Below are 114,469 nucleotides of genomic sequence, written 5' to 3' on the forward strand. Positions count from 1 at the left end.
CAACGCCTTCGACCTCGCCTTCGACGGCCGCCTGTCCGCAGGCCGCAACTAACCCTTCAACAAGATCGAGTTACACCGTTCTCTTGACAGTCCCCACAACTGCGGTGGACTCGACGACGCCCGTGCAGCGCGCGATGCTCTTGCGGATGAAGTAGGTGCGAGTAAGGCTACGGTGACTGGTGGACGAGATCCTGCGTCAGGCCGTGTGGCGGCAGGATGCAACAGCAACCCCACTGGATGCGCGGAGGCAGACGTTGTGCGCCAGCTTGACGTTGACCCGAAATCAGTTCAGTTCACCGAAGCAATTCGACCGCGGACTAGACGACAGGTTCCGATCTGCCATAGATGTCAGGAAACCTACGATCCATCTCAGTTCCCGTCTGGCACCCTAGTGAAGCCTGGTGGAGCGTGGGGAATTGAGGTTGTGCCATGAACCCAGTAACGCGGGCTCTCATTGGCGCAGTGGACTGGGCTGCGTTGAGGACCGAATCCGGTAATGGTGTCGGATTGCCTCAAGCATTCGATGACTTGTCGAAGGCAACTTCGGAGGCGGCGGCCGACGATGCGTATTGGAGGATCGACAACGAGGCGATTGTCCAGGGAGAACTCTACGAGGCTGCTGTCCCGACACTCGAAGTTCTTCTATCCATGGCTTCGACCATGTCACCCGGTCCCGCGCGTCGATCATTGGCGGAATTAATCCAACAGATCACGTTTGGGCAACCGCACGGTTCCGAGGTCGAGCTGGGAAATCTGAACGTCGCGACCGCATGTAAATCGCTAGCTTCTGGGGCGATCTGGATTTTCTATGGATGGTTGACGGATACTGACAGTGACGTTCGAGAATGCGCTCTCCTGACATTGCAGAAGATCGACGTGGACGATAGAAGGAAATCCGTAGTTCTTGCTGAATTGCGGGACATTGATCCTTCACCTGGTGTGCAGAAGATATTTTCCCAAATCGACCAAGGGCTGATTTAATCGAAAAAGGAAGGCTGGAGGGCTGCCTGGGAAGGGTGGTGCATAAGCGGGTCGCGGGCGTGCTCGCCGGAAACACGCCCGTCCTAGTGCACAATTGCGACGACGTCAGGATTGGTGAGACGAATGTCGCTAGTGAAGTGGTCGCTACGAACGGCAAGCGTGGGTTCGGAGTCAGCATGCCACGAACTGCCGGCGACCTGACCCCGAACGTGCGAGTTGCAGCACAAGCAACCAACCATCACATGGGATGCGCTGAGTTGGCGGGCTATGCGAAATCGAGAAGCAGGGAGCTGCGATTGCAGGAGCCCGCGCCGGCGCCGTTAAGGTGGCGAACGGTGAAAAATGGACGTTGGAAGAGCATGGAGAACCATGGGAATTTTATGAGGCGTGTGAAAGTTTGTTCTGCTATTTGGACTGCGGCCCGCTGAAGTGAAAGAGTCGAAACCTTGGGAAGCGCTCTCAGTCAGGGCTCAAGCGTATTTTGACAAGTTTCGATCCTCGTGCCGGAGTCGGTACGTAATGGCTTGGCGGCGGCTTACGAGGATCTTGGTGCGTGGATGGATGCAATCGACCCCCGTTATATCGGTAAACGATTTCCGGTGCTGGGTGGGGAAACTGGCGGGCCACCTTACCCTGGGGGCCAGGTTGCCGGCCCTCTGGCGCACACCGGGCGATCTTCTGATAATGCCCATTGCCCAGCACGAGACCGTACAATGCACCCTTGCGCTGGCGTCGGATGGCCGATTCGGTTGCTCTTGGAACCGAGATTTCGTGCCGCTGTTCGATTCCGTAGATGCGATGCTGGAAGACGTTGCAGCTTGGGGCTCCCTGCAAGGCTGGTATTTCGTCGGTCATGCCTCAGATACCGACCCGAACGAGCTTGCAAGCCTACTTGGCGGATTGGCTGTTGATGAGGCTGCCTATGGCGAACTGTCGGGGTGGTGGCGCGGCCACGGTATTGCGATGTCCTTCGGGCGCCATCTGACCCACCAGCCCGAGAGCCTGCCTAATGTACAGTTTCTTGCCGACTCGGCCGAGGGCGCTCGTTCTATCGCTGATGCGCTGTCGGGAAGGTTGGCGTCCACATGGCCCCTCGAACGGGGCAAGACAGTGCCGCGGCTTCCCTGAGTCAGGCCGAGAAGTTTTTCTGTGGCGGGGTCGGCTGCTGCCGCTTTCCTTTGGCGTCGCATCACAACTGGCGGCAAGGGCTGGGGTCGTCCGGGGCGCAAACGGTGAGGTTGACGTCGAAGGTTTTTTGGTAGCCGAGGCCGCCCGTGTGGTAGCGCACGGTTATGCCGTGCAGTTCGGAGGTGCGCGTCGGGACGGGGAACTCGAAGAGCACCTCGACGCTTTCCTGCTCGGGCTGCGGCGCTATCCGGAAATTTGCCACCTCGTGTCGGGGCGGTATCTTCCAAGCTTTCGGCAGGGGCAGGGCGTAGCCGCTCACCGCGCCGGTGTCGAGCAGGGCCACCCGGTCCGGACCCCACAGGTAGGGGCCGGCCGTCGGCTCGAGGCCCTGCGGGTTACCGGCCAGGGTGATCTCGTCGAGCACGATGTCGCCGCTTGTCGAGTTGTGCAGGAGCAGGGAACCCCACAGCAGGCCCGCCTGCGACGGCTGGGTGCGTGCGCGCAACTGTTCGAAGTCGGTGCCCTCCAGCGGGCCGGCCCGCAAGGGGACACTGCTGGGTGCCCGGCCGGTCAGCCACAGCGCGCCGGCCGCGACGAGCAGGCAGGCGAGTACGGCGGTCGCGGCGAGCACCAGCCATCGGCGATGGGGGGCACGCCCCGGAACATCGTTCCGAGGCGTGCCGGCAACCTGATTCGTCACGCGACTTCCCGCGTCTTGGCCACACCGGTGTACCAGCGGCCCTTGTAACCGCAGATGTTGAACCCTGAGGCGTCGCCCTTGTAGCCGACCGTCACGCCCGAGCTCCAGGTCTGCGTCAGCTTGAGGTTTCCGCTCGTCGTGTTGCCGAAGCCGAAGGAGCCGGTGTACGTCGAGGTCTTGTCCTTGGCGACGCTGATCTCCATATTGCCGCCGAGGGTGTTCTTGTAGGACGAGCTGCAGGAGAACGGCGTCCACAGGCGGCGGTTGGAGTTGCCGGTGAAGCCCTTCGGGCGGTACTCGGTGTATCCCGACCACCACTTCACGCCGGTCGTCCGGTTCTGGCACCACACGTCGTACAGGTTGAAGCCGTAGCTGACGTACCACTCGGCCCGGGTGTTCTTCGGAATGGTGCCCTTGATGGTCGCCGTCGTGGTGGCGCCCTTGGTCATGCCCAGCGTGGTCACGAGGCTGCCGCTGCGGTTGGTCACACCGACCTCGAGGCTGGTGTTCTTGGAGGTGCGGTACTCCCAGGTGCCGGTGGTGTGCGAGCCGGTGGACTGGTCGGAGACGGTCACGTTGCGGCCGATCACGTCCTTGCTCTTCTTCAGCATCCAGTGGTGCCCGCCGCACCACACGTCCGGGTCGAAGGTCTTGCCGGAGGCGGAAACCTGGGCGTTGGCGGCCGCCACGGCCGCGTCGTACGTGGGCCGGTCGGTCCGCGGCGCGTCGGACGCCTCGATCGCGGCGCCGGTGGCGCAGATCATCCCGGTCGGGCACTGACTGCCGGTCTCGACGGTGGCGGTGGGCGGCACCTCGTTCGGCTCGACCTGAGTGGAGACCAGGTCGAAGTCGGGGCGGCCGTTCGGCGCCACCTCCATCGCCGACAGGCTCGACTGGCGCTCCTCGGCGTCGCCGTCGGCGGCCACGTCATCGGCGAACGGCTTCATCACGCCATCGTCGCCGATCGTGACGCGGCTGCGGTAGAAAACCTGCCCCTGGTCGGTCGGCGCGGTGAGCACCAGGGAGATCAGCCCGTCGGCGTCCTTGGACGCGAGCAGGGTCGTCGGGTCGGCGATCCAGGTGTAGAACGTGCCGTCGTCGAAGGACCAGCCCCAGCCGACCTCGGTCGGTTCGATCTCCGCGCCGGCCGGCAGCGCCAGCAGTTGCTCGGCGGGCGGCTCCACGGAAACCGTGATGAGCGCGTCGGCGATGGGTTCACCGGACGGTGTCCGAAGGGTGCCGGTCAAGGTGGGTGTGACGGTGTCGTCCGCGTAGGCGCGGACTGGTGATCCGACGACAAGGCAGGCCAGGGCCAGGCCGACGACGGCCCACCTTTTGGCTGTCGAAACTAACCTCATTGGGCAATATCCCCGTTTTCCGGAGGGCTCATTCACACCAGGCGATGTGAACGTGCGCAGAGGTTAACCACCAAGATCGAATCCTGGCTATGAAAAGTTTTCCAGGTGCCCGGTCGATTTGAAGGCCCTGGGGTTGTATTGATGGGATTGCCTGTCACGCAGGTGACACTTTCGCGATCAGGGCGGGCGGCTGCTAGGCGGGGTAGGTGGGCCCCGCGCGGCGTGTGCTCGCACTATTTGAGCAATACCTATCTCCGCGCGCAGCGCGCGGAGCGGCTAATTCATATCAAAACAGCGTTGTTAGTGTTCACCAAGACCGAGCACCACAATTCAGGTCCTGGCTCGGGCTAATGCATCGTGATGCTGGCCGGAAAGGCCACAGCAGCCGTCGGCGTGGAGATCACGCGTGGGGGCGCTGAGAGTCGGCGATCCGAAGTAGGCCGGGTCGAGGCGGCAGGTCAGTTCGGTGCCGGTGCCACGGGGTGCGTCGAGATCGTGGGCCGTACCGCGTAGAGCTCGGCCCGGAAGCTGTCGTCGTCCCATTCGAGCTCCTCGGTGAAGGTCATGCCGGGCCGCGCCGGAACGATGCCGAGGAAGTGGGCCATCCACCCGTGCTGGTCGCCGCGCCGGGGAGGCCAGGCCCGGCGCGACAAGTCACGGCGCACCAGTTCTCCCGGGCGGTGATGCGGACGCCCGGGAAAGCGGCGGCGATCAGGTCGCCGGGCTCGCGGTCGACGGCGAAGTTGTCCTTCCCGTCGAGCCGGTAGTTGTACCGCCGGGTGGAGTGGAAGCGGGTGTCGTCGACCATGACGACACCCCAATCCGCATCAGACACTCCGGAAATCGATTCCCATCAAGCTCGCAGCCGCCTTGTAGGTGGCGGCGCGGTGGCCCAGCGACAGCGACCAGTGGTGGCCGACCCCGGACGCGCTCCAGTCGTCGACCCACTCGCCGGGGTCGCGGCCGAAGTCGACCCGGCTGGTGGTGTTGCCGATGGCCAGCAGTGGGCCGTCGACCACGGTGCCCTCGGCCGCGATGAACGACAGCGAACCGTCCCGGTCCTGGCCGAGCCCGAGGAGGGTGACCGGGCCGTGCCGTACGTCGAATTCGACGCTCACGCCCCAGCCGCGCTTGCCGTGATAGACGCCGAGGCCGCGCAGCAGCGGCTGCCGCGAGCTGACCGCGAGGTGGGCCGGGCCGTCGTGGCCCATCTCGACCACGTTGTCGGTGAAGTTCAGCGCCTGGATCTCGCAGAACGAGCCGCCGGCCCCGGCGACCTCGGTGGCGAGCTGTGCGACGGTGGTCCTCAACTCGTACTCACCGGTTGTGGGAATGCCCCTCGCGGTCAGCAGCGAGGCGCCCAGGATCATCCCGGCGCCGAGCCGTTCGTGCTGTTCGCCGCCCAGCCCGCGATGGTAGTAGGCGAGGCTGTCCAGGTCGAAGTCGTCGGCCAGCCGGTCGAGGCCGACCGAGACGCGGGCACCCCAGGAGAAGTCCTCCTCGTTCACCGACTCGTCCAGCTCGAAGATCTTGCGGGCGAGCTCCTTGCGCTCGGCCACCTCGTCGTCGGTGACCGTGGCGACCCGCTCGCGCAGGTCGTCGAACTCGAGCACCTCGACGTGCGAGCCGAAGGTGGTGGGCAGCAGCGTGAGGTCGGTCGAGACGTCGAGCATGCCCGGATAGAGGTGACCCATCAGGCCGTGCCGGGCGTTGCGCAGGGCGGCCCGGATGCGGGCCGCCTCGATCCACCGGCCGATGCGCTGCCAGGCCGCCTCCTGCCGCAGCCAGCCGGTGACCGACCGGAACGGGATGCCGGCCCGGCGGAACAGATTGCCGACCTCGGGCACCGGGCACTGCCCGCAGTACGCCAGCCAGGCGCCGGTGTCGAAGTTCGCGTGGTCCATCCGCTCGGTCGGCTGGAGGTCGATCACGAGGACCGGCGTGTTGGCCCGCTGCGCGATCGGCAGGACCATCGACGAGGTCAGGTAGGTCGTGAGGAACAGGACGATCAGGTCGCAGTCGGCGCGGCGCAGCTCCTCGGCCGCCCGCACGCCGTCGGTCGCGTCCGAGATGAAGCCGACGTCGGTCACCGACGCGTCCATCTCCTGGAAGCGCTCGCTGACATAGCGGGCGGACTCCTCGAGCTGCGGGAGGAGATGGGGGAATTGCGGCCAGTACGTGCCCAGGCCGCCCGCCACGAGCCCGATGCGCACCTTCCGGCGCGCTTTACTTTCCAAGATCATGCTGCCTCCCAGAGGATGACGTGCAGATGTCGAGGGCCGTGCACCCCCTCGACCCGGTTGAGCTCGATGTCGCTGGTCGCCGAGGGGCCGCTGATCCAGGTGAGGGGCCGGGCCGGGTCGAGCCGGGCGACGGCCTCGGGCACCGACGCCACGACCTGGTCGGGCCGTAATACGCAGATGTGCAGATCGGGTAAGAGGGTGAGGATTCGCGGACCCTGGTCGGGCGAGGCGTCGAGCACGATGGTGCCGGTCTCGGCGATCGCCACGGCCGCCCCGGTCAGCACGCCGTCGGCGCTTTCCACGCCGGTCAGGGCCGCTTCCGGCGGCAGCCACGACTCGGGCAGGCCCGGTGGGACGACGAGGGCGCCGGCGCCGATGATGCCGGCGACGATGGTGGCCACGTCGGCGCCGCGGTGGACCACTGCCTTGTAGTCGACGAGCCGGTCGATGAGCACGTCGAGGTCGGCCGGCGGGAACTCGCGGCGGTAGGAGCGCGGAATGTCGGTTGTTTCAGGGCCGTCCGCGAGCGCCGCCCGTACCCGGCCCAGGATCAGGTCTTTGCTGTTCATCGCCCTCGCCACCAGTCGCGGAAGCTCTCGTCGGGCGGGGCCGGCAGGTCGCGCGCGGCCGACCAGCCGTTCAGCGGCGGCGGCAGGCCCCGGCCGCGCTTGCCGACGAGCTTGGTGAACTTGGCCGCCCGCTGCGCGCGGGCGTACAGCCGGGGACGGTCCATCGTGTACGCGGCGGCGGCCATCACCGCCTTCTCGGCCGCCGGGTGCGGCACCCGGTTACGCAGGTGGACCAGGATCGACGGGATGTCGATCTTCACCGGGCAGGCGTCGAAGCAGGCACCGCAGAGCGACGACGCGTACGGCAGCGAAGCGTTGTCCTCGACCCCGGTGAGCTGCGGCGACAACACCGCGCCGATCGGGCCGGGATAGACCGAGCCGTACGCGTGCCCGCCCGTCCGCTCGTAGACCGGGCACACGTTGAGGCAGGCCGAGCAGCGGATGCAGTGCAGCGCCGACCGGCCCACCTCGTCGGCCAGCACGGCCGAGCGCCCGTTGTCGAGCAGCACCAAGTGGAAGTTCTGCGGCCCGTCGCCCGGCGTCACCCCGTGCCACATCGAGGTGTACGGGTTCATCCGCTCGCCGGTCGACGCGCGCGGCAACAGTTGGAGGAAGACCTCGAGGTCCTGCCAGGTCGGCACGATCTTCTCGATGCCCATCACCGTGATCAGGGTGTCCGGCAGGGTCAGGCACATCCGGCCGTTCCCCTCCGACTCGACGACGGTGAGCGTGCCCGTCTCGGCGATGCCGAAGTTGGCCCCGGAGACCGCGACCTTCGTCGTCAGGAACGTCTCGCGCAGATAGCGGCGGGCCGCCGCGGCGAGCACCGGCGGGTCATCGGTCAGGGCCGGGTCGACACCGGGCATGGCGCGCAGGAAGATCTCGCGGATCTCCGAGCGGTTGCGGTGGATCGCCGGCACCAGGATGTGGCTCGGCTTGTCCCGGCCGAGCTGCACGATCAGCTCGGCCAGGTCGGTCTCGACCGGGGTGATCCCGGCGCCCTCCAGGGCCTCGTTGAGCCCGATCTCCTGGGTCGCCATCGACTTGACCTTGATGACGCGCCGCTCACCGGTGGCCCGCACGAGGTCGGTGACGATCCGGTTGGCCTCGGCCGCGTCGGCCGCCCAGTGCACCACTCCGCCGGCCTCGGTGACCTTGGCCTCGAACTGCTCCAGCAGGCGGGGCAGATTCGCCATGGTGTACGCCTTGAGCGCCGACCCGGCCGTACGAAGGTCCTGCCAGTCGGGAAGCTCGGCGATGACCCGCCCCGACTTGCCGCGAATGGTGGCCGTCGCATGCTGCAAATTCCGGCGTAGCTGCGGATCGGCCAGGGCCGTCCGGGCCGCCGCCGGGAACGGTTCGTCCCCGCGCAGATGACCGACCCCGCGCGGCGCGTACGCCACCGGCATGCCCAAGAAGGTGCTCATACGCCCGCCGTCTCCGTCGAAACCAAGATCTCGGCCAGATGTACGGTCTTCACGCCCGTCCGCAATCGCGACAATCCGCCGCCGATGTGCATGAGGCACGACGTGTCGCCGGCCGTGCAGACGTCGGCGCCCGTGTCGAGAACGTGCCGCATCTTGTCGGCCAGCATCGCGGTCGACGTGTCCGCGTTCTTCACCGCGAACGTGCCCCCGAAACCGCAGCACTGCTCGGCCGCCGGCAACTCGACCAGGTCGAGCCCGCGCACCCGGCGCAGCAGCCGCAACGGCCGGTCACCCACGCGCAGCATGCGCAAGGAGTGACAGGTCGGGTGATAGGTCACCCGGTGCGGGTAGTAGGCGCCCACGTCCTCGACCTCGAGCACGTCCAGGAGAAATTCGGACAGCTCGTACGTGCGGCTCGCGACCTGCTCGGCCCCGGCGGCCAGGCCCTTGTCACCCGCGGCGTTCGCCACCATCCGGTGCTGATGCCGGATCGAGCCGGTGCAGCTGCCGGAGGGCGCCACGATGACGTCGTACGGCTCGAAGGTGCGCACGTAACGCCGTACCAGCGGCAAAGCCTCTTTCTGATAGCCGGTGTTGATGTGCATCTGCCCACAGCACGTCTGCGCCTCGGGAAAGACGACGTCGTGCCCCAGCCGCTCCAGCAGCAGGACGGTCGCCTTAGCCGCCGCCGGAAACATCGTGTCGGCCAGACAGGTGGCAAACAACGCGATCCGCACCGCAACCTCCTAACTGGACTCGTTTGAATCGGGCTCGCTATTGGGGAGCGGTGATTGCGCTCGTACGGCGCGGCCGACTGGGCTTTCCGCAGCACCGCGCGCTACTTGGGCCATACCGCGCGAATCGGCTGCGTTCCCACAGCCCCGCGCAGGCCACAGGGCTCGTACCGCGCAATCGGCTGCGCTTCCACAGCACCGCGCGCGCTACTCGGCTCGTACCGCGAGCACCGCGCGTGCTACTCGGCTCGTACCGCAATCGGCTGCTTTCTCGCTCCACCGGCGCTACCTGGGCTCGTACCGCGCGATCGGCTGCCTTCTCGCTCCACCGGCGCTACCTGGGCTCGTACCGGACGATTTGCTGGGTTTTCCGCAGGACGGCGCGCAGTGCGGTCAGGTCGCCGTCGATCACGCCGGCGGCGCGGGCCTGGACGAGCAGGTTGCCCAGGGCGGTCGCCTCGACCGGGCCGGCCAGCACCGGCAGCCCGCAGGCGTCGGCGGTGAGCTGGCACAAAAGCTCGTTGCGGGCGCCGCCGCCGACGATGTGTACCGCGTCGACGTGTTTGCCGGAAAGCTCCTGTGCCTGCGCGATCGCCCGTTTGTGCGCCAGGGCCAGACTGTCCACTATGCACCGGGTCAGCAGGGCCGGGGTCGCGTCCGGGGACAGCCCGGCCGCCTTGATCAGCCGGCCCGCCATGTCGCCCGGCGGCAGGAAGACCGGATCGTCCAGATCGACGACATGTGCGAACGGCTTCTCGCGGGAGGCGGCCCGCAGCAGTTCGACGATGTCGGGCGAACCCCACTCGCGCATGCACTCCTGAAGAGGCCAGAGGCCCATCACATTGCGCAGATAGCGAATCGTGCCGTCGACGCCGCCCTCGTTGGTGAAGTTGGCCGCCCGCGACGCCGCGCTCAGCACCGGCCCGGTCAGCTCCAGGCCCACCAGGGACCAGGTCCCACAGGAGATGTACGCGAAATTGTCGCCGGCCGCCGGTACCCCCACGACCGCCGAGGCCGTGTCGTGCGATCCGACCGCCACCACCCGCGTACCGCCGAAATCGCCGATGACCGACCCGGGGTGACGGATCGACGGGAAGAGCGAAGGCCGCAGGCCGAGCTTCTCGATGAGGGGCGAGGACCATTCCCGGGTACGCACGTCGACCAGCTCTGTGGTCGACGCGTTCGTGTACTCGGCGCCGGTCTCCCCGGTCAGCCAGTACGCGAGCAGGTCGGGGATGAGCAGAAGTTGCTGCGCAACCTCGTATTGCGGACTTTCCTTCGCCGCGGCCAGCTGATAGATCGTGTTGAAGGGCAGCTTCTGGAGGCCCGTGATCTCGTACAGCCGCTCGTCGCCGATCGTCTCGGCGACCCGCTCGGGAACGCCGTCGGTGCGGGCATCGCGGTAGTGCACCGGATTGCCCAGCAGCTCACCGGTCGCGTCGACGAGGCCGTAGTCGACCGCCCACGAGTCGATGCCGATGCTCTCGACCGGGCCGGCCCGCCTCAGCCCCTCCAGGACGCCGCGGTGGAGCCCGAGAATGTCCCAGTAAAGGGTGTGATTCGTCCGGACTGGCTCATTGCGAAAGCGATGCGCCTCGGTCAGCGTGATCTCGCTGGGGCCGACGCGGCCGACCATGACGCGTCCGCTCGACGCGCCGAGGTCGACCGCGGCGAAATCCTTCGTCATCGGGTCGTCACCGCAGGAACGCGGCGGCCACGCCGGCGTCCACCGGGATGTGCAGGCCGGTCGTGTGGGTCAGGTCGCCGCCGGTCAGGACGAAGACCGCGTTCGCCACGTGCTCCGGCAGCACCTCGCGCTTGAGCAGGGTGCGCTGCGCGTAGTACTCGCCCAGCTTCTCCTCCGGCACGCCGTAGACGGCCGCCCGCTTGGCGCCCCAGCCGCCGGCGAAGATCCCGGAGCCGCGTACGACACCGTCGGGGTTGATGCCGTTGACACGGACGCCGTACTGGCCCAGCTCAGCCGCGAGGAGGCGTACCTGATGGGCCTGGTCGGCCTTGGTGGCGCCGTAGGCGACGTTGTTCGGGCCGGCGAAAAGCGAGTTCTTGCTGGAGATGTAGACGATGTCGCCGCCCATCCCCTGCGCGATCAGCACGCGCGCGGCCTCGCGGGAGACCAGGAACGAGCCCTTGGCCATCACGTCGTGCTGGAGGTCCCAGTCGGCCTCGGTGGTCTCCAGCAGCGGCTTCGAAATGCTCAGGCCGGCGTTGTTGACGACCAGGTCGACACCGCCGAAGGCGAGCACACCCTCGCGCAGCGACTGGACGATCGCGTCGGCGCTGGTGACGTCGGCGCCCACGGCGATCGCGGCGTCGGTCCCGCCGATCTCGGCCGCCACATTCTTCGCCGCCTCGAAGTCGCGGTCGGCGACGATCACGACGGCGCCCTCGGCGGCCAGCCGCAACGCGATGGCCCGGCCGATGCCCGAGCCGCCGCCGGTCACATAGGCGATGCGGGTGGCGAGCGGCTTCGGCTTCGGCATGCGCTGAAGCTTGGCCTCCTCGAGCGCCCAGTACTCGATGCGGAACTTCTCGGCCTCGTCGATCGGCGCGTACGTCGACACCGACTCGGCCCCGCGCATCACGTTGATCGCGTTGACGTAGAACTCGCCGGCCACGCGGGCGGTCTGCTTGTTGGCCCCGAACGAGAACATGCCGACGCCGGGCACCAGCACGATCGCCGGGTCGGCGCCGCGGATGGCCGGGCTGTCCGCGGTGGCATGCCGGTCGTAGTAGGCCTGGTAGTCCTCGCGGTAGGCGGCGTGGAGCTCTTTGGCCCGTTGTGCGATCTGTTCCAGCGGCGCGTCGGGCGCGGTGTCGAGGATGAGCGGCTTGACCTTCGTACGCAGGAAGTGGTCCGGGCACGAAGTGCCCTTCGCTCCCAGTTCCTCGAGGCGCTCGCTGTTGACGAAGTCGAGGACGACCTCACTGTCGGTGAAGTGGCCGACCTGGGGACGGTCAGTGGAGGCGAGGCCCCTCAGGTACGGGAAGATCAGCGCGGCCTTCTCGCGGCGCTCGGCCTCGGGCAGCGACGTGAACTTCCGGTCACCGAACGGCTGCGGGCGGCCGTGCTCCGCGAGGTACCGCTCGGCGGTCTTGATGATCTCGAGCGAGTTGGCCTCGCACTCGGCGCTGGTGGCGCCCCAGGCGGTGATGCCGTGCCCGCCGAGGATCACGCCGATGGCCTGCGGGTTCGCTTTCTGTACGGCGGCGATGTCGAGGCCGAGCTGGAAACCGGGCCGGCGCCACGGCACCCACAGAACCTTGTCGCCGAAGATCTCCTTGGTCAGCGCCGGCCCGTCGGCGGCGGTCGCGATGGCGATACCCGAGTCGGGGTGCAGGTGATCGACATGCGGAACGTCGACGAGGCCGTGCATGGCAGTGTCGATCGAGGGGGCGGCCCCGCCGCGGCCGTGCAGGCAGTAGTCGAAGGCGGCGACCATCTCGTCCTCGCGCTCGACACCGGGGTAGACACCGGTGAGCGCGCGGAGGCGGTCGAGCCGCAGGACGGCCAGGCCCTTCTCGCTGAGCGTGCCGAGATCGCCGCCGGAGCCCTTGACCCAGACGAGCTCGGCGGGCTCGCCGGTGACCGGATCGGTCTCGGTGCCCTTCGCCGAGGTGTTTCCCCCGGCGTAGTTGGTGTTGCGCGGATCGGCCCCGAGCCGATTGCTGCGCTCCAGAAGCTCACGCACTGCGGGATTCGTCATGGTTTCCTTCATCGCGGGGAGATGGCATGAAACGTTTCAGACGTTGCCGACACATTACGGCTCTGTGGCGTCCCCGGTCAAGACACAGATCACATTTGAAACGTTGCGAACCAGCGGCCGACCGCGCTATCCGCGCCCGCACAGCGCGTCACTTCACGCCCCGGCCCAGCGGCCGACACCCACTCATCACGCCGCCCGGCACCCACCTCCATCGCGCCGCCTCGCCACTCGCCGCCGGCGTTCTTCACCCCACCTCGCGCCGCCCCTTCACGCCGCCCCGGCGCCCACTTCCTTCGCCGCCTCGCCGCCCAGATTTCGCACCGCCCGGCGCCCACGTGCTTCGCCTCGCAGCGCGGATTTCCCACCGCCGGCGACCCGCGTTCCTCGCATCGCCGCCCCGCCGCGCAGATTCACGCCGCCCGGCGACCCACGTCCCTCGCATCGCCGCCCCGCTGCGCAGATTCACGCCGCCCGGCGACCCACGTCCCTCGCATCGCCGCCCCGCCGCGCAGATTCACGCCGCCCGGCGACCCACGTCCCTCGCATCGCCGCCCCGCCGCCTTGCCGCGCAGATTCACGCCGCCCACCGCCCGCTTCCTTAACCCCACCTCGCGGCGCCCTTCACCCGAAGTGAGGGGGCAACGCCGGGTCGGGTGAAGGGGCGGCGCAAAGCTCGGGTCGAGCTCAGACCGCGGAAGCGCCGGACGGTGCCGCGGTGCCGCGAGCTGGGCGAAGGAGGCGACGCCGGGCGGCGCGAAGGGACGGCGCGAAGGGACGGCGCGAAGGGACGGCGCGAAGGGGCGGCGCGAGCTGGGCGAAGAAGGCGACGCCGCGCGGCGCCAAAGGGTGGCGCGAGCTGGGCAAAGGAGGCGACGCCGGGCGGCACGAAGGGACGGCACGAGCTGGGCAAAGGAGGCGACGCCGGGCGGCACGAAGGGACGGCACGAGCTGGGCAAAGGAAGCGACGCCGCGCGGCGCCAAAGGGACCCGCACGAGCTGGCGAAGGAAGCGACGCCAGGCGGCGCGAAGGAAGGCCGCGAGCTGGGCGAGGAAAGCGACGCCAGGCGGCGACAAAGGGCGGCGCGAGCTGGACGAAGAAGGCGACATCGGGCGGCGCGAAGGGACGGCACGAGCTGGACGAAGAAGGCGACATCAGGCGGCGCGAAGGGACGGCACGAGCTGGACGAAGAAGGCGACATCAGGCGGCGCGAAGGAAGGCGACGAGCTGGGCGAAGGAGGTAGCGCCGGGCGGCGTGAAGGGGCGGGCGCACCGTTCGGGGGGAGCTGAGCGCCGGGCCCTGTACGGCGGGTGGGTTCGCGATGAAATGCCGGACTTTGCCCTGCCTCGCGGCGCCGGCTCTCATTTCCGGTCTGGGGCGCCTGCCGACCTCCTTCGTACTCGGAAGCCGGACAAAAGGGGATTCGCCGCCAGGCGCTACGCGATCACCGCGGGTGGGCTGCGTACAAAGATCATCTTTTCGGACTTGTCCATCCCACTATTCGATCTCTCTGGCACCGATCGGAGGATGCCGACGCGGGCTGTCCACTTACGACCCAACGATCTTCGGATGGATCTAGGGGCTTTAGTCCTTTGTTTAGTGCTCAACCAAACTCGGCCGTGTCACTGTTGCCCGGAAAGCCCACCCGAGCACCGGATTCGTCACTCGCCGTCATAGGCGCGATCCGGGGCTCGTTTTTTGGAGGACAAGCAAGTGGCGAACATCGAGACTTCCCTCAAAGAGGCCATGACGATCGAGGGCGCCATCGGCGTGGCCCTGGTCGACTACACCAGTGGCCTCACCCTGGGTGTCATGGGCGGCGGCCTGAACATGGACATGAACGTCGCCGCCGCCGGCAACACCGACGTGGTCCGGGCCAAGGTCCGCACGCTCGAGATGCTCGGCCTCACTGACAGCATCGAGGACGTCCTGATCACGCTGGACTCGCAGTACCACCTGATCCGGCTGCTGCACGGCCGCGGCAACGAGGCTTTCTTCCTCTACCTCGCGCTGAACAAGAGCCGCGCCAACCTCGGCCTCGCGCGCCACCAGCTCCGCAAGATCGAAGCGGAACTCGACGTATGACGGCCCTCGACGAGAGCGGCCTGAACGTCCGCAGCACGTCGCAGCTGGTCAGCGACGCCGTCCGGCAGTTCCGGCAGCAGGTGCCGGAGTGCATCGCCAGCGGCCTCGTCGACATGTCGACCGGCATGCTGCTCGCCGTGGACACGCTCGACGACCACCCCAGCGAGGTGCTGGACCTGCTCGCCGCGGCCACGTTCGACCTGTTCCAGGGCCGCAACGTGACCATGATCGAGGACATCTGGAAGGCGCGCCGCGGCGTGCCGAACGACGATCACCACTACTTCCAGGAGATCCTCGTCCACAGCGACAACCTCGTGCACGTGTTCCTGCGCAGCCCCGTCAGCCAGGACATCGTCGCCGTGGTGGTGTGCCGCCGGACGGCGAACACCGGCATGCTCCTGGCCCAGGCCCGGATCGTCATGAAGCAGCTGGACGCCGGCCTCGCGGGATGACCCGGCCGACGGACCCGCCGCCGCTGGCGGACGCCCTGGGCATCCCCGGCGCCAGCGCGGTCTCGCTGCTCGATCCGGACGGCCCGCGCGTGCTGTGGTGGGCCGGCGGCGGACCGCCGGACGAGCAGCAGGCGGCGACCGTGGTGACTCTGGCCGCGGCCGCCGCCGGCATGGTCATGCTGGGCGAAACCGGCGACGAGCTCGGTGACGTCCTGCTGACCAGCAGCGACGCCTTCCACGTGGTGCGACTGGTCGAGGACGACACCGCACCGCTGGTCGCGCATCTGACCCTGCGCCGGGCCGGCGCCAACCTGGCGATGGCCCGGCGTGAGTTCGGGTCGCTCATCAAGGCGTACGCGGGAAAGGCCGATCAGACCACCGCCGCCACCGCACCCGCCCTCGCCGCGCCCTCCACTGCCCCGGAGGCGGAAACCCCCGCCGAACTGCCCCGGCGAAACCGGGTGGCACCGCCTCCCGCTGACGAGTCCCCCGACCTGTTCGGCCTGCTCGGCCAGCCTTACACCGCTGACGACGACGTGCTCGACCGCGTCCTGAACGCCCTACGCTCCCTCTGATCCGCTCCCCCTCCTGGAGAAAGCCGTGCAACCAGATCCGTATCAGGCCGTTCGCGGCGAGCTCGCCGCCCTCCGGCATCAGGTGACCGGCGTACGCGGCTGCGTCGTCGCCGGCGTCGACGGTCTGCTGATCCTGCACGACACGGTGTCCTCGACCGAGCCGCACGACATCGCCGCGCTCGCCGCCGGCGCGCACGGCATCAGCCGCACCTGCGGGGCGGCCCTGGGCCAGGGCTCCTTCCAGGAGGTGACGATCCGCAACACCGGCGGATATCTGGCGGTGTACGCGATCGGCGAGCTGGCCCTGCTGGCCGTGATCGGTGACAGCGGACTGAACATCGCCCGGCTCCACCTCGAGGCCCGCCCGGTCACCGCCCGCCTGGCCCGGCTGCTGCGAGTGGAAACCTCGCACCCCTTCGACTGAGCGCGGCCGCCCGGCCCGGCCGCGTGAACGGGCCTGCTACCAAGGGAACCCTCAACCTCTACGACTTATGGCCGAATGAGGCGTGCACTGAACCAGTCCAGTGGCCGAGGCGCTTCTTCCCATGATCAACGAGGCTATGAGACCGGTACGTTCATGGGGGATTCATGGTTACTCGTCGTTCGATGCTGCGCGGAGCTCTGCTCACCGCCGGTGGGGCGGCCACCGCATTCGCCGGCTCCGATCTGGTCAAACACTGGCTGGGCTGGGACCGGCCACCTCTGGGCGGCGGATACGCCGCGGCCGCCGACAACCTGGGCGCGGTAGCCCACGGCGGCGTGCAGATCCACTACTTCCAGCCGACCGCCGAGAAACTGGTGGCGCTCACCTTCGACGACGGCCCGCTGCCCGACTACACGCCACGCTTCCTCGACGCGCTCGACAAGGCCCAGGTGCCGGCCACCTTCTTTCTGGTCGGCCGCCACCTGGAGGCCAACTCGTCGCTGGTCCGCAATCGCCTGGACCGGCACGAGGTGGCCAACCACTCCTGGTCCCACGACGACCTGGCCACCCTCGACCTGGCCGGCGCCCGCCGCGAACTGGAACGCACCCACGAGGCCATCAGGAAGTACCTCGGACGCGAGCCCACGCTGATGCGCCCGCCCTACGGCCACCTGGGCGGATCGACGGTGCTGGCCGCCGACGCCATGGGGTACGACATCGTGCTGTGGTCACATCAGATGCGCGAACGCCAGTACGCCAGCGACCCCGAAGCCCAGGCGCGCGACTTGATCGACTCGATGCGCCCCGGCTCGATCATCCTGGCTCACGACGCCGGCACCAAGCGGCGGCTGGTCGCCTTGGACGCCCTGCCGACGATGATCGCCGGCCTCCGCTCCCGCGGCTACCGCTTCGTCACCGTCTCGGAGCTCCTGAAAAGCTAGCGCGGGAAACCGTGGAGGCGCGGGCCACCAGTTCCGGCGTGAACTGGAGCTGGCTGTGCTTGTGGTCCGGGTTCGTCGCCTCGTCGAGGACCAGCTGGGCGGCCGCCCGGCCCAGTTCCTGCCTCGGCTGGCGCACCGACGTCAGCGGCACCGCCGCCGCGGCCGCGAACTCGATGTCGTCGAAACCGACGATGGCCAGGTCGTCCGGTACGCGCAGGCCGGCTCCGATGCTCTGCTGCAGCAGGCCCAGGGCCAGCAGGTCGTTCGCGCAGAAGGCTGCCGTCGGGCGGCGCCGGGCGGGCAGGCCGGCCAGGCGTTCGCCGGCCGATCGTCCATCGGCGACGGTCATCGCGTCGGTGGGCAGGTAGATCAGGTCGTCGGGGGAACGGCCGAGTGACGACCAGATCTCGCGCGCGCCCTGCAGCCGTTCCTTCACCTGGCCCAGCGAGTCGGGGCCGCCGATGAACGCCACCCTTTCGTGGCCCTGCTCGGCCAGGTGTTCCACCGCTATGCGGCCGCCCAGCACGTCGTCGACGGCGACCGAGCAGCAGTTGTCGACGCCGCGGACGCGGTCGACCACGACCAAAGGGACGCCGCGGCGGGACAGCTCGTCCAGGTGGGGGGCCGCCGGGTCGACGGGGGTGATGAGGATGCCCTGGACGCGCTGCTGGAGCAGGCGGTCGAGGTGGACCTCCTCGCGGGAGGCCCGGCTGTTGCTGTTGCAGATGAACAGCGACAGGTCGGCGTCCTCGGCGGCCAGTTCGATGCCCTGGGCGACGTCGTGAAAGAACGGGTTGGTCCCGTCGAGCATCACGTAGGCCAGGGTGCGGCTGGTGCCCGCGCGCAGCTGGCGGGCCGACTCGTTGCGGACGAATCCGAGTTCCGTCATGGCGCGCTCGACCCGTTCGCGGGTGCGGGCGCTCACCACCTCGGGGCGGTTCATCACGTTGGAGACCGTGCCCAGCGAGACGCCGGCGGCGGCGGCCACGTCCTTGACGGACGGCGTCCTGCCGTTCAGCACCGCTACCTCCTCGACCTGCCGGCCGCACCGGCGGGGAAACGCAGAACCGGGTCACCGTACCCCGTAAGAGAAACTTCGGTTGAAACGTTGAAGCTACATCCTCAACGGTACCGGTCGAAATCTCAACGACCGTGTTTCCGCAACGTTTCGATCGAATGCTTGACACGTGTGATCGGGGCCACCTACGTTCTCTACACGTTCTCTGAAACATTTCAAAGTCCGACGTGGAGGTGGCTGTGGCGGACTCTTCGGCCAAGCCCGATAACCGCGCCGGCGACCTCGGGCCGGCCCGGCTCGAGGTCGCCGACGTCACGAAGTCGTTCGGCGCCGTCGCGGCCGTCCAGGGCGTCAGCTTCCCGCTCTACCCGGGCGAGGCGCACGCACTCGTCGGTGAGAACGGCGCCGGCAAGTCGACCATCGTCAAGATGCTCGCCGGAGTGCACCGGCCCGACACCGGCACGCTGCGGGTGGACGGGGCCGACGTCGAGTTCGCCGGCCCGGCCGACGCCAAGGCGGCCGGCATCGCCGTCATCTACCAGGAGCCCACGCTCTTCCCCGACCTCTCGGTCGCCGAGAACATCGCGATGGGCAACCAGCCGCTGACCAGGCTGCGCCAGATCGACCGCAAGACCATGACCGCGAACGCCGAGGCGCTTTTCCGCCGCCTCGGCGTGCACCTCGACCCGGGCCGCCCGGCGCGCGGCCTGTCCATCGCCGACCAGCAACTGGTCGAGATCGCCAAGGCGCTGTCGGCCGAGGCCCGGGTGCTGATCATGGACGAGCCGACCGCGGCGCTGTCCGCGGTCGAGGTCGAGCGGCTCTTCTCGGTCGTGCGCTCGCTGCGCGACGAGGGCGCGGCCATCATGTTCATCTCGCACCGCTTCGAGGAGATCACCGCGCTCTGCCAGCGGGTGACGATCATGCGGGACGGCAAGCACGTCGCGACCGAGCTGGTCTCCGAGCTCAGCGTCGACGACATGATCCGCAAGATGGTCGGCCGCGACCTGAGCGCGCTCTTCCCCAAGCAGGACGTCGAGCCGGGCGAGGTAGTGCTCGAAGTGGACAAACTGTCCCGTGAGGGCGTCTTCCGCGATATTTCGTTCCAGGTGAGAAAAGGCGAGATCGTCGCGCTGGCCGGCCTGGTCGGCGCGGGCCGCTCGGAGGTCATGCAGGCGGTCTTCGGTGTCGACCCGTACGACGAAGGAACCGTAAAGGTCGATGGAAAGAAGCTGAAGGGCGGCTCGCCCCGGGCCGCCATGGCGGCCGGTCTGGCTCTCGTGCCCGAGGACCGGCGCCAGCAGGGCCTGGTCATGGACCTGTCGATCGAGCGCAATGTGACGCTGCCGCGGGCCCGCAAGCTGGCCCGGCTGGGTCTGCTGTTCGGCGGCAGCGAGCGCCGGTCGGCCCTGACCTGGACCGAGAAGCTGCAGACCAAGCTGGGCAAGCTCAGCGACGCGGTCGGCACGCTCTCCGGCGGCAACCAGCAGAAGGTCGTCCTGGCCAAGTGGCTCGCCACCGGCCCGCGCCTGCTGATCGTCGACGAGCCCACCCGCGGCATCGACGTCGGCACCAAGGCCGAGGTCCACCGGCTGCTCTCGTCGCTGGCCAAGGACGGCATGGGTGTCGTCATGGTGTCGTCCGAGCTGCCCGAGGTGCTGGGCATGGCCGACCGCGTCATCGTGCTGCGCGAGGGCAAGGTCGCGACCGAGCTCACCCGGGCCGAGGCCACCGAGGAGTCAGTCATGTACGCCGCGATGGGACAGAAGGTTTCGGCATGACCACGTCTACGCTCGGCGCGCCCGCGCCCGGCCGGCGTTTCGCCGGCGGGCTGCTGAAGACCCGCGAGCTCGGCATCGTGCTCGCCCTCGTGGTGCTGATCGCCTACACCGCCATCGACAACCCGCGCTTCCTCTCCGGCCAGAGCATCCGCGACAACCTGCTCAACACGGCGATCCTCGCGGTGATGGCGGCCGGTCAGGCCGTCGTGGTCATCACCCGCAACATCGACCTGAGCGTCGGTTCGGTGCTCGGCATCAGCGCGTTCACCGTGGCCACCATGATGAGCGACAATCCGGGTCTGCCGATGATCGTCGCGATCGCCGTCGGCATCGCCGTGGGTGCGGTCGCCGGACTGATCAACGGCGTGCTGGTGCGGTACGGCAAGGTGCCCGCCCTGGTCGTCACCCTCGGCACGATGTACATCTTCCGCGGGCTGGTCTACTCGTGGGCCGGCGGCGACCAGGTCACCGCCGACGAGCTGCCGGGCCGCTTCCTCGACTTCTCCAACGACGACATCCTGGGCGTTCCCTGGCTGGTCCTGATCGCCCTGGTGGTGGTCGGCGGCATCTCGGTGATGATGCGGAACTACCGGATCGGCCGGGAGATGTACGCGATCGGCTCGAGCCCCGACGCGGCCGAGCTGGCCGGCATCAAGGTCGCCCGCAACCTGATCGTCGCGTTCATCCTCAGCGGCGCCGCCGCCGGCCTGGCCGGTGTGCTGTTCGCCGCCCGGTTCGGCACGATCGACGCCTCGGCCGGCAACGGCTACGAGCTGAACGTGGTGGCGGCGGTCGTGGTCGGCGGCGTGGCCGTCTTCGGCGGCAGCGGAACGGTCTGGGGCGCCGGCCTGGGCGCGCTGCTGCTGACCGTGATCAGCAGTGCTCTGGCCGTCCTGGACATCAACCAGTTCTGGCAGCAGGCGATCGTCGGCTCCCTGATCATCCTGGCCATCTGCGCCGACCGGCTGGTCGCGGTCCGGATCGCCCGCTCTCTCCGTAAGCGAGACGCTCATGTCTGAAGTGAAGAAGAGGCTGACCAGCTGGGACAGCATCATCATCCTGCTGACGATCGTGGTGCTGATCGTCGCGTCGGCGACCGTCGACAACTTCGGCACCAGCCGGAACTTCACCTTCATGGTGCTCGACCTGCTGCCGATCATCCTGATCGCGCTGCCGATGACGATGATCATCGTGACCGGCGAGATCGACCTGTCGGTGGCCAGCACGCTCGGCTTCACCAGCGCGCTGATGGGCTGGTTCTGGAACAACGGCCTGTCGATCGAGACGATCATCCCGCTCTGCATCGTGATCGGCGCGATCTGCGGCGTGCTCAACGGCTTCCTGATCACGGTGCTCGGCCTGCCCTCGCTGGCGGTCACCATTGGCACCCTGGCGCTGTTCCGCGGGCTCGCCTTCGTGGTGCTCGGTGACGGCGCGGTGGCCGACTTCCCGTTCAGCTACACCGACTGGGTCACCGGAACGATCGGCTCCTCGCCCGTACCCAATGTCCTGATCTTGATTGTGGTCCTGGCCCTGATCTTCGGCATCGTGCAGCACGCCACCCCAGTCGGCCGCGCGCTCTACGCGATCGGCGCGAACGACAAGGCCGCGCATTTCTCCGGCATCCGGGTGGCCCGGACCAAATTCTGGCTGTACGTCGTCAGCGGCGCCGTGGCCGGCCTGGTCGGCGTGCTCTGGACCCTGCGCTACTCCAGCGCCCGGGCCGACAACGGCTCGGGCCTCGAACTCGCCGTCGTCGCGGCCGTCCTGCTGGGCGGTGTGTCGATCTTCGGCGGAAAGGGCAGCCTGCCCGGCGTTCTGGCCGGTGTCGTGCTGCTGGCCGCGCTGCAGAACGCGCTGCGCCTGGAGGACGTCTCCGGGCAGGCGCTCAACATCGTCACGGGCGCCCTGCTCGTGCTCTCCGTCCTGCTTCCCAACATCGCCACCGCCGTTCGCGGCAACTGGCACCGCCGGCGCCTGCGCCAAGCCGCAGCCCGATAGCCCGGACCTGAAAAGAATGGAGTACGCCGTGCTTCGTCGCTCCCCCCGCACACTACTTTCCGTAACTTCTGCCGCACTCCTGGTCGTGGGCCTGAGCGCCTGTGGCGGCACCACGAAGGACAACACCGACAACTCGGCCGGCGGCTCGCAGGCTTCCGCGGCCGCCGACCCGAACGCGGCGACCAAGGAGGGCCTGAAGATCGCCTTCCTGCCCAAGCAGCTGAACAACCCGTACTCCGATGTGGAGGTCGGCGGCGGCAAGGTGGCGGTCGGCGAGGTCAAGGGCGAGTACAAGCTGGTCGGCCCGAACGACGCCTCGGCCTCGTCGCAGGTCTCGTACATCAACACCCTGATCCAGCAACAGCAGGACGTCATCGTGGTCGCCGCCAACGACCCCAACGCGGTCTGCCCGTCGCTCAACCAGGCCCGCGCCGCCAAGATCAAGGTCGTCACCTTCGACTCGGACGCCTCCAAGGACTGCCGCGACGCGTTCATCAACCAGGCCACCACCCAGGGCATCGGCGAGTCCCTGGCCAAGATGGCCCTGGAGCAGGCCGGCGGCGAGGGCGAGATCGCGGTCCTCTCGGCCACCCCGAACGCCACGAACCAGAACGCCTGGATCGACGTCATGAAGAAGGAACTGGCCAAGCCCGAGTACGCGAAGCTGAAGCTGGTCAAGGTGGCCTACGGCAACGACGACGACCAGAAGTCGTTCCAGGAGGCCCAGGGTCTGCTCCAGTCGTACCCGAACCTGAAGGCGATCGTCGCCCCGACGACCGTCGGCATCGCGGCGGCCGCCCGCTACATCGGCTCGTCGTCGTACAAGGGCAAGGTCGCCGTCACCGGTCTCGGCCTGCCGAACCAGATGCGTGAGTACGTCAAGAACGACACCGTGAAGAAGTTCGCGCTCTGGAACCCGGCCGACATCGGCTACCTCGCCGCGTACGCGGGCACCGCCCTGGCCTCCGGTCAGATCACCGGCGCCGAGGGCGACAAGTTCAAGGCCGGCAAGCTCGGCGAGTACACGGTCGGCAAGGACGGCGAGATCGTCCTCGGCCCGCCGACCGAGTTCACCGCCGCGAACATCGACCAGTTCAACTTCTGAGTCGGCCGGCACATGCGTTACTGCTTCAACCTCCAGGTCCGCCCGGAGCGGATGGCGGAGTACGTGGAGCGGCACCAGGCCGTGTGGCCCGAGATGCAAGCGGCACTTCGGGCCACCGGCTGGCGCAACTACTCCCTGTTCCTGCGAGAAGACGGCCTCCTGATCGGCTACGTCGAGGCCGACGATCTCGAAGCGTCCCAGGCGGCAATGGCGGCGCTGGACGTCAACACCCGGTGGCAGGCGGAGATGGCCCCCTTCTTCGCCGGCACCTCACCCACCGACGGATTCCCGTTGCTGACCGAGGTGTTCCACCTTTCGAATGAGCCTTTGGAGGCCCCTCATGACTGACCTCGCCGCAGTCAAGCGCGCCCTGGCGGCGCAGCGCATCGAGACCCCGTCGTGGGCCTTCGGCAACTCCGGCACCCGCTTCAAGGTGTTCCCGCAGGAGGGCGTGCCCCGCACCCCGGAGGAGAAGATCGCCGACGCCGCGGTCGTGCACCGCTTCACCGGCGTCGCGCCGACCGTCGCCCTGCACATCCCGTGGGACAAGGTCGACGACTACCAGGCCCTCGGCGAGTACGCGAAGTCGCAGGGCGTGGCGATCGGCGCCATCAACACCAACGTCTTCCAGGACAACGACTACAAGCTCGGCTCGGTCACCAACCCCGACCCGGGCATCCGGCGCAAGGCCACCGATCACCTGCTCGAGGCGATCGACATCATGGACCAGACCGGGTCCCGCGACCTCAAGCTCTGGTTCTCCGACGGCATCAACTACCCGGGGCAGGACGACCTGCGCCTGCGCCAGGACCGGCTGCACGCCGCGCTGCAGGAGGCGTACGACCGGCTCGGCGACGACCAGCGCTTCCTGCTCGAGTACAAGCTGTTCGAGCCGGCCTTCTACGCCACCGACATCCCGGACTGGGGCACCTCGTACGCGCACTGCGTCGAGCTCGGCGAGAAGGCCACGGTCTGCATCGACACCGGCCACCACGCGCCCGGCACGAACATCGAGTTCATCGTGGCGTTCCTGCTGCGCCAGAAGAAGCTCGGCGCGTTCGACTTCAACAGCCGGTTCTACGCCGACGACGACCTGATGGCGGGTGCCGCCGACCCGTTCCAGCTCTTCCGGATCATGTACGAGATCGTCCGGGGTGACGCGCTGGACCCGGCGTACGGCATCAACTTCATGCTCGACCAGTGCCACAACATCGAGGCGAAGATCCCGGCGATCATCCGCTCGGTGCTCAACATCCAGGAAGCCACCGCCAAGGCCCTGCTGGTCGACCGCGACGCGCTGGCCAAGGCGCAGACCGAGGGCGACGTGCTCGAGGCGAACGCGGTGCTGATGGACGCCTACAACACCGACGTCCGCCCGCTGCTGGCCGAGGTCCGCGCGGACGCCGGCCTCGACCCGGACCCGGTACGCGCGTACAAGGCCAGCGGCTACCAGGAGAAGATCGTCGCCGAGCGCGTGGGCGGCGAGCAGGCCGGCTGGGGCGCCTGAGAGTCGGAAAGGCCCGCCGGGTTCCTCAACCCGGCGGGCCCACCGGCCGATCCTTACGGCCATGGAGCAGTACATGAACTCTGCCTACGACGTGACGAGCCAGCTCTTCGGCCCCGAGTCGGGCATCCCGTGGTGGGCCTGGATCGTCGTCGCCGTCGCGATCTTCTGGAAGATCGCCGTCCGCGAGCCCAAAACCGCCGACGAGCAGGCCCACGAACGGGACGAAGTCATGCTGAACGGCATGTTCGCCGACAACAAGGGCAAGAAGTCGAAAAAGAAGAAGTAACCCGGCCTCAGGCCGCGTCCAGGAGTTTTCGCTGCTCCCGGATGAGGTCGACACAGGCTGGGCTGCCGCGCTCGTCGTCGATCGTGATCCGCCGTCCGATCCCCTGCCGCTGCAACGTCGCGTCGTAGCACTGGAACAGGACGTTCGACACGTCGCCGGGCCTCGCCCCCTCGCTGAGCCCCGAGAGCATGACCAGCGCGGCGTCCAACATGATCGAGCCGACCGTCCCCTCGGTGTCCAGATGGGGATAGATCCGCCCCGAGATCTCGAAGGCGCTCTGTGGCGGCGCACCCGCCCGCCCGGCGGTCAGAGCCTCCTCGATCAGCGCACGGGCGCCCGGGGCGGGGATCGCGGCGAGCGGCGTCAACGACCGGAACATCGCGTAGTCGATGGCCTCGCACATGATGTGGATGCGCTCGGCCTCACTCTTGCCTTTCGCCACCTGTTCGGCGTCGGTCATTCCCCGCGTCCACAAATCGCTCATCGGATCTCATCCTTCCGCGACGGCGGCCGGAACCGGGCCACCGTCAGACCGAACCCGACGATGACCTCCCGGCCGTCGGTCACCGCGAGAGTGCGGGCCGCCGTCGGTAGGCGCAGCGCCGGGACCACCTCGGCGCCCGACTCCAGATCGACGAGCGACACCGTGCGATCTTGACGGGCGATGTAGACCAGGGGCCACGCCGCCACCGCCACCGCGGTGATCACCTCGCCGGTGACCGCCGGTCCGCGACGGCGACCGGACAGATCACCGGCCCAGGCGGTCTGCCATTTGTTCCACGGCTCCGCGTAGCTGCCGCAGACGAACCGGTCACCCTCCGCGGCAGCCATGAACTCGCCGTCGGCATGCGGAAGGCGCACCGCCTCGGTCAGATCTTCCAGCCAGAACAGCTGCGGGTGCCGGGCGTGCGACGAGGTGACCGCGATCGGCCCGCGATCGGTCGAGCCGATCACGACACGCGACGTCTCCCGGTGCTTCTCCACCTGATCGATGACCGACCCGTCATCGGTTCGCCTGATCTCGAGCACACCCCGGTTGATCACGACCAGGACCTGTTCGCCGTGGACCGTGGCCGGGTCGATGTGTTTCACCTGCGGTTGGTTCATGTCGACGGCCGGCGGGATCTCGCGACCCGCGACGAGATCCCATCGCCGCAGCCATCGGTGCGATTGGTGCAGGGAGCCGGCGCCGGTCGCCGCCCGCACCTCCGCCCCTTCCCTCCATGTCGCCAACGCGACGATGCCCGTGACGCCGGTGTAGGTCGGCGGAGCGATCAGGGAACCATCACCGGCCCGCCGCGCCTCGATCGCCCCGCCGTGGTCGGCCGAGACCACCACGTCACGGTGAGCGATGCCGAGGCGGACGATCTGGTCGTCGCTTTCGCCGGTCACCCAGACCGTCCGCCATCGGCTCGTCATTCTCCTAATCCTGGCAAAGCGAGGCGCCCTTGTACTTCATGGGCCCGTCGTAGCCGGCCGCCGCGAACGCGCGCGCCGTGATCTCTTCCAGCATCTCGTTGTCGTCACCGTAGTCCTGCGGCTGGTAATGGCCGGACCACCGATTGAACTCGAGGATCTTTCCGTCCTTGACCTTCAGGCCGCCCGCCATCAGGACACCGTTGGGCACCTTCTGGCTGTTCTTCCCGGCGATGCTCGTGTGACCGGGATAGATGTTCCTGTCCCACAGTGCTTCGAGGATGGCGTCGGACACCGACCTGACCTCGTCATTCGGCATGATCACGAAGTGGTGGCACCCGTCGGCGAGCGACCCCCGCCCGTCGTTGCTTCGGCGGATGACTGAAGGATCCGGCAGGTCATCCTGCTCGTCGGTGTCGGGATCGCGGAGCGGGAACCGAATGTCCCGGCCGTTCTTCCAGATGATCTCTTCACATTGGCTGTTGTGAACCAGGATCGACTCGGCCCCGGCGACCACGTAGAACGTGTGCAGGTCGGCGACGGTGAGGTTGTGGACGCGCGTCTTGGCGTCGTGGTGCCGTACCGCGGTGACCTGGACGTAGGTGCCGGCGCTCGTGCGTAGCCACTGCTGAGGCGCCAGCCGTTCGGCGTCGACCCAGTCCGACAACTCCGGAACCCAGAACGGGTGGTTGTGGGTGGCGGTGATGGTGGCACCGCCGACGGTGATGTCGACGAGCTTCTTGTCCCCGTCGCCGACGATGGTGGCCGTGACCGGCTTGGCCACGGTGAGACCGGTGATCGGATCGGTCGCGCGGACGAGATCGCCGACCGCCACCTTCTCGATGGGCCGGCTGGTGCCGTCCGCGAGTAGCACCGGCGTACCGGGCAGGAAGCTGTTGGCCCGGGCGCGTACCTCGCACTCGTCGTCGCGGTCCTTTTTCTTCTTCTTGCGACGGGCGAGTTCGCGCAGCTTCTCCTTGCGCTTCTTGGCGTCCTTGACCTTGTCGAAGAACTTGATCAGCTTGGGGATGAGCTTGACGATCTTGTAACCGGCCCGGATCGCCTTGATACCGCCGAGCAGGCCGGCCAGGCTCCACAGGCAGGCCTCGACGTTGCCGTCCCGGATGCAGGAGACCAGGTCGCCGACTCCGGACAGGTCCAGGAACAGGTCCCAGGCCTCGGCCTTGATGAAGTCCAGGACGCTCATCCCGGATTCCTGCTCGGCCTGGCGCAGCTGCTCCAGCTCGTCCGGGGTCAGGTATTGCAGCAGGTCGGCCTCGGTGGCGTCCGGCGGGATGTTGGCCGCGGCGTCGGCCACCTCCTGTGCGGCACGTTGCCGCTCGGCCTCCTCGGCCCGGTCGGCCGCCTTCTGCGCGTCGATGGCGTGCTGGAGCGCGTTGGCGGCGGCGGTACCGGCACTGTCGGCCGCCTGCTGCGCGTTGGTGGCTGCCGTCCGTGCCGCGGCCGCGTCGGCCTCAGCCCGGTCGGCGGCGCCGCGGGCGGCCGCGGCGTCGGCCTCGGCGCTGTTGGCGGCCTGGTTGGCCTGGTTCGCCGCTTCCTGCGCCTGCTGCGCGCTGCGCCCGGCGATCGCCGCGTCGTTGGCGGCCTCGTTGGCCGCCTGCCGTGCCGCGGCGGCGTCGGCGCGGGCCTGGGCGTCGGCCCGCCCCGCGCTGGCGGCCGCGGTCCGGGCCGCCGCGCCGTCGGCCGCGGCCTGAGCCGCCGACCGCCGGGCCTGGGCCGCGGACTCGGCGGCGTCGGCCGCCGAATGCGCCGCGGCCGCCGCCGACAGATAGGCCGGCCGGACCTGGTCGGCCGCGTCGCGGGCGGCATCGTCGGCCCGTCGCGCCGCCTCGAGCGCCTCGGCCGCCCGCGCCTGCGCCTGGTCGGCCTGCTCGTTGCCGATGACCAGGGCCTGCGCCGCGACCTGGGCCACGAAGTCGGCGTCGATGTCGGCACCGGTGAACGGGCTGACCATGCCGATCGCGGTGTTCGCGGGCTGGGCGATCCCGGCCGCCGAGCTCGCCGCCGCCGTGGCCGCCCGCACCGCGGACTCGGCCTGCTCGCTCGCGGCCACCGCCTCGCGGGCGGCCCCCTCGGCCTCGGACTTCGTCCGGTCGGCCGCCCACAGCGACCGCACCGACTCCTCGGCGGCCTGACCGGCCAGCCGCTGGGCCGAGGTCGCCGCCTCCGCGGCCTTGGCCTGCTGCGCGGTGGCCTCGGCGGCCTTCGCGTCGGCCCGTACCCGCGCCGAGTGGGCGCCTCGGGCCGTCGCCTCGGCCCTGTCGGCCGCGGAGTCGGCGGCGGCCGCCGCCGCGCGCGACTTCTCGGCGGCGGCCCGGGACCGGTTGGCGGCGTCCTGCGCCTGGGTGCTCGCGGCGCGAGCGTTGGCGGCGGCACCCGTGGCCGTGTTCGCGTGTGCACGGGCTGACCGCGCCGCCGAGCTCGCTATGCCCGCCTGCCGGTCGGCCTCGTCGGCCTCCGCCTGAGCTTCCTGACGCTCGGCTTCCGTCTCGGCCGACGCCGCGGCGGCGCGCATCGCCTGGGCCCTCGCCTTGGCCGTCTGCTCGGCCCGCTCGGCGGCCATGGCGTCGTCGCGCGCTTGCCGCGCGACGCCTTCCTGGTTCCACGCCCGCGTCTCGGCCGCGCGGGCGGCCGACTCGGACGACTCGGCCTTCGACCGGGCCTGGTCCGCTACGGCGGCCTCGGCGTCGGCGGCGGCCCGGGCGTTACGCGCGATGGCCGCCTGCTGCTCGGCTTCGGCCCGATGGCGTTCCGCGTTGGCGCGCTCGGTCTCGGCGGTCTGGCGGTGTTCCTTCGCCTCCGCCGCCTTCGCCTGGGCGATCTCCTTCTGCTGGCGGGTCTTCTCGGCCTCGGCCCAGGCCTTGGCCTCGGCCGCCTGTGCCTGCTCCTTGGCGGTCTTCGTACGGGCCGCGGCGGTCTTGGCCGCGGCGGCCTGCTTCGCGGCGGCGGCGGCCAGCTTGGCCGCGGCCGCCGCGTGGTCGGCCGCGTGCTGGCGCCACTCGATCGCCAGCCGGGCATGCGCCTCGGCCTGTGCCTGGGCGCCCTGCGCGTTATTGGTGGCGATGGTGGCGTCGACCGCGTGACCGGCGGTCGTGGTCGCGCCGACCGCGGCGGTTGCGGCCTCGCTCGCTCCCTGGGCGATCGCCGTCCACTCGAGGCCGTAGGTCAGGCCCGTCTCCTCGAGGACCTCGGCCGCGTTGCGGGAGGACGTCGCGGCGGCCTGCGCCTGCTGCGCCGCCTGCTGTGCGGTGCCCAGCTCGGTGGCGATCAGCTGCTTGTCGATGGCCAGATCGCCGGCCTTGCTCGCCACCGTGCCGGAGCCGGCCAGGACCCGCTGGCTGTGCCGGGCGGCGTTGGCCGCGCCGGCCATCGCGTTGGCCGCACGCTGCAGCGCGTGCACGCTGTTGCCGTGCGCGACCATCATCTGGGTCCGCGCCTCGGACGCCCGCTTGGCCTTCCTGGCCAGGTCGGACAGTTCCTCGGCGGCCTTGTTCCGCGCCTCCAGATCGGCCAGGTAGCGTTCCCGCGCCTCGGCGTCGGCCTTGGCGGCCGCGGCATAACCGGTGGCGAAGTACGCGGCCACCGCCGCGTCGTTGCCGGCCAATGCCTGTTCGGCCGCCAGCTTCACCTGCGAGCCGGCCGGGGCGGCGGCGGCGAAGACCCGCAACCGCTCACGCAGCTGGGCGGCACGCTCGCGCGCGTCGCCGGCGACCTTCTCGTCGCGGGCCCGGGCGATGTCGGCCCCGTAGGCCAGGAAGGCCTTGCGGTCGTTGTCGGTGCCGGCCAGCACCCGCTGGGCCTCGGCGTTGAAGTACCCGCCGGGCACACCCGTGCCGACCATGGTCTTGACCTTGGCCAGGCGGTCGGCCGCCTCCTTGCGCTTGCGGTCCCTCACCTGCTGCTCGATGACCGGCATCTGGGTCAGCGCCCAGCTCCGGATCTTGGCCGCGTCGCCGGTGGCCAGGATGGCCAACGCGGCGTCGCGGATCTCCGGTTCCTCGGTGAGCTTGGCCAGATCGGTGACCGCCGTGACCCAGCGCTCGTTGGAGGTCACCACGCCGGTGGTGCCGTTCCACGGCTCGGTCACCAGGTCGGGGATCGGGATCGAGGGTGGATCTTCCTGCTGCTGCGCCGGCGCCGGGGCGGCCAGTGCGGGCGGCGCGTGGACGCCACTGCCGAGCACGATCAGGGCCAGCAGAAACACCAGCCATGCACGGATCGAATTTCTCATCGGGCACCCGCCTGCATGTCCTGCTCGCCGGCCAGGGCCATCTCGTAGAGGGCCGTCCAGTAGGCGGCCTGCTTGGCCGCGTTGGCCTGCTCGGTGGTCCACTGCTGGCCGTTGGTCTGCGCGCTGAGCGCGATGGAGTCCCAGTTCGGGTTGTCGGCGGCCGCGGCGGCGGCCAGCGCCACCTCCTGCCAGTTGGCCGCCTGCTGCTCGGCCACGACGACGGCCGTGTCCCACGTGGACTTGGCCGGTGCGGCCTGCTCACCCAGCGCGTGCCAGGCCCGGGCGGCGGCGGCGCGGGCCTGCTCGCGGGCCTCGTCCGCCGCCTCTTCCGCGGCCTTCTGCGCGGCCAGCGCGTCGGCCAGCAGGGTCTTCACCTTGGCCCGCCAGACCATGTCGTTGTTGGTGCACTGCATCTTTTGGTTCTGCAGGTCGACCGCGGCGGCGGCGGCCCAGTCGTAGGCGTAGAACTCGACCAGGTCGGCGTCGGTGGCCCCGACCCGCAGGGCGTAACCCGCCGCGGCCCGGACCTGGGCGCCCGGGTCGTGGTCGCGCAGGTGGGCGACGAAGAGCCGGTCGGTCTCGAGCAGCGCGGCGACCTGCTCGCCGGCGGCCTCGCGGGCCACCCGGTCGCGTTCCTTGGCCGCGGCGTATCCGGTCTTGGCGAAGGCGTCCAGCGCGGAGGTGCCGCTGTTCAGCGCGTACTGCGCGGCCGCGTGCACCTCGGGCGAGTACTCCGCCGTGTGCGTGGCCAGGATCCGGCGCGCGAAATCGGCGTTGCGTGCGGCGAGCTGCTGGGAGCGGGTGACCGCGTACGCCAGGCCTGAGTTGAGGAAACGCTCGATGGCGGCGGGCACATTGCTGGCCACCAGCGCGTTCCAGGCGGCCGTGCGCACGAGCGAGCGAGGGTCGTAGCTCGCCAGGTAGCGGACGTAGAGGCGGTCCTCTTCGAATTGATCGAAAGTCGTGGTCGTGATGGCGCTGACGGCAGGGCCGCCCGCCCAGGCCGGCGCGGAGAAACCGGTCACCAGGCCCGGCGCCAAGATGAGCGCAGCAGCCATTATCGCTGCGGACCGAGTCCGCATACGCGTATTCAATTGCACCATCCCCCGTTGAAATTACGGTTCCGGCGCCCCGAGCAAATAGATAAGGCCATAATGCTCAGATATCGACGGCCACCGAATCCGCGAGGTTTCTAGCATGGGCACCGCAACCGTCGCCACCCCGTTCGCGAGGTGACCCGTGTTATCGACGTACATCTCTGAAAAATCGCTGCGGGACCTTGACGATCGTGTATTCGTATGGCTACGGTTCGTCAACCCGCGCCGTGACGCGGGGAAAATCCGGCGGCACTCTAGGTGACCGCCGCGTGCTCGGCCGCCGCGTGGCGCCGGCACATCTGGCACTACAACGGGGATTGAATTGAATACAGCCATGAGGCATCCGCGTGTCCTACGTGGACTGCTCACCGTGACCGTGACCGCCACCCTGACGACACTGCTCGCCGGGCCGGCCCTCGCCGCCCCCACACCGACTCCCGTGACGCCGCCCTCCTCCGCGCCGGCGCCGGCCGCCGGCGCGAAGTCCAAGGCGCAGCCATCAGCCAAGGCGACCTCCGCGGTGCCGATGACCGCGAAGGCGGCCGAGGCTCTCGCCGTCGACGACGGCCTGCCGACCAGCGAGGAGGAGAAGGTCCGGGCCGCCAACGAGATCGGCATCGTGGCCGACAGCGAGTGGCTCAGCCAGACCGACCGCAACTTCGTCTTCAAGATCTGGCAGAACTCGGAGAACTTCCCGCTGATCCGGGTGGCCGCCGAGCTCGCGCTGGGCGCCGACAACGCCACCGTCGAGGACGTCTGCAAGGAGTTCATCCTCAAGGGCATCTTCGACGCGAAGCTGGCCGACGACGCCAAGAAGATCAGTGATGAGGCCGCCGCCCGCGAGGCCCGCGACCTCAAGCGGGCCGCCTACGCCGCGGCCGGCCTGGCCCTCGACACCACCGGTCGCATGCTGACGCTCTCCGAGCGCGACGTGGTCATCGAGATCTGGACCAAGGCCGCCGGCGCCCGGGTCAAGGCGGCCGCGGTGGCCGTCATCAACGGCACGGCCGCCCAGCAGCACGAGTTCCTCGCCACCGGCGTCAAGGCCGCGGCCGAGCAGGACGTCCAGGACGCCATCAAGGCGGCCGAGGACGCCGGCGCCGCCGAGCAGGCCCGGCTGGCCCGCGAGGGCGCCATGAAGGCGGCCGCGGCCATCCTCGGCATCGTCGCCGACCCGGGCAAGCTCGCCATGACCGACGACAACTTCATCCGCTGGATCTGGGAGCAGGTCGACACCGACGAGAACCGGCTCGAGATCCGGGCGGCCGCCGAGCGAGCCCTGCGCAGCAGCGACCAGGCCGTGTGGCGGGCGTTCATCGACACCGGCATGCGGGAGGCCGACCGCCGCGACCTGGTCCGTGAGCTGGCCGAGCGCGAGGCGGCCGACCGTGCCGCCGTTCAGAGCATCCGGACGAAGGCCCAGGCCGACGGCAACGACAACATCGTCACCGCCGCCACCCAGTCGCTCTACGGCGACGCCCTGGTCGTGTCGGACTTCATCCGCGTCGGGCAGTACCGGGTGGCGCCGGACGCCGCCAACCGGCCCAGCGCCAAGCAGTGGCACTGGACCAACCTCAACTCCGGCCTGTGCCTGGCCGCCGAGGCGGAGAGCGTCACCAACGGCAAGCCGCTGGTGCAGACCACCTGCTCGGTCGACAACGAGAAGTACCGCTGGATCGGCATGCGCGTCTACAACACCGGCGGCCAGTACCGGATCATCAACGCCTGGGACCGCAACAAGTGTGTGAGCCTGGCCGAGAAGACCGCCGCCAACAACATCGGTTTCGTCATCCGCTCCTGTGACGGCGGCGCCGACCAGTACTTCTACTACGCCAAGCAGGGCGACAACTACGTGTGGGTCAACGAGCTGACCAACCGGGCGATCACCGTCCAGGGCGCCAGCAAGGCCGCCGGCGCGCTCACCATCACGTACGACGTCAACAACGGCACCAACCAGCAGTGGGCCCCCGCCAACACCAAGCTGGTGTCCGGGGCCGAGCTCTCCGAGGCCAAGTTCATGCACTCGTTGTTCGGGCACACCACCCGGCTCCAGGGCGACGGCAACGTCGTGGTCTCGAAGGGCCCGCGGGCGGTCTGGGCGACGAACACCACCACCGGCACCCGCTTCGTCAACCAGCGCGACGGCAACCTGGTGCTCTACACGGCGGCCGGGGCGGCCATCTGGTCGTCCAAGACGTACGGCCAGGGTCCCAGCACGCTGAAGCTGCAGAACGACGGCAACCTGGTCCTCTACCGCAACGACACCGGAGCGGCCATCTGGTCGACCGACCTCTGGGACCGGGCGATCACCAGCGTCCTGAACAACAAGTGCGTGACGGCGCCCTCCTTCACCCAGGGCGTGCAGCTGGAGATGCAGCCCTGCAACGGCGGCGCCAGCCAGCAGTTCTTGTTCAAGGACAGCTTCATCAGCTTCGGCGGCATGTGCATCGACGTCGACCACAGCGGCACGGCCAACGGCACGAAGGTGCAAATGTGGGGCTGCAACAACGGTGTCGCTCAGAAATGGCTCTTCTACAGCGACGGCACCATTCGGAACCCGAACTCCGGCAAGTGCCTCGACATTCCGAACAACAACACGGCCAATGGTGTGAAGCTCGACATCTGGACGTGTGGAACCGGCAACAACCACAAGTGGAAATAGTGTGAGACGAGCCGGTCGCCGCGCGGCGACCGGCTCATTCCTCTAGGACGTGTGCGGGGGTGGTTCGGCCGCCCCCGTCATGATCGCCACAGCCTCCGACATCGAGTGCGACTTCGGGGTGATCACCGTGGCCCGGCGGCCCAGCCGCTGAATGTGGATGCGGTCGGCCACCTCGAACACGTGCGGCATGTTGTGGCTGATAAGGATCACCGGCAGGCCCCGGTCCCGCACGTCGCGGATCAGTTGCAGCACCCGGTTGCCTTCCTTCACCCCGAGCGCCGCGGTCGGCTCGTCGAGGATCACCACCTTGCTGCCGAAGGCGGCCGAGCGGGCCACCGCCACCGCCTGCCGCTGACCGCCGGAAAGTGACTCGACGGCCTGCCCGATGTTCTGCAGCGTGGCCACGCCCAGCTCCGACATGTGCCTCTTCGCCTCGGCGCGCATGTGCCCGCGGTCGAGCATCCGGAACACCGAGCCGAGCGGGCCGGCCTTGCGTTCCTCGCGGCCGAGGAACAGGTTGTCGGCGATGTCCAGGCCGGGCGCCACCGCGAGGGTCTGATAGACGGTCTCGATACCGGCCGTGCGGGCATCCATCGGCGTACGGAAACGGACCCGGCGGCCGTCCAGATAGATCTCGCCCTCGTCCGGTATCAGCGCACCGGAGAGCGCCTTGATCAGGCTCGACTTGCCCGCGCCGTTGTCGCCGATGACCGCCAGGATCTCGCCGGGATAGAGCTCGAGGTCGCTGCCGTCGATCGCGACGACCCGGCCGTACCTCTTGGTCAGGCCCTTGGCCTGCAGGACCGGGGATCCGTTGTTCACGTCTTCACCTTCCTGATCCACTGGTCGAGGGAGACCGCGACGAGCACCAGCAGGCCGATCGCGAAGCCCTGCCAGACCACCTCGACGCCGCCGAGCTGCAGGCCGTTGCGGAACACGCCGACGATGAGCGCGCCGATCAGCGTGCCGATCACGCTGCCGCGCCCGCCGAACAGGCTGGTGCCGCCGAGCACGACGGCGGTGATGGAGTCGAGGTTGTACTCGACGCCGACGTTCGGGCTGGCCGAGGCGAGCCGGCCGATCAGGATCCAGCCGCCGATCGCGTACAGCAGGCCGGCGACCGTGTAGACCGAGAACAGCACCCGGCCCGTCTGGATCCCGGCGAGCCGGGCCGCTTCGGCGTCGTCGCCCGTCGCGTACACGTGCTTGCCCCAGGCCGTCCGGGAGAGCGCGTAGAAGAAGTACGCGAACAGCAGGAGCATGATGATCGACCCGTACGTCAATCGGAAGTTGCCGATCGGAATCGAGTTGCCGGTCCACGTCATGAGCGAGGGCATGTCGGTGCCGCGCACGGTCTCGCTGTTGCTGACCACCGAGTTGAGCGAGAAGAAGATGGTCAGCGTGCCGAGCGTGACGATGAACGGCGGCAGCTTTATCCGGGTGACCAGAAAGCCGTTTATCGCGCCCATCGCCGTGCCGCAGGCGAAGCCGAGCAGCAGCGCGATGACGCCGGGCATCCCGGCGTCGACGCAGAAGGTGGCCATCAGGATCGACGAGAAGACCGCGATCGCGCCGGCCGACAGGTCGATGCCGGCGGTCAGGATGATCAGCGTCTGCCCCAGGGCGAGCGTGGCGATGACCGTGACCTGCTGAAGGACCAGCGACAGGTTGGTCGCCGTGAGGAAGCGGCCGTTGACGATCGAGAAAGCGATGATCGCGACGACCAGCACGGCCAGCGGCCCCAGAACCGGGTTGGCGTGCAGGAGGTGCTGGACGCGCAGTCCGAGCGAGTCGTTCTTGCGTACGTCGAAGTCAGCAGTGGCAGTTGTCGCCATGTGTCATCCCCAGCAGTTCTGCTTGCCCCACGCCGAGTCCTTGGACTCCACGCCGGCCTGCGGGTCGTCGGTGATCAGTTCGGTCCCGGTGTCGTAGAAGTCCTTCCCGGGTGTCGCCTGCGGCTTGGTGCCGTCCTTGGCGTACGCCGCGATGGCGTCCACACCCATCTGCGCCATCTTGAGCGGGAACTGCATGCTCGTGGCGCCGATGACTCCCTTGGAGACGTTGTCCACGCCGGGACAGCCACCGTCGATCGAGACGATGACGGTGTCCTTGTCGCGCCCGGCCGACTTGAGCGCCTGGTAGGCGCCGGCCGCTGCCGGTTCGTTGATCGTGTAGACCAGGTTGATCGAGGGATCCTTCTGGAGCAGGTTCTCCATCGCCGTACGGCCGCCGTCCTCGGCCCCGTCGGTGACGTCGTGCCCGGCGATCCGTGGGTCGTTCTCGTCGCCGATCCGGTTGGGGTCGCCGATCTCGATGCCGAAGCCGTCGAGGAAGCCCTGGTCACGCTTGACGTCGACGGACACCTGGTTGGCGTTGAGATCCAGCATGGCGATCTTCGCCTGCTTGCCGTCCTTGGCGAACTTCTCCCTGGCCCACTGCCCGATCAGCTTGCCGGCCTGGTAGTTGTCAGTAGCGAAGGTGGCGTCGGCCGCGTCGGGCGGGTCGACCGGGGTGTCCAGGGCGATCACCAGCATGTCCTGCTCGTGCGCCTGGTCGATCGACGGCACGATCGCCTTCGAGTCGTTCGGGGTGATCAGGAATCCCTTGGCGCCGAAGGACATCAGGTTCTCGATGGCCTGCACCTGGGCCTCGTTGTCGCCGTCCTGCTTGCCGGCGAAGCTCTGGAGCTCGAGGTCCTGCTCCTCGGCCGCCGCCTCGGCGCCCTTCTTCATCTGTACGAAGAACGGATTCGTGTCGGTCTTGGTAATCAGCCCGACGACTTCCTCGCCGGACCCTCTGTTGCACGCGGCCGTCGGCACGAGCATCACCGTCATCACGCAGCCCGCGGCCACCATCCTTCGTCCTCGAGACATGCCTCCTCCACCGATTTAGCTGTTGCTTCCGCAGTAGACGCCGAGGTTGACTACATGTCAACGATGCGTTGCGGACAGTGATCGACATCGACGGAGGCCCATATGACCGGGACCATCGGCGTCTTCATCGACGACGTCTCCGACCCGTTCTCGGCGGCCCTGCACCGGGCGATCGAGGACGAGGCCCGGGCCCACAACGCCCACGTCCTCACCGGCAAACCGCACGATCCGCTCACCAAGTCGTTCGACGGCCTGATCCTGGCCTCCACCGAGCCCGTACCGACCCGCACGCCGACCGTCGTCGTCGAGGCCACCACCGCCCCCGTCGACTCCGTCGTGTCCACCAACGTCTCCGGCGCCGCCACCGCCGTCCGCCACCTGATCGCCCAGGGCCACCGCCACATCGCCTACCTCGGCGACGCCGAAACACTGCCCACCTCCCGCGATCGCTTCCGCGGTTACCTGCGCGCCCTCGGCGGCCGCCCGGGCCCGGTGGTGCACAATCTGCACGATCCGGCCGCCGCCGAACGCGCCGTCGTCACGATGATGCGCGCCGCACACCCACCGACAGCTGTCTTCGCCGCCCATCACACCCTGACCATCGGCGCCGTCCGCGCCCTCCGGCGCCTCGACCGCCAGCGCTCGGTGGCCCTCGTCGGCTTCGACGACTTCCCCCTGGCCGACCTGCTCGATCCGGCCATCACCGTCGTCGCCCAGGACCCCGTCCGCATGGGCCGCACGGCCGCCGCCGCCCTCTTCGAACGCATCGACGGCCACGACGGCCCGCCCCGCGAGATCCGCATCCCCACGACGCTCATCCGGAGAGGCTCGGGCGAGATCTAGAGGTACGCGGCGTCGGCCACCCCACCGCACTGACCGCCACCCACCTCTCAGCGCGACGGGGGTGCGGCGCGAGGCCGCAGCGCGCCTTTCGCGCCACTGCGTTCCGGGTTCCGGGCACCCATCAGCGTCGTCGGCTCGCCCCGCCTCCTCGTCAAGCCCGGCGCTGCTCGGTCTCCGCTACCGCCAACGCCGGCTCCGCAACCTGGGCGACGACCGGCAGCCGGTCGAAGCGAGCGGCCGCGCCGACTCCCCCGACCTGCGGGCCGCGGCCACCGCGCCGGCCGACGCGACGGGCCACCCGGCCCGGGCCGCGCACGCCTCGGGCACCGACTGCCTCGTCTTACGTACGGCCGTCCCCGGCGCCACCGGACCGCTCATCCATCTGCCCCGCCCCGGCGAGCCGTGCCCACCCCCGCCCGGAGAGCGAAATCATCGCGGAGTTGACCGCATGGGCGTCAGCCGCAGCGAACCGCCCGTCGGCACCTCGCAGAGTCACTAAGTGGCAGTTCTGCCTTTTGACAGTACTATCAAAATATGAAGGCTGTACTGACCGGCGCGACCAGGGGCCTCGGGGCGATCGCCGCCCGCGAGCTGGCCGCCCAGGGATACGAGCTCGTCCTGATCGTTCGTGACGCCGCCCGGGCCCCGGCGCTGCCCGGCGCCGACGTGGTCACGGCCGACCTGACCGACCTCGAGCAGGTTCGTTCGGCGGCCCGGGTGATCCGCGAACGGCATCCACGGATCGACGTGCTGATCAACAACGCCGGCCGGCACGGCTTCGAGGCGCGCACCACCGCCGCCGGCCTGCCCGAGATGGTGACGGTGAACTACCTGGCGCCGTGGCTGCTGACCAATGAGCTGCTGGGCACGTCGCTGAAACGGATCGTCACGGTCGCCTCCGAGGCGTCCCGCCACCACGGCACGTTCACGCTGCCCACGGCGTTGACGGACACGACACCGTTCACCCGGCGCGGTTCCTCGGCGGTCTACGGCCGGACCAAGCTGCTCGACATCATGTTCAGCAACGAGCTGGCCCGGCGCACCACGGCCACGGCCAACGCCCTCGACCCGGGCTTCAACACCACCGGCCTGGGCCGCGAGCTGCCGGGCGCCGCCGTACTGGAAAAGCTCTTGAAGACTCTGCACATCGGCGACCCACGGCGAGGCGCGGGCGGCATCGTCCGCCTGGCCACCGACCCCGCCCTGACCACCGTGACCGGGGGATACTTCTCCGCACGCACCGGACAACCGATCACCCCGGTGGCCCCGGCCGGCAACCCCACCCTGGAGCGCCGACTGTGGGAGACAACCGAGGAGCTGATCGACCGTGTCCGCGCCTGACCACCCCCAGCCCGGCCTTCGCGAGCGCAAGAAGGCCCGGATCCGCGCCGAGATCCGCGCCCAGGCCATGCGCCTGTTCGCCGAGCAGGGCTACGCCGCCACCACAACCGAGCAGATCGCGGCCGCCGCCGACGTCTCTCCGAGCACGTTCTTCCGCTACTTCCCCACCAAGGAACGCCTGGTCCTGGCCGACGACCTGGAGGAGACGATGCTGGCCGCCTTGGCCGAACAACCCACCGACCTTCCGCTGCTGACCGTCTTCCTTCAGGCCGTCCGCACCGGCCTGTCCCGCACCGAACGCCAGTCGGAAACCCAGCGCCGCAACCTGATCGCCCAGATCCCGGCGCTCCGCGAGGCCCAGTCGGCCGAGCTGGACCGCGTCATCGCCGCCCTGGCCCGTGCCCTCCTGACCCGCACCGGCCGCCCCGCCACCGACTTCGAGTCCCGCATCTTCCTGGGCGCCCTGACCGGCGCCCTGCACGCCGCTCTCCAACTCCCGTCCCCCACCGGCGACTCCCTCGCCCGGGCTCTGAGCTACCTGGAGTCCGGTTTCCCGCTCGCCGTGGAGCCCTCTGACTCCGTCAGCAGATCGAACACCTGACCGTCGGCAAATCGAAAGCCCAGCTGTCGGCAAATCGAAAGTCTCCACGTCGGCAAATCGAAAGTTCGCCGCTGGAATTCGTCCGCCTTGTCGCCGGCGACCGCCTCGCCTGCGTCGCGATCTCGATCGTGCGCAGGATCGTGCGGCGGCGAACGCCGATCCGGTGGGCTTCGTCGACTCCCCGGAGCTGCTCGTCATCGACGAGATCCAGCGCGTTCCCGAGCTACTGCTGGCGATCAAGACCGCCGTCGACGAGGACCCCCGGCCCGGCCGCTACCTGCTCACCGGTTCGTCCCGGCTGTCCGGGGTGGTCGCGGCGCCGGACGCCCTGCCCGGAAGGATGGAGACGATCGAGCTATGGCCGTTCTCGCAAGGTGAGATCGACGGCGAACCGGACGGCTTCGTCGACGCGATCTTCGCCTTGGGACCGGCCCTGCGGCCCGAGTCGACCGTGACGCGCGCCGACGACGCGGCAAGAATCATTCGCGGTGGCCTTTTCGTTGACTCGGGCATAGCGGCGAACGAGGTCGCTGTCGATGCTCGCGCGCTGCTGCGGCCGGGTGCGCCGTTCGGCCCACTGCTTGAGTCGTTCGTGTTGTCCGAGCTGTCCCGGCAGCTCACATGGTCCGAACAGCAGGCCGACCTCTCGCACTACCGCGACACAGACGTCGTCGCCGGGTCGTTCTGTACACCGGCACCTCGACGCTGCCGTTCGGTGACAAGTTGCGTGCGGTCCCGGTCAGCGCCCTCTAGCAAGTAGCGGCGCCGCGGTAGGAACCACGGCGCCGCACTCGGAGGGGAAAGACGATCAGGGGAAGTTGGTGACTGTCGACGGGGTGACGCTGCTGGCCTGGGCCGGGGCGCCGATGTTGTTGACCACGTGGTCGATCGTGCCGGAGGCCAGGGAGATGGTGAAGATGTTGTGGAGCTTCACGCCGCCGTTGGCGGGGGCCTGGAAGCCGTTGGCCGAGTGGACGGCCGGGTTGACGTTGAAGAAGGCGTAGCTGCCCATGGCCCAGGCCTCGTGGCTGGTGACCGAGTCGGCGACCTTGTAGGCGGGGTAGCCGAGGACGCCGTCGGAGCGCCAGGCCGCGTTGGACGGCGGGTCGTACGGCTGCTCGTTCTGCAGGAAGTACGTGCGGCCGCCGTTGCCGTTCCAGAGGACCTCGGTCTTCTGGTAGTGCTCGACGAACAGGCCGTACGCGGTGACGTTGTTGCCGTTGACGATCAGGCCGCTGTCGGCGGTGTTGATCGTCCAGCCGTACGTGCCGGCGTTGCCGTGGTCGGCGCGCCACGCCCAGATGTGGTCGATGATGACGTTGTTGCTGTTCACCAGCAGGCTGTTGGTGGCCTTGCCGGCGACGTAGCCGCCGATCCGGAAGAAGACGTCCTGGATGGTGGTGGGGTTGGCGGCGTGCGACGCGGAGGAGCCGGACGGGCCGACCACGAGCAGGTTCGCCGAGTTCGTCGTGCCGGCGTCGAACAGGATGCCGGCGATCTTCACGCCGTCGACGTCGGCGACCTGCATCGGGGTGACGCCGTTGTCGGGGATGATCGTGGCGTAGCCGAGGCCGAGCACGACCGTGTTGGCGCGGGTCACGTTGATCGTCTGGTCGACGTGGTAGATGCCGGGCTGGAAGATCAGGTTGAGGCCCTGGGCCAGCGCCTGGTTGATCCGGGCCGCGCTGTCACCGGGCTTGGCCACGTAGAACTGGCTGAGCGGGATCGACGAGCCGGGAGTGTTGCCGTTGACCCAGGTCGCGCCGGCCGCGTTGGTCTGCAGGTTCGGCACGAAGACCGCGTAGTCGCTGCCGCTCTGGTAGAGGTACGGCTTCTCCCGGATCACCGGGGTCTGGCCGATCACCGTGTACGGCGGGGTCGGGTAGCTGGCCGCGGGAGCGCCCTGCACGCCGACGAAGGTCTGGTTCCACACCGCGTTGGTGTTCGAGCCGATCTGGCTGTTGCGGGTGAACCACTGCTGCTGCGAGTACTGACCCTCGGAGCCGCTGATCCGCGAGTCGGCGATGTAGCCGCCGGACGCCCAGCCGTAGCCGTTCGGGGCCAGGTTCAGGTCGCCGTGGATGTCCATCCGGCGGAACGGCGCGGCCTGCGAGACGGCCCAGCGGTTGGCCCCGTTGACCGGGTAGACCGACACGTTCTCGGTGGAGCGCCAGAAGTTCTGGGTGGCGTTGCCCTGGAACCAGCCGGCGTCGACGGTGATGTCACCGTTGATCCGGACGTCCTGCGGGTTCTGGCCGAGGCCGACCACCGAGGTGTAGAAGCCGACCTGGATGTTCAGGCCGTTGTAGGTGCCCGGCTTGAACGCGAGCACGTAGCGCCCGGTGCCGAACTGGGCCTTCTCCTGCTGGGCGAAGATCTGGTCGGCCCGGGCCTGGATGCTGGCCGACGACATCGACGGGTCGAAGACCACGACGTTCGTGCCGAGGCTGCCGCCGCCGGGGATCGGGTCGGGGTTGGTGGTGCCGCCACCGCCGAAGACTTTGAACTCCCAGAGCGAGTAGCCGTAGGCGGTGGTCCGCTGGGTGCCGTACATCCGCACGTACCGGCCGGTGCCGTTGACGTTGAGCGACTGGACGCCGCCGGTCGCGGTGGTCGTCGAGTACACGTTGGTCCAGGTGCTGGCGTTGTCCGACACCTGGATCTGGAAGGCCTTGGCCGCCGCGGTCTCCCAGTTCAGCTCGACCCGGGTGATCGCCTGGGAGCTGCCGAGGTCGACCTGCAGCCACTGCGGGTCGGAGAAGGCCGACGACCAGCGGGTGCCGGTGTTGCCGTCGACCGCCTCGGACGCCGCGTAGGCGCCGGACGCCTCGGTGGACGACGCGGTCGCCGGTTTGCCCTGCGAGAGCAGGGTTTCGGCGGCGCTGGCGCCGACCGAGGTGACGGCGCCGTAGCCGGCCACGACGACGGCCACCAGGCCGCCGGCGGCGGCGAGGCGCCAGGGGGAGCGTCTCCGCAGTGTGGTCATTACTTCTCCTAGGACGGGGATGGCGCAAGGGGGACTGCTTGCGCTTGACAGGGAAGTACGGGGAGAGCGCTCCCCCGGCATCGACGCTAAGGACGGTCATTAACAGTTGTCCATAGCTCGTCACGGTTCCGGAACTGTTACGGACTTGCGGTCGTAACACCACCTCGCTGGGCCGTTCTGCCCCTTCGGGCATTTGCGCAGCTCGATGACGTGCGGCGGTTGCCCGTTCGGCCGCAAAAGGGCCGATAACCAAGAGTCCGGAACCGGTTCCGCCACGCTCCGGGAAAAGCGGCAATTCCGTAGATCTTGGTTCGGAAAGCGCTTCCCGCCTACCCTGGGTCGTTATGCGGCTGGTCCTCACGAGCGACACCCACCTGCCCAAGCGCGCCCGCGACCTGCCAACCCCGCTGTGGGCGGCGATCGAGGCGGCCGACGTTGTCGTGCACGCCGGCGACTGGGTGGACGAGGCGGCCCTCGACGCGTTCGAGGCACGGTCGAAAAGGCTGATCGCCTGCTACGGCAACAACGACGGAACCGGGCTGCGGTCCCGGCTTCCGGAGATCGCGTACGAGAACCTGGACGGCCTCCGCCTCGCCGTCGTCCACGAGACCGGCCCGTCCCACGGGCGCGAGCAGCGGTGCGCGCAACGATTCCCGGACGTCGACCTGCTGGTCTTCGGGCACTCGCACATTCCCTGGGACACCACCGCGGGCACCGGGCTGCGGCTGCTCAACCCCGGTTCACCGACCGACCGGCGCCGGCAGCCGCACTGCACGTACATGACGGCCGCCGTCGAGGACGGCCGGCTCACGAAGGTGGAACTGCACCTGCTGCCGCCGCGGTGATCTCGAGGGCGGCCCGGCGCGGATCCTCCGACCACCGGCTCGCGAAGGCGTCCATCAGGCGCCAGCCGGCCCGGTGCAGCGCGCCCTGCCGGGCCAGGTGGGCCTCGACGCCGTCGGGGTGCGGACCGCAGATGACGCCGAGCTCGCCCACGCAGAGGTCGACCACCCACGGGCCGACCGCGTAGCCGGGACGCGCCCGCACACCGAGTCGCCCCAGCTCGGCCGCCAGTTCGGCGGCCCACCCCGCCGCCTCGGCCGCGTCCGTCAGGTCGGGCGCCCCCGCGGCCGCGTACTCGAAGAACTCCCCGATCAGCCCGTCCACCTCGGTCAGGGCGGTCACCACGATCAACCGCTGCCGGGCCCGGGTCACCATCACGTTGAACAGGTTCGGGTCGGCCACGAAGCGCCGCCGCCCGGGCGGATCGCCCGGGGTCAAGCCGAGCGACACGATCACGACCTCGGCCTCGCTGCCCTGGAACGAGTGCACCGTGCCGACCCGCAGCCCCAGTTCCTCGATCCGCTCCACGCTGTACGCGTCGACGAGCGCCGCCTCCAGCGCCTCCGCCTGGGCCCGGAACGGCGAGATCACCCCGATGCCGCCGCGCACCGTCCCGGCCAGCTCCTCGACCAGTTTGAGCACGGCGCCGACCTCGTCGCCCTCGACCCGGACGACGTCGATGGCGTCCATGTTCTCGGTGGCCGGCGTCCGGGTCATCACCGAGAGCCGGTCGCCGTAGAAGCGCCGCGCCGAGAAGCCGATCAGATGCGGCGTGCTGCGATGGTGTTCGGCCAGCCAAGTCGTCGCGGCCGCGCCCGCCGCCAGATCGAAGGCGCTGACCCGGCGGACGTCCAGTCTCTCGTCCGCCTCGTGCCGGGCCAGCACGTCGGCCACGTCGACGTCGCTGACGAACGAGACGAACCGCAACTGCCGCGGATCGCCCACGATCAGCGCCCGCTTCGCCCGGGCCAGCACCGGCGCCGCCCGCACCTGGTCCACATGGGACGCCTCGTCCAGCACCACCAGGTCGAACATGCCGGGCGCGGCCGGCAGCAGGTCCTCCACGTCGGCCACGGTGCCGATCCACAACGGCAGCGCCCGGACCAGCGGTGGCGCGTCGAGCTGGGCCAGCAGCTCCCGCCGCCGGTTCCGGCCCGCCCGCAGCGCCGTGGCCAGCGCCGCCGCCCCGCGCCGGGCCTCACGATCCCAGCGTTTCTCACTGCGCGCGGCCCGGCGCATGGCCGCGCCGACCGCCTCGGCCAGCCGGGCCTCGGCCGCGTGCAGGGCGGCCCACCGCGGTTCCAGGTCGGTGCCGCCGGTCGCGGCCAGCCGGGCCGCCGCCCGCTGCGCGGTCGCCGCCTTCAGGGCTTCGATGACCCTTTCGTCGGGTACGCCCCGACGAGCGCCCAACCGCAGCCGGGTCCACCACCGCGCCGGCCTCCCACCGGCCAGCGTCCCCTCATGCCGTCCCGAGAACGCGCCCGGCACGTCGCTCGCCAGCTCGGGAATCAGCGGCTGCCATGCCGGAAGCTCCGCCGCGCGAAGCTCCACCTCCAGCGCCGCCGTGATGAGGGCACGCTCACGGCGTACCGAATCAAGCGCCTGCCGAACGGCCGTGACATCCGCGCGAAGCTGCCCCTCACCGGCGCCCCGGTCGGCGCCGGCGGCCAGCTCGGCCGCGAGCCGCTCCCGCCCGCCGGCGTCGCCGAACAGCACCGGAACCGGACCGGGATAGCGGTCGAGCAGCCCGGCCAGCACCTCGGCCGCGTGCGGCGACTGGGTGGCGACCAGCACGGACCCGCCCCGATGCACCACCTCGAGGGCGGCCGCGACCACGGTGTGGCTCTTGCCGTTGCCGGGCGGCCCCGACACCACCGTGATCGGCGCCGTCCGGGCCCGCCGCACCACTTCGGCCTGCGCCTCCGTCAACGGCAAGGGCGACAGAACCGGCCCGTCGGCGCCGGCCGTGGACCGATCAGCCGGCTCGTCGGCGTAGACGGCGGCCAGGGCCGTGCCGCCGAGGTCACGCCCGGCCCAGCTGCGCAGGCTGTCGGCCAGACCGGCGCCGAAGACATCGCGAGCGACATAGAGGGCGGCCGACGGGATCAGCACCACACGATCACCGGGCGCGCGCCGGCTCGTCGCCATCGCGTCGACACTCAGCCCGGTGGCCCGGGCCGCCGACCACAGCCACGCCTTGGTGCCGGTGGCGTCCAGCCAGCCCGGCTGGGCCAGCCCCGGCGCGGCCTCCAGCGCCGCGGCCAGATCCCGGTCACCGATCAGCGGCGTGATCTCCAGATCGCCCGCCGGCGCCACCGTGTACCCGGTCAGCCCCCGCACGAGCTGCACCGGCTGGCTGAGCAACGGCACCCGGATCTTGGTGAGCTTGCCGTCGACCTCGGCCCGGCCGGCCAGGAAGCCCCACCCGACCCGCAGCGGCCGCTCCTCCTTGTGCAGGGCGCCCACCGCGGCGAGCCGGTTGACCTCGGCTTTCCGGGGCGCCTTGTGCGCCGCGTCCAGCCACACGAACGGCAGCCCACCCCGCGTCACGTCCAGGACGCGGTCACCACCCGCCGGCGCCAGCTCGGCCAGGGCAGCAAGAACACGGGACGCCTGCACCGCGACGACGCTACCGCCCGAGGTCACGCCCCGCCCCCTCGCGCCTGCGGACGAGGGGTCAGCGCAACCGGACCGGGCCGGCGTCGATGGGGACGCGGAAGAGGTGGTACGGGTAGGTGCGCTTGTCGTCGCCGTTCTGGTACGTGGCCTGGCGGTGCAGCTGGTTGGCGGTCACGTACAGGTAGCCGTCGGCCACTGACATCGTGTCGGGCCAGAGCAGCCGCGGGTCGTGGGCCACGGTCTCGAACGTGCCGTCCGGCAGGCGGCGCAGGACGGCGTTGTGCTCCCAGTCGGTCAGGTAGAAACGGCCCTGGTCGTCGGTTTCGAGGCCGTCGGAGCCGCCGCCCTTGTCGCCCTCGTCGACGACCGTGGCCGTCACGTCGGCGTCGCTCAAGCCCCGATCGAACAGCGCCTCGGCCGACACGCTGTGCCAGCGACGCGAGATCAGCGGGCAGTAGTAGACGCGGGAGCCGTCGGCGGCGATGGCGATGCCGTCCGAGCCCATCTTCACCGGCTGCGGCGGCCCGTCCTTCGGCCGTTCCAGGAACGGGACACCCTCCACAATGGGCAGCATCTCCGGCGGCGGGAGCGCCTTGGTGGACGGGTGGTCGTGCAGCCGCCGCCAGGATTCGCCGGTCCGCAGGTCGACGACGATCAGGCCGTTCGGGCCCTGGTCGGACGAGTCGGTGATGTAGGCGGCGTTGCGGCGCAGATCGAAACGGACATCATTGAGGTACGTCGTGGGCAGCGCCACCTCGGGTGAAAAGGTGATCGTCCGGACGACTTGGTCGGTGGTGAGGTCGACGCAGACCAGCTTGGGGCCGCCCGGCTTCGTGGGCTGGAACATCGGGCTGCCGGTGTCGAGGATCCACAGCCGGTCGGCCGGGTCGACGACGATGCTCTGCACCGAGACCAGCGCCTCGGCGTCGCCCTCGTCCCGCGGACTGTTCCAGTCCTGGTCGGGGAACGGGTGCACCTCGCCGTCGCGGATCTCCCCCACGGTGAACGGCACGTCGTCGCCCCACTTGGGGAAGTTCACGAACACGCGGCCGGTGTGCGAGACGCTGACGCCGGTGGGCATCGGGCCCGACTCGAAGGTGTGAACAGTTTCCAGAGCTGTCATCTCGGGCGGTTACCCAGGCCTGGAGCAGGTAACCCGGGTGGGACGAACCCACCCGGGTCACACGGGTCAGCCCAGGTCGACCGACGGGTAGAGCGGGAAGCCTGCGAGCAGCTCGTTGGCCTGCTTGCTGACGCTCTCGGACACCGCCTCGTCGAGCTGGAACTTGGCCTTGGAGCCCTCGGCCGGCTTCGTGCTGCTCAGGACCGTGTGGATCAGCTCGGCGATGGTGTCCATCTCGGCCGCGCCGAGGCCACGCGAGGTGAGCGCCGGGGTGCCCACGCGAATGCCGGAGGTGTACCAGGCGCCGTTCGGGTCGTTCGGGATGGCGTTGCGGTTCGTCACGACACCGCTGTCGAGCAGGGCCTGCTCGGCCTGGCGGCCGGTGAGGCCGAACGGGTGCACGTCGATCAGCACCAGGTGGTTGTCGGTGCCGCCGCTGACCAGCTGGACGCCCCGTTTGAGCAGGCCCTCGGCCAGCGCCTGGCTGTTCGTGACGATCTGCTGGGCGTACGTGGCGAACTCGGGGCGGCGGGCCTCGGCGAACGCGATGGCCTTGGCCGCCATGACGTGGGCCAGCGGGCCGCCGAGCACCATCGGGCAGCCGCGGTCGACCTGGGACGCCAGCGACTCCTGGGCGAAGACGGCGCCGCCGCGCGGGCCGCGCAGGCTCTTGTGGGTGGTGGTGGTGACGATGTGCGCGTGCTCGATCGGGTTGAAGTCGCCGGTGAAGACCTTGCCCGCGACCAGGCCGGCGAAGTGCGCCATGTCGACCATGAAGGTCGCGCCCACCTCGTCGGCGATCTCGCGGAGCGTCGCGAAGTTCACCTTGCGGGGGTAGGCCGAGTAGCCGCCCACGATGATCAACGGCTTGAATTCCTTCGCCGTGTCGCGCAGGGCCTTGTAGTCGATCTGGCCGGTGGCCGGGTCGACGCCGTAGCTGCGCTGGTCGAACATCTTGCCGGAGATGTTCGGGCGGAAGCCGTGGGTGAGGTGGCCGCCGGCGTCGAGCGACATGCCGAGCATGCGCTGGTTGCCGAACGCGGCCCGCAGCTCGGCCCACTCGGCGTCGGTCAGGTCGTTCACCTGCCGCTTCTCGAACTTCTTGAGGTACGGAACCTCGACCCGGTCGGCCAGGATGGCCCAGTACGCGACCAGGTTGGCGTCGATGCCGGAGTGCGGCTGCACGTACGCGTACTCGGCGCCGAACAAAGCCTTGGCGTGCTCGACGGCGACCGCCTCGACGGTGTCGACGTTCTGGCAGCCGGCGTAGAAGCGGCGGCCGATGGTGCCCTCGGCGTACTTGTCGGAGAGCCAGTTGCCCATCGCGAGCAGGACGGCCGGGGACGCGTAGTTCTCACTGGCGATCAGCTTCAGCGACTCGCGCTGGTCGTGCAGCTCTTTGGCGATCGCGTCGGCGATGCGGGGCTCGACGGACCGGACCACCTCGAGGGCGGAGCGGAAAGCGGCGGATTCGGCGTTCAACTCAGCAGACACAAGGACCTCCCTATCACGATGAAGAGGCCCAGGCGCACGGCAGGTCAGAGGAGCCGCTCCCCGATGGTGGCCCATCCGAACGCGCCAGTCACGGCCCGGGGCCAGCATACCGGGCGAGAACGGGTTCGCGCTGATCCGGCGCTGACGGGACCCCCGTGGAAACGATCACTTACTAGGGTGATCGGAGTGAACGGCGTACAGATCCTGCTGATCATCGGCTGCGGCATCGCGGTCTCGTCGCTGGCCAAGCGGCGGGGCGTCGAGCCCGGCTGGATCATCGTGGTGCTCGCGGCCGCGGCATCCTTCATTCCGGGGGTGCCGCGGCTCGAGCTCGAGAGCGAGGTGATCCTCGCGCTCGTGGTGCCGCCGCTGCTCTACTCGGCGACCCGCGGGGCGTCGTTCGCGTCGTTCGGGGCGAACCTGCGCCCGATCATCAACCTCGGTGTGATCCTCGTGGTGCTGACCGCCGGCGTGCTCGGTTACGTGACCTCGTGGATCCTGCCGACGCTGGGGCTGGCCACCGCTTTCGTGCTGGGCTCGGTGCTGGCGCCGCCGGACACGATCACCACCGTGTCGCATGGGGAGGAGATGGGGCTGCCGAAGCGGGCCACCTCCGTGCTCACCGGCGAGAGCCTGGTCAACGACGCGACCGCGCTGACCCTGTTCGCCATCGCGGTGGGCGCGGTGAACGGCGAGCACGCGACCTTCGGCGGCGGTGTGGCCGAGTTCTTCCGCAACGCGGCCCTCGGGGTGCTCATCGGTGCCGCGCTGTCCTCGGTGGCCCTGCTGATCCGCAAACGGCTGCGCAATCCGACGCTCGAGACGGCGCTGGTGCTGCTGGTGCCGTTCACCGCGTTCCTGGCCGCGGAGGAGGCACACGCCTCGGGCATCCTGGCCGTGGTGGCGGCCGCCTTCGCGATCACGCTGAACCTGTCGCTCGACCCCAACTTCCAGTATCCGGGCGGCTACCTGACCCGGATCCAGGAGAACAACGTCTGGCCGGTGATCGACTTCCTGCTGGAGACCTTCGTCTTCGCATACATCGGCCTGCAATTGAAGTTCGTCCTGCGGGATCTGGCCCAGGAAGAGGAGCCGGGCCTGACCCGCACCCTGGTCGCGGCCGGGGTGCTGCTGGTGGTGGCGATCCTCTTCCGGCTGTTCGGCGTCTTCGTGCTGTTCGAGCGCTACCGGCGCCGGGACACTCGCCGCAAGCGCCGGATCAAGGAGGACGTCTACTACCGCGCCCGCTGGCAGCGGCACGAGGAGGAGCGCCGCAAGCGCGGCCTGAAGCCGCAGGAGCCGCCGACGCGCAAGGAGATCCTGCTGGTCGGCTGGACGGGCATGCGCGGCATCCTCACGCTGGCCGCCGCGGCCGGTATCCCGGAGCACACGGCGTCGGGCGCGCCGTTCCCCGGCCGCGACGCCATCCAGGCCATCGCGCTGATCGTCACGCTCGGCACCCTGCTGATCCAGGGCACCACGATCGGCTGGCTGGCCCGCAAGCTGAAGTTCGACCTGGCCGGCGAGCACGCCGAGGAACAGGCCGACCGCGAGGAGGCCGAGCGGATCGTCGCCGAGGCCGCCGCCCAGCCGGCGGCGGACCTCGACGCGAGCTTCGACGCTCAGCGGCTCGCCCTGGCCACCGCGGTCCGCGATCACCGGGTCGGCCAGGACGCCGCCCGCGAGATCATCGACGAACTGGACCTCCGGCAGGCCGCCCGGCATACATCCTGAGCAGAGCGTCAGTTCCGTAACCAGTTTTACTTGCCTGTAACACCGAGCATCGATAAGACTGACTGCGTTGGTCGCACCCCCGCCTCCGAATCCCCCACCGGATCACCTCGGCCGTCCCCGGGCCGGTCCCGGCCGCGGCGGCGCGGGGTGCGCCCCTATATGCCGGTCAATTGCAGGCCGAGCCACAGCGCGAGCACGCCCGCGGCCAGCGCGACCGGCACCGTGACCAGGCCCAGCCGCAGGAAGACGCGCGCGTCCGGGGCCGCGTCCTGGTTGTGCAGGATCTGCCGCCACAGCAGCGTGGCCAGCGAACCCACGTAGGTCAGGTTCGGGCCGACGTTGACGCCGATGAGCATGGCCAGCAGCAGGCCCGGCGACGACTCGACGCCGGGCAGCAGCACCAGCGTGGCCGGCAGGTTGTTCAAGAGGTTGGCCAGTACGGCGGCGAGCCCGGCCATGGCCAGCATCTCCCCGAGGCCGGCGCCGTCCGGCACGAGATGATCGATCAACGACCCGAGCCCGTGCACCCGGACCGCCGCCACCACGACGCCGAGAGCCAGCACGAAGGCGCAGAATGCCGGGTTTGCGGCCTTGATCAAGGTCAACGGCGACGACCGCAGCGGTACGGCGAGCGCGATCGCCCCCACGACCGCGACCCAGGCCGGGTGCACGCCCAGCGGCTGCGCCACCGCGAAGCCGGCCAAGGTCAGCCCGAGCACCACCAGCGCGTACCGAGGGGGCGGGCCGTCGTCGCCGTCGGTCTCGGGCTCGGCGCGTACCCGCAGATCTCGCCGGAAGAACCAGCGGAACACGACGTACTCGGCGAGGATCACGGCCACCCAGGGCAGCGCCATCACCCCGGCGAAGCCCAGGAAGGTCAGGCCGCTGGCCGCGAAGGCGAGCAGGTTGGTCAGGTTGGAGACCGGCAGCAGCAGCGACGCCGAGTTGGCCAGGTGGGCCGACGCGTAGGCCGGCGGGCGAGAGCGGACTCCGGTACGGGCGGCGGTCACCAGCACGACCGGGGTGAGCAGCACGACCGTCGCGTCCAGGCTCAGCACCGCCGTGGTCAGCGCGGCCGCCACGAAGACCGCGCCGAGCAACCGCACCGGGCGGCCGCGGCTGATCCCGGCCGCGATCCGGCCGGCGTACCGGAAGACGCCGTGCTCGTCGGCCAGCTGCGCGACGACCAGGACGGCGGCCAGGAAGCCGACGGTCGGGCCGAGCTCGCGCAGCTCGTCCCAGGCCGCGCTCAGCGGGACCAGGCCGGCGACCACGGCGAGCACGGCCGCCGGCACCGCCGCCGCCGCCTCCGGCAGGCCGCGGGGACGGATCACCGCGAACGCCAGCACGCCGGCGAGCAGCAGCGCCGCAATGATCAAGTCCACGGCGGGAGACTACGAGCCGAACAGCTCTCCCGCACCCGAGACGCCGAGTACGCGGGCCACCACGCCGGTGGCCTTCGTCACCCGGAAGGCGGTGCCACCGGCCTGCGCGGCGTTGTAGCCGTCGATCAGCGCGCCCAGGGCCTCGGAGTCCAGGAAGGTCGTACCGCCGAGGTCCACGACGACGTCACCGCCGTCGACAGCGGTCAGAATCGCCACCCGCAGGTCGTCACGGGCGTTGATGTCCAGTTCGCCGTCGATGCGCAGGAGGGTGGCCGCACCATCGGCCGTCCGCTCCTGGCCGATGTTGTAGGAGTCAGCCACGGGCCTTTTCTACCAGCAGTTGATCGGATCAGCCCGGGAAGCTGGCCCAGACGTGCTTGGCATCGCCGGTCGTGTACCAGCCGACGTCGATCGCGAAGGTGCGTGCGAGCTGGAGGCCGAGCCCGCCGGCGCCGAGCGGGCGCCCCTCGGCCACCCGGGGCTCCGCCTCCAGGTCGTGGTCGGCGACGTCGATGATCAGCCGGTCCTCCTGCCGGAGCAGGCGCACTTCGGTCGGCGGCAGCCCATGCCGCAGCGCGTTGGTCGCCAGCTCGGTGGCGACCACGGCCACCTTGTCGGTCAGGTCGTCCTGCGCCGCCGCGGGCACCCGCGCGATCGCCTCACGCAGGGCCGCCCGCAGACCGCGCAGCTCACCGAATTCGTCCAGCTTCCAGCACCGCAGCTCGGACGCGGCCGGAAAGGGTGCCGAGACGCGGAGCGAAGTCATGGGTCCATCTTGCCCGTTCTGCGGCTCCTGACACTGGCCCGTACAGACCTGGACCGGACAACTTACGTACTAATCCGATTTGGCACTGCCCGGCTCGGCCATCTTCCGGTGCATCTCGGCCTTGGCCTTGTCCGGCATCACCTTCGACGCGGCGCCCTGCACCTTCGTCTTCAGCGATCCGGCCACCACCTTCTCCTCGCCCTTCATCAGCGCCTTGAAGCCCTGCTCGGCGACCTGGGCCGGATCGTCCTTCTTGCCGGTGCCGACCGCGGTGTCCATCATCTCGGCCCGCTCGAAGAACTGTGTGTCCGTCGGCCCCGGCATCAGCGAGGTGACAGTGACCCCGGTGTCCTTGAGCTCGGCCCGCAGCGCCTCGGCGAACGACTGCACAAAGGACTTCGACGCGTTGTAGACCGCCTGGTAGGTGCCCGGCATCATCGACGCGATCGACGAGGTGAACAGCACCCGGCCCGCGCCCCGCGCGACCAGGTCGGGCAGCACCCGCTTGGCCAGGTGCACGGTCGAGGTCACGTTCACCGCGATGATCTCGAGCTCGTCCTCCAGGTCGGTCTCCCGGGTGAAGTCGCCACCCAAGCCCCGGCCGGCGTTGAACGCGATCGCGTCGACCGGGCGGCCGGCCTCGCGGATCGCGGCGTACGCCTGCTCCACGCCTTCGAACGTGGCCAGGTCGGCCCGCACCGCTGTCACCTGGCGCTCGCCGTCGCGGCGGAGGTCGGCCGCGGCCTGCTCGATGTCGGCGTCCTCGGCCACCACCAGGAGATCGAAGCCGTTCTGTGCGAATTGCCGTGCCAGCTCATATCCGATGCCACTCGAGGCACCCGTCACCACTGCGAAAGTCATGCCCCTGGCGTGCCCGCCCCGGAGCGATTCAATCGACCACGGGCAAGATCCGCTCCGTATATTTGCTATCACGCAAAGTAACTCATACTTTCGGCTAGTCTTTCCTGGCCCTCTCGGCTAGGGTTCTCATATCCGAACGGCCACGTGTGCGGGTCGATGGTTATCGGATCGATCGCCGTCGACCAGATAAAGGGACACCCGACCGAACGGGTCCAGCCAGTGATGGCGGGACCGGCTCTCCGGTAGGTGCCAGGGAGGACCAAGCATGACCGTCACCGAGACCAAGACTTCTGCTGACGCGGAGACGATTCCGGCCGGCGCCGCGGCGCCCGTCGACAGCGCCGCCGAGCTGCTGAACGCGATGGCCGCGATGCCGGCCGGTCACCCGTCCCGCGCGGCCCTGCGCGACCGGGCGATCGAGGCCTGGCTGCCGCTGGCCCGCCACCTCGCCCACCGCTACTCCGGCCGCGGCGAGCCCACCGACGACCTCGTCCAGACCGCCAACGTCGGCCTGATCAAGGCCATCGACAAATTCGACCCCGAGCGCGGTGTCGACTTCGCGGGTTACGCGATCCCGACGATCATCGGTGAGATCAAACGCCACTTCCGCGACCGTACGTGGTCGGTCCGCGTCCCGCGCCGCCTGCAGGAACTGCGCCTGGCCATCACCGAGGCCAACAGCACCCTGACCCACAGCCTCGGCCGCTCCCCGACGGTCGCCGACGTCGCCACCCACCTGGGCGTCAGCGAGGAAGACGTCCTCGAAGGCCTCGAAGGCGCCCGCGCCTACAACGCCACCTCGCTGTCCACCCCGATCTCAGCCGACGGCACCACCGAACTCGGCGACACCCTCGGCGGCGAAGACACCGAGTTCGAACTCGCCGAGACCCGCGTCGCCCTGGGCCCGGCCCTGGCCACCCTCGACGAGCGCGAGCAGAAGATCCTCACCCTGCGCTTCTACGGCAACCTGACCCAGTCGCAGATCGCCGACCAGATCGGCATCTCCCAGATGCACGTCTCGCGCCTGCTCACCAAGGCCCTGACCAAGCTGCGCGCGCAGCTGTCGGCCGACGCGCTCTGATTCACCGACTTTCGTGGCCGGCCCGGTTCGGGCCGGCCACGACTGTTTCCGGCGCTTTCTCAGGCGATCGGCGTCAGCGGGCCGTAGCCCGTGCCGATCCTGATCGCGGGACGCAGCGTCGTGCCCGCGCCCGGCAGCAGCAGCAACGCGCCGGTCGACTTCTGCACGGCGGCCAGGTCAGGGAAGCCGTCCCGGTCGAAGTCGCCGACCGAGATCACGTCACGCAGGCCGCTCGCGACGGTGCCGAGCGGGAACTGCCGGACGAAACCGTTCTTGCGGCCGGTGATCAGGTAGAGCTTGCCGTCGGCGAGCCGGGCCACCAGATCGGGCCAGCCGTCCCGGTTGAAGTCGCCGGCGCCGGTCAGCTCCGTCTTGCCGCCGAAACCCTTGCCCACCTGCTTGGCGCCGCGGAATTTGGCGCCCGCCTGACCGGCGTACAGGAAAAGGTTGTTGCTCTTGGAAACGGCGAGAAGGTCGGGGTAACCGTCGCCGGTGAGGTCGCCGATCGTGGTGATGTCGCGCAGCACCTGCCAGCCGCTGCCGACCTTCTTGCGCGTACCCAGGCCCGAGCCGGTGCCGGGATAGAACCACAGGTCGCCGTTGCTCTGCCGGGCGACGACGTCCTCGCGGCCGTCCCGGTTGAGGTCGAGGCGGACCAGCGCGTTCATCGCGGCGAAGCCGCTGCCGATCGTGCGCCGGGCGGCGAAGTCGACGCTGCCGCCGTTGCCCGGGAACATCGAGACGTACCCGGTGGCCGACCGGGCGATGACGTCGGACCAGCCGCTGACGTTGAAGTCGGCGCCGCGGGTCCGGGACAGCGGCGCGAAGTCGACGTAGTTGCTGTCGACGTTGATCGTGACGCCGCCCCACGTCTCCTTGTGACCGCCGCGGTACTGCTTCATCCGCCGGTGACCGGGCCAGGCCGTGGCCGGGATCTTCGCGTCGGTCAGCGTGACGACCTGGTCCCAGCGGGCGAAGTCGACGAAGTCGGGCCGGGCGTGACCGGCGGCCGAATAGCTCGCCACCTGGTCGGCGATGCCCGAACTGACGCTGCTGTAGAAACCGCTGAAGTAGCCGCCGTCGTGCAGGCGGGACGTCCAGCCGTTCATGAAGGCGAGCACGCCCGTACGGCAGGCGGCGTCGTCCGTCCGGTAAGCCTCCATGTCGTAGATGATCACGGAGTCGCGGGCGAGACCCAGCGCCGTCGCCTGGGCGATGGCGTCCGTCGCGGCGGCCCGGCCCTGACCGCCGGCCTGCGCGTTGGTGATCAGGTTGCGGCCGCGGCCGACCGTGGTGCACGAGGCCTGCGGCCCGACGTACAGCGGAAGCAGCTTCCAGCCGGCCTGCACCTGCTCCTTCACCCAGGCGGCGGTCAGCTGCGGCTGGGCGCACCCCCGGTTGACACCGCCGATGTAGATGCCGATCGCCTTGAACGGCGACGACTGGCGCCACGCCTTCATCGCCGCGCTCGACGGCGCGCTGCACGCGTCGAAGGCGTACCCCTTGAAGGTTCCAGGTTGGACGGTGACGAACGTGGCCGCGTCGGCCCGGGTCAACGCGAACGACGACAAACCCACCACCACGGCGGCGATGACGCCACCGGCGAGCAACTTGCGGCGCGCGCGCAACAGAACCTTCACGGCGTAGCAGCCAAGCAAAGAGAACCGTGAATGCGCCAGGCCCGAACGGCCGATCTTCAGCGCCGTCCGGCGCGTTCGGCACGGGCCGCCCGGGTCCCCGTTCGAACAACCATCGCCACTCTGTGCGTTGCGCCACCCGAAGCCCGGCTACCGTAGATAAGCGATGCCACCTTCAGCCGACCTTCCGGGATTCCTGCACGGCGTCGCTCCGTACCTCGACCGGTGGGGCTACCTCGCCGTCGCGGGTTCCATCGGAGTGGAGAGCTTCGGAGTCCCCGCGCCCGGGCAGACCATCATGGTCGCCGCGGCGATCTACGCCGGCGCCGGCCGGCTCAACATCTTCGGTGTGGCCGCGATCGCCTTCATCGCGGCCGTGCTCGGCGACAACGTCGGCTACTGGATCGGCGTCAAAGGCGGCCGCAAAGCCGCTCTACGCTGGGGAAAGTACGTTTTCCTGACCCCCGAGCGGCTGGCCCGGGCCGAGGGCTTCTTCGCCCGGCGGGGCGGCCGGATCGTCGTGGTGGCCCGCTTCATCGACGGACTGCGCCAGTTCAACGGCGTGATCGCCGGCATCACCGCGATGCCGTGGAAGCAGTTCCTGCTCTACAACGCGATCGGGGCGGCCCTGTGGGTCGGCTTCTGGACGACCGTGGCGTTCGTCTTCGGCACCCACCTGGTCGAGATCATCGAGCACGCACTCCGGTACAAATGGTGGGCAATCGGGATCATCACCATCGCTCTTGTGTCCTACATAACTCTTCACGTACGTCACATTCGTCGCCGCCGGGCTCGCGCGGCCGAAGTTGTCGAGCAATCCTCGTAACTTTGACTTCGCCTTCATGTCGTCCGTCGTCAATCCGCGGGTACGGCCAAAGGTGAGACGAAAGGAGACACTCGTGAGTTCGAACCAGCTCGACCGTCGCCGCGACGCGTCCGGAGCCGCCCACGAAGCCGCCGAACGCGCCAAGACCACCGTCACCGAACTCGAGAACCGCCTGCGCACCAACGCCGACATGACCCTGCGCCAGAAGCAGGCGCTGCGCAACGCCGAGGCCGAGGCCCGCCGGCTCAAGCGCTCGCTGAAGACGCAGGAGCGCGACAAGGCCCGCCTGGAGAAGGCGCACAAGAAGGCTGTCGCCAAGGCGGGCAAGGCCGCGGCCCGCGCCACCGCACTCGAGGAGAAATACAGCAAGGCCGTCCTGGCCGACCTGATCACCCGCGAGAAGGCCCGCGACCGCGCCGCCGCCACCAGCCCCACAACCGCTGAGGCCCCCTCGGCCACCCCCGCCGCCACCTCGACCGCCCAGGCCGCGCCTGTTACCGACGCCGGCGCCACCTCGACCGGCACCAAGGCCGCGCCCGCGACCGCCGCGGGGGCTAAGGCCGCGCCCGCTACCACCAAGGCCGCCCCGGCCACCGTCGGCGCCGCAAAGGCGGCCTCGGCCGCGCCCGTGGCCGAGGTTGCCGACCTGCCCGCTACGCCGGCCGAGGAGGTGGCCGCCGACGAGGGCGCCTCCACTGCCCGCGCGACCGCTGCCCGTGCCACGGCCCGCAAGGCGGCCACGGCCGCCTCGACCCGGACCACCACCTCTGGCCGCCGCGCTGCCGCGCCCCGCAAGGCCGCCACCCCGGCGCCCGAGGTTCCGGCCACGACGACCGCCCGTAAGACCGCCGCCCGCAAGACGACGTCCCGCTCCTCCTGATCCGCCCGAAGGTTCGCTTCCCGCGGACGGCGCCCTCCCCCAGCCCTCAGGGGACGGGAGATCGCCGTTGGCGGGGAGCGTTCATTCCGGTTTCGCACCTTTTAGGCCTGATTAGTCCTTTTGGTGGCCAGGTTCGCCCGGTTCGAGGGGGCGGAAGTCGCCAGGACGAATGGGCCGACAGGCGATAATTCGGGCATGCGATCTTGTTGGTTCGGCGCTGCCCTCGTCGCCGTCTCGACGGCGGCCGTTTCCCTCATCGCCAATCCGCTGCCCGCGCACGCTCCCCTCGCAGCGCCGCCCGAGGCCCTCGCCGCCGCGCCGGACCAGGCCGGGCCGGGGCACGAGCGGGCGGCCGCGCCCCTGGCCGCCGGGCTGGGGGCGGTGCCTGGGGTGCCGCGCCGGATGGAAGGGGCTCGGGGAGAAGGGCCCGCGGTGGCGCCTACGCCGACTACGGGGCTACTGGTGGCTCGGTACGCGTTCAACGGGCGGGCCGGGTCGATCATCGACGAGTCGGGGCGGGGGCACACCCTGCGCGTCATCTCGGGGCACGGTGGGGCCGTTCGGCGGGTCGTACATGGGCAAGGGTCGGCTCTGGCCTTTCCCAGCCGCTGCACCGCGCGGGTCTGCCCGCATGTCGCGCTGCAGACCGCCACCTCCTCCGCCGATCTCAACCCGGGTACGCGCAACATCGCGTTCGGAGCCGAGGTCATGCTGACGCCGGGGCAGACCAGCAAAGGGCAGAACGTCGTGCAGAAGGGCTACTCGACCACCAGCAGCCAGTGGAAGCTGCAGATCGACGGCGCCGCCGGCCGGCCCAGCTGTGTGCTGGTCGACGACAAACGGCCGCCCATCCGGATGGCCACCAGCTCGGTCAGCGTGGCCGACGGCCAGTGGCATTCCGTCGAGTGCCGGCGGGTCGCCACCAACCTCTTCGTGCTCGTCAACGGCTATCTGCGCGGCCGCACCACGATCCCGGCCAAGCTGTCGATCACCAACGACCGGCCGATGAGCATCGGCGGCAAGGGCGCCTACGCGGACAACGACCAGTTCAACGGCGCGCTCGACAACGTCTGGGTGCAAATAGGCTGACCGCCCATGGAGCTCTCCCTGGACCTGCTGCGTACCTTCCTGGCCGTCTACCGGGCCGGGTCGGTCACCGCGGGCGCGCGGCGGCTCTCGCTGTCCCAGCCGACCGTGACCGGGCAGCTGCGGGCCCTGGAGTCCGCGCTCGGCAAGCCCCTGTTCACCCGGCTGCCGCGCGGTGTCGCGCCCACCCCGGCCGCCGACCTGCTGGCCCGGCGGGTCAGCGAACCCCTCGACAAGCTGGCCGGGCTGGTGGTCGACGAGGCCGGCGCGGACGAGGTGCACCTGGGCGGGCCGACCGAGTTCCTCACCGCCGTGGTGCTGCCGGCGGCCGGGCCGCTCGTCGCCCAGGGCCTTGCGCTGCGGGTCAGTTTCGGCCTGCCGGCCGAGCTCACCGCCCGGCTGCGGGACGGCTCGATCGACCTGGCGCTGCTCAGCGTGCGGCCGCGCGGGGCCGGACTGCGTGTCGAGCCGCTCTGCGACGAGGAGTTCCTGCTGGTCGGGCCGCCCGAGGTGGCGGGGCGCGACCTGAAGACGGTGCCGCTCGTCGCGTACGCCGAGGACCTTCCGATCGTCCGCCGTTACTGGCAGACCGAGTTCGGCGCCCGGCCTTCGCGGGACGCGGCCGTGGTCGTACCCAATCTGCACGCCGTGCTCGCCACCGTGATCGCCGGCGGCGGCTACAGCGTGCTGCCCGAATATCTGTGCGCGGCCGATCTCGCGGCCGGGCGCCTGGTGCGGCTGCACGAGCCGGCGGTCGTCCCGTTGAACACGATCTACCTGGCCGAGCGGGCCGGCGAACCGCCGTCGCCGGCCCGGGAGCGGCTGGCCGGGATTATTCGGTCGGCGGCGCGGCCAGCCCCGAGCTGACCGCGCCGAGCAGGTCGCCCTTGGCCGTGTCGCCGGACAGTTCCCACGCGAAGGCCCCGCCCAGCCGTTTGCCACGGGCGTACTCAATCTTGGTCTCGATGGTTTCCGGTGTGTCGTAGGACCACCATTGGGTGCCGCAATGTGCGTAGGCCGTGCCGGCGATCGTGCCGGTCGGTGGGCAGCGCTGGGCCAGGATCTTGTAGTCCTCGAGGCCCTTCTCGTATCTCCCGGGCGCCGGGCCGGACGCCTCGCCGCCCGGTTCGGCCTGGGTGACGCCGTCCCAGCCGCGGCCGTAGAAGCCGAGGCCGAGCAGTACCTTCTCCGGGGGGACGCCGAGGGCGAGGAGCTCGTCGACGGTGGCCGTCGTCGTGGACGTCTCGCGAGGAATGCCGGGGTAGGTGGTCAGCGGCGAGTGGGGTGCCGTCTTCGGGGTCTTGCGAGCGTCGTCGCCACCGGCGCCGAAGTAGTCGTACGTCATCGCGTTCAGCCAGTCCGCCGTACCGGAAACGGTCTTGTAGTCGGTGGCCTTCAGCTTGGACACGTCGGCCGGCACCGCCGCGGTGATCAGCGCGCCGGGGCCGAAGGCCGAGCGCAGCGCGGTGATCATCTTCGGCAGAGCGCCGGGACCGCTCTTGTCGCACTGCAGGCCACAGGCGTTCGGGTACTCCCAGTCGATGTCGATGCCGTCGAACAGGCCGGACCAGCGCTGGTCGGTGACCAGCTGGTGGCAGGAGTCGGCGAACGCGCCCGGGTCGCGGGCGGCCTCGGTGAAGCCGGCCGAGCCGGTCCAGCCGCCGAACGACCACAGCACCCGCAGGTTCGGGTGTTGCCGTTTGAGCTCGCGGAGCCGGCCGAAGTTGCCCTGCAGTCCGGAGGAGCCGGCCGAGATCGGCTTCTGATAGTCGGCCCAGGCGTCGGCGACGGCGCACCGGCCCTTCTCGACCTTGCCGAAGGCGTAGTTGAGGTGGGTCAGGCGGTCGGCGGCGCCGCTGGTGACCAGGTCTTCGACCTGGAAGTCGCGGTTGTAGACGCCCCAGCCCGTGAAGTAACCGACGATCTTGGGCGTCGCCGGCACGGGCTCCTCGTCCGGACCACTGCAAGCGGACATGGCGGCGATCATGAGGATGATCAAGACTATTCGGGCGCGCACCGCTCCGAAGCTATCCGTAGGGGGCAAACAAACCCCAAGTGATCACACTAACGAGGAGCCCGTGATTCGGCGGAAGCTGTGACATCGTTTTCCCGTGGCCATCAGCCTGCACGAGCCTCCGTCCGCCCCGGCCGCCCGCGACTGGCGGGCCGATCTGCGCGCGCTGCTCAGCTGGCGCCGGGTGCTCAACCGGCTGCGCGCCGTCCTGCGCAGCGCCCTGGTCACCTTCGTCGTCCTGACCCTCACCCTGTGGCTGATGCCGGGCGTGAACAGCAACGACATCGTCGACACGCTGGGCCTGGTGCTGGTGGTGGCCGGTGTCGGCGCCGTGCTGCGCCCGCTGCTGCTGGTCGGCATCGTGGCCCTCGGCGGCTGGGGCGCCATGCTGCTCGGCATCCTGGCCCAGATCACCGTCATCGTGGTCGCCCTCGAGATCGACCCGGCCAACCGGATCACCGGACTTCCCTCGCTGGTGCTGACCGCGATCCTGGCCATCGTCTTCGCCGCGATCGTCGACTGGATGCTGGACAGCGGCTCCGACGACACCTTCGTCCGCGAGTCCAAGCGGCTCATGCGCGGCGTGCGGCGCCGTCAGGCCCGGCTGGCCGGCGGCCCGTTCCTCTCCCTGCGCCGCCCCCGCACCGGCACCGACCCGGGTCTGCTGATGATCCAGCTCGACGGCCTCTCCGAGCCGGTCCTGCGCTGGGCCGTGCGGGCCGGCAACCTGCCCACCCTCGGGCACTGGCTGCGCTCGGGCAGCCACACCATGCGCGGCTGGCACACCGGGCTGCCGTCGACCACGCCCGCCTCGCAGGCCGGCATCCTGCACGGCGCCACCCGGCAGGTGCCGGCGTTCCGCTGGTTCGAGAAGGACACCGGCAAGCTGATGGTCACCAACCGGCCGCGCGACGCCGCCGTGCTCGAGCCGCGGCTCAGCGACGGCCGGGGCCTGCTGCGCGACGGCGGGGTCAGCATCGGCAACGCGTTCAGCGGCGACGCCGCGGTCAGCCTGCTCACGGTCAGCCACGCGGCGCTGCCGGGCCGGTCGGCGCGCGGCTGGGCGGCGTTCATGGCGTCCCCGTACGGCTTCACCCGGGCCCTGGTCCTCGGCGTCGGCGAGGTGATCACCGAGCTGCACCAGGCCCGCCTCCAGCGCCGCCGTAACCTCCAGCCCCGGGTGAGCCGGTCCGGTTCGTTCCTGGCCCTGCGGCCGGCCTCGATGCTGCTGCGTGACGTCAACGTGTCGCTGATCGCCGAGCAGATGGCCCGTGGCGCCCCGGCCGTGTACTGCGACCTGGTCGACTACGACGAGGTGGCGCACCACGCCGGCCCGGCCCGGCCCGAGTCGATGCGCCAGCTGGAAAGCCTGGACCGGATGCTCGGCGTGCTCGAACGGCTCGCCCCCGAGGCGGCCCGCCGATACCACCTGGTCGTGCTCTCCGACCACGGGCAGAGCCAGGGCGCCACCTTCAAGCAGCGCTACGGCGAGACCCTGGACGAGGTGGTCGAGCGGTTCTCGGCGCCCGACCCGGCCGACGCGCCGTCCACCCCGGCCGAGGAGGAGGCGACCAAGGAGCCCGACTTCCCCGAGCCGCCGGTCGCCCCGCTGCTGGTGGTCTCGTCCGGCAACCTCTCCCTGGTCTACCTGACCAGGTTCCCCCAGCGGCTCGACCGGGAGCAGATCGAGAGCGTCTACCCGCGCCTGATCAACGGCCTGGTCGCTCACCCCGGGATCGGCCTGGTCATCGTCCGCGACACCGACGGCCCGGTCGTGCTCGGCACCTCCGGCACCCACCGGCTCGCCGACGGCGTCGTCGAGGGCATCGACCCCTTGCTGCCGTACGGTCCCCGGGCCCGCCATGATCTGCTGCGCCACCAGGAGTCCGTGCACCTGGGCGACCTGGTGCTGATCAGCTCGGTCGACCCGGTCACCGAGGAGGTGGCGGCGTTCGAGGAACTGGTCGGCTCGCACGGCGGCCTGGGCGGCTGGCAGACCGACGCGGTGCTGGTGCACCCGGCCCGCTGGCCGATCACCCAGCCCGAGCTGGACGGGCCGGACACGATCCACCGCCAGCTCGTCGAATGGCTCTCCATGCTGGGGCTGCGCACGCAGACCCTGGCCGCCGACGACGAGCGGCACGAACTCGTGAAAGAGGAGGCGCCGAGCCTTTCCGGCACCCACGACGGTTAGGACTTTGTGCCTTTCCTCCCCTTCCTCACTGCCATGCTGGTCGGGGCCCTGCCGGCCCCGGTGACACCACGGACCGCGCCGACCTTCAACGGCGGCGTGTACGCGATCGCCCACCGCGGCGACACGGTCTACGTCGGCGGCGCGTTCACGAGCGCGTCGGCCGGAGGGAAGACCTACAAGCGGATGCGGCTGGCCGCCTTCGACGCGCGCACCGGCGACCTGCTCGACTGGGCGCCGCCGGCGGACGGCACGGTCCGCGCGCTCGCCACCACCGCCGACAGCGTCTACGCGGCCGGCGACTTTCACGAGGTCGGCGGCGAGGACCGGGACTCACTGGCCCGGATCAACCCGTCGAGCGGCGCTGTCGCGTCGTTCGCCCACGAGATCACCGGTACGGCGTACGCGCTCGGCACCGCCGGCAACCGGCTCTATCTGGGCGGCAGCTTCACCGCGGTCGACGACGAGCGGCGCGGCAACCTGGCCGCCTTCGACCTCACCACCGGGCGGCTCGACACCCGCTGGCGGCCGCTCACCGACGACACCGTGCACGCGCTCACGGTCGCCGGGCCGCGCGTCTATCTGGGCGGCGGCTTCCACATCGTCAACGGCGTCAAGGGCACGCTGCGCCTGGCCGCCGTGAGCAGCACGAGCGGGGCCGTCGACCCGGTCTTCCGCCCACGGGTGCCGGCCGAGGTCCGCGCGATAGCCGTCGACGTCTCGGGCGTGCAGGTCGCCACGGCCGGGGTGGGCGGACGGGCTTTGTCGTACGCGACCACGGGCGCCCTGCGCTGGCAGCGCGTCTTCGACGGCGACGCGGCCGCCATCGCGTCGGCCGGGGGCATCACCTACGTCGGCGGCCACTTCGACGCCATCTGCCGAACCGAACGCAACGGTGCCAAGGGCGGCTGCGTCGACGGTGCCACGCCCCGGCTCAAGCTGGCCGCGCTCACCGCCAACGGCACCCTGACGAGCTGGGGTCCCAAGGCCAACGGCGTCATCGGCGTACGGGTCCTGACCGTGCACAAGGGCACAGTCCAAGCCGGCGGTGACTTCACCACGATCGACGGCCGCGACCGCCGGCGCTTCGCGGCCTTCTAAGTCAGTCGTTTCCCGGCCCGCTGGGCGAGCTTCCAGTAGCGGGTCGGGGTCAGCCTCGCCAGCACGTCCGCGGCCCGCGCCACACCACCGATCACCAGGCGCGGGCGGCGGCGCTGAATGGCCGTGAGGATCTGGCGGGCCGCCTCCTCGGCCGGCATGGTCAGCGCCCGCTCCTCGAACTTCTCGGCCTGCGCGGCCTGCTCCCCGCCCGGGTCGCCGCCGCTGAGCCGCGCGCTGGCCGCGATGCTGGTCTTGATGCCGCCCGGGTGCACCACCGTCACGCCGACGCCGCGCGGCTCCAGCTCGTTGCGCAGGGCGTCGGTGAAGCCCCGGACCGCGAATTTGCTGGTCACGTACGCCACCTGGCCCGCCGGGGCGATCAGCCCGAAGAGGCTGGACACGTTCACCACGTGCGACCCGGGCCGGGCCAGCAACTGCGGCAGGAACGCCTTGGTCATCCGTACGACCGCATGGAGGTTGATCTCCAGCAGCCAGTCGAAATCGGCCATGCTGTTCTGCTCGAACGTGCCCATCAGGGTCACCCCGGCGTTGTTCACCAGAAGGTCGGCCCCGCCGTGGCGCGAGGCGATCTCGGCCGCCAGGTCCAGCCGGTCGCCGCCGTCGCTCAGATCGATCTCGTACGTCGACACGTCCGGCGACCCGAGCTCCCGCGCCAGTTCGGCCACCCGGGCCAGTCCGCCGGCGTCCCGGTCGACCAGCACGAGCACCGCCCGCCGCCGGGCCAGCTCATGCGTCAGCGCCGCCCCGATGCCGCTCGCCGCCCCGGTAACCACGCAGGTCCGCCCCGAAAACGCGAAGGGCCGCATCACACGTCACGCCGATCACTCATGGGGTCATTATCGGCCTACGGTCCGTAGGCTGCTGACCATGACAGCGCCCCGTTCCGTCGCTCCCACGGTCGAATCGCAGGCCGTGCTCGCGCCGCTCACCGACGCGGCGATCTTCCTGGTGATGACCGTGCGGCCGGGCGGCGAGCAGGCCGTCCGCGACCTCCTCTCCGACGTCAGCGCGCTCCAGCGCACGGTCGGCTTCCGGCTCCCGTCGGCCAAGCTCTCCTGCGTCACCGGCATCGGCTCCGAGCTGTGGGACCGGCTCTTCCCGAACGGCCCCCGCCCGGCCGAACTGCACAAGTTCCGGTCGTGGAAGGGCCCACGGCACGTCGCTCCCTCCACCCCCGGCGACCTGCTGTTCCACCTGCGGGCCGGGCAGATGGACGTGTGCTTCGAGATGGCCGCCAAGATCGCCCAGCGGCTGGCCGGCGTGGCCGACGTGGTCGACGAGACGCACGGCTTCAAGTACTTCGACGAGCGCGACCTGCTCGGCTTCGTCGACGGCACCGAGAACCCGACCGGCGCCACCGCCTCGCGGGCCGTCCTGGTCGGCGACGAGGACCCGCAGTTCGCCGGCGGCAGCTACGTCATGGTGCAGAAGTACGTACACGACATGACCGCCTGGAACGCGCTGAAGGTCGAGGAGCAGGAGGCGGCGATCGGCCGTACGAAGCTCGACAACGTCGAGATCGAGGACAAGGCCCCGAACTCGCACGTCGCCCTCAACACCGTAGACGACCCGGACGGCAACGAGCTGAAGATCCTGCGCGACAACATGCCGTTCGGCTCGATCAAGGAGGGCGAGTTCGGCACGTACTACATCGCGTACGCGTCCACTCCGGACGTTCCCGAGCTGATGCTGCGCCGGATGTTCCTCGGTGAGCCCTACGGCACGTACGACCGGATCCTCGACTTCTCGACGGCGATGACCGGTTCGCTGTTCTACGTGCCGACCGCCGACTTCCTGGACGACCTACCTGCCGCTGAGTAGCGCGGCCAGATCGGCGAGGCTGTCCAGCCGTACGTCGCCGTCGAGCCCCCGCAGGGCCGCCGTGTGCGCGCCGGCGGCCCGGGCCGCCTGCAACCCGACCTCGGCGTCCTCGACGACGACGCACGCGGAAGGGTCGACGCCGAGCAGCGCGGCGGCGCGCAGGTAGCCCTCCGGGTCGGGCTTGCCGGCGGCGATGTCGTCGGTGGTCACCAGAACCGGGGCGACGATGCCGGCGGCGCCCAGCCGGGCCTTGGCCAGACGCGTGTCGGCGCTGGTCACGACGGCCCACGGCAGGTTCCGCTCGGCGAGCACGGCCAGGACCTCGAACGCGCCCGGCGTGGCGGTGACGTCGCTGAGGTCGTCGTACTGCAACTCGAGCTGACGGGCCGAGGCGATCAGGATCGCCGCCTCCTGAAGGTGCGGAAGAAGCTTACGGACGGTGCTTTCGCTGGGCGCGCCATGAGCCATTTCGTACGCCTCGTGGCCGTCGACGCCGTACTCGGCGGCCCAGGCCAGCCAGGAACGCTCGACCGCCCCGTCCGAGGCGACGAGGGTGCCGTCCATGTCGAAGAGAACCGCCCGAACGTCGTCCGGGTTGATACCGGGCACCTAAAACCTCCACAGGCAGTACATAGTCACGCCGGTCAGTGTCCTCGGCAGCGCACGAGCGAACCGAGGGAGACCCGAGACGATGACCGTTCACGACCATTCGACCCGTTCGCCGATCACCAACTCCGATGATCACACGCCCTTCGCCGCCCCCACAGCGTCCTACCCCACAACCGGCCCCTCCGACTACGCCCCGCCCCTCTGGACGCCGCCGGAGGACCAGGGTGGTGGCGATCGCCCCGGGGGTGGCCGCAAAAACGCCAAGCTCGCCGCGGCCGGCGCGCTGGTCGCGGTGGCCGCGGCCAGCGCCGGCATCACGGCCGGCGTGATGGCCGCGACCGGCGGCGACAGCTCGGCCTCGGCCCAGGGCGGCCCGGGCGGCGGCCAGTTCCCCGGCGGCGGCTTGAATGGTGGCGGCTTGAGTGGTGGCGGAGGCACGATGGGCGGCGCCTCGGCCGCCCTGCACGGCGAGTACGTGATCTCCGACGGCAACGGCGGCTACACCACGCAGGTCACCCAGACCGGCACCGTCTCGGCCGTCAGCAGCAGTTCGCTCACCGTCAAGAGCACCGACGGCTTCAGCCAGACCTACGTGATCACCAGCGCCACGACCGTCGACAACGGCGCCGACCAGATCGCCTCGGTCGCCACCGGCCACACCGTGCGCGTCATCGCCACCAGCGCCGGCTCGAAGGCCACGGCCACCTCGATCACCGACACCAACCTGGCCGCGACGGGCACGACACAGCAGGACACCCAGGGCGGCACCCAGCAGCAGGGCGCTCAACAGGGCGGCACCCAGCAGCAGGGCGCTCAACAGAGCGGCACCCAGCAGCAGGGCGGCCAGGCGCCCGGCGGCATGCCGGGCGGTCTCCCCGGCGGCGGCCAGATGCAACAGGGCCAGACCCCAAGCGACGCAGGCACGGGAAGCGGAACCGGCGCAGGCACGGGAAGCGGAACTGGCGCGGGAACCGGAACCGGAACTGGTGCGGTGACTGGCACCTGACTTCCGGCGCGAGCGGGCGTCCTCAGAGCGCGGAGATCGACCCCGGCGCCCGCTCGCGCCGGGACAGGGCCCGGATCACGTTCAACGGCCCGTGCCGCCACGCGGCGATGCGCCCGAGCAGCTCGATCGTCGCCTCGGTGGCCGCGGCCGGCATCGGCGGCGTGGGTAGGCCCAGACTCACCGCCAGGTCGTCGGCGTGCACGACCAGTTCCATCACCCGCGTCAGCAGGAAGTCGTCGACCGTCAGGCCCCACTCCCCGAGGTCGATGACGCGCCCGGCCGGTTGCGCCGGCACCGCCGTCCGCAGCTCGGTGATCGCCGCGTCGACGTGGTCGGCGAGCTCGCCGGCCGTCGTCGCCGCGGCCGCCTGCTCGCTGCGGTTCCTGATGTCGACGTTGTCGGCGCTGTCCGGGCCCGATGTCAGCCAGTCGTTTCCGGTGAAGTGGTCAAGCACCGGAATGGCGGCGTCGCCCGGCGGCGCCGCCAGATAGGTCACGGTGTACGTGATCTGGTTGGCCAGGTGGCGGGCGACGCCACCGCAGGAGTAGCCGGTCAGCGCGCTCGGCCCGGACCACTGCTCGGACACCTCGGGCGCCCGCAGCAGCGTCGCGGCGACGTCGGCCGACTCGAGGAACGCATCTCGGATCATCAATGCAGGGTAGGCGGCGGCTCTTGCTAGGCCGACGAGCTGTCGAGCGGGACCGCGGCGCCGCGGACCAGGCCGAGCTGGACGCCCTGGCGGGGCAGGGCGGCGTCGAGCAGCCAGTCGGCCGCGACCCGGACGCGGTTGCCGGGCATCGAGAGCAGGTGGTAGCCGCGGGTCACCACCTTGGCCGGCAGGCCGGACAGGGGCAGGCCGATCGGGTTGGCCGCGGCGTCGAGGCCGCCCAGGTCGACCACGAAACCCAGGTCGTGGTGGCGGTACGGGCGGCGGCGGCCGGTGCCGTACGAGGCCGCGATGTTCTTGGCCGCGGCCGCGCCCTGCCGGGTCGCGTGCTGCGCCGTCATGCCGGTGATCTCGCCGGGGCGGGTCAGGTCGGGCACCGCGGCCGCGTCGCCGATGGCGTACACGTCGGGATGCCCGGGAATCGTGAGGAATTCGTCGACCACGAGCCGGCCGTGTTCGATCTCCAGCCCCATCTCGGCCACCAGCGGGTCGGGGCGCACGCCGACGCACCAGATCAGCGACTTGGTGGGCACGAACTCACCGGTCGAGAGGTGCACACCGTCCTGTGTGGCCTGCTTCACGCTCGTACGCAGAAGAAGCTCGACGCCCCGGGACCGCAACACGGCGTCGGACGCGTCGGCCAGGCGGCCGTCCAATGAGGGCAGCACCCGGTCGGCGGTGTCGAGCAGCAGCCAGCGCACCCGGCCCTGAAGCTCGGGCCTCTTCTTGACCAGCGCGTCGGTGTAGAGCACGCCCTGCGCCGCCACCTCGGTTCCGGTGTAGCCGGCGCCGACCACGACGAACGTGCAGCGGGCGTCGCGTTCGGCCGGGTCGGCGGCGCCGGCGGCCATCTCGATCTGGCGGATGATGTGGTCGCGCAGATATAGCGCCTCGGAGACGCCGCGGAAGCCGTGCGCGTACTCGCTCACGCCCGGCACCGGGAGCAGCTTGTTGACGCTGCCGGCCGCGATGACCAGGCGGTGGTAGCCGATCGTGCCGGTGCCGCCGTCCGGGTCGCGGTAGGTCACCGTACGGCCGTCCAGATCGAAGCCTTCGACCTCGCCCAGGACCACTTTGACGTCGGGCAGCGCGGCCGCGAGCGAGACGGTCACCCGGCGCGGTTCGAGGATGCCGGCCGCCACCTCGGGAAGCAGCGGCAGGTAGAGGAAGTAGTCGGTCGGGTTGATGACGATGATCTCGGCGCCGCCGCGGGCGAGCTTGCTCAGCGTGCGGGCCGCGGTGAAGCCGGCGAACCCGGCCCCGACGATCACTATGCGAGGGCGTGCCATGCGGGGGTCCTTCCGTCATGGGCGCCGCGCGCCCGCGTACAGACCGGTGCCCGTTCGACGCTACCGAAAACGCGCCTGATCAGGGATGTGAGCGGCATGACAACGATCGGCCGTTCGGTGGACCGCGAATTCGGCCGAACGGGTGTCGTCCGCGCACCGCCGGAATCGCGTCCTCATATGCGCCGAACGGTGCCCACACGGGGAGGCATCGAGCGGTGCGGGGGGAAGAGGGGAAAGACGTGACGACCGGGCACGCGGTGGTTGAGCCGCCTCGGTACGCTCACGTCTCCCTCGTCTCCTCGAACGGACACCCTTGGATGGACGCCCGTGAGGCCGACTACGCGCGTTTCGTCCGCGCTCGCTCACACGCGCTTCTGCGTTCGGCGTACCTTTTGACCGGGGATCAACACTTAGCCGAGGATCTGGTGCAGGAAGCGCTAGCTCGCACCCATCGCGCCTGGGCCCGTCTGGAGCGCCCAGAGCACGCCGAGGCGTACTGCCGCAAGGTCATGTACCACGCTCAGGTGTCCATCTGGCGGCGGCCGAAGGTGGCCGAGGTCTTCCCGTCCGACTTCGAACCCGATCAGCGCCGTGGCGCCGACGACCCGGCCGACGCCGCGGTCGAGCGGCTGATGCTGCGCCGGGCCCTGCTCACGCTCACCGCCAAGCAGCGGGCCGTGATCGTGCTGCGCTTCTTCGAGGACCACACCGAGGTCGAGGCGGCCCAGCTGCTCGGCGTCTCGGTCAGCACGGTCAAGACACAGACCGCGCGGGCCCTCGACCGGCTGCGCGCGCTGATGCCGGACACCCGGATGCTCCCGGAGCCGGGCCGATGAGCGACCACGATCGGCTCCGCGCCTCGCTGCACGACCTGGCCGACATCGCCGAGCCCACCGACCTGTACGACCGTGCGGTGCGGCGGTCGCGCCGGATCGGCCGCCGGGAGGCCGCGGTCGGCACCACCGCCGCGGTCGTGGTGCTGGCCGCGCTGGGCAGTGGCCTCTGGGGTCTGCCGCACGGCTCGGACGAAGAGGTGCCGTCGGCGGCCGCCGTCGCCTCGTCGCCGCCCCCGGCCACCGTCAGCCCCTCCCGGCCGGTGACCAGGGAAGCGCCCCGCCCGGCGCCGACGATGGCGACCTCGCCCGTGGCCGACGAGGTCCGCCCGCCGCATCGGGGCGGCCGGCCGAAGACCAGGGCGACCACGGCCACGCCGCTCTCGCGCACCATCACCGACCTGCCCGGCCACGCGTTCTACCGCGAGGGCGGCACGCTGGTGAAACTGTCACCGGCCGACGGCGAGACCCAGACCGTGCTGCGGGACACCACCTCGGCGGTCGGCATCTCACCGGACGGCGCCCGGGTCGCGTACGAGGAGAACGGCGCCCTGATGGTCGGCCCGGCCTCGCCCGACGGCACGCCGAAACAGGTCGCCACCGGCGTGACCTCGCCCGACCAGGCGCCGGCGTGGTCGCCGACCGGCGACCGTCTGGTGGTGACAGTCGAGTCGCCGGCCGTGCTCGACCTCGCCTCCGGTGAGATCACCCCGCTGCCCGCGGCCCTCACCGAGGGGCAGCATTTCCGCTGGTCGGGAGATGGCAGCAAGCTGGTGTACGCCACCTCGCACTGCGGCCTGGGCATCGCCGGCGCCCACGATGAGTCGGGCACCTCGGTGCCGGTCCTCGGCGACACGCAGACCGCCGACAACCCGGACGGCCTGGCCGCCTGCAAGCCGACCAGTGTGGACGCCACCGGCGAGCGGGTGACCGTCCCGTTGCAGAGCACCGGCGAGGACGCGGCCGGCACGGACGCCGCCGACGCCGTGGTCGACACGGCCACCGGCGATCTGGTGCAGCTGCCGGTTCCGGGCACCATCGTCGGCGCGGTCTTCGACGCCGACGGCAACCTGCTGGTGCGCTCCCGCGACGACGACGTCACCAGACTGTCGCTGTTCGGCCCGGACAACACGCTGAAGGTCCAGGCCACCGAGCCGGCGTCGGTCCGCGACCTCGATCTGATCGCCTACACGCGCTGATCAGCCCTTCTTGAAGAGCCGCCAGCCCTTCTTCTTGACCGTGGTCTCCCGCTCGGCCTCGCCGTTGAGCACCGCGAGGCGATGCTGGACGACCGGGTTCTCCGGCTCCATCCGCAGCGAGATCAGCAACGCCTGGCGGGCCTGGTCGACGTGGCCCATGCGCTCCAGCGCGACGCCGTGCGTGTAGTAGTAGTGCGCCTCGTTCGGGTCGAGCCCGATCGCCGTGCGGGCGGCCTGCTCGGCGTCGGCGGTGTGCCGTTCGGCCGAGAGCAGCGCCCAGGCGACCCGGTCGTGCCAGAGCGCGTTGCGCGGGTCGGCGATGACCGCCCGGTAGGCCATGGTGACCGCTTCCTCGTGCCGTCCGAGCATGGTGAGCGCGCGGCTGGCCAGCGCCAGTGGCCGCGGCTCGCCGGGATTCAGGCTGATCCCGTGGTCGGCCGCGTCCAGGGCGGCGGCCGCGTCGTCCATGGCCAGCCGCAGGCGTGCCATCAGGATCCAGGCCTCGATCGCGGACGGGTCGTCGGTCAGCACGGGCGTGAGGACGCTCACCGCCTGCTCGAGGTCGAGCTGCTCGAAGAGCATGGCCGCACGCGCCACTCCGACGGTCGGTAGCGCACGCTGGAGGTCGGGGGTCACACGGTGATATTCGGCAGATTCAGCTCACCGATGAGACTTTTCGCTTCCGTCTGATGATTGTGGCCAGGGCGGCCGCCGTACACGCGTACAGTCCCATGCCGATCCCGAGCAGGGTCAGGTCGTCCGCGCCGAGCAGGCAGAGCGTGCCGATCACCGCGCAGCCGGTCATGATGATCCACAGCGCCGGCGTGCTGAGCCCGCGCGGCACCGCGATGCCGGCCGACCGCACGTGCGCGTTCGACGCCGAGACGGTCAGCAGCCGGGCCGCGAAACCGCCCGCCGCGGCCAGCCCCAGCAGCCACCCCATCCAGGAGCGTGGGGCGACAGTCGCGGTCAGCAGCAGAACCAGGCTCACGCCGGCCAGCACCGCCGCCACCCGCTGACGGCCATAGGTCAAGACCGTGATCAGGTACGCCCGGAGCCCGCGATCCAGGCGCAGGACGAAATACGCCGCGACGCCGACCGGAGCGAGCGCCGCCGCGGCCGCGAGCAACCGCGCCCCGAACACCGAGAAATCAAGGACCCGCCACCCGACGTACGCGAGCAGGGCCAGCACGATCGCCGTGTAGACCAGGAACCGCTGAAGGGCCACGTCGAGCATGAACTTGCTGGCCTGCTGACCGGGGTCGGCCCGCAGCGCGCCGGCCAGGCCGCTCGCGCCCCGGGCCAGCCGGCCCAGCGCGAACGGGTTGCGGTGCACCACGTCGAGGGTGGCCAGCTCGTGCTGGGCGACCGCGTTGTCCGGCTCCAGGGACAGCGCATCGCGCAGCGCCCGCCGGGCCCGGTCGGTGTAGTTGAGCTGCTTCATCACCATGGCGTAGGTGATCCGGAAGTCGGCTTCCTCCGGGTCGAGCTCCACCGCCCGCCGGGCGGCGTGCTCGGCCTCGACCACCTGTGTGCCGCCGCCGAGCAGCGCCCACGCCACCCGGTTGTGCCGGTAGGCGTTCTCCGGCTCGATCCGGGCCGCCGCCCGCGCCACCGCGACCGCCTCGTCGTGCCGCTCCAGCGCGGTCAGCGACCGGCTCAGCGCGCTGAGCGCCTCGGCCGACTCCGGCGCGGTCTCCACCGCCCGGTGGGCCACCTCGTGGGCGAGCTGCGGATTCTTGAGCGCGAGCTGCGCGTGCGTCATCAGCACGAGCGCGCGCACGTTGTCCGGCTCGGCCGCGAGCACCGGCCCGAGCAGCGCCGCCGCCCCGGCCGCGTCGCCCCGCTGGAACTGCGCGGCGGCCCGGGCTATGTCGCTCATGACGGCTGCCAGCCCGCCGAACGGTTGTGGTCGTGCGCCTCGAAGAAAGGCACCTGCGCGTACGCCCGGACCGGGAACGTGCCGACCGCGGTGATCCGGGGCGGCGCCGCCGTGAACCGGGCGCCGTGCGGCGGAAGGTTCTCCAAGCCGGTCAGGTGCTCGACGATCGGGATGTTCGCGGCCAGCAGCACGGTGTGCGCCGGCCGCTCCCCGGCCGCCGCGTCGCCGATGTCGTCGATGTTCACCGCGTCGATGCCGACCAGCGCGGCCCCCCGCTCGACCAGCAGCGCGGCCGCCTCACCGGTCAGGTAGGGCGCGCCGGCCGCGTACTCCGGAGTGCCCCAGCCCTTGTCCCCACCGGTGTGCAGCAGCACCGCGTGCCCGGCCACCGTCAGCGGCTCCAAGTCGTCCACGGTGACCGCCCGCCGGCCGCTGCCGGCCGTGCGGACCACGACCGCGGGCAGGTCGGCCAGGCGTTCCAGGGGCAGACCGGCCAGGTCGGTCCCACCCTCGTAGCGGTGCCGGGGCGAGTCGAGGTACGTGCCGGTCTGGCCGACCATCTCGATCCGCTCCATGCTGAACTCGGTGCCCTCGGCGTACCGCGAACGCGAGTCGGCCCAGGTCAGGTGGGCCGAGACGGCCGGGCCGGGCAGGCCCGGATAGGTCGTCATCCCGGCCTCGATGACGTGGCTCAGCTCGACGAACCGGGTCCGGCCCCGGCCCGGCTCGCCCGCCACCGAGGCCGGCTCGCCGAACACACGTACCCCGGTCAGCTCGACCCGCTCCACGTCACGCAGCCCGAGCGAGCGGACCAGCAGCGCCTCTATCTCGGCCGTGGTCACGTCGGCGTGCGGCACATCCACCCGCAGCCCCTCGGCCCGCAGGCCGCCGCCGGTGGTGAGGGTCACGGCGGCGGTCACTTCCGCCCGGTACTGGAGCACGGTGATCCCCTATCGCAGCTCGATGATCGCTTCCACGATCAACCAGATGCCGAAGATAGCGAACAGGACGGCCGCGCCCCACTTGATGGCCTTCTCGGGCAGATGACGACCGAGCATCCGGCCCACCAGGATGGCCAGCGCGTCGGCCGCGACCATACCGACCGTCGAGCCCAGCCAGGTGCCGAACCAGCCGTGCTGGGTGGCCAGCGTGATCGTGGCCAGCATGGTCTTGTCGCCCAGTTCGGCCAGGAAGAACGCGCCGCCGACGGCGATGATGGCCGACTTGGTGGTGCGCTCGGCCTTGGTCTTCTCCTCGTCGGTCAGCTTGTCCCCGCGCAGCGTCCAGGCGCCGAAGGCGAGGAAGGCGATGCCGGCGACCAGCGAGATCCAGCCGGTCGGCAGCGTGGCACCGAGCCCGTAGCCGATGCCGACCGACACGGCGTGCACCACGGCGGTGGCCACGGTGATGCCGATCAGCACCGGCACGGGCTTGAAGCGCGTCGCGAAGGTCAAGGCCATGAGCTGCGACTTGTCGCCCAACTCGGCCACGAAGATGACAGCGAAACTCAGCGCCGTCGCGGCGAGGAAACCATCCACTGAAAATGCTCCCGGTATCTGATGACCGGGGCGAAGCTGCTCAGGGCGACCTCGACCCGGCCGTCGTCAAAACAGCCATGGCCGAAGGTCTCGCTCGCCTCATGGAGGCCGCGCGGCCGGACCTTTTGAACAAAGATCAGTATGTCGACCGCGACATTGGGAGCTACTCCCCTTCGCGAACACGAGCATAGGCCACGGCCCCGGCGATTCCGCCGGGGCCGTGGCGCATCTCATCGTTCGCGGGTCAGCTCGAGTCTTTCGGCGTACGCGGGAGCGCGCTTCGCCGCGGGTCCGAGCGCGCTCGGCGCCGGCGGCTGGATCGGCTTGCAGCGCTTGTCCGACCGCTCACCCCGTACACGCTGGGGAAGCGCGCCCGTGGCCAGATAGTCGGCGATGGTCTCGTCGACGCACTTGTTGCCGAACAGCGAACCCGAGTGGGTGGTGCCGCCGACCCCCTCGATCAGCACCGAGCGCGGGAACCGCTTACGCACCTCGAGGCTGCCGCTGAACGGCGTGGCAGCGTCCATCGTCTCGCTGACCAGCAGAATCGGCGGAGCGCTCTCCCCCGAGACGGTGATCGGGACGCCCGGCTCGGCCGCCCACGACCGGCACGGCGCGTTGTACCAGGCGTTGCCCCACGTCTCGAACGGCGCCTTGCGGTGCACCTCCCAGTTGTCCGAGGTCCACTTGGCCCAGCTCTGCGGCCAGGCCACATCGGTGCACTGGGTGGCCAGGTAGATCGCGTACCCGTTGTCGCCGCCGGCGGTCTGCGGGTTGTTGTCGTCGTACAGCTTGCGCAGGCCGGTGGCGTCCCGCTTGTGCACCCAGGCGCTGAACGAGCGGGCGATCTCGGCCCAGCCGAACACGTAGTAGCCGGCCTGCAGGAAGACGTCGGTCAGCTCGGACGGGCCGATCACCCCGCCGGCCGGCTTCGCGGTGAGCTTGCGCTGCTCGACGTCGAAGCGCCGCTGCACCTCACGGGCGGTCGTGCCGAGCTTGTAGACCTTGTCGTTCTTGGCCACCCAGGCGAAGTAGACCTTGATGTTCTTGTCGAACGCGAGGTCCTGATCCAGGTTCGAGTCGTACCAGACCCGGGCCGGGTTCACATTGCCGTCGAGCACCATCCGCCGCACCCGCTCCGGGTAGCGGGTGGCATAGACCTGGCCCAGGTACGTGCCGTACGAGAAGCCGTAGTAGTTGATCTGCCGTTCGCCCAGCGCCTGCCGCAGGCTGTCCATGTCCCGCACGGTGTCGAGCGTCTTCAGGTGATCGAGGAGCCGGCCGCCGGCCTTGGCACAGTCCTTGGCGTAACGCTCGGCCCGCTGGAGCCACTGCCGCTCGATCTGGGCGGAAGTCGGCACGTACGGCGGCCGGTCGTACCCCGCGTAGTCACTGTCGCAGCTCAGCGCCGGCTTGCTCTCGCCGACCCCGCGCGGGTCGAAACCGATCCAGTCGTACGCGTCACCGGCCTTCTTCGGCACCAGCGACCCGAGAATCGACAGGCCACGCCCCTTGCCGCCCGGCCCGCCCGGGTTGACCAGCACGACACCCTGGTACTTGGAGGAGGGCACGGTGTGCTTGATCCGCGAGACGGCGAGCTGAACGGTCGCGCCATCCGGCTTCTGATAATCCATCGGCACGGTGAGGAAGCCGCACTCCGCCTTACGCGCGGCCAGCGTCGGATCGGAGCAGGCCGTCCACTTGATCGGCTGGGCACTGCGGGAGTACCCGGAACGCGCACTGCGCTCGTCGGCCCGAGCGCCGCTCGCCGCAAGCCCCGTCGCCACCAAGGCGATGGTGGTGGCCGCCGCCAGAAGATTTCTCATGCCTGCCTCTCGTGTCCGGTTCGCCCCCATATGCTGAGGTGTGGGCGCCCCACAGGGGCACTGCCCACGCCGGGGAACCACGAAAGAAGCGCCCGAGTAACGCGAAACGCTCGGCCGGGAAACCCAGCCGAGCGTTGACGCCGCGATGACCCCGAATCCGCCCGTCAGACGGTGACGGCGCGCCGATTGCGCAAGTGCTGGGCGGCCAGCGCGAGCGCCCCCAGGACCGCCACCACGATGCCGTAGACGACCGCCGTGGTCTGCAGGCCGGCCGACGTGGCCGCGAAGCCGGCGATCACGGCCGGGACGCTGAAGGCGATGTACGCGATGACCAGCGCCACCGACAGCAGTTTGCCCCGCTCGTGCGGGTCGGCCAGGACGGCCAGGGTGCCGAAGGACGCGAGGGCCGAGGCGCCGAACCCGACGCCCGAGATCACCGTGCCGATGGCCGCCACGATCACCTGGTCGGCTTCGACGCCGACCACTGCCACGACCGCGCCCACGGTCAGCAGGCTGGCCGCGATGGCCAGGACCCGCGGGGTGGGCAGGCGGCGCATGAAGTACGAGGTCACGGCGCCGGTGCCGCACAGCAGGGTGACGACCAGGCCGCCGATCAGGTGGCTGCCGAGGTGGAACACGCCGGCCGCCACGGACGGGCCGAGGGACAGGTAGAGGCCGCCGATGGCCCAGCTCGCCACGATGATCGGCACCAGGGCGAACACGTCGGCGCGGAGCCGGGCCGGGATGCCCAGCTTGGGGGCCATCGAGGCGGCGGCGCCGGGGCGGCGGGCCGAGGTCTCGGGGATGCGCAGCACGACCAGGCCGGCGATCACCATGGCGCCGAGCAGGAGGGCCCAGACGAAGTGGGTGGGCGCGGGCGCGTACTGCACCAGAGCGCCGGCCCCGAGTGCGCCCAGCGCGAGCCCCGCGCTGGGGACGATGCCGTTGACCAGGCCGGCCCGGCCGGGCGCGTGCGGCGGGTTGAGGTCGACCAGGGCGGCGCCGAGCGTCGTCATGGCGGCGCCGGTGGCGATGCCCTGCAGGAAGCGGGCCGCGGCCAGGACGCCGACGTCGCCGGCGGTGAGGAACAGGATGAGTGAGACGACCTCGAGCGCGATCGCGGCGGCCAGCACCGGGCGGCGGCCGAGGTGGTCGGAGAGGGCGCCGAGGGTCAGCAGGGCGCCGACGAGACCGACCACGTAGATCGCGAAGACGATCGTGAGCGTGGTCGCGGAGAAATTCCAGAGGTGCTGATAGACCACGTAGAGCGGGGACGGCGCGGCGGACGCCGAGGTGAAGGTCAGGAAGATCGCGGCGATCGCCGCGAAGGCCAGCGGCCGCGAGAAGTGGCGGCTGCGCGTGATGGCGGGCGGGGCTTCGGCTACGGCGGTCATGCGCGGGTCCTTACCAGATTATGAACAGACAGGTCTGTCTGATGGCACGAGAGTAGACAGACCTGTCTGGTATCGTCAACCTCATGTCCGCCGCATCACTCCCCACCGCGCGTAAGCCATCCGCGCGGGAACGACTCCTTACCGCCGCCGACGAGCTGTTCTACGCCGAGGGCATCCACACGGTCGGCATCGACCGGATCATCGAGCGGGCCGGCGTCGCCAAGGCCTCGCTCTACAGCACCTTCGGCAGCAAGGACGAGCTGGTCCGGGCCTACCTGGAGGGCCGGCACGAGATTCGCCGCACCCGGATGCTCAAGGGGCTTGAGAGGTACGAGGACCCGCGCGACCGGGTGCTCGGCGTCTTCGAGGTGCTCGACGAGCTGGCCGGCACCCCCGGCTTTCGCGGCTGCGCGTTCTACAACGCGAACGCCGAGGGCACACCGGGCGGCCCGGCCCTGGAGGTCGCCGACGCCACCCGGGCCTGGATGCGCGGCCTGTTCGTCGAGCTGGCCCGCGACGCCGGCGTCAAGGACCCGGCCGCGTTCGCCGCCCAGATGGTCGTCCTCTACGACGGCGCGTCGGTCGGCGCCAAGATGGACCGCCCCTCGATGTCCCCCAAGGTCGCCCGCGGCATGGCCGAAATCCTCCTGGCCGCCGCCACCGCCTGAGGAGAATCAGCGATCCCGGCGCGGCTCGGTGACGAGGGGCTCGGCGATGGCGGTCGCCGGGTTGAGGGGCTGAGCCTCGGCGTACTCGGCCTGGACCTCGGCCTCGTGGGCGATGAACGAGGCCGGGGCCGGGGCCGGTTTGCCGCGCAGGAGCGAGGCCAGGGCGCCTACCACCGACATGGCGATCGCCAGCCAGAAGACGATGACCAGGCCGTCGTGGAACGGGCCGGAGATGAGCTGCGGGAAGAAGTCCAGGCCGGTCAGGCGGGACGCGTTCGCCGGCGGCAACGAGTTCAGCGTCTGCTGCCCCAGCAGCTCGCCGATCGGGTTGTAGCCGAGGAACGCCGCGAACAGGGTGCCCACCGGCGGGGTCGCCGCGACCTGGGCCGCCGTGTCGGCCGGGACGCCCTGGGCCGTCAGGCCGCTGCTCAACGTGCCGGGCAGCGATGAGGCCAGGCCGGCGACCATCAGCGAGAAGAAGACGCCGATCGAGAGCACCTGGCCCGCGTTCTGGAAGGTCGCCCGCATGCCCGAGGCCGCGCCGCGCATGTCGGCCGGGACGCTCGACATGACCAGCGACGTGTTCGGCGCCGCGAACAGGCCGCCGCCCAGGCCGTTGACGAAGATGAGCAGCGCGAAGACCACGTAGTTGAAGTTGCTCGGCAACAGCAGCAGGCCGCCGAAGGACACCGCCATCACCAGCAGGCCGCCGGTGGCGAACGGCCGGGGGCCGAACCGGTCCGACAGCGTCCCGGCCAGCGGGCCGGCGGCCAGGAAGCCGATCGTCAGCGGCACCAGGTAGATGCCGGCCCACAGTGGGGTGGACTCGTAGTCGTACCCGTGCTGCGGCAGCCAGATGCCCTGCAACCAGATGATCAGCATGAACTGGAGGCCGCCGCGGGCGATGCTGGCCAGCAGGTTGGCCAGGTTGCCGCTGAGGAACGACAGGTTCCGGAACAGCCCGAGCGGGAACATCGGCTCGGCCACCCGGGTCTCGATCAGCCCGAACACCACGAGCACGATCGCGCCGCCGATCAGGCCGGTCAGCACCCACGGGCTGGTCCAGCCCATCGTGTGCCCGCCGTACGGCTGGATCCCGTACGTGATCGCGGCCAGAACGGCCGTGAGGCCGACCGCGAAGGTCGCGTTGCCCCACCAGTCGATCTTCGCTTTGCGGCGGACGCCGGTGTCGTGCAGCGAGCGGTACGCCCAGACCGTGCCGACCACGCCCAGGGGGATGTTGACCCAGAAGACCGAGCGCCAGTCCCACTCGGCCAGCACGCCGCCCGCCACCAGGCCGATGAAGGAGCCGGCCAGCGCCGAGACGATGTTGACGCCGAGGGCCATGCCGCGCTGCCGGGCCGGGAAGGCGTCGGTGATGATCGCGGCCGAGTTGGCCATCAGCATGGCGCCGCCGATCGCCTGGACGACCCGCCAGCCGATCAGCCAGAGCGCGCCACCGCCACCGTCGAACGGGTCGAGCGACAGCACGACCGAGGTGACGGTGAAGATCGCGAATCCGGCGTTGTAGATCCGCACCCGCCCGTACATGTCGCCGAGCCGGCCCAGCGTGACCACCAGGACCGCGGTGACCAGCATGTAGCCGATCAGCATCCACAGCAGGTAGCTGACGTTGCCGGGCTCGAGCGGGTTGATGTCGATGCCCTTGAAGATCGCCGGGAGCGAGATCAGCACGATCGACGAGTTGATCGTCGCCAGCAGCGTTCCGAGGGTGGTGTTCGAGAGCGCGACCCATTTGTAGCGCGGATGGTCCGAGGTCAGCATCACGAGAGAATTTATATCACGTGCTTATGGAGGCGGCGGCCGAAGAATTCGCCCGTACGTGCCCGGGCGTCCACCACGCCGCAATGCGCCCGGAATGTCACCATGCAGGTATGGGTGAGCAGACACTCTGCACGGCTCGAGACTCCTGGCTGCACCCCCACCTGGGCGCCACCACCAGCGGTGGCCCGGCCCCGCGCGAGTACGTGGTCGCCCTGCGCCACGTGGCGCTGACGCTCGGCGCGGACCCGCGCTGGCGCTCCTGGTGGAGGCAGTCCGGCCTGTCCGCGTGCGAGCTCGGCATCGTCGCCGAGGGCCCGCTCGACCATCCGCGCCCGAGCGCCGACATCCGCCGCCTCGACGACCGCCTCCAGGCCAACTTCACCTGCGCGCTGCCCGCCCGCGCCCCCGTGGAGGACTGCTCCGAGCTGGCCACCCGCACCGCGACCGGCGAGATCCGGGCCATGTTCGAGGTGATCCGTCAGGCCCTGACCATGCCGGCCCTGCCGCCGACCCCGCCGGTGCCCGACCTGCCGTCCGACGTCCCCGACGTCCCGGTCACCACCAAGCACCTGCCCGACGTCGTCGGCGACGACCCCGAGCACATCACCCTCACTCAGATCGAGGAGTTCTTCACTTCGTGAAGGTGAAGTAGCGGTAGGCGCCGTACGTCGTGGCGTTCACCGTGTCACCGGAGGTGCCCCGCAGATAGGCGGCCCGCACGCGGTAGCGCACTCCGGTCGTGTGGGCGCCGGTGAGCGTGTAGGCCGCCTTGCCCGCGGCGCTGAGCTTCACGTCGACGTTGCGCCAGGCCGCCCACTTGCCGTTGCGCAGCACCTCGAACTGGAGCCGTTCCTTGCGGCCCGGGTACGGCGTCATCGTCGTGCTGAACAGCGGGTGGACGGTCTTGCGGTAGTACGCGGTCGGCAGACTGCCGAGCTTGGCCGTCTTGTACTGGCGCGAGTTGGTGAGCGACACCGCGACCCGCGTGTAGACCAGCCTCGCCGGGCTCGACACCGGGGTGTACCAGGCGTCCCCGGCGTACTTGGCGATCAGCGCGGTGGTACGGGTCAGCTTGACCGGAGTCGTCAGGACGCCGTAGGCATCGACCTTGGCGTTGCGCAACAGCCGCGGCGGCTCCGCCCCCGCCGGGTCGGCCCAGATGGCGACCGTCCGGTTGCGCAGGTTCTGATCGAGCAGCGCGGTGACGGTGACCGTCGAGCCGTAGGCGGCGCTCGACGGCGCCAAGACCTGGAGGGCGGGCGTCGAGCGGGCCACTGTGATCGACACCTGGGCCGAGGAACCGGCGGCCACCCCGGACCCGCGGTACGTCACCTTGTAGGTGACCGTGCCGCCGACCGGCGGGTAGTCGGAGAAGGAGAAGTACAGGTTGGAGTCGGTGACCACCTGCGGGAGGGAGCGGCCCGAGGGCGACTCGGCGTCGGTCCGGGTCACGTCGAGGCCCGCGACGGCCTCACCGATCGGGCCCGAGGCGTTGAGCCGGCCGGAGATCTCGACGGGGGTGTCGCGCTTGGCGGCGGCCGGTGTCGCCTTCAGGGAGATCGCCGTGGTGACCGGTTCGAAGAACACGTGCAGCTCGTAGGAGCCATACCAGTCGTGGGTGACGGCGAAGAGACGCGAGCCGCCCGGCTGCCAGACGAGCCGGTCGGCCTTGTCCTCGTACAGGTCGAAACTGCCGTGCATTTCGTCGAGCCCGGCCGCGAAGAGGATGACGCGGTTGTCGTCGTAGCTGATCGCGGCCCGGCCGCCGTCCGGGTGCACGCCGAGGGCCGTCGCGCCGCAGTAGCCGCCGTGCATCGACACGCGCCGCGCCGGGTCCGAGGCCGGCGCCACGAAGGTCGAGCAGGGTCCGCCCACGCCGAGGATCTGGGAGCCGTCCCGGGACAGCTCGACGTCGGCGACCGGTCCCGGCGCCGCGGTGGTGGACGCGATCTCGGCCGGCACGCCGTCGGCGACGTCGTAGACCCAGGTGTTCCCCTGAGTCGTCGCGTCGCTCGACACGTCGGTGGCGACGAGCCGGCCGGGCGCGCCGGCGGCGGTGAGCAGCCGCGGCGCCTCGTGCGGCGACCCGTCCGCGGTGAAGAAGTTGCGCCGGAAGGTCCCGCCGGGCAGGTCCAGAGCGCCGAGGGCGCCCCGGGAGTTCGCCGTTCCGAAGTCGTATCCGACGAACAGCGTCCCGCCGGCGACGGCCAGGGTCCGGGGGAACGCGGCCACGTTGATGAAGTGCCGCCCGGTCTCGGTCATGGTCGCGGCGTCGAAGGCGACGATGGAGTGCGCGTCGGCCACCGCCGCGTACACCGTCTTCCCGTCGGGCGAGAGCACGAGGTCGCCGATCCCGGCCAACCCGGACCGTACGGCCTTCGTGGCGGCCCGGTAGTCGGTGACGACGATGGTGCCGCTCTTGGCGTCACTGATCAGGACCTGCTGACGGGCCGGGTCGACCAGCACGTCGCTGACCCCGGTGATCCGCAGCGATCCCCCGGGCGAGGCGGCGGCCGGGCCGCTGGAGGCGCCGGCCGCGACAAGGGTGGTCGCGGCGACGAGGACAGAAGTGAGGGCAGCGCGAAGCATGATGGGACTCCCGTGAATCCCGCGCTCGGCAAGACAGCGGCGCGGCCGCGACAGCGTACGACAAAGATCCACAGCGGTCGAGGCCTAATAGGTCAGAGCTACCAGGTCGCGGAGCTGGGCCAGCGCGTCCCGTTTGGCCGGCGAGTCGGGCAGCTCCCGCTGGGCCGCGGCGACCAGGCCCGAGCGCAGCAGGGCGTAGATCTCCCGCTGACCCTCCTCGGGGAGGTCGGGTATCCAGAGGCTGCCGAGATTCTCCGTGACCACCATGCGGAGCCAGTCGGCCGTCTTCGGGTCGCCGATCCTCGGTATGAGGAACTCCAGCGTCCATTCGAAGAGGCCACCCGTCGACTGCCAGTCCATGCCCGGCCGGACCATGATGAGAGCCGCCATTGCTGCCGCCCCAGGATGAAGACGCGCGGAGCCAGTCCGCGCTCCGCGATGAACCGTTCAATGCGGGCCACCTGGTCCGGGGTGAAGCGTGAGACGTCCACCGGTACCAGGTCGGCCTTCCTCAGGTGCAGCACGATCTGCAAGGAGAATCGCGCCCATTGCTGGTCGAACCTGTGGGCCGCGAACGGTCCCACGGCGTCGTAGGAGAGACCGTGCTGGTCGAACCAGTCGGCGCGGCAGCCGGGCCGGGCCCGGGTCAGCCGTACGCCGAGCTCGCTCTCGATCCGCAGCGCGGTCTCCGATTCGTTGGCCCGATAGCGGCCGGTGGCCGGGTCCATGCCGAGCGCACGGATCCGTCGCAACTCGCGCAGCGGACCCGGCGCACTCATCAGCGGTTCACCCGCTCCGGCCGGTGCGCACCGGGTTCGGCATGGGGCCGCTGTTCGGGCAGTTTGGGCGGCGTCACCACGACCGGCACGCCGCCCTGCCCGATTCCCGCGTATATGACGGGATGGAAACGCCGGAGCAGCAGGGCGTGCAGGACGCCGAGAAACACCACCGCGCCGATGGCGGCCGGAACGGTCCAGGCCGGCACCCCGAGCAGCCGTCGCACGTCACCGAGGGCCAGATAACCGATCACGCCGAGGGACACCGTCGCCAGCACCGGCGCCACGAACCGGCTCCACACGCCCTCGCCGTTCGGCACCTGGTTGAGATGCAGCAGCGCCGCCAGCGAGGTCGCCATCAGCAGCACCAGCACACCGAGCCCACCAGCGACGATCAGGCGACGGCCCAAGAGATCAACACCGGAGGTTCCGATGGCGTACGCCGCCAGGAGCGCGACACCCGCGATCAGCGACTGCGCGAGGGACGCGTTCCGCGGAGCCCGAGTACGCGGCGACGTCCGGCTCAGCCCGGACGGCAGCACGCGCTCGCGCCCGAGCGCGAACAGATAGCGCGCGATCGTGTGGTGCAGCGCCACCATGGCCGCGACCAGTCCGGTGAGCAGCACCAGCCGCCCGAGCGTGACCGCCCACGGCGCCAGCCGCGCCGCGGCCAGGTCGAACAGCAGCTCCGGCCCGCGGGCCCGGGACAGCTCGGCGATCCGGCCGGGGCCGGCCGCCGTCGCCAGCGACCACGACGCTCCCGCGAGCAGCACGGTCAGCACGACCACGCTCAGATAGGCGCCGCGCCCGGGGTCACGACGGGGGCGGAGCGCCTCCTCCGCGTACGCCCCCGAGGTTTCGAAGCCGGCGAAGGCGAGCACCGAAACCACGAGCAGGAGCCCGAGCACCGGCAGGTCCACTCCGGACGGGCGGATCGACGCGACGGTGAGTTCGCCCGCGGCCGGGTCGATCACGTCGGCCGCCGCGAAGCCCACCACGACCACCCCCTCGACGAGCACCAGCAGCGCGATCAGCCCGCTGCTCACCTCGATCCGGATCGGGCCGCAGAGCGTCACCACGAGCCAGCAGCCGGCCGCGACCATCCACCACTGGGCCTCGACGTCGAACCAGCTGCGCAGCAGGGGCGCCGCGGCGACGCCGGCCAGGCCGTAGAGGCCGAGCTGGATGACCTGGTACGAGGTGAGCGCGAGCCACGCGGCGGCGGTGCCGCCCGGCCGGCCGAGTCCCTTCGCGACGTACGTGTACATCGCGCCGGCGAAGGGCGCCCGGTGGCCCATCGCCGCGTATCCGGCGGTGAACAGGATCAGGACGAGGCCGGCGGCGAGGAAGCTCAGCGGGACGAGCGGCCCGCCCCCGGTGGCGTAGGCGGCGGGCACGACGTGGACGAGCACGGCGATCGGCGCGGTGGCGGCGAGCGCGAAGTAGGCGATGGCGGCCGCGCCGATGCGACCGGGAGCGAGGGTGTGCGGTAACTCCTCGGGCGTACCCACGGACCTATTTGATCTGAAGGTTCCTCGCTTGACAACTAGCCGTAGCGGTTCACTCACCACCCGTGGACAAGTTTGGCACGAACCTCGCTCTTACTTGACGGCTCCCATCGACAGGCCCCGGACCAACTTGTTCTGCGCCAGCCACCCGGCGACCAGCACCGGCAGCGAGACCAGCGTCGCGGCCGCGCAGAGCCGGGCCAGGAACAGGCCCTCGGAGGAGATGAACCCGACCAGGAAGATCGGCGCGGTGCCGGCGTTGGTGGCGGTCAGGTTCACCGCCAGGAAGAACTCGTTCCAGGCGAAGATGAAGCAGATCAGCGCCGTCGCGGCCAGCCCGGGCGAGACGATCGGAAGGATGATTTTGCGGATGGAGGTGAGCAGCCCGGCGCCGTCCACCTCGCCGGCCTCCAGCACCTCGCGCGGCACCTCCAGCAGGAAGGACCGCATCATCCAGACCGCGAGCGGCAGGTTCATCGAGGTGTAGAGGACGACCATGGTCCAGATGTTGTCCAGCATGCCGAGGTGCTTGACCAGCAGGTAGAGCGGCAGCAGGGCGGCCACGGCGGGCATCATCTTGGTGCTGATGAAGAAGAACAGCGTGTCCGTCCACTTTGCCACCGGGCGCAGCGAGAGGGCGTAGGCGGCCGGGGTCGCCAGCGCGACCACGAACAGCGTCGAGAAGACGCTCGCCATCAGCGAGTTCAGCAGGAACGGCGTGATGTTGCGGTCGAAGACCTGCGCGTACTGGTCCAGGGTCGGGGTGAAGACCCAGCTCGGCGGGTTGCTGGCCGCGTCCTGCTCCTGCTTGAAGCTGGTCAGCACCATCCAGATGACCGGGAAGACGAACACGATCCCGGCGATCCAGGCCACCACACCCCAGAGCCGCTTCACCGGTGCTCCTCCATCTTGAACAGCGACGAGATGACCCGCAGGGCGAACGTCGCCACGACGATCGTCAGGAGCACCACGATCACGCCGGCCGCCGACGCCTCGCCGTACTCGAACTTGCGGAAGGTCGTCAGATAGATCTCGTAAGGCAGGTTGGTCGTGGCCGTACCCGGGCCGCCCTGGGTGATGCTGAAGATCGCGTCGAACGTGTTCACCAGGTAGATCGAGCCGAGCAGGGCGCCCAGCTCCAGGTACTGGCGCAGGTGCGGCAGCGTCATCCGGCGGAAGATCTGCCACGCGTTGGCCCCGTCGACCCGGGCCGCCTCGATCACCTCGTGCGACTGCGACTGGAGGCCGGCCAGCAGGATCAGCATCATGAACGGCGTCCACTGCCACACCAGGGTGGCGATGACCGCGCCCTTCGGATACGACGAGATCCAGTCGGTCGAGCCACCGAAAATGCCGTTGATCAGGCCGTACGCCGGGTTGAAGATCGCGTGCTTCCACAGCAGCGCCGCCGCGATCGGCATCACCAGGAACGGCGTGATGAGCAACGTGCGTACGACCGAACGCCCCACGAACTTGCGATCGAGCAGCAGGGCCAGCAGCAGCCCCAGGATCATCGAGAAGATCACCGCGCCCGCCGTGAGCAGCACCGTGTTCACCAGCGCCGACCGCAACCGGGTGTCGGTCAGCACGGTGACGTAGTTGTCGAGCCCGACGAACGGCTTGTCACCCGGGCGCAACGCGTTCCAGCTCAGCGTGGAGAGGTAGATCGTGTAGAGGAACGGGATCTGAGTGATCACGATCGCGAAGATCAGCGCGGGCAGCAGCGGCGCCCGGCGTACCCAACGGTCTCTGGCTCCGCCCTTGGTGGGCCGGACGGGCGGTTGGGTCCGCTCGTCCGGCCGGGCGATCATGGTGGTCACTACTTGTACTTCTTCGCCACGTCTTCGGCCTGCTTCTGCCCGTCGGCGAGGGCCTTGTCGACCGTGCTGCTGCCGGCGATGGCGGCGCTCACCTCCTGCGACACCTTCGTGCCGAGGTCGGCAAACTCGGGGATGCCGACGAACTGCACACCGAGCGCGGGCCGGGGCTGCACGCCCGGGTTGGTCGGGTCGGCGTGCTCGATCGAACCGAGCGTGATGTCGGCGAACGCCTTGGCCGACTCCTTGTATTCCGGGATCGAGTACGTCGACGTCCTCTTGCCGGACGGGACGCGCGACCAGCCGAGCTTCTCGCCGACCAGCTTCTCGTAGTCCTTGCTGGTCGCCCACGAGATGAACTTCCAGGCGGCGTCGGCCTTCTTGGTGGTCTTCGGCATCGCCCAGGCCCACGTCCAGAGCCAGCCCGAGTACTCGGTCTTGTTCACCGGGGCGTACACGTAACCGACCTTGCCCGCCACCTTGCTCGCCTTCGCGTCCTCCAGCGTGCCCGCCGCGGAGGTCGCGTCGTACCACATCGCGGCCTTGCCCTGCCCGAACGTGTTGAGGCACTCGGTGAAACCGGACTGCGGCGCGCCCGACTGGCCGTGTTTCTTGAGCAGGTCGACGTAGAACTGGGTGGCCTGGGCGAACTCGGGCGAGTCGACCTTCGCGGTCCAGTCCTTCTCGAACCACGTGCCACCGTAGGTGTTGACAACGGTCGTGAGCGGCGCGAACAGCTCGCCCCAGCCGGGCAGGCCGCGCAGGCAGATGCCGGCCACGCCCTTGCCCTTGTCGTCCAGCTTGGCGGCGAAGTCGGCGACCTGGGTCCACGTCGGATGCTCCGGCATGGTCAGGCCCTTGGCCGCGAACAGCTCCTTGTTGTACATGAGGAACGACGACTCACCGTAGAACGGCGCCGCGTACATCTTGCCGTCCTCGCCGGTCAGCGACTCGACCATCGGCTTGAGCAGATCGGCCGAGTCGTACGCCGAGTCGGCCTGGGCCTGCGTCGACAGCTCGTGCAGCCAGCCGTTCTTGGCCCAGATCGGCACCTCGTACGCGCCGACAGTGGCCACGTCGTACTGCCCGCCCTGATTGGCGACGTCCTGGGTGACCTTGTCGCGCAGTTCGTTCTCCGGGAGGATCGTGAACTTCACGGTGATCCCGGTCTGCTTGGTGAAGTTCTCGGCGGTCAGTTGCTGGATGTCCTCCATCTGCGGGTTGCCGACCATCAGGGCGGTGATGGTGTCGCCGGCGGCGTCGCCGCCGTCGGTCGAGCCGGCGCCCGAGCAGCCGGCGGTGGCCAGCAGCAGGCATGCGGCGGCCAGGGCGAGTTTTCTGGGCATGGTGCATCCTCCGTTTTATCGAAAACGGTGTGCCGATTAGACGCGTATTACTTGCGGTCCCATTCGGGAATAGCGGTTCGCCTCGGACGCCGGAAGTCCGGTGTCCGTGACCAGTGATTCGAAATCGGATATCTCGGCGAAACGGCAGAACGTACGTACGCCGAATTTGGTGTGGATGCCGACGAAGACCCGGCGCCGGGCGGCGGCCACGGCCCGCGCCTTCACGTCGGCCACGGCCGGATCGGGGGTGGTCAGGCCGACCTCGCGGGAGATGCCATTGGCGCCGACGAACGCCAGGTCGATGACGAAGCCGGAGAGCATGCCGGCCGCCCAGTGGTCGACGGTGGCCAGCGTGCGGCCACGCACCCGGCCGCCGAGCAGCAGAACCGTGGCCGGCGTGGAGCCGGCCAGCCAGGCCGCGGTGTTGAGCGAGGCGGTCACGACGGTCAGCGGCCGGTCGGTCGGCAGCGCCTCCGCGATCAGCTGCGGGGTGAAGCCCTCGTCGATGAAGATGGTCTCGGCGTCGCCGATGAGGCCGGCCGCGGCGGTCGCGATACGCCTTTTCTCCGGCACCCCGCGAACGGTGCGCATGGCCAGATCGGTCTCGAATTTGGCGGTCTCCACCGGGTACGCGCCTCCATGCGTACGGCGGATGAGTCCGTGTTTCTCCAGCAGCCGCAGATCGCGGCGAATGGTCTCGGCGCTGACTGACAGTTCGGCGGCCAGTTTGGCCACCTCGACCTCGCCGTGCCGGCGGGCCAGGGCGACTATCTGGTGCTGCCGCTCATCAGCGTTCATGGCGATATTTGTAACACCGGGGAAACCTGTGGCTCGGCTCACAAAGTCATCGACTTCGTTGTTTGTTTGCCCGCTTGCCCGTCGTCGTCGCGGGTCCGAAAGCGGCACCATGTCGGACCTTCTCCGCGAAACGTCCGACCGTTTGGCCGGAAACCGTGACCGGATGGTGCCCGGTCATGTGAGCTCGGGCGTTCTCCTCATGTCCGGTCCCGGCCGGACGACATGAGTGCCGTGCTAGCGACGGAGCAACTGACAGAATTCCTGTCCGCGGTGGCGGACCGGCCCGCCGGTCCGGCCGCGCAATACGCTGCCGTCGAGTGCGCCGCCCGCGCCCTCGACGCCGACGTCGCGGTGCTGATGATCGACGACGGGGTGGTCGCCACCATCGGCCTCGCGGCCGACCAGGTGCCCGCGTACGCCCTGGCCGAGGTGGCCGCCGGCCGCCGGGCCACGCTCGAGCTCGACGGCGGCCGCTACGCGGTCACCCACGCCCCGATCGGCGGTCCCGCGCCCGGCGTCCTGGTGCTCGGCCGGATCGGCGCCTCCTTCACCGCGGAGGAGATCACCCTGCTGCGGGGTATGGCCCGCGTCCTCGAGCTCTGCCTCCAGTCGCTGTACGTCGTCGAGTCGGAACGCCGGTACGCCGAGGAGAACGGCCGCCTGCTCGGCTACCTCGACCAGGGCCGCCGCGTCTTCTCCGAGCTGTCCGGAGTGCAGCGCGCCATCGGCCGCCGCCGGCCCCTGACCAGCGTCTTCGACCTGGTCACGGCGTCGCTGCGGGACCTGCTGGGCGTCGAGATGGTGTCGATCAACCTGGTCGAGCGGGACGATCCCCACCTGGGCACCATGGTGGCCGCCGTCGGAGTCGGCCCCGAGGTGCGCGCCCAGGCCGCGCGGGTGCCGGTCGCCGCGGCCGGCGTCACCGGGCTGGCCATCCTCGGCGACGAGCTGGTCGCCGTGGAGGACTACGCCACCTCACCGATAGCGTTGCCGGCCCTGACCGCGGTCAACCTGCAGTCGGTGCTGTCCGTGCCCGTGCACGAGGGCGACCAGTCGGTCGGCGCGCTCACCGTGGGCACCTACAGCGCCCGCCGCGACTGGGACAAGGCGACCCGTGAGATCGTCACCGCGTTCGCCGAGCACATCAGCCTGGCCCTGACCGACGCCCGCACCCAGGAGCAGATGAGCCGGGCCTACCTCGACTCCCTGACCGGCCTGGCCACCCGCGCCCTGTTCCAGACGCGGATGGAGGAAGCCCTCGGCGCCCAGGGCCTGGGCGGCGCCGTGCTCTTCGTCGACCTCGACCGCTTCAAGGTGGTCAACGACTCGCTCGGTCACGCCGCCGGCGACACCCTGCTCACCGGGGTCGCCGAGCGCATACAGGCCTGCCTGCGCGACGGCGACACGGCGGCCCGGCTCGGCGGCGACGAGTTCGCCGTGCTGCTGCCCGGCCTGCACGGCACCGACGAGGCCGTTCCCGTGGCCGAGCGCATCCTCGACGCGCTGCGGCTGCCGTTCGACCTCGGGGCGGAGACGTTCGTCAGCTCCAGCATCGGCATCGCCTTCGGCCGGCCCGGCGAGCACGACGCGGCCGAGCTGATGGTCCACGCCGACCTGGCGATGTACCAGGCCAAGAAGCACGGCAAGGACCGCTACGAGGTCTTCCAGCCGGCCATGCGCGAGGCCTTCCAGGCCAACATCGCGCTCGAGGCCGACCTGCGCCGGGCCGTGCTGCGGCACGAGTTCGAGCTGCGCTACCAGCCGATCGTCCACCTGCACACCGGCGAGATCACCGGCGTCGAGGCCCTGATCCGCTGGCAGCACCCGGAACGCGGCGTCATCCCGCCGATGGACTTCATCCCGCTGGCCGAGGAGACCGGGATGATCGTCCCGATCGGCGAGTGGGTCCTGCGCGAGGCCACGACCCGGGTGGCCGAGTGGAACCGCCAGCGGCTCGGCCCGCCGCTGTCGGTCAGCGTGAACATCTCGGCCGTTCAGCTCGACCAGACGTCCCTGCCCCACGTCGTGCGGGACGCCCTGGCCACGGCCGGGATGCCGGCCGACCGCCTGATCCTCGAACTGACCGAGTCGCTGCTGGTGGAACACCGCCCGGCGACCCTGGACCGGCTCAACGAGATCAAGAGCATCGGCGTCCGCCTGGCCATCGACGACTTCGGTACGGGATATTCGTCGCTGGCCTACCTGCGCCGCTTCCCGGTCGACATCATCAAGATCGACAAGTCCTTCGTGGACGACGTCGTCGACGAGCCGACCGCGGCCGCCCTCACCCACGGCATCATCCAGCTGGGCCGCGCCCTGCAGCTGTCCACCATCGCCGAGGGCATCGAACACGCCAGCCAGCTGACCTCGCTGGCCGGGGGCAACTGCGAACTGGGCCAGGGCTACTACTTCGCCGAGCCGCTGACCCACGGCGCCCTCGACGACCTGCTCTTCCCGACTGACGTTCCCCCCACCGAGTGCGAATGACGAGCGACACTGCTCGGCATGCGGGAACGATCGGCCGGCCTGACTGGAAGCGGCAGACCGCCTCAACCTCAACTTCGTCATGGCCGCGATCCGCGCGTCAAGCGGCGCCCTGGTCCAGCACCTCGGAGACCGCTACGCACTGACGGTCCACCCCTTTGTCCCAGGCTCCGCGGGTTCGTTCGGCCCCCATCCCTCGTCCGACCGCGAGGCCGTCGTGGACATGCTGATCGCCCTGCACCGCAGCCGGCCGGTCACGGCGCCCCGCACCAATCTTCGTCTCCTCGGCCGGGCGGTCTCCGCCTGATCGACGGGGACAGCATCCAGCTAGCCCATCGGAACGCGACCTCTGGATGCTGACCAGCGCGATGATCGACGCCCCAGCTCGGACGACCGCCCATACGACACCGGCCACCTCGACGGTCGACCCGCCCCTCGGCCGCCTCGACGCCCCGGTGCTGGGCCGCGACCCGGCGGTCACGGCCCTGAAGACCCTGCTGACCAGGCGCCGCGCTGGGCCACGGGTGCATGTGCTGCATGGCCTCGGCGGCTGTGGCAAGACCACGCTCGCGTTGGTTCTGGCCGGCTGGGCGGTTCAGCGGCGTAGGGCGGTGTGGTGGGTATCAGCCGCCACGACGACCGACCTGCACATCGGCATGCGTCACGTCGCCACACCCGGTCCCCGCCACTGTCCCCAGCCGACGGCGCCCGGCTCCTCCTCGATCGCGCGGGCGAGCAGGCGGGCCCGGCCGACGACGCCCGAGCGCTGGCCGAGCACATGGGCGGGCTGCCACTGGCGCTGCGCCTGGCCGGCATGTACATCGCGGAGACAGCGGCGGCGCCCTGGCCGGACCCGGCCGCCACGTTCAGCGGTTACCGAGCCGCTCTCGAGGACGGAAACCTGCCTGATGCCCTGATCGGCCGCACCTGGGAGCTGTCGCTCGACCTTCTCGATCGCCGCGGCCTCATCCAGGCCCGCCCCCTGCTGCGGCTGCTGTCACAGTTCGCCGAGGCCCCGATCCCGTACCGACAGCTGCTGCGCCCCGAGGCACTGGCCGCCTTCGAGCAGTTCGCCGGCCTCGACGCCCGGCGACTGTGGGAGCTGCTGCGAGCGCTCGCCCACGTGGGACTGATCGACCTGACCGAGCCCGCAACCCTACGTCTCCATCCCTTGGTGCGCCGCGTCGGCCGCCACCAGGGTTCGCTCGCCGATCAAGCGGCCGCCCTCCTGCACAGCACCGCCGAGGAGGAGGGCTACCAGTCCGCCGAGGATCCCCGGCACTGGTCGTTCTGGGAGGCTTTCGCCCCGCACTCCCTGCACATGGTCGAAGCCATTGCGGATCTGCCCGTCCTCACCGCACAGACCGTGGAACACGCCGCCTTCGCGGCCCAAATGACAGGCCTCTACCTGCGAGCCCGCAGGTTATACGCCCAAGCAACGGTGTGCCACCAGACCATCGTCGACAACTGCCAGGCGGTTCTGGGCGACCGACACATCGGCATCATGGCACCCCGGCATTCACTGGCCGCGCTGCTGCATACCCGCGGCCGTTTGGACGAGGCCGAGCTGACCATTCACGAGCGGCTCGCCGGCCTCCTGCACGACCGGGGCGACCATGTGGCGGCCCTCACCGCTTACGAGGCCGTGCTCTCTGGGCGCAGGCGGACTCTGGGCGACGACCATCCCGACACCCAATCCACGCAAGCCCGCCTGGAGCCGCTGAAGCCAAACTGACTCTTGCCACAGTCACGTACGCAGGGTCAGCACCACAACCGTCAAGACCGAGCGCCTCCTGCAAGAGGAGTGAAGACAAGTGGCCGCCCATGAGGGGCGGCCACTGTGCTGATAGGTGAGGCTCAGGGGGCGTACGTCAGGACTTGAAAGCGTCCTTGATGTTCTCGCCGGCCTGCTTGAGCTTGGAGCTCGACTGGTCGGCCTTGCCCTCGGCCTCGAGGCGCTCGTCGTCGGTCGCCTTGCCGACGCCCTCCTTGACCTTGCCGCCCAGCTCTTCGGCCTTGTTGTCGATCTTGTCGTCGGTACCCATAGTTACCTCCGGAGGGTCAGCTTCCTACGCCGTCCGCATTACCCCGGCTCCGCTCGGCCAATCCCTTTCCAGGAGACCGGCGAAGTCGGCGGCCGGCATCGGGCGGGCGAACAGGAAGCCCTGCGCCGCCCGATATCCGAGATCACGCAGCCGTTGTGCCTGGTCACACGTCTCCACCCCCTCGGCCACGGCGTCCAGCCCGAGCGCGCCCGCCACCTGCAGGACCGCGGCCGCCACCGGGACCCGGTCGTCGGGCGCGGCCTGGGTGAAGGCCCGGTCGAGCTTGACCTCGTCCACCGGCACGTCGTGCAGCATGGTCAGCGTCGACGCCCCCGTACCGAAGTCGTCCAGCGAGACCCGCACCCCGCGCGCCCGCAGCTCGGTCAGGTTGGCCGCCGACGCCGCGGCGTCGATCGGCATCGACTCGGTGACCTCGAGGGCGATCCGGGACCCTTCGATCTCGTACGCGTCCAGCAGCGCCCCGACGTAGAAGGCGAATCCGGGCTCGCGCAGATCGCGGGCCGAGATGTTGATGTTCAGGACGATCGCCGGGTTCCAGCCGGCCAGGTCGCGGACGGCCCGGCGGATCACCCAGCGGCCCAGCGGCACGATCAGGCCGGTGCGCTCGGCGACCGGGATGAAGGCGTCCGGCGCCAGCGTGCCGTGCACCGGGTGGGCCCAGCGGACCAGGGCCTCGGCGCCCAGCACCCGGTCGTCGGTGAGGGAGACGATCGGCTGGTAGAGCAGGAACAGCTGGTCGTCGCGGATCGCCTCGCGCAGTTCGGCACCCAGGTACGACTGGTCGCTGGCCGCCATGCCCTGGTCGTAGTGCAGGAACGTCGTGCCGGGCCGGGCCTTCGCCGCGTACATGGCGATGTCGGCCCGGCGCAGCAGCAGACTCGGGTCGTCGCCGCTGCGGCCGTCGGCGATGCCGATGCTGGCCCGGATGGGCAGCTCGTGGCCGTCGGCGACCACCGGCTCGCGCAGAGCCTCGATCATGCGCCGGGCGGCCAGGTCGGCCGCGGCCGGGTCGGCGCCGTCGAGGACCAGCACGAACTCGTCGCCGCCGAGGCGGGCCACCGTGTCCTCGGCCCGGACGCAGGCGTCGAGGCGCTGGGCCACCGCGATCAACAGGAGGTCGCCCACCTCGTGCCCGAGCGTGTCGTTCACTTCCTTGAAGTCGTCCAGGTCGATCAGCGCGACCGCCACCGGCCGGTCGCCGGGGCTGGTCAGGGCCTTGTCGAGCCGCTCGTGGAAGAGCACCCGGTTGGGCAGCCGGGTCAGCGCGTCGTGGGTCGCGCCGTGGTCGAGGCGGCGCAGCAGGCGCCCGTTGTCGCGGAACGCGGTGATCTGGCGCAGCACCACCAGCGCGGTGAGCAGCACGGCGCTGACCACCACGATCCGGCGGTCCTCGCCGTTCGCGGGCCAGGCCACCGTCAGCAGCAGGCCGTCGACGGCTCCCACGGCCACGTACGGCAGGGCGCTGAAGCTGCGCGGGCGGCTCGGCTTGGCCCCACGGCGCGGGCCGTACGAGGCCCGGCGCTGGCGGTCGGCGGCCAGCGCCCCGAAGAAGTAGACCGCCGGCATGCCGAGGACGTCCGGGTACAGGTGCGGGTCGAGCGTCATGAAGATCGGCCGCAGGATCGGCCCGACGGCGCCGATGAGCACCGCCACCGCCAGCATCCGCAGGGCGCCGCGGTCGAACAGGGACTGGCTGGCCAGCAGGAACTTCGCGACCGCGAAGACCGCGAGCAGGGCCACCACGCTCAGCGTGAGCGAGACGTAGACAAGGCTGCTGTCGGCCGCGTGCAGCGAGTACCGGGTGGCGAAGTGCCAGACGAAGACGGCGCAGGCCAGCATGACCGTGCCGGCGTCGAGCACCAGGCGGAACGTCTCGCCGCGGCTGCGCGAGCCGAACGGCAGCCGGATGAGGGCCCACATGATGATCAGAATGGCCAGGCCGTCGAAGACCATCTGCCCGGCGCCCATCGGCAGGTCGGGCGCGTTTCCGGCCCGGGTCACCTGGGCCGTCTGCGCTGTCGCGCCGAGGCCGACCAGCAGGCACACCACCCAGATCTGCCGCCAGAACAGGCGGATCGGCGCCGGCAGGTGCTCGGCCCGGGCGGTACGCGCGCAGCTCACCGCGAGCAGCCCGGCGCCGGCGATGCTGGGCAGCCACAGCAGGGCCCACGGGATGACCGGGCTGATCGAGTTGACGCCGACAGCGACGACGGTGACCAGGAGCAACAGGGCGTTCGCCCTGAGCAAGCGGTCCGGGAGAAGGCTCACGCCGCTCGGATCGGCCGCGAGCAGGGTCCGGGTGAGAAAAGGGTCGCTGTGACCTGGGTCCCCGGCGGCCGGCTTGGCGGGGCGGCCATACTTTGACACTGTGCTGCGACCCGCGACCTACGCCGAACGCGACCTGATCCTGCCCTGGCGGAACCATCCGTCGGTGCGGGCGGTCAGCCTGACCACCCACGAGATCAAGCCCGAGGAGCACGCCGCCTGGTGGGAAAAGCGCTGGCAGACGGTGCTGATTTACGAGGATGATCGCGGCGTGCCCGCCGGCGTCGTCATCTTCAACGAGAACACGTGGTCCTTCTATCTCGACACCGAGGGCCTGGGCGACCGGCAGCTGGCCGCCTGGATGCGGCTGGAGAAAGAAGCCATCGACTACGCGTTCGGCACACTGGGACTGGAAACGCTCGGCGGCGAGACCCTGGAAGAGAACAAGCAGGTGCTGGCGTTGCACCGACGGTTCGGGTTCAAGGAGACGCGGCGCTACGAACGACTCGTCGACGGGGTTCCGAAGACGGTCGTCTGGACTGAGAGAGGGAAGTAATGACTAAGTTCGGGCCCGACAAGCGGCCGTACATCGTCGCGGAGATGTCGGGTAACCACAACGGCTCTCTCGACCGGGCGCTGGCGCTGGTCGACGCGGCGGCGGACGCCGGCGCGGACGCGATCAAGATCCAGACGTACACGGCCGACACCATGACCGTGGACGTCAAGCACCCTCGCTTCCAGCTTTCCCAGGGCCACGAGCTCTGGGGCGGCGAATACCTCTACGACCTGTACGAGCGCGCTCACACGCCGTGGGACTGGCACCAGCCGATCTTCGAGCGGGCCCGCGAGCGGGGCATCACGCCGTTCTCCAGCCCGTTCGACCGTACGGCGGTCGAGCTGCTCGAGAAGCTCGACGCGTCCCTCTACAAGATCGCGTCGTCCGAGATCACCGACCTGCCCCTGATCCGCCTCGCGGCGAGCACCGGCAAGCCGATCATCATCTCCACCGGCATGGCCTCGGTGCGCGAGATCGCCGCGGCGGTCGAGGCCGCCCAGGGCGTCGGCGCCACCGACATCACCGTGCTCAGCTGCACCGCGTCGTACCCGGCCCCGCCGGAATACACCAACCTGCGCCGCATCCCGGTGCTGGCCCAGATGCTCGAGCTGCCGATCGGTCTCAGCGACCACACGCACGGCATCGGCGTGCCGATCGCCTCGGTCGCCTTCGGGGCGTGTCTCATCGAGAAGCACGTCACGCTGGACCGCGCCGACGGCGGCGTCGACTCGGCCTTCTCGCTGGAGCCGGCCGAGCTCAAAGCCATGCGCATCGAGTCGGAGCGGGCCTGGCAGGCGCTGGGCACCACGCACATCGGCCCGACCGAGGCTGAGAAGGAGGGCCTGCGGTTCCGCCGGTCGCTCTACGTGGTGACCGACGTGAAGGCCGGCGACCCGGTGACCGAGGAGAACGTCCGCTCCATCCGCCCGACCGGCGGCCTGGACCCGGACGCGATCCGTACGGTGATCGGCCGGACCTTCACCCAGGACGCGGCCAAGGGCACGCCGCTCACCTGGGACCTGATCTAAGGAAAAAAGGGGGGCCCGCCGGGCCCCCCTTTTCTCACTGTCCTCGGCGTCGCAGCTTGCCGAGCACCTTGCGGCTGTCACGGCCGACGACCTTGTAGCCGGCCTTGGCGACCATCAGGATGCGGCCGGCCCAGGTCTTCTTGTAGAACTGGACCTCCCAGTCCATCTTGCTGACGGCCAGGTCCCGCGACTTGATCATCTGCTCGGTCCACTCCATCATCGCGAGCAGGTGGCTGGCCTCGTACCGCTGGCGCCACAGCGCCTCGGTGAGCTCCCGGAAGCCCGGCACGTCGACCGAGGCCGTGCCCGGCGACACCGACAGCAGCTGCAGCCGCCGGTCGTGCTGCTGCTCCAGGTTCAGCTCGAACTCGGCCGACTCCAGGATCACCTGAAGGTCGACCGCGCGGCGGATCTCCTCGGCGTCGACGCCCTGGCCGATCATGCCGAGCAGGATCGCGGTCAGGTCGACCGCGTGCGAGGTGATCGGCCACGGGTGCGGCTGGCCGGACGTGATGAGCTGGACGGCGAACGCCCAGACCGCCCGGACCTGCGCCGTCTCCAGCGCGACCGGCTCGATCGAGGTCCAGCGGGTGGGCAGCAGCTCCAGGCCGTCCGGGCCGACGAACACATCGGCCAGGCCGGACAGGCCGACCGAGCCGGTCAGGACGCCGTCCTGGGCCTGGGCGCGCAGCCACGCGTCGTACTGCGCGAGCTCGACCCGCATCTGCCGCAGGTTGTCGGTGGCGGCCAGGTGGAGCAGGCGCTCCTCGAGCACGTAGCCCCGGTCGGCCCCGGGGGCCGCCGGCTCACTGACGCGGCGCAGGCCGTACCGCTCGATCGTGCCCTGAAGCGGCTGGAGAACGGTCGTCCGGACGGCGCCGCCGCCGGACGCGACCTCGTAGACGAAGGTGCCCCGCGGGTCGCCGATGAGCAGTTCGTGGCCGCCGGTGACGGGAGCCGCGCCGGACGCGCGGGCGACGACCAGCCAGGCCGCGGCCACGGTGCTCTCGGCACCGGCCCGCACGGCCCGGTGGATCAGGCGGCGGGGGTCGGTGAGGACCGGCCGGTTACGGAAGGCGGTCGCGTACGCCTGCGACAGCGCCGTGCCGAGCCGGGGCCGCAGCGGCGACGAGACCTCGCCCAGCAGCCCCTCGCCGACCAGGACGGTCGGGGTGGCCGGCTCGGGGAACGCCGCGTACGAGGAGCTGACGGTCAGGCCGGCGTCGCCCAGCCGGGAGACCAGTTGCTCGCGCGAGGCCGGGCGGTGGGTGTCGTGCTCGTCCACCGGGTACCACGCCGAGTCCTGGCGCTCGCGGGCGCCGGGCTCGAGGCGCAGCGTGTGGTGCAGCGCGAAGTTGTTGTCGTGGAGCAGGATCAGGACGCCGTCGGGCCGCACGGCCGCGGCCAGCCGGTCGATCAGCTCACCGGCGGACAACTGCTCACCCTCGGTGGAGTTGAGCCGGCCCACGCCGTCGACGGCGACCACGACGTCGAAGGTGGCGGCCTGGTCGACCTTGATCACCGAGCCACCGAGCACGGTGACCCGCGGGTGGGCGCGCGCGGCCTGCTCGGCGTCACCGAGGGAGCGCAGCAGCCAGGTGACCGCCGCGCCGCTGTCGGCCAGCGCGGCGACGACCTCGGGCGAGTGGGGGCCGGCGACCAGCACGGTGCGGCCGGGCGCGGCGTGCTGCGCCAGCAGGTGGAGCAGGACGGCGCCGCGCGGCAGGGCCGGGCCCTGCCGCTCGTCGAGATCGGTCCAGTTGAACATCTCGCCACCGATGCGCTGAAGATTGTTCACCGGCGGCGCGCTCAGCGCGGCCGTGAAGTTCGTGCCGTCGGTGGGAAGCAGAGCAGAGGCGCGCTCCGACATCACTCAGACCTCTCTGTTGCTGCGGGCCGGCCCAGTCGTCGGGGGTCGCGGAGGCGTCGCCGTCTCGGCCCGTCAAGTCGACGCCGAAAGGTACCATTCAAGGTTAGTAACTGCTCTGATAGTCGGGGCGGCATTGGCCCGTCGAGCAACTGCGCCGGCGGGTCGAACGGCGCCGGTGGGCCGAATTGCGCCTAAAGCCCCTGATCGCGCGAGTTGTCCCCTGCGGCCAGAGCTTATCACCTGTGTCGCGTGTCACCGTTTGCCCCAGGGGGCTCATCCGCCGCGCGACCTGCAAGATCATCACCTACAGTGGACGACCAGAGACCGGCCGGGGTGGGCGCCGCCACGTCTGCCCCGGCCACCTCGATCGGCCCGCTACCGTGATCACCGTGGTTCTGGCAGTGATCTCCCTGGGCGGCGTGCTCGGCGCGCTGACCCGCTACGGCCTGACGCTGGCCTGGCCACATGCAACCGACGGCTTCCCGTGGGCGGTCTGGACGATCAACGTGTCCGGCTGCTTCCTGATCGGCCTCCTCTACGTCTGGCTCGGCCGTTTCCGCCCGGAGCAGCGCCTCGTACGCCCGTTCCTGGGCACCGGCTTCCTGGGCGGCTACACGACGTTCTCGACCGCCATGACCGACGTGCTGACCGCGCCGACCGTCACCGGCGCCGTCTACCTGATCACCACGCTGGCCGGCGCGCTGCTCGCCGTGTGGGCCGCGTCCGTCCTGGCCGAACGGGTGCCCCGATGACCACTGTCCTCCTGGTGGCCGCCGGCGCGGCGGTAGGCGCGCCGTTGCGGTACCTCACCGATCGGGCGTTCCCGTCACCGTCCGGCTTCCCGCGCGGCACCCTGATCGTGAACGTGGCCGGCTCGCTGCTGCTCGGCTTCCTGCTCGGCCTGCCGGTCTCCCCCACGCTGACCGCGCTGCTGGGCACCGGCTTCTGCGGAGCGCTGACCACGTACTCCACCTTCAGCTGGGAAACGCTCACCCTGGCCCGCTCGGACCGGCCGCAGCGGGCCCTGGTGTACGCGCTGACCAGCGTCATCCTGGGCCTGAGCGCCGCATTACTCGGCCGCTACCTGGGCCGCCACACACAATAGGGTCATGGAACTCGCGAAGATCCTGGAAGCCGCGGCCGAGGGCTACTTCCCGCCCCCGAACGGCGGCGTCACCGTCGTCCCGCAGCCCAGCGAGCGCGACGCGGGCGTGCTCGCCTTCACCGCCCACACGGTGATCTTCCTGGACGAGGACCCCGACTGGATCACCGCCACCCTGGCCACCATCGACGTCGACCCGCTGGCCCGGACCATGCACCCGCTGTTCCTGACGGCCCTGCTGACCCGCACCGGCCGCTCGGCCGACACGATCGACCTGCTGACGGTCGCCCCCGCGCTGCCGGGCCCGCCCCCGCTCACCCTCACCCGTCACGATCAAGACCATTCCCGGGTACGCCGGGCCCAGGCCCACCGCGACGACGTCCAGGCGTGGTGGACCGACGGTGGCGTGCTCACCCTCGGCCGCGGCGTGGCCGGCCGCTGGGAGACCTCGGTCGAGGTCGACGAGCCCGCCCGCCATCGGGGCCTGGGCCGCCTGCTGGCCACCGCCGCCCGCCACCTGATCCCACCCGGCTCGTGGCTGTGGTCCCAGCAGTCGCCCGGCAACGCCCGGAGCGTCCGCACCTTCCAGGCCGCCGGTTACCGCCCCATCGCCTCCGAGTTGCTCCTGCACCCGTGAAGCGGGGGCCCCCCCCGGGGGGGCCCCCGGCGGGGCGCTAAGGGCCCGGTTTGGCGCCCCCCCCGGGGGGGGGGCGACGGGGTGCCCCGCCGCCCGGGGGGGGGGGGGGGCCCCCCGCCCCCCCCCCCCCCCCCCGGCCCCGCCCCCCCCCCCCCCCCCGCGGCCCCCCCCCCCCCCCCCCCGCGGCCCCCCCCCCCCCCGCCCCGGGCCCCCCCCGGGGGGCCCCCCCGCTTCGGTGACGATCAGGCCGAGATGAGCTCACGCGACGGGGCGGGAGCATCGGGAGTCGCCGGCGGCTCGTGGGCGATCTGCGGCAGCCAGCCCAGCCAGCGCGGCAGCCACCAGTTCTTCTCGCCCAGCAGAACCATCACCGCCGGCAGCAGGACCGCCCGGATGATCGTGGCGTCCAGCAGGACCGCCGCCGCCAGGCCGATGCCGAGCTGCTTCGTCGAGGCCAGTGGCAACGTCGCGAACAGCGCGAACACCGCCACCATGACCACCGCCGCACTCGTGATCACGCCGGCCGTGCGGCCGATGCCCTCGCGGACCGCCTGCCGGGTCGGTAGGCCGCGGTCGTGGCCCTCGCGGATGCGGCTCAGCACGAACACGTGGTAGTCCATCGACAGTCCGAACAGGATGATGAACAGGAACAGCGGCATCCAGTTGATGATCCCGTCGGCCGCGTGGAAGTCGAGCAGGTCCTCGAAGTGGCCGTACTGGAAGACGAAGACCAGCATGCCGTACGCCGCCGCCACCGACATCAGGTTGAGCACGACCCCGGTGATCGCCACCACGATCGACCGGAACGACACGAGCAGCAGCAGGAAGGCCAGGCCGAGCACGAAGCCGAACACCCACGGCAGGCTCGAGTTCAGCCGCGCGTTGAAGTCCGCCTCACCGGCCGCCTCGCCCGTGACCAGCGCCGACGGTCCGAACACGGCCGGCACCACGTCCTCGCGCAGCAGCGGCAACGCCTCCTTGTCGGCCAGCCCCACCGAGACCACCGAAACCGTTCCGGCCGGGTTGACCTTCACCTCCACCGGCCCGGCGAGCCGGCCGCCGCTGGCCTCGACCGCCTTCTCCAGCTCGGCGATCTTGCCCTGGCTCACGCGCTCCTCGACGACGACCTCGGCCGGCGAGATCGAGCTCGGGAAGGCCTCCTCGACCGCCTTGTACGCCTGCACGATCGCGGCGTCCGGCGGAAGATCCTCAATACCTTCCCCCTTGGTCCGCAGGTCGAGCGCCGGCCAGGCCAGGGCGCCCAGCGCCGCCACCGCGAGCACCGCCGAGATCAGCGGCTTGGCCAGCACCACGCCGAGGAAGGCGTTCCACACCCGGCCGTCGCCGCGCTTGCGGTACAGCCCCGGAATCTTGATCGCGTCGACCTTGTCGCCCAGGGCGGACAGCAGCGCCGGCAGCACGGTCAGCGAACCGAGCACGGCCGTCGCCACGACCAGGATCGTGCCGACCGCGAAGCTGGTGAAGGTCGCGTCGAAGGTCAGGAACATGCCGGCCATCGCCACGATCACGGTCAGGCCGGAGACCCAGATCGACCGCCCCGACGTCTGCGCGGCGATCACCAGCGCCCGGTGCGGATCGGCCCCGTTGCGCCGCTCGTCGCGCTCGCGCCGGATGTAGAACAGGCAGTAGTCGACCCCGACGGCCAGCCCGACCAGCAGCATCACGTGCATCGTGGTGTCTACCGTCGGCGCGAGCCGGCTGGCGAAGGCCAGGAGGCCGATCGCCGCGACCACCGCCATCACCGCGAGCAGCACCGGCAGGAACGCGGCGACCACCGCGCCGAACGCGATGAGCAGAATCCCGAGCGTCACCGGAATCGACAGCAGCGACAGCGTGTGCAGGCCCTTGTCCAGGTCGTCGCCGATGAGCTTGTCGCCGCTCGCGTCACCGCCCTGGGCGACGTAGAGATCCGGGTGCTTGGCCTGCACCGAGGCGACCGTGTCGAGCGACGGCCCGACCCGCTCGGAGGCCGTGGCGGGATCGCCGCTGATGCCGAAGGTGACCAGCGACGAGCGCCCGTCGGCCGACTGGATCGCCGGCCGCACGTCCACCACGTTCGCGGTCTTCTTCAGCGCCGCGCTGACCTGAGCGACGGCCGCCGCCCGGTCGGACGAGGCCCGGTTCTGCACGATGACCATCTCGCCCGCCGGCTGCTCCGGGAAGCCGGCCCCGTCGATGATCTGTTCCGCGCGCTGGGAGTCGCCGTGCCCCTGATCGGCCCCCGTGGCCTCGACCGTCTGGAACTGCCCGGCCAGGACAGTCACACCGATGACAAAAGCGATCCATCCCAGGATCGCGAGCGTCCGGTGCCGGGCGCTCCACAACGCGGCGCGAGCCGCGATCCCCTTCACGTTCCCCCTGTGCTTCATGAGGGAAACGCTATGAAGAACGGGAACGCCACTCGATCCCCTTGACCCCCGAATCGAGGGTGGGGTTAGCCCTACCCCTGGAGGTAGGCCAGCACTGCCATCACGCGGCGGTGCTGTTCGTCGTCCTGGTGGAGGCGGAGCTTGGTGAAGATGTTGCGGACGTGCTTCTCGACCGCGCCGTCGGTGACGACCATCTTGCGGGCGATCGCCGTGTTCGACAGGCCCTCGGCCATCAGGCCCAGCACCTCGCGCTCGCGCGGGGTGAGGGTGCGCAGCGGGTCGTCGCGGCGCCGGCGGACCAGCAGCTGGCTGACCACCTCGGGGTCGAGGACCGTGCCGCCGGTGGCCACCCGGTGCAGGGCGTCGAGGAACTCGGCGACCAGGGACACCCGGTCCTTGAGCAGGTAGCCGACCGCGCCCATGCGGTCGGCCAGCAGGTCGTCGGCGTACGAGACCTCGACGTATTGCGACAGCACCAGGATGGGCGTGCCGGAGACCAGGCCACGCGCCTCGACGGCGGCCCGCAGGCCCTCGTCGGTGTGTGAGGGCGGCATCCGCACGTCCACGATGGACACGTCCGGCTTGTGCTCGGCGATGGCAGACACGAGGGAAGGCCCGTCGCCGACGGCCGCCACCACAGTGTGACCGTTCTCCTCGACGAGCCTCACAAGTCCCTCGCGCAACAGCACCGCGTCGTCGGCAATAACCACCCGCATGCCGCCATGCTGTCAGATGACGCTCAGCTCAAAGGGGCAGGGCCGCCGTGAGCTGCGTTCCACCGGTGGCCGGGCTGGTGACGTCGAGCAGTCCGCCCGCCGCCTGGACCCGGTCGGCCAGGCCGGCCAGGCCGTGTCCCTTGGCCAGGCTGGCGCCGCCGACACCGTCGTCGCTGACCGAGACCAGCAGGCCGGCCTGGTTGCGCTTGACGGTCACCTGGACCTCGCTGGCGTGGCTGTGCTTGGCCACGTTCGTCAGGGCCTCGGCCACCACGAAGTAGGCCGTCGACTCGACCAGCGGGTCGAGCCGCTCGGTGACCGGCGCGTCGAGGTCGACCGGGACGGTGCAGCGGCCGGCGAGCGCGGTGAGCGCCGCCTGCAGGCCGCGGTCGACCAGGATCGGCGGGGCGATCCCGCGGGACAGGGCGCGCAGCTCGTCGAGGGTTTCCCGGGTCTGTGCCAGTGCCTCGGCCACGGTGGCCCGGGCCGCGTCGGGGTCGGTGGCGAACTGCTGCTCGGCCCGGCCGAGGTCCATGGCGAGGCGGACCAGGCGCTGCTGGGGACCGTCGTGGATGTCGCGTTCGAGGCGGCGCAGGGCGGTCGCCTCGGCCGAGACGGCGGCGGCTTTCTGCTGCTGGGCCACGTCGCGGGCGGCGTTGGCCTGGTTGACCTGCTCGCGCAGCTCGTTGACGCCGCAGAGCAGGCCGCGGGCGAACCAGGCCTCCATCAGGGCGGCGCCGCGGACGACCGGGTAGAGCGTGCCGGCGAAGAAGACGCCGATGGCGAAGTAGAAGATCACGCGGGTGCTGGTGGCGTCGCCCATGCCGAGCAGTTCGGGCAGGTCGGTGTTGTCGTCGCCGCGCGGGATGGCCCAGTCCCAGAGCGGGACGGTGAGGCCGCTGATCGCGCCGCACCACCAGGTGAGCACGAAGCTGAAGCCGATGGTGCTGGGGATGAAGCGGAACATCCCGTGCAGCATGTCGAGCCACGACTGGCCGTCGGTGAGCGGCGTGAAGGTGCGGCGGAGCAGGTCGCCGCCGGGGTTCTTCTTGTACGCCGGGTGCGGGATCTTGTAGCCGAAGACGGGGCCGATGCGGGCCCGTTCGATGGTGGCGAAGCCGCGGGAGACCATCAGGCTGCCGACCAGCAGGGGCAGGCCGACCCAGATGACCACGAGGCCGAGTCCGGCGAAGAAGCCGGTCATGCAGACGACCAGCGTCACCAGGCCGAGCGGGAAGCCGAGCAGCACGTACTGCGTGTCGATGCCGATCCGGCGCAGGAGCCGGGCAGCCGGGGCCTGCGTGGGCGCGGGTGAGGCGTACGTCGTCATGTCCTTGACGTTAGGCATCGGCGCCCCCCGTTCCGATCCCGCTGACCGCCGTCTGTTTGGTAGGGCTGGCCCTACCGTCACGTTAGTTGATAGACGCTCACCGGCCCGGACCGGTAGCGGAGCGTCGCCGTGGCGGCCAGTCCGGCCGAGACTCCGCCGGGGGCGCGGTCGTCACCGAAGAGCCACTTCACCCCGTATCGGCGCTTGAGCTCGGCCACGTCGGCCGGCCGGCCGGCGGCGAAGACCCGCTGGTTGAGCTGGTAGGCAGCCTGGTCGGGGGCGGGCTGGTACATGTAGCGCTTGCCGTTGACCCCCTCGGCGGCGACCGCCGAGTCGGTGTAGCCCCAGCTTTCGACGAGGGTGCGGCGGCCGCCCAGCCCGGCGACCCAGAACGCCCGGGCGTCGCACTCGGGGGTGCCGGCGATCGGGCGGCAGTGCACGTTGGTGGCGACCAGGTCGTACCGGCCGGCGTGCTGGTCGAGCCAGGCCGCGGCCCGCATCTCCTGCGGTTGGATGACCCGTTCCCGGTCGAGGGCGGGCCGGTCGGAGTGCGACCATCTGACCGCGCTCACGACCCCGCGCGCCTGCTGTTGGGCGCTGCCGACGAGCCCGGCCATGAGCACGGCCGCGATCAGCGCCGGGAAGATCGCTCGCCAGGCCAGGCGGCCGGTCCGCCGCCGCCACAGGTACAGCCCGATCACGGCGACGACCAGGGCGACGGCCGCGGTGAGCAGCAGCGGCTCGGCCAGCGCCCAGGCCCACCCGGCTTCGGTGGCCGGTTTCGGCGCCGGCACCTTGGGCGCGACCGCCGCCCACAGCCCGCCGGCGATGGCGCCGGCCACCACCGGGCGCAGGCTGCGGGCCTGGTCGGCCAGGAGCCAGGCGGTCAGGACCGTGCCGAACGGGATCGCGCACAGGTAGAAGTAGTTCTGGCTGGCCGACGGGTGCCACAGCAGGTACGCCGCGCCCGCGCCGGCGGTGATCATGCCGGCGAACAGCCAGGCCGCCGGTTCGCGGCGGGTGCGCCCGAGCGCGAGTCCGGCCACGCCGAGCATCCGGGGCGCCTGCATGATCACCCACCAGATCAGCAGCCCGGCCAGGAACACCCCGCCGGTCAGGCCGGCGTGCTCCACTCCGTACGGGACCTCGATCGTGTCCTCCCGCCCGAGGGTCTGCCGGTAGGGCGCCACCCAGTAGAGCACCGCCAGCGGCTCGAGCTTGAGCGTGCCCGCGCCGCCGCCCGCGAAGAGCCGGAAGCCGACCACCACCGCGGCCAGCACCAAGGCGAACAGGCCGAGCACGGGCAGCAGCCGGCGCCGCTCGCGCAGCAGCACGATCAGCAGGGCGGCGGCCAGCCCGGCCAGGAACGGCGGCAGGGCGCTGGATTTCGACCCGGCCACGGCCAGGGCGAGCGGGAAGATCGCCACCCATCCCCAGCGCAGCGGGCGGCCCCGCAGCACGTCGACGGCGAACACGATCAGAAGACCGAGCAGGCCCAGGACGTACGTCTGTGAGGGGCTGACGAAGCTGATCGGGATGACGCCGATCGGGGTGACCGGGCTACCGAGCAGCAGCGGGAAGGCCAGGATGGCGGCGACACCGCCACCGGCGCCGGCCCACCAGCGGCCGCTGAGCTCGCGGATCAGCGCGGCGCAGACGAAGATCGCCACCCCGGCCACCGGCACGAACCAGAGCCGCAGGAGCACGACCGCCGGGTCGATGCCGGTGATCATGCTGCCGACGGCGATGTCGGCGTCGGAGAGGTAGTGGTAGTGCAGCGTCTCGCCGGCCACCTGGGGCACCTGGAACGGCATGGCGCGGGTCATCTCGTGCACGAGCGCGAGGTGGTAGAGCAGATCCTGATAGAGCGACCCGCCGGCCGGCGGCAACGGGCTGCGGACCCAATTGGGGTACGCGACGACGACCACCAGGAGCAGCCCGCCCGCGACGATCCACGACCAGAGGGCCGGCAACGGCCGCGGCTCGGCGATCCGCCAGTGCCGTCGCAGGCCCGGCACGGCCAGGAACAGCGCCCCGATCAGCGCCGGCCACCAGGGCAGCAGCCAGAACCAGTCGAGGGCGGCGGCCAGCGCCCACCCGCCGAGCAGAAGCAGCATGCCGGTGGCGGCGCCGAGCCCGAGGTCTTCCGGCCAGTTGCCGCGGCTGCCCCGCACCGCCCGGTGCACCAGCGTGCCCGGAAGCACCACGCCCAGGGCGAAGTACACCGCGTACACCGCGATGTCCCGGCCCGAGACGTCGGTCTGGAGCAGCCCGGCGACCAGCGCCGCGGCCGGGAAGAGCCACGGCAGCACACGGGCGGCGGCGGGGATCAGACGCGAACGCGCCGAGACCGCCGGGGATCCGGCGGTCTCGAGTACAGCTGTCACAGGGTGGAGCGTAGTCAGCCCGGGCACGTACCGAGGCTGCTCGTAGCCCCCGTCACAGGGAAAGCGTCGTCAATCGGGTGAACTCGCGGGGCAGGTCGTAACCGTCCCAGATCGAGCCGAAGGTCAGCGCCTGGCCGAAGGGCACGATCCGGTCGACGCCGCGACCGCCCAGCGCCAGGCCGAACTCGCGCAGTTCGTCGGCGCCGAAGCCGAAGTGGCTGAACGTCTGGTCCTGCCGGTTCATGACCGGCACCAGGTCGAGCAGCGAGCCGACCTCGGCGAACGGGAAGGCGCCGGCGCCGATCCAGTGGCGCGGCGCGTCCGGCACCGTGGTGAGCGACATCGCGGTGACCGAGTTGGCCGGGAACTCCATCGAGGAGATCGCGCCGGTCGCGGCCAGGCCGTAGGCGTTCACCCTCTTCTCCACCGCCATCGCCGCGTCGATCTCCCAGCCGCGCTGGCCGGAGACCTCGATCAGCAGCTCAATGAACTGCTCGCGGACGTCGCCGGTGTCCTCGCCGACCAGGAAGACCGTGCGCGGTGACGAGCAGGCGGCCTGGTCGAACCAGTAGGCGTCGTTGGTGAAGCCGAGGACCGCCTCACGCCGCTTCTTGTCGTCGGCCGCCCGCCAGCCGTCGGCCGAGAGCGCGGCCCACGACGTGCGGTCGGGGAAGGTCAGGTCGCGCGCGGACGGGCGCAGCGGGTGCTTGCGGATCGCCTCGACGGTGTTGTCGCCGCCCCAGATGACCCGGACGTCGGCCCACTTGCTCAGGGCGCCGGTGATGGCGTCGTCCCGGCCGTAGGTGACCATCCGCTGGGTGCGGCCGATGATCGGGTCGGAGTCGGCCAGCACCTCGTTGAGCGCGCCCAGGATCGTGTCGGCCGCGGTGGCCGAGCGCTCCGAGATGCGGACCACGTTGTGGTTGCCGGCCAGCGCGGACAGCGCCCACGAGTAGACGAAGATCGTGTCGACGTTCGCCGGCGGCACGTGGAACACGTTGCCGCGCGGGAAGACCAGCGCGTCCTCGTGCTGCATGTGCTTGACCACGCGGTGCAGCTCGGCCGGGCGCAGGAAGAAGCCGAGCGAGCCGAGCTCGGGGTGGCGGCGGGCGACCGCCGGCACGAGCAGCTTGCGGGCCAGTTTGCCGAGGAAGTCGATGACCCGCGGGTCGCCGACGGTGAGCCGGTCGTCCGACGGCGCGGTGAGGTCGCCCTCGGCCCCGAACCGGTACCTGATCGTGGTCACGCCGCCTCCCGGTAGGTGTCGGAGCAGCCGCGGGCCTCGGCCCGCGGGAGCCGGCCGAGCACCGAGAAGCGCTTGCCGGGCCAGTCGCCGTCGTCGACGCCGTGCACCACGCCGAGGTCCTCGGTGAGGATGATGTGCCCCGGGTACGAGGTGGGCAGCGTGCTGATCACCTCGATCAGGCCGGGCTCGCCGACGGGCTGCTCCTCCCACGTCTGCGGGTTGCGGATCACGATGTCGGCGAAGTCGGGGGCGTAGAGCGAGCCGCCGGACGGGCCCTCGAGGAAGACCGTGCCGATCTGCTCGATCATGCCGTAGTAGTTGTGCACCCTGGTCAGGCCGACGCCGGCCAGCCGGGCGCGGAACTCCTCGGGCGAGACGGCCTGGTCGATCAGCTTCTTCCAGCCGCCCGAGTGGATCAGGATGCCGTTGCTGAGGTCGAGGCCGTTGTCGCGGGCCACCTCGTACAGGTGCAGCCAGACCAGGTAGGTGAAGCCGAAGATGAGGAACGGCTCGTTCCCGTACTTCTCCAGGAACTCCTTCAGCGCCGGCAGGTCGACGTGACCCTCGCCGTCGAGCGCCCAGACGTGGTTGCGGCCGAAGTTCGACATGCCGAGCACGCCGGCGCCGCGGGCGCTGAACGACTTGCGGTCCTTCAGCATGGCCTTGGTGTCGACCAGGATCATCGGCAGCCGCTTGGGGCCGAGCACGCTCTGCACGGTCGCGCCGAGGCGGCGGGTCTGCTCGGCGGCCGACTCCTTGTCGAGGTAGATCTTGCTGACCTCGCCGGTGGTACCGCTGGAGGTCAGCACCTTGTAGATCTCGTCGTCCGGGATGCTTTTGAGCTCGAGGTTCTTGAACAGCCGCACGGGCAGCCAGGGCAGGCCGGCGATCGAGTCGGCCGGGGTGTAGCCGGAAGCGGCGAGGATCCGCTCGTACGGCTCGCATTTTTCCCGGTGGTGCTCGACCAGCGCGGAGAGTTCCTTGAGAAGGACCTCCTCCTTCGCGGCCTGAGGGAGGGTGAAGACACTCACAGCGAAGACTCCAACGCGCGATAGTCGATCTTGCCGTTCGGCAGCAGCGGCAAGGCCTCAACACTACGCACGTTCACGCCGGTGAAGTGTGTCCCGAGCCACTCCGCGATCTTGGTGCGGAGGCTGCGAGCGTCGTCGTCGGAGACACCGACGGCGAAGACCTCGAGCTTGTCGTCGCCGGCCACGGCCGTCACCGGGAAGTTCTTCTCGACGTCGTCCAGGTTGATCCGGACGCCGAAGACCTTGGCCATCCGCTTGATCCGGCCGGTGATGAACAGGAAGCCCTCGTCGTCGAGCCGGCCCAGATCGCCGGTGCGCAGCACGCCGCCCTGCTCGTCGCCCTTGACCAGATCGGCCGCGGTGTCGGCGTAGCCCATCATCACGTTCGGGCCGTGGAAGACGACCTCGTCGTCCTCGATCGTGAAGTGCGAGCCGGGCAGGGCGAGCCCGACCGAGCCCAGCTTCTCGGCCAGCCGGTCCGGCGGCAGCGTCGTCATCCGCGGCGCCGCCTCGGTCTGGCCGTACATCACGTAGAGCCGGCCGCCGACCTTCGCCATCCGCTCGGCGAAGTCGGTGACCAGCTCGGCCCGCAGGCGCCCGCCGGCCTGGGTGAGGTTGCGCAGCGTGGGGTATTTCGCCGGGTCGAAGCGCAGCCGGCGCAGCATCTCGTACTGCGACGGGACGAAGGCCATCGAGGTGACGCCGTGGTCGACGGCGGCCGTCCAGAAGTCGCGCTGCATGATGCCGGTGCGCTCGAGGACGATCGTGGCCCCGCGCAGCAGGTGCGAGTTCAGGACCGACATGCCGTACGAGTAGAAGAGCGGCAGCGTCGTGATGGCCACCGAGTCGGCCGTGATGTCGAGAACCCGGGCGATCTGGTCGGCGTTGGTCTCGACCGCCGACGCCGAGAGCCGGACCAGCTTCGGGTTCCCGGTAGATCCGCTGGTGGTCAGCAGGATCGCCAGGTCGGGGTGCACCTCGGTGGTGCTGAACCGCTCGATCAGGTCGCTGTGGTCGGCGTCCGGGTCGAGCAGCACGACCGGACGGCCGAGCCGCAGCGCCGCCAGGTAACGGGCGATCGACGCGATGGTCGTCTCGATCGGCAGGAACACCACCCCGCCCGGCTCCTCGGCCAGGACGGCGGCCGCCGCCGCGATGGTTTCCTCGGTCAGCGTCTCGCCGGTGGCCGCGTCGACGACGCGGGCACCGGGGTGGAACAGGTTCACAGCTTGAGTCCTCCGTCGACCCCGATCACCTGTCCGGTGACGAAGCGGGCCTGGTCGGAAAGAAGGAAGGCGATCACGTCGGCCACGTCCTCGGCCTCGCCGAGCCGGCCGAGTGCGGTGTCGCCGACCGTCTGCTCGCGGCCCTTCTCGTCGAGGGTGTCGAGCATGTCGGTACGGATGAAGCCGGGCTCCACCGCGTTGACCCGGATGCCCTGCGGCCCGAGCTCCTTGGCGGCGGAACGGGCCAGCGCGGCCACCGCGCCCTTGGAGGCCGAGTAGGCGACCTGCCCGGCGATGCCCCGGCTGGCGGTGATCGACGAGAGCAGCACGACGGCCGGGTTCTTGCCCCGGGCCAGCAGCCGGGCGGCACCCCGGAGGGTGAAGACGGCGCCGGTCGCGTTCACCGCGAAAAGTCGCTCGATGGTGGCGTCGTCGGTCATGCCGAGCATGCCGGCCGCGTGCGTGCCGGCGTTGACGACCAGCGCGTCGAGGCGCTTGAAGTTCTGGAAGGCGAGCTGGACCAGCGCCTTGCTGGTGGCCGGGTCGGCGATGTCGCCGTGCGCGTGCAGCACGGTGACGCCGAACTTGTCGCCCAGCTCGGCGGCGACCGCGGCCACCGCGTCGGCGCCGTGACCGTGCAGGACCAGGTCGTAACCGCGCTCCGCCAGCTTGGTGGCGGTGGCCTTGCCGATGCCGCGGGAGGCGCCTGTGACCAGGGCCGCCCGGTCACTCATTGAAGTTGATCCCGTACTTGCCGAGGATGCTGATCGCTTCCTGGAAGCTCGACATGTTGATGACGTCGTCTGTGTCAATCATCACCGAGAACTCGTCCTCGATGGTCGCCACCAGGGACATGTGCGCGAGCGAATCCCACTTCTCGTTGTCCTGGTACCGCAGGTCGTCCACGGGGGCGTCCGCCGGAAGGTCGAGGGCGGTACGGAACGCCTCACGCAGTCTCTGCAGTTCGCTCACGGGGTAACTCCAAGGGGGTGTGGACAGAGGATTCTAAAACTGACGGTGGCTCATGAAGGCCGGGCCAATGCTAGCTGAACACCGGGTGAACTACGGTGATCGTTTGAGCTTGACCCGCGAATCGGCAGGTCCGATGGTTATGCTTCCGGCTCGTACTGCGTCCTGTCCCACCCCCCGGGAGAAAATCAAGTGTCTGTTCTGAGCGGATCGTCGATCCTGGTCACCGGCGCGACCGGTTCCTTCGGAAAGGCGTTCCTCAACTACGCCCTGACCCACCTTGACCCGCAGCGCATCGTGGTGTTCTCCCGGGACGAGCTGAAGCAGTACGAGCTGCGGCAGATGTTCAACGACGACCCGCGCCTGCGCTTCTTCCTGGGCGACATCCGGGACAAGTCCCGGCTGGAGCGCGCCATGCACGGCGTCGACTACGTCGTGCACGCGGCCGCGCTGAAGCAGGTCGACACCGCCGAGTACAACCCGTCGGAGTTCGTCGAGACGAACATCAACGGCTCGCAGAACGTCATCGACGCCGCGATCGACAAGGGCGTCAAGAAGGTCGTCGCACTCTCCACCGACAAGGCGTCGAGCCCGATCAACCTGTACGGCGCCACCAAGCTGGTCGCCGACAAGCTCTTCATCGCCGGCAACCACTACGCCGCGACCCACCCGACGCGCCTGGCCGTCGTCCGTTACGGAAACGTTATGGGCAGCCGCGGCTCGGTCGTCCCGCTGTTCCGCAAGCTGGCCGCCGACGGCAAGAGCCTGCCGATCACCGACAAGCGGATGACCCGCTTCTGGATCACGCTCCCCCAGGCCGTCAAGTTCGTCGTCGACTCGTTCGACGTGATGCAGGGTGGCGAGCTGTTCGTCCCGCGCATCCCGAGCATGCGGATCCTCGACCTGGTCGAGGCCGTCGCCCCGAACTCGCCGACCCACGAGATGGGTGTCCGGCCGGGCGAGAAGCTGCACGAGGAGATGATCGCCTCCGACGACAGCCGCCGCACGCTGCGCTTCCCCGACCGCTACGTGGTCCAGCCGGT

Annotated in this window: 99 protein-coding genes, 1 pseudogene and 1 riboswitch (1 of these 101 cut by a window edge); of the genes and pseudogenes, 43 read left to right on the plus strand and 57 right to left on the minus strand. The window is 70.2% G+C overall.

Annotation, left to right across the window (positions count from 1 at the left end; all coding sequences use genetic code 11):
- The first annotated feature begins 429 nt into the window (after positions 1 to 429).
- Both ACGFJ7_RS37960 and ACGFJ7_RS37965 read left to right on the plus strand, forming a co-directional pair.
- Positions 430 to 981, plus strand: coding sequence for a hypothetical protein (locus ACGFJ7_RS37960; protein ID WP_360246104.1), 552 nt, complete (start codon positions 430 to 432; stop codon positions 979 to 981).
- Between the two features lie 684 nt (positions 982 to 1,665).
- Entirely contained in the window at positions 1,666 to 2,109 is a 444-nt protein-coding gene (locus tag ACGFJ7_RS37965; RefSeq protein WP_392646803.1) for a hypothetical protein, read from the plus strand.
- A 61-nt stretch (positions 2,110 to 2,170) separates the two neighbouring features.
- Here the strand turns inward: ACGFJ7_RS37965 and ACGFJ7_RS37970 are convergent, their stop codons facing one another.
- From ACGFJ7_RS37970 to ACGFJ7_RS38010, 9 genes are all read right to left on the minus strand, one after another.
- Positions 2,171 to 2,740 (minus strand): hypothetical protein, encoded by a 570-nt coding sequence (locus ACGFJ7_RS37970; protein WP_392646805.1) that lies wholly within the window; start codon positions 2,738 to 2,740, stop codon positions 2,171 to 2,173.
- A 65-nt stretch (positions 2,741 to 2,805) separates the two neighbouring features.
- Positions 2,806 to 4,056, minus strand: coding sequence for a hypothetical protein (locus ACGFJ7_RS37975; protein ID WP_360246113.1), 1,251 nt, complete (start codon positions 4,054 to 4,056; stop codon positions 2,806 to 2,808).
- Positions 4,057 to 4,729: 673 nt separating this feature from the next.
- The gene (locus tag ACGFJ7_RS37980) at positions 4,730 to 5,002 is read right to left on the minus strand and encodes an SAM-dependent methyltransferase (RefSeq protein ID WP_392646807.1); all 273 of its coding nucleotides are present in this window, start codon (positions 5,000 to 5,002) and stop codon (positions 4,730 to 4,732) included.
- On the minus strand, positions 4,995 to 6,410 hold the full coding sequence (locus ACGFJ7_RS37985; RefSeq protein WP_392646809.1) for an arabinose isomerase: 1,416 nt from the start codon (positions 6,408 to 6,410) through the stop codon (positions 4,995 to 4,997). Before ACGFJ7_RS37985 ends, ACGFJ7_RS37980 begins: the two co-directional genes overlap by 8 nt.
- The gene (locus ACGFJ7_RS37990) at positions 6,407 to 6,979 is read right to left on the minus strand and encodes a lactate utilization protein C (RefSeq protein ID WP_392646811.1); all 573 of its coding nucleotides are present in this window, start codon (positions 6,977 to 6,979) and stop codon (positions 6,407 to 6,409) included. Before ACGFJ7_RS37990 ends, ACGFJ7_RS37985 begins: the two co-directional genes overlap by 4 nt.
- Positions 6,976 to 8,406 (minus strand): lactate utilization protein B, encoded by a 1,431-nt coding sequence (locus ACGFJ7_RS37995; protein ID WP_392646813.1) that lies wholly within the window; start codon positions 8,404 to 8,406, stop codon positions 6,976 to 6,978. Before ACGFJ7_RS37995 ends, ACGFJ7_RS37990 begins: the two co-directional genes overlap by 4 nt.
- Positions 8,403 to 9,143, minus strand: coding sequence for a (Fe-S)-binding protein (locus ACGFJ7_RS38000; RefSeq protein WP_392646815.1), 741 nt, complete (start codon positions 9,141 to 9,143; stop codon positions 8,403 to 8,405). Before ACGFJ7_RS38000 ends, ACGFJ7_RS37995 begins: the two co-directional genes overlap by 4 nt.
- A 331-nt stretch (positions 9,144 to 9,474) precedes the next feature.
- A complete protein-coding gene (locus ACGFJ7_RS38005) occupies positions 9,475 to 10,827 on the minus strand; it encodes a rhamnulokinase family protein (protein ID WP_392646817.1) in 1,353 nt (450 codons plus the stop codon).
- A 7-nt stretch (positions 10,828 to 10,834) separates the two neighbouring features.
- Positions 10,835 to 12,865 (minus strand): bifunctional aldolase/short-chain dehydrogenase, encoded by a 2,031-nt coding sequence (locus tag ACGFJ7_RS38010; protein ID WP_392646819.1) that lies wholly within the window; start codon positions 12,863 to 12,865, stop codon positions 10,835 to 10,837.
- Positions 12,866 to 14,577: 1,712 nt separating this feature from the next.
- Between ACGFJ7_RS38010 and ACGFJ7_RS38015 the strand changes: the two genes are divergently transcribed.
- The 5 genes from ACGFJ7_RS38015 to ACGFJ7_RS38035 all read left to right on the plus strand — a co-directional run bounded on the left by ACGFJ7_RS38015 (position 14,578) and on the right by ACGFJ7_RS38035 (position 17,341).
- Complete coding sequence (locus ACGFJ7_RS38015) at positions 14,578 to 14,949, plus strand: hypothetical protein (RefSeq protein ID WP_360246142.1); 372 nt, start codon at positions 14,578 to 14,580, stop codon at positions 14,947 to 14,949.
- The gene (locus ACGFJ7_RS38020; RefSeq protein WP_360246145.1) at positions 14,946 to 15,401 is read left to right on the plus strand and encodes a hypothetical protein; all 456 of its coding nucleotides are present in this window, start codon (positions 14,946 to 14,948) and stop codon (positions 15,399 to 15,401) included. The genes ACGFJ7_RS38015 and ACGFJ7_RS38020 overlap by 4 nt, the downstream gene beginning before the upstream one ends.
- A complete protein-coding gene (locus ACGFJ7_RS38025; RefSeq protein WP_360246148.1) occupies positions 15,398 to 15,976 on the plus strand; it encodes a hypothetical protein in 579 nt (192 codons plus the stop codon). Before ACGFJ7_RS38020 ends, ACGFJ7_RS38025 begins: the two co-directional genes overlap by 4 nt.
- Before the next feature lie 25 nt (positions 15,977 to 16,001).
- Positions 16,002 to 16,400, plus strand: coding sequence for a roadblock/LC7 domain-containing protein (locus ACGFJ7_RS38030; protein ID WP_360246151.1), 399 nt, complete (start codon positions 16,002 to 16,004; stop codon positions 16,398 to 16,400).
- Between the two features lie 164 nt (positions 16,401 to 16,564).
- The gene (locus tag ACGFJ7_RS38035) at positions 16,565 to 17,341 is read left to right on the plus strand and encodes a polysaccharide deacetylase family protein (protein ID WP_360246154.1); all 777 of its coding nucleotides are present in this window, start codon (positions 16,565 to 16,567) and stop codon (positions 17,339 to 17,341) included.
- On the opposite strand, the gene ACGFJ7_RS38040 is transcribed toward ACGFJ7_RS38035, so the two are convergent.
- Entirely contained in the window at positions 17,313 to 18,362 is a 1,050-nt protein-coding gene (locus ACGFJ7_RS38040; protein ID WP_360246157.1) for a LacI family DNA-binding transcriptional regulator, read from the minus strand. The two genes, ACGFJ7_RS38035 and ACGFJ7_RS38040, sit on opposite strands and share 29 nt — an antisense overlap.
- Before the next feature lie 236 nt (positions 18,363 to 18,598).
- Here ACGFJ7_RS38040 and ACGFJ7_RS38045 point away from each other — a divergent pair, with 236 nt between their 5' ends.
- The 7 genes from ACGFJ7_RS38045 (at position 18,599) to ACGFJ7_RS38075 (ending at position 25,039) form a co-directional block, all read left to right on the plus strand.
- The gene (locus tag ACGFJ7_RS38045; RefSeq protein ID WP_360246160.1) at positions 18,599 to 20,140 is read left to right on the plus strand and encodes a sugar ABC transporter ATP-binding protein; all 1,542 of its coding nucleotides are present in this window, start codon (positions 18,599 to 18,601) and stop codon (positions 20,138 to 20,140) included.
- On the plus strand, positions 20,137 to 21,159 hold the full coding sequence (locus ACGFJ7_RS38050) for an ABC transporter permease (RefSeq protein WP_360246163.1): 1,023 nt from the start codon (positions 20,137 to 20,139) through the stop codon (positions 21,157 to 21,159). Before ACGFJ7_RS38045 ends, ACGFJ7_RS38050 begins: the two co-directional genes overlap by 4 nt.
- Positions 21,152 to 22,141, plus strand: a complete 990-nt coding sequence (locus ACGFJ7_RS38055) for an ABC transporter permease (RefSeq protein WP_360246166.1) — start codon at positions 21,152 to 21,154, stop codon at positions 22,139 to 22,141. The genes ACGFJ7_RS38050 and ACGFJ7_RS38055 overlap by 8 nt, the downstream gene beginning before the upstream one ends.
- A gap of 85 nt (positions 22,142 to 22,226) precedes the next feature.
- Positions 22,227 to 23,246 (plus strand): rhamnose ABC transporter substrate-binding protein, encoded by a 1,020-nt coding sequence (gene rhaS, locus ACGFJ7_RS38060; protein WP_360246169.1) that lies wholly within the window; start codon positions 22,227 to 22,229, stop codon positions 23,244 to 23,246.
- Between the two features lie 12 nt (positions 23,247 to 23,258).
- The gene (locus ACGFJ7_RS38065; protein ID WP_360246172.1) at positions 23,259 to 23,594 is read left to right on the plus strand and encodes an L-rhamnose mutarotase; all 336 of its coding nucleotides are present in this window, start codon (positions 23,259 to 23,261) and stop codon (positions 23,592 to 23,594) included.
- Positions 23,587 to 24,753, plus strand: coding sequence for an L-rhamnose isomerase (gene rhaI, locus ACGFJ7_RS38070; protein WP_360246175.1), 1,167 nt, complete (start codon positions 23,587 to 23,589; stop codon positions 24,751 to 24,753). Before ACGFJ7_RS38065 ends, rhaI begins: the two co-directional genes overlap by 8 nt.
- Positions 24,754 to 24,826: 73 nt before the next feature.
- Positions 24,827 to 25,039 (plus strand): hypothetical protein, encoded by a 213-nt coding sequence (locus ACGFJ7_RS38075; protein WP_392646825.1) that lies wholly within the window; start codon positions 24,827 to 24,829, stop codon positions 25,037 to 25,039.
- 7 nt (positions 25,040 to 25,046) lie between these two features.
- Here the strand turns inward: ACGFJ7_RS38075 and ACGFJ7_RS38080 are convergent, their stop codons facing one another.
- From ACGFJ7_RS38080 to ACGFJ7_RS38095, 4 genes are read right to left on the minus strand one after another with little or no spacing between them, the layout of a single operon-like run.
- Positions 25,047 to 25,523, minus strand: a complete 477-nt coding sequence (locus ACGFJ7_RS38080; RefSeq protein WP_392646827.1) for a hypothetical protein — start codon at positions 25,521 to 25,523, stop codon at positions 25,047 to 25,049.
- On the minus strand, positions 25,520 to 26,458 hold the full coding sequence (locus ACGFJ7_RS38085) for a hypothetical protein (RefSeq protein ID WP_392646829.1): 939 nt from the start codon (positions 26,456 to 26,458) through the stop codon (positions 25,520 to 25,522). Before ACGFJ7_RS38085 ends, ACGFJ7_RS38080 begins: the two co-directional genes overlap by 4 nt.
- A 4-nt stretch (positions 26,459 to 26,462) precedes the next feature.
- Complete coding sequence (locus ACGFJ7_RS38090) at positions 26,463 to 30,707, minus strand: polymorphic toxin-type HINT domain-containing protein (RefSeq protein ID WP_392646831.1); 4,245 nt, start codon at positions 30,705 to 30,707, stop codon at positions 26,463 to 26,465.
- Complete coding sequence (locus ACGFJ7_RS38095) at positions 30,704 to 31,765, minus strand: hypothetical protein (protein ID WP_392646833.1); 1,062 nt, start codon at positions 31,763 to 31,765, stop codon at positions 30,704 to 30,706. Before ACGFJ7_RS38095 ends, ACGFJ7_RS38090 begins: the two co-directional genes overlap by 4 nt.
- Positions 31,766 to 32,138: 373 nt before the next feature.
- On the opposite strand from ACGFJ7_RS38095, the gene ACGFJ7_RS38100 reads away from it, so the two are divergent.
- Positions 32,139 to 34,466 carry a ricin-type beta-trefoil lectin domain protein gene (locus ACGFJ7_RS38100; protein WP_360246193.1) on the plus strand — a complete coding sequence of 776 codons (2,328 nt, stop codon included), beginning with the start codon at positions 32,139 to 32,141 and terminating at the stop codon, positions 34,464 to 34,466.
- A gap of 42 nt (positions 34,467 to 34,508) precedes the next feature.
- Here ACGFJ7_RS38100 and ACGFJ7_RS38105 read toward each other — a convergent pair whose 3' ends face one another.
- From ACGFJ7_RS38105 to ACGFJ7_RS38115, 3 genes are read right to left on the minus strand one after another with little or no spacing between them, the layout of a single operon-like run.
- Positions 34,509 to 35,288, minus strand: a complete 780-nt coding sequence (locus ACGFJ7_RS38105; RefSeq protein WP_360246196.1) for an ATP-binding cassette domain-containing protein — start codon at positions 35,286 to 35,288, stop codon at positions 34,509 to 34,511.
- Positions 35,285 to 36,301 (minus strand): ABC transporter permease, encoded by a 1,017-nt coding sequence (locus tag ACGFJ7_RS38110; RefSeq protein WP_360246199.1) that lies wholly within the window; start codon positions 36,299 to 36,301, stop codon positions 35,285 to 35,287. The genes ACGFJ7_RS38105 and ACGFJ7_RS38110 overlap by 4 nt, the downstream gene beginning before the upstream one ends.
- A gap of 3 nt (positions 36,302 to 36,304) precedes the next feature.
- The gene (locus tag ACGFJ7_RS38115) at positions 36,305 to 37,321 is read right to left on the minus strand and encodes a sugar ABC transporter substrate-binding protein (RefSeq protein WP_392646836.1); all 1,017 of its coding nucleotides are present in this window, start codon (positions 37,319 to 37,321) and stop codon (positions 36,305 to 36,307) included.
- A gap of 120 nt (positions 37,322 to 37,441) precedes the next feature.
- Between ACGFJ7_RS38115 and ACGFJ7_RS38120 the strand changes: the two genes are divergently transcribed.
- The 4 genes and pseudogenes from ACGFJ7_RS38120 to ACGFJ7_RS38135 all read left to right on the plus strand — a co-directional run bounded on the left by ACGFJ7_RS38120 (position 37,442) and on the right by ACGFJ7_RS38135 (position 40,877).
- Positions 37,442 to 38,182 (plus strand): substrate-binding domain-containing protein, encoded by a 741-nt coding sequence (locus ACGFJ7_RS38120; protein ID WP_360246205.1) that lies wholly within the window; start codon positions 37,442 to 37,444, stop codon positions 38,180 to 38,182.
- A gap of 534 nt (positions 38,183 to 38,716) precedes the next feature.
- Positions 38,717 to 39,523 carry an SDR family NAD(P)-dependent oxidoreductase gene (locus ACGFJ7_RS38125; RefSeq protein WP_392646838.1) on the plus strand — a complete coding sequence of 269 codons (807 nt, stop codon included), beginning with the start codon at positions 38,717 to 38,719 and terminating at the stop codon, positions 39,521 to 39,523.
- The gene (locus tag ACGFJ7_RS38130) at positions 39,510 to 40,124 is read left to right on the plus strand and encodes a TetR family transcriptional regulator (protein WP_392646839.1); all 615 of its coding nucleotides are present in this window, start codon (positions 39,510 to 39,512) and stop codon (positions 40,122 to 40,124) included. The genes ACGFJ7_RS38125 and ACGFJ7_RS38130 overlap by 14 nt, the downstream gene beginning before the upstream one ends.
- A pseudogene (locus ACGFJ7_RS38135) lies at positions 40,121 to 40,877 on the plus strand (AAA family ATPase). Before ACGFJ7_RS38130 ends, ACGFJ7_RS38135 begins: the two are co-directional and overlap by 4 nt.
- Positions 40,878 to 40,932: 55 nt before the next feature.
- Here the strand turns inward: ACGFJ7_RS38135 and ACGFJ7_RS38140 are convergent.
- A complete protein-coding gene (locus ACGFJ7_RS38140; protein ID WP_392646841.1) occupies positions 40,933 to 43,110 on the minus strand; it encodes a discoidin domain-containing protein in 2,178 nt (725 codons plus the stop codon).
- A gap of 344 nt (positions 43,111 to 43,454) precedes the next feature.
- On the opposite strand from ACGFJ7_RS38140, the gene ACGFJ7_RS38145 reads away from it, so the two are divergent.
- Positions 43,455 to 43,955 (plus strand): metallophosphoesterase family protein, encoded by a 501-nt coding sequence (locus tag ACGFJ7_RS38145; RefSeq protein ID WP_392646843.1) that lies wholly within the window; start codon positions 43,455 to 43,457, stop codon positions 43,953 to 43,955.
- Here the strand turns inward: ACGFJ7_RS38145 and ACGFJ7_RS38150 are convergent.
- The 3 genes from ACGFJ7_RS38150 to ACGFJ7_RS38160 form a co-directional block, all read right to left on the minus strand.
- Entirely contained in the window at positions 43,918 to 46,599 is a 2,682-nt protein-coding gene (locus ACGFJ7_RS38150; protein ID WP_392646844.1) for a DEAD/DEAH box helicase, read from the minus strand. The genes ACGFJ7_RS38145 and ACGFJ7_RS38150 overlap by 38 nt on opposite strands.
- Positions 46,600 to 46,630: 31 nt before the next feature.
- Positions 46,631 to 47,695, minus strand: a complete 1,065-nt coding sequence (locus ACGFJ7_RS38155) for an L-dopachrome tautomerase-related protein (protein ID WP_392646845.1) — start codon at positions 47,693 to 47,695, stop codon at positions 46,631 to 46,633.
- 66 nt (positions 47,696 to 47,761) lie between these two features.
- Positions 47,762 to 49,189 (minus strand): glycine hydroxymethyltransferase, encoded by a 1,428-nt coding sequence (locus ACGFJ7_RS38160; protein ID WP_360246224.1) that lies wholly within the window; start codon positions 49,187 to 49,189, stop codon positions 47,762 to 47,764.
- Between the two features lie 19 nt (positions 49,190 to 49,208).
- Positions 49,209 to 49,291, minus strand: a riboswitch (ZMP/ZTP riboswitch).
- Here ACGFJ7_RS38160 and ACGFJ7_RS38165 point away from each other — a divergent pair.
- A complete protein-coding gene (locus tag ACGFJ7_RS38165; RefSeq protein WP_392646847.1) occupies positions 49,253 to 50,923 on the plus strand; it encodes a cation:proton antiporter in 1,671 nt (556 codons plus the stop codon). (Overlaps the previous riboswitch by 39 nt.)
- A gap of 155 nt (positions 50,924 to 51,078) precedes the next feature.
- Here the strand turns inward: ACGFJ7_RS38165 and ACGFJ7_RS38170 are convergent, their stop codons facing one another.
- The 4 genes from ACGFJ7_RS38170 to ACGFJ7_RS38185 all read right to left on the minus strand — a co-directional run bounded on the left by ACGFJ7_RS38170 (position 51,079) and on the right by ACGFJ7_RS38185 (position 53,935).
- Positions 51,079 to 52,308: an SLC13 family permease gene (locus ACGFJ7_RS38170; RefSeq protein WP_360246229.1), complete on the minus strand. Its 1,230-nt coding sequence runs from the start codon at positions 52,306 to 52,308 to the stop codon at positions 51,079 to 51,081.
- 9 nt (positions 52,309 to 52,317) lie between these two features.
- Positions 52,318 to 52,629: an STAS domain-containing protein gene (locus ACGFJ7_RS38175; protein WP_360246232.1), complete on the minus strand. Its 312-nt coding sequence runs from the start codon at positions 52,627 to 52,629 to the stop codon at positions 52,318 to 52,320.
- Between the two features lie 28 nt (positions 52,630 to 52,657).
- Positions 52,658 to 53,074, minus strand: a complete 417-nt coding sequence (locus tag ACGFJ7_RS38180) for an ATP-binding protein (protein ID WP_360246235.1) — start codon at positions 53,072 to 53,074, stop codon at positions 52,658 to 52,660.
- A gap of 69 nt (positions 53,075 to 53,143) precedes the next feature.
- Positions 53,144 to 53,935 carry an SDR family NAD(P)-dependent oxidoreductase gene (locus tag ACGFJ7_RS38185; RefSeq protein ID WP_360246238.1) on the minus strand — a complete coding sequence of 264 codons (792 nt, stop codon included), beginning with the start codon at positions 53,933 to 53,935 and terminating at the stop codon, positions 53,144 to 53,146.
- Between the two features lie 361 nt (positions 53,936 to 54,296).
- On the opposite strand from ACGFJ7_RS38185, the gene ACGFJ7_RS38190 reads away from it, so the two are divergent.
- Positions 54,297 to 55,016 (plus strand): RNA polymerase sigma factor SigF, encoded by a 720-nt coding sequence (locus ACGFJ7_RS38190; protein ID WP_360246544.1) that lies wholly within the window; start codon positions 54,297 to 54,299, stop codon positions 55,014 to 55,016.
- Positions 55,017 to 55,075: 59 nt separating this feature from the next.
- On the opposite strand, the gene ACGFJ7_RS38195 is transcribed toward ACGFJ7_RS38190, so the two are convergent.
- Entirely contained in the window at positions 55,076 to 56,656 is a 1,581-nt protein-coding gene (locus ACGFJ7_RS38195) for a glycoside hydrolase domain-containing protein (protein ID WP_360246241.1), read from the minus strand.
- Between the two features lie 163 nt (positions 56,657 to 56,819).
- On the opposite strand from ACGFJ7_RS38195, the gene ACGFJ7_RS38200 reads away from it, so the two are divergent.
- From ACGFJ7_RS38200 to ACGFJ7_RS38215, 4 genes are all read left to right on the plus strand, one after another.
- On the plus strand, positions 56,820 to 57,479 hold the full coding sequence (locus ACGFJ7_RS38200; protein WP_360246244.1) for a DedA family protein: 660 nt from the start codon (positions 56,820 to 56,822) through the stop codon (positions 57,477 to 57,479).
- 73 nt (positions 57,480 to 57,552) lie between these two features.
- Positions 57,553 to 58,359, plus strand: a complete 807-nt coding sequence (locus ACGFJ7_RS38205; RefSeq protein WP_392646850.1) for a hypothetical protein — start codon at positions 57,553 to 57,555, stop codon at positions 58,357 to 58,359.
- Positions 58,360 to 58,554: 195 nt separating this feature from the next.
- Positions 58,555 to 59,448, plus strand: a complete 894-nt coding sequence (locus ACGFJ7_RS38210) for a LamG-like jellyroll fold domain-containing protein (RefSeq protein ID WP_392646851.1) — start codon at positions 58,555 to 58,557, stop codon at positions 59,446 to 59,448.
- A gap of 6 nt (positions 59,449 to 59,454) precedes the next feature.
- A complete protein-coding gene (locus ACGFJ7_RS38215; protein WP_360246250.1) occupies positions 59,455 to 60,312 on the plus strand; it encodes a LysR family transcriptional regulator in 858 nt (285 codons plus the stop codon).
- Here ACGFJ7_RS38215 and ACGFJ7_RS38220 read toward each other — a convergent pair.
- Positions 60,278 to 61,462: a glycoside hydrolase family 18 protein gene (locus ACGFJ7_RS38220; RefSeq protein ID WP_360246252.1), complete on the minus strand. Its 1,185-nt coding sequence runs from the start codon at positions 61,460 to 61,462 to the stop codon at positions 60,278 to 60,280. The genes ACGFJ7_RS38215 and ACGFJ7_RS38220 overlap by 35 nt on opposite strands.
- A 94-nt stretch (positions 61,463 to 61,556) precedes the next feature.
- Here ACGFJ7_RS38220 and ACGFJ7_RS38225 point away from each other — a divergent pair, with 94 nt between their 5' ends.
- Entirely contained in the window at positions 61,557 to 63,653 is a 2,097-nt protein-coding gene (locus ACGFJ7_RS38225) for an alkaline phosphatase family protein (RefSeq protein WP_360246254.1), read from the plus strand.
- 6 nt (positions 63,654 to 63,659) lie between these two features.
- Positions 63,660 to 64,751: a hypothetical protein gene (locus ACGFJ7_RS38230; RefSeq protein ID WP_360246256.1), complete on the plus strand. Its 1,092-nt coding sequence runs from the start codon at positions 63,660 to 63,662 to the stop codon at positions 64,749 to 64,751.
- On the opposite strand, the gene ACGFJ7_RS38235 is transcribed toward ACGFJ7_RS38230, so the two are convergent.
- Positions 64,748 to 65,545 carry an SDR family NAD(P)-dependent oxidoreductase gene (locus ACGFJ7_RS38235; protein ID WP_360246258.1) on the minus strand — a complete coding sequence of 266 codons (798 nt, stop codon included), beginning with the start codon at positions 65,543 to 65,545 and terminating at the stop codon, positions 64,748 to 64,750. The two genes, ACGFJ7_RS38230 and ACGFJ7_RS38235, sit on opposite strands and share 4 nt — an antisense overlap.
- A gap of 94 nt (positions 65,546 to 65,639) precedes the next feature.
- Between ACGFJ7_RS38235 and ACGFJ7_RS38240 the strand changes: the two genes are divergently transcribed.
- Positions 65,640 to 66,593, plus strand: a complete 954-nt coding sequence (locus tag ACGFJ7_RS38240; protein WP_360246262.1) for a Dyp-type peroxidase — start codon at positions 65,640 to 65,642, stop codon at positions 66,591 to 66,593.
- Here the strand turns inward: ACGFJ7_RS38240 and ACGFJ7_RS38245 are convergent.
- The gene (locus tag ACGFJ7_RS38245) at positions 66,576 to 67,202 is read right to left on the minus strand and encodes an HAD-IA family hydrolase (RefSeq protein ID WP_360246264.1); all 627 of its coding nucleotides are present in this window, start codon (positions 67,200 to 67,202) and stop codon (positions 66,576 to 66,578) included. The genes ACGFJ7_RS38240 and ACGFJ7_RS38245 overlap by 18 nt on opposite strands.
- Positions 67,203 to 67,284: 82 nt before the next feature.
- Here ACGFJ7_RS38245 and ACGFJ7_RS38250 point away from each other — a divergent pair, with 82 nt between their 5' ends.
- A complete protein-coding gene (locus tag ACGFJ7_RS38250) occupies positions 67,285 to 68,208 on the plus strand; it encodes a hypothetical protein (RefSeq protein WP_392646854.1) in 924 nt (307 codons plus the stop codon).
- A gap of 22 nt (positions 68,209 to 68,230) precedes the next feature.
- On the opposite strand, the gene ACGFJ7_RS38255 is transcribed toward ACGFJ7_RS38250, so the two are convergent.
- On the minus strand, positions 68,231 to 68,857 hold the full coding sequence (locus ACGFJ7_RS38255; protein WP_392646855.1) for a maleylpyruvate isomerase N-terminal domain-containing protein: 627 nt from the start codon (positions 68,855 to 68,857) through the stop codon (positions 68,231 to 68,233).
- 26 nt (positions 68,858 to 68,883) lie between these two features.
- On the minus strand, positions 68,884 to 70,164 hold the full coding sequence (locus ACGFJ7_RS38260; protein WP_360246270.1) for an NAD(P)/FAD-dependent oxidoreductase: 1,281 nt from the start codon (positions 70,162 to 70,164) through the stop codon (positions 68,884 to 68,886).
- Positions 70,165 to 70,481: 317 nt separating this feature from the next.
- Between ACGFJ7_RS38260 and ACGFJ7_RS38265 the strand changes: the two genes are divergently transcribed.
- Positions 70,482 to 71,000 carry a SigE family RNA polymerase sigma factor gene (locus ACGFJ7_RS38265; RefSeq protein ID WP_360246272.1) on the plus strand — a complete coding sequence of 173 codons (519 nt, stop codon included), beginning with the start codon at positions 70,482 to 70,484 and terminating at the stop codon, positions 70,998 to 71,000.
- A complete protein-coding gene (locus ACGFJ7_RS38270) occupies positions 70,997 to 72,196 on the plus strand; it encodes a hypothetical protein (RefSeq protein ID WP_392646856.1) in 1,200 nt (399 codons plus the stop codon). The genes ACGFJ7_RS38265 and ACGFJ7_RS38270 overlap by 4 nt, the downstream gene beginning before the upstream one ends.
- Here the strand turns inward: ACGFJ7_RS38270 and ACGFJ7_RS38275 are convergent, their stop codons facing one another.
- The 6 genes from ACGFJ7_RS38275 to ACGFJ7_RS38300 all read right to left on the minus strand — a co-directional run bounded on the left by ACGFJ7_RS38275 (position 72,197) and on the right by ACGFJ7_RS38300 (position 78,836).
- Entirely contained in the window at positions 72,197 to 72,832 is a 636-nt protein-coding gene (locus ACGFJ7_RS38275; protein WP_360246276.1) for a tetratricopeptide repeat protein, read from the minus strand.
- Positions 72,833 to 72,851: 19 nt separating this feature from the next.
- Positions 72,852 to 74,078, minus strand: coding sequence for a tetratricopeptide repeat protein (locus tag ACGFJ7_RS38280; RefSeq protein ID WP_360246278.1), 1,227 nt, complete (start codon positions 74,076 to 74,078; stop codon positions 72,852 to 72,854).
- On the minus strand, positions 74,075 to 75,019 hold the full coding sequence (locus ACGFJ7_RS38285; RefSeq protein ID WP_360246280.1) for a cyclase family protein: 945 nt from the start codon (positions 75,017 to 75,019) through the stop codon (positions 74,075 to 74,077). The genes ACGFJ7_RS38280 and ACGFJ7_RS38285 overlap by 4 nt, the downstream gene beginning before the upstream one ends.
- Before the next feature lie 9 nt (positions 75,020 to 75,028).
- On the minus strand, positions 75,029 to 75,616 hold the full coding sequence (locus ACGFJ7_RS38290) for a TMEM165/GDT1 family protein (RefSeq protein ID WP_097329137.1): 588 nt from the start codon (positions 75,614 to 75,616) through the stop codon (positions 75,029 to 75,031).
- 230 nt (positions 75,617 to 75,846) lie between these two features.
- A complete protein-coding gene (locus ACGFJ7_RS38295) occupies positions 75,847 to 77,442 on the minus strand; it encodes an alpha/beta hydrolase (RefSeq protein ID WP_360246282.1) in 1,596 nt (531 codons plus the stop codon).
- 164 nt (positions 77,443 to 77,606) lie between these two features.
- Positions 77,607 to 78,836, minus strand: a complete 1,230-nt coding sequence (locus tag ACGFJ7_RS38300) for an MFS transporter (RefSeq protein WP_360246285.1) — start codon at positions 78,834 to 78,836, stop codon at positions 77,607 to 77,609.
- An 83-nt stretch (positions 78,837 to 78,919) separates the two neighbouring features.
- Between ACGFJ7_RS38300 and ACGFJ7_RS38305 the strand changes: the two genes are divergently transcribed.
- Complete coding sequence (locus ACGFJ7_RS38305; RefSeq protein WP_360246287.1) at positions 78,920 to 79,504, plus strand: TetR/AcrR family transcriptional regulator; 585 nt, start codon at positions 78,920 to 78,922, stop codon at positions 79,502 to 79,504.
- 6 nt (positions 79,505 to 79,510) lie between these two features.
- Here the strand turns inward: ACGFJ7_RS38305 and ACGFJ7_RS38310 are convergent, their stop codons facing one another.
- On the minus strand, positions 79,511 to 81,289 hold the full coding sequence (locus tag ACGFJ7_RS38310) for an MFS transporter (RefSeq protein ID WP_392646859.1): 1,779 nt from the start codon (positions 81,287 to 81,289) through the stop codon (positions 79,511 to 79,513).
- 110 nt (positions 81,290 to 81,399) lie between these two features.
- Between ACGFJ7_RS38310 and ACGFJ7_RS38315 the strand changes: the two genes are divergently transcribed.
- On the plus strand, positions 81,400 to 81,930 hold the full coding sequence (locus ACGFJ7_RS38315; protein WP_360246291.1) for a hypothetical protein: 531 nt from the start codon (positions 81,400 to 81,402) through the stop codon (positions 81,928 to 81,930).
- On the opposite strand, the gene ACGFJ7_RS38320 is transcribed toward ACGFJ7_RS38315, so the two are convergent.
- From ACGFJ7_RS38320 to ACGFJ7_RS38350, 7 genes are all read right to left on the minus strand, one after another.
- Positions 81,920 to 83,878, minus strand: coding sequence for a WD40 repeat domain-containing protein (locus ACGFJ7_RS38320; protein ID WP_392646861.1), 1,959 nt, complete (start codon positions 83,876 to 83,878; stop codon positions 81,920 to 81,922). The two genes, ACGFJ7_RS38315 and ACGFJ7_RS38320, sit on opposite strands and share 11 nt — an antisense overlap.
- Positions 83,879 to 83,962: 84 nt before the next feature.
- Entirely contained in the window at positions 83,963 to 84,268 is a 306-nt protein-coding gene (locus tag ACGFJ7_RS38325) for a hypothetical protein (RefSeq protein WP_360246295.1), read from the minus strand.
- Positions 84,269 to 84,656: 388 nt separating this feature from the next.
- Complete coding sequence (locus ACGFJ7_RS38330; protein ID WP_392646863.1) at positions 84,657 to 86,165, minus strand: APC family permease; 1,509 nt, start codon at positions 86,163 to 86,165, stop codon at positions 84,657 to 84,659.
- Positions 86,166 to 86,255: 90 nt separating this feature from the next.
- On the minus strand, positions 86,256 to 87,056 hold the full coding sequence (locus ACGFJ7_RS38335; protein WP_360246299.1) for a carbohydrate ABC transporter permease: 801 nt from the start codon (positions 87,054 to 87,056) through the stop codon (positions 86,256 to 86,258).
- Positions 87,053 to 87,973 carry a carbohydrate ABC transporter permease gene (locus ACGFJ7_RS38340; protein ID WP_392646939.1) on the minus strand — a complete coding sequence of 307 codons (921 nt, stop codon included), beginning with the start codon at positions 87,971 to 87,973 and terminating at the stop codon, positions 87,053 to 87,055. The genes ACGFJ7_RS38335 and ACGFJ7_RS38340 overlap by 4 nt, the downstream gene beginning before the upstream one ends.
- Positions 87,974 to 87,981: 8 nt before the next feature.
- Positions 87,982 to 89,325, minus strand: a complete 1,344-nt coding sequence (locus ACGFJ7_RS38345; protein ID WP_360246301.1) for a sugar ABC transporter substrate-binding protein — start codon at positions 89,323 to 89,325, stop codon at positions 87,982 to 87,984.
- A 36-nt stretch (positions 89,326 to 89,361) separates the two neighbouring features.
- Positions 89,362 to 90,123 (minus strand): DeoR/GlpR family DNA-binding transcription regulator, encoded by a 762-nt coding sequence (locus ACGFJ7_RS38350; RefSeq protein ID WP_097329125.1) that lies wholly within the window; start codon positions 90,121 to 90,123, stop codon positions 89,362 to 89,364.
- A gap of 222 nt (positions 90,124 to 90,345) precedes the next feature.
- On the opposite strand from ACGFJ7_RS38350, the gene ACGFJ7_RS38355 reads away from it, so the two are divergent.
- The 3 genes from ACGFJ7_RS38355 to ACGFJ7_RS38365 all read left to right on the plus strand — a co-directional run bounded on the left by ACGFJ7_RS38355 (position 90,346) and on the right by ACGFJ7_RS38365 (position 94,342).
- Entirely contained in the window at positions 90,346 to 92,610 is a 2,265-nt protein-coding gene (locus tag ACGFJ7_RS38355) for an EAL domain-containing protein (protein ID WP_360246304.1), read from the plus strand.
- Positions 92,611 to 92,689: 79 nt separating this feature from the next.
- On the plus strand, positions 92,690 to 92,914 hold the full coding sequence (locus tag ACGFJ7_RS38360) for a hypothetical protein (RefSeq protein WP_392646865.1): 225 nt from the start codon (positions 92,690 to 92,692) through the stop codon (positions 92,912 to 92,914).
- 309 nt (positions 92,915 to 93,223) lie between these two features.
- Positions 93,224 to 94,342, plus strand: coding sequence for a tetratricopeptide repeat protein (locus tag ACGFJ7_RS38365; protein WP_392646867.1), 1,119 nt, complete (start codon positions 93,224 to 93,226; stop codon positions 94,340 to 94,342).
- 136 nt (positions 94,343 to 94,478) lie between these two features.
- Here ACGFJ7_RS38365 and ACGFJ7_RS38370 read toward each other — a convergent pair whose 3' ends face one another.
- Both ACGFJ7_RS38370 and ACGFJ7_RS38375 read right to left on the minus strand, forming a co-directional pair.
- Complete coding sequence (locus tag ACGFJ7_RS38370) at positions 94,479 to 94,652, minus strand: CsbD family protein (protein WP_097329123.1); 174 nt, start codon at positions 94,650 to 94,652, stop codon at positions 94,479 to 94,481.
- Between the two features lie 24 nt (positions 94,653 to 94,676).
- The gene (locus ACGFJ7_RS38375; protein WP_392646869.1) at positions 94,677 to 96,941 is read right to left on the minus strand and encodes a putative bifunctional diguanylate cyclase/phosphodiesterase; all 2,265 of its coding nucleotides are present in this window, start codon (positions 96,939 to 96,941) and stop codon (positions 94,677 to 94,679) included.
- Positions 96,942 to 97,041: 100 nt separating this feature from the next.
- Here ACGFJ7_RS38375 and ACGFJ7_RS38380 point away from each other — a divergent pair, with 100 nt between their 5' ends.
- Together ACGFJ7_RS38380 and pseI are read left to right on the plus strand one after the other, a co-directional pair.
- The gene (locus ACGFJ7_RS38380) at positions 97,042 to 97,494 is read left to right on the plus strand and encodes a GNAT family N-acetyltransferase (protein WP_097328833.1); all 453 of its coding nucleotides are present in this window, start codon (positions 97,042 to 97,044) and stop codon (positions 97,492 to 97,494) included.
- Positions 97,494 to 98,522, plus strand: coding sequence for a pseudaminic acid synthase (pseI, locus tag ACGFJ7_RS38385; RefSeq protein WP_392646870.1), 1,029 nt, complete (start codon positions 97,494 to 97,496; stop codon positions 98,520 to 98,522). The genes ACGFJ7_RS38380 and pseI overlap by 1 nt, the downstream gene beginning before the upstream one ends.
- Before the next feature lie 34 nt (positions 98,523 to 98,556).
- Here pseI and ACGFJ7_RS38390 read toward each other — a convergent pair whose 3' ends face one another.
- Positions 98,557 to 100,392 (minus strand): hypothetical protein, encoded by a 1,836-nt coding sequence (locus ACGFJ7_RS38390; protein ID WP_392646872.1) that lies wholly within the window; start codon positions 100,390 to 100,392, stop codon positions 98,557 to 98,559.
- Positions 100,393 to 100,781: 389 nt separating this feature from the next.
- On the opposite strand from ACGFJ7_RS38390, the gene ACGFJ7_RS38395 reads away from it, so the two are divergent.
- The 3 genes from ACGFJ7_RS38395 to ACGFJ7_RS38405 are packed head-to-tail and all read left to right on the plus strand — an operon-like array spanning position 100,782 to position 102,131.
- Entirely contained in the window at positions 100,782 to 101,144 is a 363-nt protein-coding gene (locus tag ACGFJ7_RS38395; protein ID WP_360246317.1) for a CrcB family protein, read from the plus strand.
- Entirely contained in the window at positions 101,141 to 101,497 is a 357-nt protein-coding gene (gene crcB, locus ACGFJ7_RS38400) for a fluoride efflux transporter CrcB (RefSeq protein ID WP_360246319.1), read from the plus strand. The genes ACGFJ7_RS38395 and crcB overlap by 4 nt, the downstream gene beginning before the upstream one ends.
- Before the next feature lie 4 nt (positions 101,498 to 101,501).
- On the plus strand, positions 101,502 to 102,131 hold the full coding sequence (locus ACGFJ7_RS38405; protein ID WP_360246321.1) for a GNAT family N-acetyltransferase: 630 nt from the start codon (positions 101,502 to 101,504) through the stop codon (positions 102,129 to 102,131).
- A 242-nt stretch (positions 102,132 to 102,373) separates the two neighbouring features.
- Here the strand turns inward: ACGFJ7_RS38405 and ACGFJ7_RS38410 are convergent, their stop codons facing one another.
- From ACGFJ7_RS38410 to ACGFJ7_RS38450, 9 genes are all read right to left on the minus strand, one after another.
- The gene (locus ACGFJ7_RS38410; protein ID WP_392646875.1) at positions 102,374 to 104,521 is read right to left on the minus strand and encodes an MMPL family transporter; all 2,148 of its coding nucleotides are present in this window, start codon (positions 104,519 to 104,521) and stop codon (positions 102,374 to 102,376) included.
- Between the two features lie 71 nt (positions 104,522 to 104,592).
- Entirely contained in the window at positions 104,593 to 105,237 is a 645-nt protein-coding gene (locus ACGFJ7_RS38415; RefSeq protein ID WP_360246325.1) for a response regulator transcription factor, read from the minus strand.
- Between the two features lie 28 nt (positions 105,238 to 105,265).
- Complete coding sequence (locus tag ACGFJ7_RS38420; protein WP_360246327.1) at positions 105,266 to 106,567, minus strand: sensor histidine kinase; 1,302 nt, start codon at positions 106,565 to 106,567, stop codon at positions 105,266 to 105,268.
- A gap of 77 nt (positions 106,568 to 106,644) precedes the next feature.
- On the minus strand, positions 106,645 to 108,954 hold the full coding sequence (locus ACGFJ7_RS38425; protein ID WP_392646877.1) for a hypothetical protein: 2,310 nt from the start codon (positions 108,952 to 108,954) through the stop codon (positions 106,645 to 106,647).
- A gap of 52 nt (positions 108,955 to 109,006) precedes the next feature.
- Positions 109,007 to 110,200, minus strand: coding sequence for an acyl-CoA reductase (locus ACGFJ7_RS38430; RefSeq protein WP_392646878.1), 1,194 nt, complete (start codon positions 110,198 to 110,200; stop codon positions 109,007 to 109,009).
- The gene (locus ACGFJ7_RS38435; RefSeq protein WP_360246333.1) at positions 110,197 to 111,231 is read right to left on the minus strand and encodes an acyl-protein synthetase; all 1,035 of its coding nucleotides are present in this window, start codon (positions 111,229 to 111,231) and stop codon (positions 110,197 to 110,199) included. Before ACGFJ7_RS38435 ends, ACGFJ7_RS38430 begins: the two co-directional genes overlap by 4 nt.
- Positions 111,228 to 112,457, minus strand: coding sequence for an AMP-binding protein (locus ACGFJ7_RS38440; protein WP_360246335.1), 1,230 nt, complete (start codon positions 112,455 to 112,457; stop codon positions 111,228 to 111,230). Before ACGFJ7_RS38440 ends, ACGFJ7_RS38435 begins: the two co-directional genes overlap by 4 nt.
- Positions 112,454 to 113,191, minus strand: a complete 738-nt coding sequence (locus tag ACGFJ7_RS38445; protein WP_360246337.1) for an SDR family oxidoreductase — start codon at positions 113,189 to 113,191, stop codon at positions 112,454 to 112,456. The genes ACGFJ7_RS38440 and ACGFJ7_RS38445 overlap by 4 nt, the downstream gene beginning before the upstream one ends.
- Positions 113,184 to 113,429 carry an acyl carrier protein gene (locus ACGFJ7_RS38450; protein ID WP_097328818.1) on the minus strand — a complete coding sequence of 82 codons (246 nt, stop codon included), beginning with the start codon at positions 113,427 to 113,429 and terminating at the stop codon, positions 113,184 to 113,186. The genes ACGFJ7_RS38445 and ACGFJ7_RS38450 overlap by 8 nt, the downstream gene beginning before the upstream one ends.
- Before the next feature lie 189 nt (positions 113,430 to 113,618).
- On the opposite strand from ACGFJ7_RS38450, the gene pseB reads away from it, so the two are divergent.
- Positions 113,619 to 114,469: the 5' portion of a UDP-N-acetylglucosamine 4,6-dehydratase (inverting) gene (gene pseB / locus ACGFJ7_RS38455; protein ID WP_360246339.1), read on the plus strand. It continues 130 nt past the right edge of the window; the window shows 851 of its 981 coding nt (coding positions 1-851); the start codon lies at positions 113,619 to 113,621; the stop codon falls past the right edge of the window.

Origin of the sequence: Actinoplanes sp. NPDC048988 (assembly GCF_043197815.1) — a bacterium.
Taxonomy (GTDB): Bacteria; Actinomycetota; Actinomycetes; order Mycobacteriales; family Micromonosporaceae; genus Actinoplanes.

Bases quoted from the DNA above. Each gene is read 5' to 3' on its own strand.
- ACGFJ7_RS37960 (WP_360246104.1), top strand. From the start codon at position 430: ATGAACCCAGTAACGCGGGCTCTCATTGGCGCAGTGGACTGGGCTGCG.
- ACGFJ7_RS37965 (WP_392646803.1), top strand. From the start codon at position 1,666: ATGCCCATTGCCCAGCACGAGACCGTACAATGCACCCTTGCGCTGGCG.
- ACGFJ7_RS37985 (WP_392646809.1), bottom strand. From the start codon at position 6,410: ATGATCTTGGAAAGTAAAGCGCGCCGGAAGGTGCGCATCGGGCTCGTG.
- ACGFJ7_RS37990 (WP_392646811.1), bottom strand. From the start codon at position 6,979: ATGAACAGCAAAGACCTGATCCTGGGCCGGGTACGGGCGGCGCTCGCG.
- ACGFJ7_RS37995 (WP_392646813.1), bottom strand. From the start codon at position 8,406: ATGAGCACCTTCTTGGGCATGCCGGTGGCGTACGCGCCGCGCGGGGTC.
- ACGFJ7_RS38005 (WP_392646817.1), bottom strand. From the start codon at position 10,827: ATGACGAAGGATTTCGCCGCGGTCGACCTCGGCGCGTCGAGCGGACGC.
- ACGFJ7_RS38010 (WP_392646819.1), bottom strand. From the start codon at position 12,865: ATGACGAATCCCGCAGTGCGTGAGCTTCTGGAGCGCAGCAATCGGCTC.
- ACGFJ7_RS38020 (WP_360246145.1), top strand. From the start codon at position 14,946: ATGACGGCCCTCGACGAGAGCGGCCTGAACGTCCGCAGCACGTCGCAG.
- ACGFJ7_RS38025 (WP_360246148.1), top strand. From the start codon at position 15,398: ATGACCCGGCCGACGGACCCGCCGCCGCTGGCGGACGCCCTGGGCATC.
- ACGFJ7_RS38035 (WP_360246154.1), top strand. From the start codon at position 16,565: ATGGTTACTCGTCGTTCGATGCTGCGCGGAGCTCTGCTCACCGCCGGT.
- ACGFJ7_RS38050 (WP_360246163.1), top strand. From the start codon at position 20,137: ATGACCACGTCTACGCTCGGCGCGCCCGCGCCCGGCCGGCGTTTCGCC.
- ACGFJ7_RS38055 (WP_360246166.1), top strand. From the start codon at position 21,152: ATGTCTGAAGTGAAGAAGAGGCTGACCAGCTGGGACAGCATCATCATC.
- ACGFJ7_RS38065 (WP_360246172.1), top strand. From the start codon at position 23,259: ATGCGTTACTGCTTCAACCTCCAGGTCCGCCCGGAGCGGATGGCGGAG.
- rhaI (WP_360246175.1), top strand. From the start codon at position 23,587: ATGACTGACCTCGCCGCAGTCAAGCGCGCCCTGGCGGCGCAGCGCATC.
- ACGFJ7_RS38075 (WP_392646825.1), top strand. From the start codon at position 24,827: ATGAACTCTGCCTACGACGTGACGAGCCAGCTCTTCGGCCCCGAGTCG.
- ACGFJ7_RS38080 (WP_392646827.1), bottom strand. From the start codon at position 25,523: ATGAGCGATTTGTGGACGCGGGGAATGACCGACGCCGAACAGGTGGCG.
- ACGFJ7_RS38085 (WP_392646829.1), bottom strand. From the start codon at position 26,458: ATGACGAGCCGATGGCGGACGGTCTGGGTGACCGGCGAAAGCGACGAC.
- ACGFJ7_RS38090 (WP_392646831.1), bottom strand. From the start codon at position 30,707: ATGAGAAATTCGATCCGTGCATGGCTGGTGTTTCTGCTGGCCCTGATC.
- ACGFJ7_RS38095 (WP_392646833.1), bottom strand. From the start codon at position 31,765: ATGGCTGCTGCGCTCATCTTGGCGCCGGGCCTGGTGACCGGTTTCTCC.
- ACGFJ7_RS38100 (WP_360246193.1), top strand. From the start codon at position 32,139: ATGAGGCATCCGCGTGTCCTACGTGGACTGCTCACCGTGACCGTGACC.
- ACGFJ7_RS38110 (WP_360246199.1), bottom strand. From the start codon at position 36,301: ATGGCGACAACTGCCACTGCTGACTTCGACGTACGCAAGAACGACTCG.
- ACGFJ7_RS38115 (WP_392646836.1), bottom strand. From the start codon at position 37,321: ATGGTGGCCGCGGGCTGCGTGATGACGGTGATGCTCGTGCCGACGGCC.
- ACGFJ7_RS38120 (WP_360246205.1), top strand. From the start codon at position 37,442: ATGACCGGGACCATCGGCGTCTTCATCGACGACGTCTCCGACCCGTTC.
- ACGFJ7_RS38125 (WP_392646838.1), top strand. From the start codon at position 38,717: ATGAAGGCTGTACTGACCGGCGCGACCAGGGGCCTCGGGGCGATCGCC.
- ACGFJ7_RS38140 (WP_392646841.1), bottom strand. From the start codon at position 43,110: ATGACCACACTGCGGAGACGCTCCCCCTGGCGCCTCGCCGCCGCCGGC.
- ACGFJ7_RS38145 (WP_392646843.1), top strand. From the start codon at position 43,455: ATGCGGCTGGTCCTCACGAGCGACACCCACCTGCCCAAGCGCGCCCGC.
- ACGFJ7_RS38155 (WP_392646845.1), bottom strand. From the start codon at position 47,695: ATGACAGCTCTGGAAACTGTTCACACCTTCGAGTCGGGCCCGATGCCC.
- ACGFJ7_RS38165 (WP_392646847.1), top strand. From the start codon at position 49,253: ATGGTGGCCCATCCGAACGCGCCAGTCACGGCCCGGGGCCAGCATACC.
- ACGFJ7_RS38180 (WP_360246235.1), bottom strand. From the start codon at position 53,074: ATGACTTCGCTCCGCGTCTCGGCACCCTTTCCGGCCGCGTCCGAGCTG.
- ACGFJ7_RS38185 (WP_360246238.1), bottom strand. From the start codon at position 53,935: ATGACTTTCGCAGTGGTGACGGGTGCCTCGAGTGGCATCGGATATGAG.
- ACGFJ7_RS38190 (WP_360246544.1), top strand. From the start codon at position 54,297: ATGGCCGCGATGCCGGCCGGTCACCCGTCCCGCGCGGCCCTGCGCGAC.
- ACGFJ7_RS38200 (WP_360246244.1), top strand. From the start codon at position 56,820: ATGCCACCTTCAGCCGACCTTCCGGGATTCCTGCACGGCGTCGCTCCG.
- ACGFJ7_RS38210 (WP_392646851.1), top strand. From the start codon at position 58,555: ATGCGATCTTGTTGGTTCGGCGCTGCCCTCGTCGCCGTCTCGACGGCG.
- ACGFJ7_RS38215 (WP_360246250.1), top strand. From the start codon at position 59,455: ATGGAGCTCTCCCTGGACCTGCTGCGTACCTTCCTGGCCGTCTACCGG.
- ACGFJ7_RS38240 (WP_360246262.1), top strand. From the start codon at position 65,640: ATGACAGCGCCCCGTTCCGTCGCTCCCACGGTCGAATCGCAGGCCGTG.
- ACGFJ7_RS38250 (WP_392646854.1), top strand. From the start codon at position 67,285: ATGACCGTTCACGACCATTCGACCCGTTCGCCGATCACCAACTCCGAT.
- ACGFJ7_RS38255 (WP_392646855.1), bottom strand. From the start codon at position 68,857: ATGATCCGAGATGCGTTCCTCGAGTCGGCCGACGTCGCCGCGACGCTG.
- ACGFJ7_RS38260 (WP_360246270.1), bottom strand. From the start codon at position 70,164: ATGGCACGCCCTCGCATAGTGATCGTCGGGGCCGGGTTCGCCGGCTTC.
- ACGFJ7_RS38265 (WP_360246272.1), top strand. From the start codon at position 70,482: ATGGACGCCCGTGAGGCCGACTACGCGCGTTTCGTCCGCGCTCGCTCA.
- ACGFJ7_RS38270 (WP_392646856.1), top strand. From the start codon at position 70,997: ATGAGCGACCACGATCGGCTCCGCGCCTCGCTGCACGACCTGGCCGAC.
- ACGFJ7_RS38280 (WP_360246278.1), bottom strand. From the start codon at position 74,078: ATGAGCGACATAGCCCGGGCCGCCGCGCAGTTCCAGCGGGGCGACGCG.
- ACGFJ7_RS38295 (WP_360246282.1), bottom strand. From the start codon at position 77,442: ATGAGAAATCTTCTGGCGGCGGCCACCACCATCGCCTTGGTGGCGACG.
- ACGFJ7_RS38300 (WP_360246285.1), bottom strand. From the start codon at position 78,836: ATGACCGCCGTAGCCGAAGCCCCGCCCGCCATCACGCGCAGCCGCCAC.
- ACGFJ7_RS38305 (WP_360246287.1), top strand. From the start codon at position 78,920: ATGTCCGCCGCATCACTCCCCACCGCGCGTAAGCCATCCGCGCGGGAA.
- ACGFJ7_RS38310 (WP_392646859.1), bottom strand. From the start codon at position 81,289: ATGCTGACCTCGGACCATCCGCGCTACAAATGGGTCGCGCTCTCGAAC.
- ACGFJ7_RS38315 (WP_360246291.1), top strand. From the start codon at position 81,400: ATGGGTGAGCAGACACTCTGCACGGCTCGAGACTCCTGGCTGCACCCC.
- ACGFJ7_RS38320 (WP_392646861.1), bottom strand. From the start codon at position 83,878: ATGCTTCGCGCTGCCCTCACTTCTGTCCTCGTCGCCGCGACCACCCTT.
- ACGFJ7_RS38325 (WP_360246295.1), bottom strand. From the start codon at position 84,268: ATGGCGGCTCTCATCATGGTCCGGCCGGGCATGGACTGGCAGTCGACG.
- ACGFJ7_RS38340 (WP_392646939.1), bottom strand. From the start codon at position 87,973: ATGATCGCCCGGCCGGACGAGCGGACCCAACCGCCCGTCCGGCCCACC.
- ACGFJ7_RS38345 (WP_360246301.1), bottom strand. From the start codon at position 89,325: ATGCCCAGAAAACTCGCCCTGGCCGCCGCATGCCTGCTGCTGGCCACC.
- ACGFJ7_RS38350 (WP_097329125.1), bottom strand. From the start codon at position 90,123: ATGAACGCTGATGAGCGGCAGCACCAGATAGTCGCCCTGGCCCGCCGG.
- ACGFJ7_RS38355 (WP_360246304.1), top strand. From the start codon at position 90,346: ATGAGTGCCGTGCTAGCGACGGAGCAACTGACAGAATTCCTGTCCGCG.
- ACGFJ7_RS38360 (WP_392646865.1), top strand. From the start codon at position 92,690: ATGGCCGCGATCCGCGCGTCAAGCGGCGCCCTGGTCCAGCACCTCGGA.
- ACGFJ7_RS38370 (WP_097329123.1), bottom strand. From the start codon at position 94,652: ATGGGTACCGACGACAAGATCGACAACAAGGCCGAAGAGCTGGGCGGC.
- pseI (WP_392646870.1), top strand. From the start codon at position 97,494: ATGACTAAGTTCGGGCCCGACAAGCGGCCGTACATCGTCGCGGAGATG.
- ACGFJ7_RS38390 (WP_392646872.1), bottom strand. From the start codon at position 100,392: ATGTCGGAGCGCGCCTCTGCTCTGCTTCCCACCGACGGCACGAACTTC.
- crcB (WP_360246319.1), top strand. From the start codon at position 101,141: ATGACCACTGTCCTCCTGGTGGCCGCCGGCGCGGCGGTAGGCGCGCCG.
- ACGFJ7_RS38405 (WP_360246321.1), top strand. From the start codon at position 101,502: ATGGAACTCGCGAAGATCCTGGAAGCCGCGGCCGAGGGCTACTTCCCG.
- ACGFJ7_RS38410 (WP_392646875.1), bottom strand. From the start codon at position 104,521: ATGAAGCACAGGGGGAACGTGAAGGGGATCGCGGCTCGCGCCGCGTTG.
- ACGFJ7_RS38415 (WP_360246325.1), bottom strand. From the start codon at position 105,237: ATGCGGGTGGTTATTGCCGACGACGCGGTGCTGTTGCGCGAGGGACTT.
- ACGFJ7_RS38420 (WP_360246327.1), bottom strand. From the start codon at position 106,567: ATGACGACGTACGCCTCACCCGCGCCCACGCAGGCCCCGGCTGCCCGG.
- ACGFJ7_RS38445 (WP_360246337.1), bottom strand. From the start codon at position 113,191: ATGAGTGACCGGGCGGCCCTGGTCACAGGCGCCTCCCGCGGCATCGGC.